This is a genomic window from Imperialibacter sp. (assembly GCF_040222385.1).
Lineage (GTDB): Bacteria > Bacteroidota > Bacteroidia > Cytophagales > Cyclobacteriaceae > Imperialibacter.
In genome coordinates, this window is sequence record NZ_JAVKDF010000017.1 from 285,594 (window position 1) to 400,936 (window position 115,343).

The 115,343-nt window shown below is 46.0% G+C and carries 107 protein-coding genes and 1 pseudogene (2 of these 108 cut by a window edge); 41 read left to right on the top strand and 67 right to left on the bottom strand.

Annotated elements, in window-relative coordinates; genetic code table 11:
* The 6 genes from RIG68_RS04885 to RIG68_RS04910 form a co-directional block, all read right to left on the bottom strand.
* Positions 1–323 carry the start of a peptidylprolyl isomerase gene (locus tag RIG68_RS04885; protein ID WP_502880616.1) on the bottom strand. The gene continues 541 nt to the left of window position 1, outside the view, so the window shows 323 of its 864 coding nt (coding positions 1–323); the start codon lies at positions 321–323; its stop codon lies off the left edge, out of view.
* The gene (gene hemC, locus RIG68_RS04890) at positions 320–1,255 is read right to left on the bottom strand and encodes a hydroxymethylbilane synthase (RefSeq protein WP_350119325.1); all 936 of its coding nucleotides are present in this window, start codon (positions 1,253–1,255) and stop codon (positions 320–322) included. Before hemC ends, RIG68_RS04885 begins: the two co-directional genes overlap by 4 nt.
* A gap of 22 nt (positions 1,256–1,277) precedes the next feature.
* A complete protein-coding gene (locus tag RIG68_RS04895) occupies positions 1,278–1,721 on the bottom strand; it encodes an ATP-dependent zinc protease family protein (protein WP_350119328.1) in 444 nt (147 codons plus the stop codon).
* Between the two features lie 2 nt (positions 1,722–1,723).
* Complete coding sequence (locus RIG68_RS04900) at positions 1,724–2,866, bottom strand: DNA polymerase III subunit (protein WP_350119331.1); 1,143 nt, start codon at positions 2,864–2,866, stop codon at positions 1,724–1,726.
* Positions 2,867–4,066: a GlmU family protein gene (locus RIG68_RS04905; protein ID WP_350119334.1), complete on the bottom strand. Its 1,200-nt coding sequence runs from the start codon at positions 4,064–4,066 to the stop codon at positions 2,867–2,869.
* 80 nt (positions 4,067–4,146) lie between these two features.
* The gene (locus RIG68_RS04910) at positions 4,147–4,395 is read right to left on the bottom strand and encodes a type B 50S ribosomal protein L31 (protein WP_350119337.1); all 249 of its coding nucleotides are present in this window, start codon (positions 4,393–4,395) and stop codon (positions 4,147–4,149) included.
* Between the two features lie 116 nt (positions 4,396–4,511).
* Between RIG68_RS04910 and RIG68_RS04915 the strand changes: the two genes are divergently transcribed.
* Genes RIG68_RS04915 through RIG68_RS04930 form a run of 4 tightly spaced genes read left to right on the top strand, consistent with a single transcriptional unit; the run spans position 4,512 to position 9,670 of the window.
* Positions 4,512–5,495, top strand: a complete 984-nt coding sequence (locus RIG68_RS04915; protein WP_350119340.1) for an aminodeoxychorismate synthase component I — start codon at positions 4,512–4,514, stop codon at positions 5,493–5,495.
* Positions 5,461–6,060, top strand: coding sequence for an aminotransferase class IV (locus tag RIG68_RS04920; RefSeq protein WP_350119343.1), 600 nt, complete (start codon positions 5,461–5,463; stop codon positions 6,058–6,060). The genes RIG68_RS04915 and RIG68_RS04920 overlap by 35 nt, the downstream gene beginning before the upstream one ends.
* A gap of 29 nt (positions 6,061–6,089) precedes the next feature.
* Positions 6,090–7,790, top strand: coding sequence for a hypothetical protein (locus RIG68_RS04925; RefSeq protein ID WP_350119346.1), 1,701 nt, complete (start codon positions 6,090–6,092; stop codon positions 7,788–7,790).
* A gap of 47 nt (positions 7,791–7,837) precedes the next feature.
* Positions 7,838–9,670, top strand: coding sequence for an ABC transporter ATP-binding protein (locus RIG68_RS04930; protein ID WP_350119349.1), 1,833 nt, complete (start codon positions 7,838–7,840; stop codon positions 9,668–9,670).
* 104 nt (positions 9,671–9,774) lie between these two features.
* Here the strand turns inward: RIG68_RS04930 and RIG68_RS04935 are convergent, their stop codons facing one another.
* Entirely contained in the window at positions 9,775–11,292 is a 1,518-nt protein-coding gene (locus tag RIG68_RS04935; RefSeq protein WP_350119352.1) for a hypothetical protein, read from the bottom strand.
* 384 nt (positions 11,293–11,676) lie between these two features.
* Between RIG68_RS04935 and RIG68_RS04940 the strand changes: the two genes are divergently transcribed.
* The 13 genes and pseudogenes from RIG68_RS04940 (at position 11,677) to RIG68_RS05000 (ending at position 21,745) form a co-directional block, all read left to right on the top strand.
* Positions 11,677–13,353: an ABC transporter substrate-binding protein gene (locus tag RIG68_RS04940; RefSeq protein ID WP_350119355.1), complete on the top strand. Its 1,677-nt coding sequence runs from the start codon at positions 11,677–11,679 to the stop codon at positions 13,351–13,353.
* An 80-nt stretch (positions 13,354–13,433) separates the two neighbouring features.
* Positions 13,434–13,826: a hypothetical protein gene (locus RIG68_RS04945; protein WP_350119358.1), complete on the top strand. Its 393-nt coding sequence runs from the start codon at positions 13,434–13,436 to the stop codon at positions 13,824–13,826.
* Entirely contained in the window at positions 13,823–14,398 is a 576-nt protein-coding gene (lpcA, locus tag RIG68_RS04950) for a D-sedoheptulose 7-phosphate isomerase (RefSeq protein WP_350119361.1), read from the top strand. The genes RIG68_RS04945 and lpcA overlap by 4 nt, the downstream gene beginning before the upstream one ends.
* Positions 14,398–15,936 carry a YifB family Mg chelatase-like AAA ATPase gene (locus RIG68_RS04955; RefSeq protein WP_350119364.1) on the top strand — a complete coding sequence of 513 codons (1,539 nt, stop codon included), beginning with the start codon at positions 14,398–14,400 and terminating at the stop codon, positions 15,934–15,936. The genes lpcA and RIG68_RS04955 overlap by 1 nt, the downstream gene beginning before the upstream one ends.
* 80 nt (positions 15,937–16,016) lie before the next feature.
* Positions 16,017–16,736: a hypothetical protein gene (locus RIG68_RS04960; RefSeq protein WP_350119367.1), complete on the top strand. Its 720-nt coding sequence runs from the start codon at positions 16,017–16,019 to the stop codon at positions 16,734–16,736.
* Between the two features lie 158 nt (positions 16,737–16,894).
* Positions 16,895–17,032, top strand: a pseudogene (locus tag RIG68_RS04965) (magnesium chelatase subunit ChlI family protein); the annotation flags it as partial.
* A gap of 84 nt (positions 17,033–17,116) precedes the next feature.
* Positions 17,117–17,980 carry a carboxylating nicotinate-nucleotide diphosphorylase gene (gene nadC / locus RIG68_RS04970; protein ID WP_350119370.1) on the top strand — a complete coding sequence of 288 codons (864 nt, stop codon included), beginning with the start codon at positions 17,117–17,119 and terminating at the stop codon, positions 17,978–17,980.
* Between the two features lie 3 nt (positions 17,981–17,983).
* The gene (locus RIG68_RS04975; protein WP_152001753.1) at positions 17,984–18,457 is read left to right on the top strand and encodes a YcxB family protein; all 474 of its coding nucleotides are present in this window, start codon (positions 17,984–17,986) and stop codon (positions 18,455–18,457) included.
* A gap of 47 nt (positions 18,458–18,504) precedes the next feature.
* Positions 18,505–18,930 carry a regulatory protein RecX gene (locus tag RIG68_RS04980; protein WP_350119373.1) on the top strand — a complete coding sequence of 142 codons (426 nt, stop codon included), beginning with the start codon at positions 18,505–18,507 and terminating at the stop codon, positions 18,928–18,930.
* Between the two features lie 105 nt (positions 18,931–19,035).
* A complete protein-coding gene (locus tag RIG68_RS04985; RefSeq protein WP_350119376.1) occupies positions 19,036–19,425 on the top strand; it encodes a DoxX family membrane protein in 390 nt (129 codons plus the stop codon).
* A 77-nt stretch (positions 19,426–19,502) separates the two neighbouring features.
* Complete coding sequence (locus RIG68_RS04990; protein WP_350119379.1) at positions 19,503–20,024, top strand: DinB family protein; 522 nt, start codon at positions 19,503–19,505, stop codon at positions 20,022–20,024.
* Between the two features lie 30 nt (positions 20,025–20,054).
* Positions 20,055–21,131, top strand: coding sequence for a hypothetical protein (locus RIG68_RS04995; protein ID WP_350119382.1), 1,077 nt, complete (start codon positions 20,055–20,057; stop codon positions 21,129–21,131).
* The gene (locus RIG68_RS05000; protein ID WP_350078456.1) at positions 21,128–21,745 is read left to right on the top strand and encodes a LysE family translocator; all 618 of its coding nucleotides are present in this window, start codon (positions 21,128–21,130) and stop codon (positions 21,743–21,745) included. The genes RIG68_RS04995 and RIG68_RS05000 overlap by 4 nt, the downstream gene beginning before the upstream one ends.
* Here RIG68_RS05000 and RIG68_RS05005 read toward each other — a convergent pair.
* Positions 21,732–22,925: a lipoprotein N-acyltransferase Lnb domain-containing protein gene (locus RIG68_RS05005; RefSeq protein WP_350119386.1), complete on the bottom strand. Its 1,194-nt coding sequence runs from the start codon at positions 22,923–22,925 to the stop codon at positions 21,732–21,734. The genes RIG68_RS05000 and RIG68_RS05005 overlap by 14 nt on opposite strands.
* Before the next feature lie 74 nt (positions 22,926–22,999).
* On the opposite strand from RIG68_RS05005, the gene RIG68_RS05010 reads away from it, so the two are divergent.
* Positions 23,000–24,025, top strand: a complete 1,026-nt coding sequence (locus RIG68_RS05010) for a radical SAM/SPASM domain-containing protein (RefSeq protein ID WP_350119389.1) — start codon at positions 23,000–23,002, stop codon at positions 24,023–24,025.
* 4 nt (positions 24,026–24,029) lie between these two features.
* Here the strand turns inward: RIG68_RS05010 and RIG68_RS05015 are convergent, their stop codons facing one another.
* From RIG68_RS05015 to RIG68_RS05070, 12 genes are all read right to left on the bottom strand, one after another.
* A complete protein-coding gene (locus RIG68_RS05015; protein ID WP_350119392.1) occupies positions 24,030–24,191 on the bottom strand; it encodes a FeoB-associated Cys-rich membrane protein in 162 nt (53 codons plus the stop codon).
* Between the two features lie 34 nt (positions 24,192–24,225).
* Entirely contained in the window at positions 24,226–25,023 is a 798-nt protein-coding gene (locus tag RIG68_RS05020) for an inositol monophosphatase family protein (protein ID WP_350119395.1), read from the bottom strand.
* Positions 25,024–25,030: 7 nt separating this feature from the next.
* On the bottom strand, positions 25,031–25,705 hold the full coding sequence (gene rsmI, locus RIG68_RS05025; protein WP_350119397.1) for a 16S rRNA (cytidine(1402)-2'-O)-methyltransferase: 675 nt from the start codon (positions 25,703–25,705) through the stop codon (positions 25,031–25,033).
* Positions 25,706–25,939, bottom strand: a complete 234-nt coding sequence (locus tag RIG68_RS05030) for a 4a-hydroxytetrahydrobiopterin dehydratase (RefSeq protein ID WP_350078467.1) — start codon at positions 25,937–25,939, stop codon at positions 25,706–25,708.
* 6 nt (positions 25,940–25,945) lie between these two features.
* Complete coding sequence (locus tag RIG68_RS05035) at positions 25,946–26,644, bottom strand: class I SAM-dependent methyltransferase (RefSeq protein WP_350119400.1); 699 nt, start codon at positions 26,642–26,644, stop codon at positions 25,946–25,948.
* Between the two features lies 1 nt (position 26,645).
* Positions 26,646–26,906: a DUF493 family protein gene (locus RIG68_RS05040; protein ID WP_152001741.1), complete on the bottom strand. Its 261-nt coding sequence runs from the start codon at positions 26,904–26,906 to the stop codon at positions 26,646–26,648.
* A 74-nt stretch (positions 26,907–26,980) separates the two neighbouring features.
* The gene (locus RIG68_RS05045; RefSeq protein WP_350119403.1) at positions 26,981–29,089 is read right to left on the bottom strand and encodes a SurA N-terminal domain-containing protein; all 2,109 of its coding nucleotides are present in this window, start codon (positions 29,087–29,089) and stop codon (positions 26,981–26,983) included.
* Between the two features lie 71 nt (positions 29,090–29,160).
* Entirely contained in the window at positions 29,161–30,447 is a 1,287-nt protein-coding gene (locus RIG68_RS05050; RefSeq protein WP_339793614.1) for a hemolysin family protein, read from the bottom strand.
* Positions 30,448–30,681: 234 nt separating this feature from the next.
* A complete protein-coding gene (gene lptC, locus RIG68_RS05055; protein WP_350094748.1) occupies positions 30,682–31,215 on the bottom strand; it encodes an LPS export ABC transporter periplasmic protein LptC in 534 nt (177 codons plus the stop codon).
* A gap of 55 nt (positions 31,216–31,270) precedes the next feature.
* Positions 31,271–32,575, bottom strand: coding sequence for a tetratricopeptide repeat protein (locus RIG68_RS05060; protein WP_350078475.1), 1,305 nt, complete (start codon positions 32,573–32,575; stop codon positions 31,271–31,273).
* A gap of 12 nt (positions 32,576–32,587) precedes the next feature.
* The gene (bamG, locus tag RIG68_RS05065; protein ID WP_152001736.1) at positions 32,588–33,853 is read right to left on the bottom strand and encodes a BamG family beta-barrel-assembly machinery protein; all 1,266 of its coding nucleotides are present in this window, start codon (positions 33,851–33,853) and stop codon (positions 32,588–32,590) included.
* Entirely contained in the window at positions 33,840–34,559 is a 720-nt protein-coding gene (locus RIG68_RS05070; RefSeq protein ID WP_350119406.1) for a type III pantothenate kinase, read from the bottom strand. The genes bamG and RIG68_RS05070 overlap by 14 nt, the downstream gene beginning before the upstream one ends.
* Before the next feature lie 47 nt (positions 34,560–34,606).
* Here RIG68_RS05070 and RIG68_RS05075 point away from each other — a divergent pair, with 47 nt between their 5' ends.
* Positions 34,607–35,698 carry an anhydro-N-acetylmuramic acid kinase gene (locus RIG68_RS05075; RefSeq protein ID WP_350119409.1) on the top strand — a complete coding sequence of 364 codons (1,092 nt, stop codon included), beginning with the start codon at positions 34,607–34,609 and terminating at the stop codon, positions 35,696–35,698.
* Between the two features lie 383 nt (positions 35,699–36,081).
* On the top strand, positions 36,082–37,602 hold the full coding sequence (locus RIG68_RS05080) for a sodium:proton antiporter (RefSeq protein ID WP_350119412.1): 1,521 nt from the start codon (positions 36,082–36,084) through the stop codon (positions 37,600–37,602).
* Between the two features lie 15 nt (positions 37,603–37,617).
* Here the strand turns inward: RIG68_RS05080 and RIG68_RS05085 are convergent, their stop codons facing one another.
* From RIG68_RS05085 to RIG68_RS05095, 3 genes are all read right to left on the bottom strand, one after another.
* On the bottom strand, positions 37,618–38,937 hold the full coding sequence (locus RIG68_RS05085; RefSeq protein ID WP_350119415.1) for an aspartate kinase: 1,320 nt from the start codon (positions 38,935–38,937) through the stop codon (positions 37,618–37,620).
* A gap of 15 nt (positions 38,938–38,952) precedes the next feature.
* Positions 38,953–39,429: a 6,7-dimethyl-8-ribityllumazine synthase gene (gene ribH / locus RIG68_RS05090; RefSeq protein ID WP_350119417.1), complete on the bottom strand. Its 477-nt coding sequence runs from the start codon at positions 39,427–39,429 to the stop codon at positions 38,953–38,955.
* 70 nt (positions 39,430–39,499) lie between these two features.
* Positions 39,500–40,219 (bottom strand): tetratricopeptide repeat protein, encoded by a 720-nt coding sequence (locus RIG68_RS05095; protein ID WP_317488635.1) that lies wholly within the window; start codon positions 40,217–40,219, stop codon positions 39,500–39,502.
* Between the two features lie 200 nt (positions 40,220–40,419).
* On the opposite strand from RIG68_RS05095, the gene RIG68_RS05100 reads away from it, so the two are divergent.
* On the top strand, positions 40,420–41,511 hold the full coding sequence (locus tag RIG68_RS05100; protein WP_350119420.1) for a family 20 glycosylhydrolase: 1,092 nt from the start codon (positions 40,420–40,422) through the stop codon (positions 41,509–41,511).
* 11 nt (positions 41,512–41,522) lie between these two features.
* Positions 41,523–42,701, top strand: coding sequence for a heparan-alpha-glucosaminide N-acetyltransferase domain-containing protein (locus tag RIG68_RS05105; RefSeq protein ID WP_350119423.1), 1,179 nt, complete (start codon positions 41,523–41,525; stop codon positions 42,699–42,701).
* A 74-nt stretch (positions 42,702–42,775) separates the two neighbouring features.
* On the opposite strand, the gene pdhA is transcribed toward RIG68_RS05105, so the two are convergent.
* Positions 42,776–43,807: a pyruvate dehydrogenase (acetyl-transferring) E1 component subunit alpha gene (pdhA, locus tag RIG68_RS05110; protein WP_152001727.1), complete on the bottom strand. Its 1,032-nt coding sequence runs from the start codon at positions 43,805–43,807 to the stop codon at positions 42,776–42,778.
* 127 nt (positions 43,808–43,934) lie between these two features.
* Here pdhA and recF point away from each other — a divergent pair, with 127 nt between their 5' ends.
* From recF to RIG68_RS05135, 5 genes are all read left to right on the top strand, one after another.
* Entirely contained in the window at positions 43,935–45,056 is a 1,122-nt protein-coding gene (recF, locus tag RIG68_RS05115) for a DNA replication/repair protein RecF (protein ID WP_350119426.1), read from the top strand.
* Positions 45,057–45,067: 11 nt separating this feature from the next.
* Positions 45,068–45,376 (top strand): DciA family protein, encoded by a 309-nt coding sequence (locus tag RIG68_RS05120; protein ID WP_152001725.1) that lies wholly within the window; start codon positions 45,068–45,070, stop codon positions 45,374–45,376.
* Between the two features lie 11 nt (positions 45,377–45,387).
* The gene (locus RIG68_RS05125) at positions 45,388–46,533 is read left to right on the top strand and encodes a helix-turn-helix domain-containing protein (RefSeq protein WP_350119429.1); all 1,146 of its coding nucleotides are present in this window, start codon (positions 45,388–45,390) and stop codon (positions 46,531–46,533) included.
* 160 nt (positions 46,534–46,693) lie between these two features.
* Positions 46,694–48,319, top strand: a complete 1,626-nt coding sequence (locus RIG68_RS05130; protein ID WP_350119432.1) for a nitrilase-related carbon-nitrogen hydrolase — start codon at positions 46,694–46,696, stop codon at positions 48,317–48,319.
* 264 nt (positions 48,320–48,583) lie between these two features.
* Positions 48,584–48,958 (top strand): endonuclease domain-containing protein, encoded by a 375-nt coding sequence (locus RIG68_RS05135; RefSeq protein WP_350119435.1) that lies wholly within the window; start codon positions 48,584–48,586, stop codon positions 48,956–48,958.
* A gap of 37 nt (positions 48,959–48,995) precedes the next feature.
* Here RIG68_RS05135 and RIG68_RS05140 read toward each other — a convergent pair whose 3' ends face one another.
* The 9 genes from RIG68_RS05140 to RIG68_RS05180 form a co-directional block, all read right to left on the bottom strand.
* Positions 48,996–49,223: a type II toxin-antitoxin system HicA family toxin gene (locus tag RIG68_RS05140; RefSeq protein WP_152001721.1), complete on the bottom strand. Its 228-nt coding sequence runs from the start codon at positions 49,221–49,223 to the stop codon at positions 48,996–48,998.
* Positions 49,223–49,450, bottom strand: a complete 228-nt coding sequence (locus tag RIG68_RS05145) for a type II toxin-antitoxin system HicB family antitoxin (RefSeq protein WP_350119438.1) — start codon at positions 49,448–49,450, stop codon at positions 49,223–49,225. Before RIG68_RS05145 ends, RIG68_RS05140 begins: the two co-directional genes overlap by 1 nt.
* Before the next feature lie 363 nt (positions 49,451–49,813).
* Positions 49,814–52,642: a M16 family metallopeptidase gene (locus RIG68_RS05150; RefSeq protein WP_350119440.1), complete on the bottom strand. Its 2,829-nt coding sequence runs from the start codon at positions 52,640–52,642 to the stop codon at positions 49,814–49,816.
* Between the two features lie 98 nt (positions 52,643–52,740).
* Entirely contained in the window at positions 52,741–53,775 is a 1,035-nt protein-coding gene (locus RIG68_RS05155) for a DUF697 domain-containing protein (protein ID WP_350119443.1), read from the bottom strand.
* 199 nt (positions 53,776–53,974) lie between these two features.
* Positions 53,975–54,649, bottom strand: coding sequence for a lipoprotein signal peptidase (locus tag RIG68_RS05160; protein WP_350094698.1), 675 nt, complete (start codon positions 54,647–54,649; stop codon positions 53,975–53,977).
* Between the two features lie 48 nt (positions 54,650–54,697).
* Positions 54,698–58,066, bottom strand: coding sequence for an isoleucine--tRNA ligase (gene ileS, locus RIG68_RS05165; RefSeq protein ID WP_350119447.1), 3,369 nt, complete (start codon positions 58,064–58,066; stop codon positions 54,698–54,700).
* A gap of 31 nt (positions 58,067–58,097) precedes the next feature.
* A complete protein-coding gene (locus tag RIG68_RS05170) occupies positions 58,098–60,521 on the bottom strand; it encodes an efflux RND transporter permease subunit (RefSeq protein WP_350119449.1) in 2,424 nt (807 codons plus the stop codon).
* A gap of 72 nt (positions 60,522–60,593) precedes the next feature.
* Positions 60,594–61,934 (bottom strand): deoxyguanosinetriphosphate triphosphohydrolase, encoded by a 1,341-nt coding sequence (locus tag RIG68_RS05175; protein WP_350119452.1) that lies wholly within the window; start codon positions 61,932–61,934, stop codon positions 60,594–60,596.
* Positions 61,931–62,731, bottom strand: coding sequence for a zinc-dependent peptidase (locus RIG68_RS05180; protein ID WP_350119455.1), 801 nt, complete (start codon positions 62,729–62,731; stop codon positions 61,931–61,933). The genes RIG68_RS05175 and RIG68_RS05180 overlap by 4 nt, the downstream gene beginning before the upstream one ends.
* Positions 62,732–62,791: 60 nt before the next feature.
* Here RIG68_RS05180 and RIG68_RS05185 point away from each other — a divergent pair, with 60 nt between their 5' ends.
* Positions 62,792–64,126, top strand: coding sequence for a Fic family protein (locus tag RIG68_RS05185; RefSeq protein ID WP_350119458.1), 1,335 nt, complete (start codon positions 62,792–62,794; stop codon positions 64,124–64,126).
* A 14-nt stretch (positions 64,127–64,140) separates the two neighbouring features.
* Here the strand turns inward: RIG68_RS05185 and RIG68_RS05190 are convergent, their stop codons facing one another.
* Positions 64,141–65,625, bottom strand: a complete 1,485-nt coding sequence (locus RIG68_RS05190) for a glycine--tRNA ligase (RefSeq protein ID WP_350119461.1) — start codon at positions 65,623–65,625, stop codon at positions 64,141–64,143.
* Between the two features lie 135 nt (positions 65,626–65,760).
* The gene (locus tag RIG68_RS05195; RefSeq protein WP_350094681.1) at positions 65,761–67,668 is read right to left on the bottom strand and encodes a cation:proton antiporter domain-containing protein; all 1,908 of its coding nucleotides are present in this window, start codon (positions 67,666–67,668) and stop codon (positions 65,761–65,763) included.
* 263 nt (positions 67,669–67,931) lie between these two features.
* Here RIG68_RS05195 and RIG68_RS05200 point away from each other — a divergent pair, with 263 nt between their 5' ends.
* On the top strand, positions 67,932–68,699 hold the full coding sequence (locus tag RIG68_RS05200; protein WP_350119464.1) for a DUF547 domain-containing protein: 768 nt from the start codon (positions 67,932–67,934) through the stop codon (positions 68,697–68,699).
* 32 nt (positions 68,700–68,731) lie between these two features.
* Here the strand turns inward: RIG68_RS05200 and RIG68_RS05205 are convergent, their stop codons facing one another.
* Positions 68,732–73,900: a PKD domain-containing protein gene (locus RIG68_RS05205; RefSeq protein ID WP_350119467.1), complete on the bottom strand. Its 5,169-nt coding sequence runs from the start codon at positions 73,898–73,900 to the stop codon at positions 68,732–68,734.
* Positions 73,901–74,019: 119 nt separating this feature from the next.
* Between RIG68_RS05205 and RIG68_RS05210 the strand changes: the two genes are divergently transcribed.
* Positions 74,020–74,604, top strand: coding sequence for an LOG family protein (locus tag RIG68_RS05210; RefSeq protein WP_350119470.1), 585 nt, complete (start codon positions 74,020–74,022; stop codon positions 74,602–74,604).
* 5 nt (positions 74,605–74,609) lie between these two features.
* Here RIG68_RS05210 and thrC read toward each other — a convergent pair whose 3' ends face one another.
* Genes thrC through thrA form a run of 3 tightly spaced genes read right to left on the bottom strand, consistent with a single transcriptional unit; the run spans position 74,610 to position 79,325 of the window.
* A complete protein-coding gene (gene thrC / locus RIG68_RS05215) occupies positions 74,610–75,905 on the bottom strand; it encodes a threonine synthase (RefSeq protein ID WP_350119473.1) in 1,296 nt (431 codons plus the stop codon).
* A 2-nt stretch (positions 75,906–75,907) separates the two neighbouring features.
* Positions 75,908–76,843 carry a homoserine kinase gene (locus tag RIG68_RS05220; protein WP_350119476.1) on the bottom strand — a complete coding sequence of 312 codons (936 nt, stop codon included), beginning with the start codon at positions 76,841–76,843 and terminating at the stop codon, positions 75,908–75,910.
* Complete coding sequence (thrA, locus tag RIG68_RS05225; RefSeq protein WP_350119479.1) at positions 76,833–79,325, bottom strand: bifunctional aspartate kinase/homoserine dehydrogenase I; 2,493 nt, start codon at positions 79,323–79,325, stop codon at positions 76,833–76,835. The genes RIG68_RS05220 and thrA overlap by 11 nt, the downstream gene beginning before the upstream one ends.
* A 331-nt stretch (positions 79,326–79,656) precedes the next feature.
* Here thrA and RIG68_RS05230 point away from each other — a divergent pair, with 331 nt between their 5' ends.
* Together RIG68_RS05230 and RIG68_RS05235 are read left to right on the top strand one after the other, a co-directional pair.
* Positions 79,657–80,760 carry a DUF4249 domain-containing protein gene (locus tag RIG68_RS05230; protein ID WP_350119481.1) on the top strand — a complete coding sequence of 368 codons (1,104 nt, stop codon included), beginning with the start codon at positions 79,657–79,659 and terminating at the stop codon, positions 80,758–80,760.
* A gap of 35 nt (positions 80,761–80,795) precedes the next feature.
* Positions 80,796–81,509, top strand: a complete 714-nt coding sequence (locus RIG68_RS05235) for a DUF6503 family protein (protein WP_350119484.1) — start codon at positions 80,796–80,798, stop codon at positions 81,507–81,509.
* Positions 81,510–81,525: 16 nt separating this feature from the next.
* Here RIG68_RS05235 and RIG68_RS05240 read toward each other — a convergent pair whose 3' ends face one another.
* From RIG68_RS05240 to RIG68_RS05280, 9 genes are all read right to left on the bottom strand, one after another.
* Positions 81,526–82,113: an LURP-one-related family protein gene (locus RIG68_RS05240; protein WP_350119487.1), complete on the bottom strand. Its 588-nt coding sequence runs from the start codon at positions 82,111–82,113 to the stop codon at positions 81,526–81,528.
* Between the two features lie 77 nt (positions 82,114–82,190).
* Entirely contained in the window at positions 82,191–82,457 is a 267-nt protein-coding gene (locus RIG68_RS05245) for a Txe/YoeB family addiction module toxin (RefSeq protein WP_350119489.1), read from the bottom strand.
* The gene (locus RIG68_RS05250; RefSeq protein ID WP_152001695.1) at positions 82,454–82,696 is read right to left on the bottom strand and encodes a type II toxin-antitoxin system Phd/YefM family antitoxin; all 243 of its coding nucleotides are present in this window, start codon (positions 82,694–82,696) and stop codon (positions 82,454–82,456) included. The genes RIG68_RS05245 and RIG68_RS05250 overlap by 4 nt, the downstream gene beginning before the upstream one ends.
* 42 nt (positions 82,697–82,738) lie before the next feature.
* Positions 82,739–83,005 carry a sodium ion-translocating decarboxylase subunit beta gene (locus tag RIG68_RS05255; RefSeq protein WP_350119492.1) on the bottom strand — a complete coding sequence of 89 codons (267 nt, stop codon included), beginning with the start codon at positions 83,003–83,005 and terminating at the stop codon, positions 82,739–82,741.
* Between the two features lie 25 nt (positions 83,006–83,030).
* The gene (locus RIG68_RS05260) at positions 83,031–83,336 is read right to left on the bottom strand and encodes a type II toxin-antitoxin system RelE/ParE family toxin (RefSeq protein WP_350119495.1); all 306 of its coding nucleotides are present in this window, start codon (positions 83,334–83,336) and stop codon (positions 83,031–83,033) included.
* Positions 83,333–83,560 (bottom strand): hypothetical protein, encoded by a 228-nt coding sequence (locus RIG68_RS05265; protein WP_350119498.1) that lies wholly within the window; start codon positions 83,558–83,560, stop codon positions 83,333–83,335. The genes RIG68_RS05260 and RIG68_RS05265 overlap by 4 nt, the downstream gene beginning before the upstream one ends.
* A 258-nt stretch (positions 83,561–83,818) precedes the next feature.
* Positions 83,819–85,009, bottom strand: coding sequence for a sodium ion-translocating decarboxylase subunit beta (locus RIG68_RS05270; protein ID WP_350087000.1), 1,191 nt, complete (start codon positions 85,007–85,009; stop codon positions 83,819–83,821).
* 53 nt (positions 85,010–85,062) lie between these two features.
* Entirely contained in the window at positions 85,063–86,934 is a 1,872-nt protein-coding gene (locus RIG68_RS05275) for a biotin/lipoyl-containing protein (protein WP_350119501.1), read from the bottom strand.
* Positions 86,935–86,952: 18 nt separating this feature from the next.
* On the bottom strand, positions 86,953–87,213 hold the full coding sequence (locus RIG68_RS05280) for an OadG family transporter subunit (protein ID WP_350119504.1): 261 nt from the start codon (positions 87,211–87,213) through the stop codon (positions 86,953–86,955).
* Between the two features lie 181 nt (positions 87,214–87,394).
* On the opposite strand from RIG68_RS05280, the gene RIG68_RS05285 reads away from it, so the two are divergent.
* From RIG68_RS05285 to RIG68_RS05300, 4 genes are all read left to right on the top strand, one after another.
* Positions 87,395–88,900, top strand: coding sequence for an ATP-binding cassette domain-containing protein (locus RIG68_RS05285; protein WP_350119507.1), 1,506 nt, complete (start codon positions 87,395–87,397; stop codon positions 88,898–88,900).
* Positions 88,901–89,074: 174 nt separating this feature from the next.
* Complete coding sequence (gene rsgA, locus RIG68_RS05290) at positions 89,075–90,139, top strand: ribosome small subunit-dependent GTPase A (protein WP_350119510.1); 1,065 nt, start codon at positions 89,075–89,077, stop codon at positions 90,137–90,139.
* A 135-nt stretch (positions 90,140–90,274) separates the two neighbouring features.
* Positions 90,275–91,159: a gluconolaconase gene (locus tag RIG68_RS05295; RefSeq protein ID WP_350119513.1), complete on the top strand. Its 885-nt coding sequence runs from the start codon at positions 90,275–90,277 to the stop codon at positions 91,157–91,159.
* Between the two features lie 20 nt (positions 91,160–91,179).
* Positions 91,180–91,398, top strand: a complete 219-nt coding sequence (locus tag RIG68_RS05300) for a hypothetical protein (RefSeq protein WP_350119516.1) — start codon at positions 91,180–91,182, stop codon at positions 91,396–91,398.
* A gap of 73 nt (positions 91,399–91,471) precedes the next feature.
* Here RIG68_RS05300 and RIG68_RS05305 read toward each other — a convergent pair whose 3' ends face one another.
* The 7 genes from RIG68_RS05305 to RIG68_RS05335 form a co-directional block, all read right to left on the bottom strand.
* Positions 91,472–92,098 (bottom strand): hypothetical protein, encoded by a 627-nt coding sequence (locus tag RIG68_RS05305; protein ID WP_350119519.1) that lies wholly within the window; start codon positions 92,096–92,098, stop codon positions 91,472–91,474.
* Between the two features lie 9 nt (positions 92,099–92,107).
* The gene (locus tag RIG68_RS05310) at positions 92,108–92,647 is read right to left on the bottom strand and encodes a hypothetical protein (RefSeq protein WP_350119522.1); all 540 of its coding nucleotides are present in this window, start codon (positions 92,645–92,647) and stop codon (positions 92,108–92,110) included.
* A gap of 8 nt (positions 92,648–92,655) precedes the next feature.
* Complete coding sequence (locus RIG68_RS05315; RefSeq protein WP_350119525.1) at positions 92,656–93,804, bottom strand: hypothetical protein; 1,149 nt, start codon at positions 93,802–93,804, stop codon at positions 92,656–92,658.
* Positions 93,773–94,324 (bottom strand): hypothetical protein, encoded by a 552-nt coding sequence (locus RIG68_RS05320; protein WP_350119529.1) that lies wholly within the window; start codon positions 94,322–94,324, stop codon positions 93,773–93,775. Before RIG68_RS05320 ends, RIG68_RS05315 begins: the two co-directional genes overlap by 32 nt.
* Positions 94,321–94,884, bottom strand: a complete 564-nt coding sequence (locus RIG68_RS05325) for an RNA polymerase sigma factor (protein ID WP_152001680.1) — start codon at positions 94,882–94,884, stop codon at positions 94,321–94,323. Before RIG68_RS05325 ends, RIG68_RS05320 begins: the two co-directional genes overlap by 4 nt.
* 78 nt (positions 94,885–94,962) lie before the next feature.
* Positions 94,963–95,583, bottom strand: a complete 621-nt coding sequence (locus tag RIG68_RS05330) for a methyltransferase domain-containing protein (protein WP_350119532.1) — start codon at positions 95,581–95,583, stop codon at positions 94,963–94,965.
* 1 nt (position 95,584) lies between these two features.
* Positions 95,585–96,391 (bottom strand): UbiA prenyltransferase family protein, encoded by an 807-nt coding sequence (locus RIG68_RS05335; RefSeq protein WP_350119535.1) that lies wholly within the window; start codon positions 96,389–96,391, stop codon positions 95,585–95,587.
* Between the two features lie 272 nt (positions 96,392–96,663).
* On the opposite strand from RIG68_RS05335, the gene RIG68_RS05340 reads away from it, so the two are divergent.
* Positions 96,664–97,479, top strand: a complete 816-nt coding sequence (locus RIG68_RS05340) for a hypothetical protein (RefSeq protein WP_350119538.1) — start codon at positions 96,664–96,666, stop codon at positions 97,477–97,479.
* A complete protein-coding gene (locus RIG68_RS05345; RefSeq protein ID WP_350119541.1) occupies positions 97,479–99,299 on the top strand; it encodes a hypothetical protein in 1,821 nt (606 codons plus the stop codon). The genes RIG68_RS05340 and RIG68_RS05345 overlap by 1 nt, the downstream gene beginning before the upstream one ends.
* Positions 99,300–99,402: 103 nt before the next feature.
* On the opposite strand, the gene atpG is transcribed toward RIG68_RS05345, so the two are convergent.
* The 10 genes from atpG to RIG68_RS05395 all read right to left on the bottom strand — a co-directional run bounded on the left by atpG (position 99,403) and on the right by RIG68_RS05395 (position 106,310).
* A complete protein-coding gene (atpG, locus tag RIG68_RS05350; protein ID WP_350078585.1) occupies positions 99,403–100,296 on the bottom strand; it encodes an ATP synthase F1 subunit gamma in 894 nt (297 codons plus the stop codon).
* 48 nt (positions 100,297–100,344) lie between these two features.
* Positions 100,345–101,925 (bottom strand): F0F1 ATP synthase subunit alpha, encoded by a 1,581-nt coding sequence (gene atpA, locus RIG68_RS05355; RefSeq protein ID WP_152001674.1) that lies wholly within the window; start codon positions 101,923–101,925, stop codon positions 100,345–100,347.
* Positions 101,926–101,946: 21 nt separating this feature from the next.
* Positions 101,947–102,504, bottom strand: a complete 558-nt coding sequence (atpH, locus tag RIG68_RS05360) for an ATP synthase F1 subunit delta (protein ID WP_350119544.1) — start codon at positions 102,502–102,504, stop codon at positions 101,947–101,949.
* A gap of 1 nt (position 102,505) precedes the next feature.
* Complete coding sequence (atpF, locus tag RIG68_RS05365) at positions 102,506–103,000, bottom strand: F0F1 ATP synthase subunit B (protein ID WP_350119547.1); 495 nt, start codon at positions 102,998–103,000, stop codon at positions 102,506–102,508.
* Positions 103,001–103,066: 66 nt separating this feature from the next.
* Complete coding sequence (gene atpE, locus RIG68_RS05370; protein ID WP_152001671.1) at positions 103,067–103,312, bottom strand: ATP synthase F0 subunit C; 246 nt, start codon at positions 103,310–103,312, stop codon at positions 103,067–103,069.
* A 35-nt stretch (positions 103,313–103,347) separates the two neighbouring features.
* Positions 103,348–104,385 (bottom strand): F0F1 ATP synthase subunit A, encoded by a 1,038-nt coding sequence (gene atpB / locus RIG68_RS05375; RefSeq protein ID WP_350119550.1) that lies wholly within the window; start codon positions 104,383–104,385, stop codon positions 103,348–103,350.
* Positions 104,378–104,770 carry a hypothetical protein gene (locus RIG68_RS05380; RefSeq protein ID WP_350078593.1) on the bottom strand — a complete coding sequence of 131 codons (393 nt, stop codon included), beginning with the start codon at positions 104,768–104,770 and terminating at the stop codon, positions 104,378–104,380. Before RIG68_RS05380 ends, atpB begins: the two co-directional genes overlap by 8 nt.
* The gene (locus RIG68_RS05385) at positions 104,770–105,045 is read right to left on the bottom strand and encodes an AtpZ/AtpI family protein (protein WP_350119553.1); all 276 of its coding nucleotides are present in this window, start codon (positions 105,043–105,045) and stop codon (positions 104,770–104,772) included. Before RIG68_RS05385 ends, RIG68_RS05380 begins: the two co-directional genes overlap by 1 nt.
* Positions 104,996–105,424 carry a bactofilin family protein gene (locus RIG68_RS05390; protein WP_226940635.1) on the bottom strand — a complete coding sequence of 143 codons (429 nt, stop codon included), beginning with the start codon at positions 105,422–105,424 and terminating at the stop codon, positions 104,996–104,998. Before RIG68_RS05390 ends, RIG68_RS05385 begins: the two co-directional genes overlap by 50 nt.
* Positions 105,425–105,434: 10 nt before the next feature.
* On the bottom strand, positions 105,435–106,310 hold the full coding sequence (locus RIG68_RS05395) for a M23 family metallopeptidase (RefSeq protein ID WP_350119556.1): 876 nt from the start codon (positions 106,308–106,310) through the stop codon (positions 105,435–105,437).
* A gap of 107 nt (positions 106,311–106,417) precedes the next feature.
* Between RIG68_RS05395 and porW the strand changes: the two genes are divergently transcribed.
* From porW to uvrC, 3 genes are read left to right on the top strand one after another with little or no spacing between them, the layout of a single operon-like run.
* Positions 106,418–108,988 (top strand): type IX secretion system periplasmic lipoprotein PorW/SprE, encoded by a 2,571-nt coding sequence (gene porW, locus RIG68_RS05400; RefSeq protein WP_350119559.1) that lies wholly within the window; start codon positions 106,418–106,420, stop codon positions 108,986–108,988.
* On the top strand, positions 108,988–111,264 hold the full coding sequence (locus tag RIG68_RS05405) for a penicillin-binding protein 1A (protein ID WP_350119561.1): 2,277 nt from the start codon (positions 108,988–108,990) through the stop codon (positions 111,262–111,264). Before porW ends, RIG68_RS05405 begins: the two co-directional genes overlap by 1 nt.
* Before the next feature lie 3 nt (positions 111,265–111,267).
* Positions 111,268–113,100, top strand: a complete 1,833-nt coding sequence (gene uvrC / locus RIG68_RS05410) for an excinuclease ABC subunit UvrC (protein WP_350119564.1) — start codon at positions 111,268–111,270, stop codon at positions 113,098–113,100.
* A 28-nt stretch (positions 113,101–113,128) separates the two neighbouring features.
* Here the strand turns inward: uvrC and porN are convergent, their stop codons facing one another.
* Positions 113,129–114,016, bottom strand: a complete 888-nt coding sequence (porN, locus tag RIG68_RS05415) for a type IX secretion system ring subunit PorN/GldN (RefSeq protein WP_350119566.1) — start codon at positions 114,014–114,016, stop codon at positions 113,129–113,131.
* 11 nt (positions 114,017–114,027) lie between these two features.
* Positions 114,028–115,343, bottom strand: partial view of a type IX secretion system motor protein PorM/GldM gene (porM, locus tag RIG68_RS05420; RefSeq protein WP_350119569.1) — the 3' portion only. It continues 268 nt past the right edge of the window; 1,316 of the gene's 1,584 nt are visible here — the last part of the coding sequence; the start codon falls outside the window, past its right edge; the stop codon is at positions 114,028–114,030.

Genomic DNA, 115,343 nt, shown 5'->3' on the forward strand with positions numbered 1-115,343 from the left:
CCTTTTTTATGAAAATACCTGGGTATAAATTCAGCAGGGATAGTATACTCTGGTTCCCTTTCTCCTCTGGGCTTTTTGCGGTTGATATCACCTCCCTGAATCATAAAATTTTCCATTACTCTGTGGAAAATTGTACTATCGTATTTGCCACTCTCTGCCAGCTTCAAAAAGTTTTCTTTGTGTTGGGGAGTCTCATCATACAATACCGCCTTCATGTCGCCGTACGGCGTGTGAATTGTCACAAGATAGTCCTTGTTTCCACGGCAAGATGTAATCAACGCCACAAACGACAGTGCCCAAAATAACTGCTTCACTCTGCTCATTTTTTAAGTTGAATTTTAATCTCTTTCAATATAGCGTCTCCACCCTTGGCAAGAAGTTTTTCTGCCAACTTTTTGCCGATCGCCCGTGCGTCAGCAACTTTTCCTGTAATAGCGTCCTGCACAATCCTTTTTCCATTCAGGCTAATGATACCCCCTTTGATCTTAAGTCTGTCCTCATGCAAAGTGGCCAGTCCAAATACCGGAATGCTGCAGCCCCCTTCCAGCGTTTCCAAAAAAGCCCTTTCGGCTATGAGTCTTGCGGCAGTGCTTTGGTGGTTAACAGCATATGCGATGGCTTTTTTGATCATTGGATCAAGAGAAGTACTCGCCTCCACAGCTACCGAGCCCTGACCAACAGCCGGTACAAACAAATCTGTATCGAGCACCTGAGCAATTTTGTCGGCAAGGCCCATGCGATGCACGCCGGCATATGCCAGCAAAAGCGCATCACAATGACCTTCTTCCATTTTGCGAAACCGGGTTTGAAGGTTTCCCCTCACTTCCACCGTCTTAATATGCGGAAAATAGTGCTTCAACACGGCGACTCTCCTCGTAGAAGATGTCCCCACCACAATCGGTGTCGTTCTGTCCTCGAGCGAAATCCCTTTTTTGTGGCTTACCAGTACATCATTCACTCTTTCTCTTTCAGTAAAAGCAATGATCTCAAAGCCCCTGGGCAGGGTCGATTGCATATCCTTGGCGCTGTGAACGGCGATGTGCACATTTCCGCCGGCCAGTTGCTCCTCCAGTTCCTCAGTAAAAACCCCTTTGCTGCCTATTTTGGCTATAGAAACGTCAAGAACTTTATCGCCCTTTGTTTCGATGGTAACCAGCTCGGTAGCAAGGCTAGCTTTGCTCAAAAGCCCAGCAATGTGCTCAGCCTGCCACATAGCAAGCAAACTTCCTCTGGTTCCTATTCTTATTTTCTCCACTACAACTAGCTTTAATTTTTCTCTACTTTGCAAGCTTCATCTTAAAAGAAAGGTTTTCTTCCCGCACATCAACGACAAACCCCTTTTTTAAAAACTTGCGACCCAAAAGTACTGGGAATTTCATACCTGAACGATCAGTCAACGAAAATTCTGTTCTGAACTTTTTACCAAATAGTACCAGGCGAGTTTTGATAATCACCCTGTTTTCGATGTGGCCGGTTGAGCTTTTGATCTTCCGCTGGGTAAAATCACTTGTCTCAAATTTAGTGCTGCCCTTTCGTCCGATGGTCGCACCCGAAATCTGAAAGCTGACTGTTGGCGTGCCCTCCTTGTCAATTACCTTAATTCTGGAACAATGCAAAGCAGAAGTGAAAGCGCCCGTATCTATTTTCGCCTTAACATCGAAAAGGCCCAGCTCCGGAAGGTCAATGATATCATTTCGGCCAATGGTATAGCTGCTCTTCATTCTCATTGGTATTGGATCACCCCTGTTCTTAGAAGCCCAGCCATTTGAAGTGACAAATCCATAAACAAAATCCGTGGATTCGCATTTCGTTCCAGATGATAAATAGAGTCGTTCAACAGCCTCGATGCCGATTCAATGACGGGAAGGGATATCGACTTGGCAAATTTGCTGACAAACTCTTCCTCATGAGGCATTGTTCTCTGCAAGCTGGCCTCTCCGGCTTTTACGATTAGTGACTCCCTGAAGATGCTAAGGCCGTATTCGAGCAGGCTTCGCTGAGCCATTTTCGACATGCCGTTGAACTTATCAGTGAGCCCGGCCATGCCCTCAAAATCCGACGACCAGCAAATCCGCATCCACTCTCTGAAAATGGTCGTCGACTCGTCTTCGACCTCGTTGAGCAGGCTCAGCGCCAGGTTCATATTGCCAGCTGCCAGCCGGGCCACCGACTGTGCTTTGGCTGCGTCCACTTCGGCCGTTTTTACAAGGTAGTCCGCCACTTCCTCGTCAGTAAAGCCCCTGATACTTACCAGTTGCGTCCGACTAATGATGGTGTTAATGATGGCTTCATAGTTGTTTGAAATGAAGAAGAAAAAGGTGTTTTCCGGTGGCTCCTCCACTATCTTCAGCAAGGCATTGGCCGCCTGAATATTCATTTTTTCGGGTTGCCAAATGAGCATGGCTTTATACCTACCCTCAAAGGCTTTCAACGACAAGGCGCTGATAATCTGCCGGCTCTCTTCTCTGTAAATAATAGCCTGCTTGCTCTCCGCTCCAAAATGGCGAGTCCAGTCAGCTAAATTGCCATAGGGCTGTTCTATCAGAAAAGGCCTCCACCACTTCAGGTAGTTTTTACAAACCACCTCCTTAAAATCTTTGTTGGGAATGTCTGCAATGGGAAAGGCGAATGTAACGTCTGGGTGAACCAGCTTTGCCATTTTGCTGCATGAAGGACATGCGCCGCAGGAATCGGTGTCGCCTGGCTTGTCGCAGTTGATGTACGTAATAAAGGCTAGCGCCAAAGAAAGGTTGGCACTGCCTTCGGGCCCGTTGAAAAGCTGGGCATGCGCCATGTGATTCTTTTGCACCGAGGCAATCAGCCTCGATTTCTCCTCTATTAGTCCTGGTATGTCTCTAAATTGCATCTATTCTTCCTCCCACGACCTGAATTTAGCTGACCTTTCGAACACTTCCATCAATATTGCCCTTTCTGTTTCGTCCAAAGGCATTTTTCTTCTTTCCAGCACTCTGCTGGCGGTATCAAGTGCCTGCTCAATTCTGTAGGTCGCAAAGCCATCTGAGCCACCCCAGGTAAACGAGGGAACGAAAGACCTGGGGAAGCCACCACCAAAAATATTGGCACTTACCCCAACTACCGTACCTGTATTGAACATGGTGTTAATGCCACATTTGGAGTGGTCGCCCATCAATAAGCCGCAAAACTGCAGTCCGGAATCAACGAAGGCCTCATCAGTAAAGCTCCAGACTTTTACATTGGCATAATTATTTTTTAGGTTGGAGGCATTAGTATCGGCCCCGAGGTTACACCATTCACCTAAAACAGCGTTGCCCAGATAGCCGTCGTGCCCTTTGTTGCTATTGCCAAAAAAAACAGCGTTGGAAACTTCGCCTGATACCTTACAATAAGGCCCTACGGTGGTGTTTTCACGGATAGCTGCGCCCATGCCAATAATCGAATGCTCGCCCATGGCAAAGGGCCCTCTTATCATGGCTCCTTCCATTATCTGAGCATTCTTTCCTATATAAACAGGCCCGGTTTCAGCATTGATGATCGCACTTTTGATGGAGGCTCCAGGCTCAATGAAAACATTTTCAGGATTGTAAACCCGGGTAAATGGGTCTGTGATGTCTTCGGAAATTCTTCCTGCGGTGACTAAGTCGAAGTCGCTGCGAATCTGCACGCCATTCCACTGAAAAATTCGCCAGGGACGATCAATCAAATGGGCCTCACCTTCAAAAACCACTTTTTTCTCCAACTTGACGCTGGCAAGCTCACCGTATGGAATTTGGGCAGAAGAATGTAAAGCGGCGAGATGATCGCCAACCATCAGCCCTTCCCCTTCTCCAAGGTTAATGACAGCCTGAACCAGCGATTCGGTAGGGCACAAGGCGCCACTGATATAGAAATTATCAGATGTGAAGTGAGTGGGAAATTTAGCAGACAGGTAATTCTCTGTGAGAAACGACACTTTATGGCCAGTAAGCTTCTGCCATTTCTCATTCACCTTTAGTATACCTATCCGTATGTCTGCCAAAGGGCGGGTATAGGTAAACGGTAAAAGCTGGAGGCGCAGAATAGGATCGTCGAACAGAATAATATTCATAGCGCAAAAATAAAAAAGTCTTTAGGAACTAAGCATCCTAAAGACCTTTTGAACAAACTTCTTTTCAGAAGAGATTTTGCTTATTTCTTATTTACATAGCGCTTGTTGAATTTCTCAACACGGCCAGCAGTATCCACAAACAGTTTTTTTCCGGTGTAAAAAGGGTGTGAAGCTGAGCTCACTTCCACTTTCACTACGGGATATGTGTTACCATCTTCCCACTTAATGGTTTCCTCAGAGTTCATTGTCGAGCGAGTTATAAAAGAATAGTCGCTTGAAGTGTCCTGAAATACCACTTCTCTGTATTCTGGATGTATGTCTTTTCTCATTTTGAAAGTCTTTTAAGGAACTGATTCCTAAATCGGACGGCAAATATAACAAAAGCTTTTTTTTGCTCCAATTGTGAACGCCAAATATTTACCTTTGATGTTTAATAATCAGTCATTTGAGTCTATCCGCATTCATAGAATTGCTCAACAAGAAGGGGAAAGATAGGGTTCCATTCTTTTTTGTGGTCGACTTTGAGCTGCACAAACCGCAAGTTTGGGACATTGACTCACTTATTGACGAGAATATTCTGTTCAACTTCGAAGGGTTTTCCAATCACCCGGAAAAAAGAGCTATCCCTGTTCACGTCGAAAAAATCTATCCGGTTTTTGAATCGTATCAAAATGCTTTTAATCAGGTTTACCCGCATTTACAAGTCGGCAATTCCTTTTTGGTGAATCTTACTGCCAAAACTGAGCTCATTACATCGGCTAGCCTACCCGACATCTATCATGCCTCATCCGCCAAATACAAAATGCTCTATAGAGGTGAGTGGGTCGTTTTTTCTCCAGAAACTTTCGTAAGAATTTCAGGAAATATCATCGAAACCCGCCCGATGAAAGGCACCATTGATGCTGATTTGCCTGAAGCGGAGGCTAAATTGCTCAACGACCCAAAAGAGCTTGCTGAGCACGTAACGGTTGTAGACCTTCTGAGAAACGATTTAAGCAGAGTGAGCCAGAATGTGCAGGTGGAAAAATTTAGGTACATCGAAGAGATCCGCACCAACGGCAAACACCTGCTTCAATCCAGCTCAAAAATTACCGGCAGATTGCCAACTCACTATGAGGGTAATTTGGGGGGGATTATCACGGAACTGCTACCTGCCGGCTCCATTTGTGGTGCTCCGAAGCCAATGACTTGCAAGATCATAGAGGAGGCCGAGGGTGAACAAAGAGGCTACTATACTGGCGTTGCCGGATACTTTGATGGCGCCAGCTTGAACAGCTGCGTATTGATTCGCTACATAGAAAAGGTCGGCGATCAGCTTTTTTACCGAAGTGGCGGCGGCATCACAGCGCAAAGCCATGCCCATCAAGAATACCAGGAACTAATCGACAAGGTGTATGTACCTACTATTGGAGTCTATCAAAATAGCTAACGGCCAGCCCCAAAATTTACTTTGGCATCAGCGGCGGCTCGATGCAAGTCGGCAGGAAGTTTTTGGAGTTGGGCTGCCGCCGATCAACCTTTTGGAGGTACTCGATACTTCCCAGCTCGACAACCACACAATCTATAAGGCGAGGGTAATTTATGGTGAGGAGCTTAACAAAGTCGAAATAGAATCCTATTCTGTCAGACCGATCCAATCGATAAGGGTGTTGGAAGCAAACCACCTCGATTACCGTCACAAGTATGCCGACCGATCAACTATCAATACACTTTTCAACCAAAGAGACGCTGCAGATGACATATTGATCGCTCGAAATGGCTTACTCACCGACTGCAGCTATGCCAATGTTTGCTTCTGGGACGGATCGAAATGGTACACTCCTTCAGAACCCCTGCTGGCTGGTACCAAAAGAGTTTCGCTACTCAAAAAAGGCCTGATCTACGCACGAAAAATCGGGGTCAACGACATTAAATTCTTTGAGTCCGTCACACTCATCAACGCCATGCTTGACCCAGGCACAATTGTGCTGTCAACGAGCCAACTCATTTATTAACCAGATAAACCTGCTATTTTAGCGGCTGCATGCAAAAACACATAGCCTTTGTTTTTCTTCTATCCTGCCTGGCTCTAACTGAGTCATTTGCCCAAAGCGCCAATGTGCCACTGTGGAGCGACTACTACCATCTGCTTGACCGGTATGAGATCAAAAGCGGCCAGATGCACGATGGCTATTTTAGCTCTTTCAAACCAACACAGCGCCGGTCGATCGCTGCTTTTGTCGATTCGGTGTCTAACATAGGTGTTTTTGAGAGTTCGTCTGACAAGTTCAACGAAAAATACCTTCGACAGGACAACTGGGAGTTCTTTACCGACAGTCTGGGAGTAGCACCTGCCAGCAAAAAGCCTATTCTGAAATATTTCTATAGAACACCATCCGATGCCTTTCACGTGCGGGAAGATGGTATTGACCTTCACGTCAGCCCTGTTTTTCAGTTTGATGTGGGCCACGACGCAAATTCGCCCTCAACACCATTTATCAATACACGTGGAATAGTAGTGCGGGGTAGAATCGATGAAAAGTTGGGCTTCTACACCTACCTCACCGAGAATCAGGCAGTGTTTCCGGCCTACACCCAGCGCTGGATTGATCGCTGGCATGTGGTGCCCAACGAAGGCTTCTGGAAGCGATTTGGAGAAGCCGGAACCGACTATATTGCCGCAAATGGCTACTTGACTTTTAGTCCCACAAAACACATTCATTTACAAGCAGGCCATGATAAACTCTTCGTGGGCAATGGCATGCGGTCGATGTTTCTTTCCGACTTTTCGAATAACTACTTTTTCCTTCGGTTCAATGCGAAGATCTGGAAGTTCAATTATACCAACGTCATTGCCCGGCTCAAGGCTGATGTTTTCTACTACAACGACGGGCTGCTAGGCACTAAGGAGTTCCCCAACAAAAATCTGGTGATGCACCAGCTCAACTGGCAGGTCACCAAAAACTTTAACGTGGGCCTATTTGAGGCAGTCATGTTTTCGCCGGAAGATTCGTTACGCACGGGTTCCTTCGATCCCAACTACCTGAACCCATTTATCTTCTACAGGGGGCTCGAACAGCAGCTGGGCAGCCCCGACAATGTGCTTGTTGGCTTTGATGCCAAATGGAATTTCGCTCACCACTTTTCGGCTTACGGGCAATTCCTTCTCGACGAACTATCATTTACCAACCTAAAAAACAATACAGGCTGGTGGTCGAACAAATACGCCTACCAACTCGGTTTGAAATGGGTGGATGCGGGCAACGTCTCCAATCTCGACCTTCAGCTGGAACACAACTACGCACGGCCCTACACCTACGCACACCAAAGTAGCTATACGAGCTTCACTCATTACCGGCAACCACTCGCCAACCCACTGGGGGCAAATTTTAAAGAATGGGTAGCCGTGCTCCGATACCAACCGGCTGGGAAGCTCCAACTAAGCGCCAGGGCAATGCTTGCTTCCCAGGGAGAGGATACACTGACATCGAACTGGGGGCGAAACCCACTGCTGCCCTACGCAACTTTCGAGCAGGAATTCGGAAACTTCACCGGCCAGGGAGTAGCTACAAAAATTAATCTGGTGAGCTTACAGGCCAGCTATCAGTTGCTTCACAACCTTTTCATCGATGCCAGGTTCATTTACCGGAAAGAGCAACAAGAAAGTATTTCGCTGCGTAACAATGACCAGTTCTTTGGTTTCGGCATCCGGCTCAATACCGACACAAAACATCATTATTTCTAATTGACACCATTACACTCTACCTTTGCGCCCTCACTTCAAGTAGTTGAATGAAAACCTATTTCAGACTTCTTTCTTTTGCCCGCCCTTTCGGGAAGTTTATCCCTACCTATATATTGGTCACCATTCTTCAGGTGGCTTTCAGTCTTGTGAACTTTGCCGTCCTCATCCCTCTGTTGGAAATTCTCTTCGATCAGATAGAGCCGGAAAAGCTGGAGAACCTTAAACGTCTTCCTGAATTCACGATTAGTGTGGATTATTTCAAATCGCTTTTCTACTATCATTTTTCTGGCTTCATCGAAACTGCCGGAAAAAGTGGCGCCCTTAAATTTGTATGCGCAGTCATTGTGGTTTCCGTGTTCCTCTCTAATTTGTTCAGGTATCTCTCAGCGGTAATGCTGGCAAAAATAAGGGCGCTGGTCATTAAGAACCTCCGCAGCCTGGTATACGAGCGTATTCTTGCTTTCCCTGTAAGCTTTTTTACTGAGCGTAGAAAAGGAGACATTACCAGCCGTGTGACCAACGATGTGCAGGAGGTAGAACACTCGGTGGTTAGTACTTTGAAGGTGCTGTTCAAAGAGCCAGCCATGATCATAGGCTATTTCGCTGTGCTCTTCAGCATGTCTGTAGAACTCACCTTGTACACAATGCTGCTTCTACCTATCTCCGGCGGTCTTATCGCCGGCATTGCCAGGCGACTCAAAAAGCGGGCACATCAAAGCCAGCAGGCTTTGGGAAATATCAACAATATCCTTGATGAGAGCATCGGCGGCATTCGGATTATCAAGGCGTTCACTGCTACCAAGTTTGTTTTCCAAAAGTTTATCAAAGAGGTTCAATACTATGCCAGAAAAAATGTCTCCATCGCAAGAAGGTACGAAATGGCCGGCCCAATTTCAGAGTTCCTCGGGGTCTCCGTTGTCGCTGGCCTGCTTCTTGTTGGTGGCAACCTTATCTTGGAGGACAATTCTACCCTCACACCGTCCGAGTTTCTAGCCTTTCTTATCATATTTTCACAGATACTGCCGCCTGCAAAGGCCATGTCTGCTTCATTCAGCAATATCCAAAGGGGGCTGGCAGCAGGCGAAAGAATCTTCGAGGTTATCGATACTCATTCCGCCATCACAGATGCTCAAAACTCTACGGTGCTTCCATCTTTTAGTACGTCAATCGAATTTAAAAATGTATCGTTTGCCTACGAAAAAGAACTGGTACTGAAAAATATCAACCTGAGTATCCCAAAAGGGAAAACAGTAGCGCTTGTCGGCCCGTCCGGAGGCGGAAAATCCACTCTTTCGGACCTTATCCCAAGGTTTTACGACCCCAACGAAGGAGAAGTGTGTATCGATGGAAAACCGCTGACCTCCTACACCATGGACTCCATTCGCAAGCAGATGGGTATTGTTACCCAGGAGTCCATTCTCTTTAACGACACGGTGCTGAATAACATCGCCTTTGGAGTGGCTGATGCTGATGAAGAAAAAGTGATCGCTGCCGCCAAAATCGCCAATGCGCATGAGTTTATTGCTGAAATGCCTGAAGGGTATTATACAGAAATAGGAGACAGGGGCGTGAAACTCAGCGGTGGCCAACGGCAAAGGCTAAGCATTGCACGGGCTATTTTCAAAAATCCCCCTATCCTGATTCTTGATGAGGCCACTTCGGCACTTGATTCGGAATCGGAGAAACTGGTGCAGGAGGCCCTTACCAACCTGATGAAAAACCGCACGTCGGTAGTGATTGCCCACAGGCTGAGTACGATACAAAATGCCGACCTTATTGTGGTATTACAGAATGGACAAATCGCCGAGCAGGGAACCCACAATGAGTTGATTGCCAAAGCAGGCCTTTATTCCAGGCTGATCGAAATGCAGTCGTTCTAGAAAATCTACCCTGGCTCAAAAGAATAAAAACCCTGCTGACAGAGCCAGCAGGGTTATATTGTCATATCAACATATGACAAGCATCGACCTAATCAAAGTTTCATCTACCGGCCGAAATCAAGCTTGACGAATGAATGCTCCATATTTTGTAGCATCATTTCCCATAGCTGTTCGTAAGGCACAATTTCTATTTCTGCAAAGGCATCACCAGGTTCTGGCGTGCCTTTCAGTCTGTTGAAATATTTTTCCCCTTTCTTCGCCGCAATAGTTGGGTTGAAGCTGCTTTCCACCATAATAGTGATCAACTTAAGGAACAGCTTCTCCCGCTGACTTTCCGGATTTTCGTTGAGGTAGCGATAAATATACTTTTCCGTGTTTGGCAGCCTGGCCAGCGCAACATCTAGTTTATCTTTCTTCATTAAATCGATAAACTCAAGAATCATAATGGCCACCATGAGCCCCTGCTTATCCTGAGTATAAAAGGGCAGCTTCTGATAAATCTTGGAGAAATCGATCACATCCTCCACGTCCCTATTTGGCATAAGAAAGAACAAGTAGGCTTTGTACAACTCCCACCTCTCTTTTGCCCTTTGCGAAATCTTTTCCATGTGCGGGTTTCTATAGGCCTGACCGATCAAATCATCCGCCAACTCGTAGTTTCCGCTATGCAGCGCCATCAAGAAGTAGTTCTCCATATGAGAAAACCAATTGCGTGAAGAACGACCAATATGCTCTAACCCAGATTTGGCATAGGTCATACCGTTTTTGTAATCCTTAGCTCTCAGATATGCGTACGTTTTTATGAAAACATTGTACCTCATATGGAATCTAAGTGGGTTAACTACTCCACTTTTCACCATCCGCTCAGCTTCTCCGGTAATTTCAAGAATACCTTCAAATTCACCCAGAAGCTCATTTGATCTGATTTTTAGGTGATAATAGCTCTCAAATACATTAAAAGACTTACTTCTCTCCCAAAGAACTTGCAATTGCCGCACAGACTTCAAAGTTGAATCTAGGTGAGTCTTCCTAGAATGAACTGACTTTTGAAGTTGCATTTTTTTCATGCAGAAGATGCTTTCAGCCTCCTCCTCTATTTTAAGCAACTCCTCATACTTTTTGATTCGTCCAATGGTCTTCCTCAAATGGTTGGGTCTGCACATTTGAGAATAAATCGTCCTCAATATTCTTAGGCCTGAGAGTGTTAATTCTGTAAACTCCGACTCTCTTGATATTGCTAACGCCTTGTTGATATGCTTTTCAGCCAGTTCATACTCGCCTTCCTTAAACAATATTTTAGCTCTGAAAACGTAACTGTGACATTCCTGCTCATACGGGAATCCGATGTTTACTTTAGAGTCGTTGAAATCAACAAAATAAAGCAAATTATAGAGTTTGTATCTAAGCCGTGACTTGAGCATTCGGAAGCGCTGGTCGGTGGAATCCGATTCATACATTCCCAAAGAGGCTTCATCGTCTGTATTATATAGTCCTTTCTGAATTCCATTAAAAAGCTGTTGCTCTTTGCTCGGGTTTTCATCATGACTAATAACATCAATCAGAGATACATTTTTCTTTACCCTTGTTGTTATAATCCGTACTAATTTTTTTATCTCCTCCATTTCAATACAATTACTTACTTGCTAAATACTCACTAGGTTAATATATACACCATAACAACTACATTTTGTTATAGTTACGTCAAGTTACAAAGTGTCAGTTTTTTTTCCAAAGCGCAGCCACATCTTCGTGCCATACAATTTTAAACATTTAAATCGCTTGACCTATGGCACAGTATGTTTTCTTTATGATTCTATCTTTAGGACTTTATTTTTCCGCTCCTAAAACAACCACTTCCAACGTTTCAAAAAAGCCAAAGAAATCACTCCACATCATTAAAACGGACGGCGGAGACGATACTTGGGAGCCGGGTGGAAAATAATCCAATAAACTACTAATAATCATTTCTCAGGTTTAAATTAGCTCCTCTTTGAGGGGCTTTTTTTATGAATCAGAAACTAAGGTTATTTGGATATTCTCTTCTCTTTCTAGCTGGATGCAATTCGCAGGTTGACGACCCTTCGCAATTGAGGATCCAAATCAATAGCTTCCCAGAGAGCTTTTCACCCATCAAAACAAACGAGTTCGATGGAATTATATTTCAATTTTTAAGCGAAAGAGATTCGACGGATAAGATAGTCTCAAATTTAGCGGAACTTTCTGAAAAAATAGCTATAAATGACACAATTAGTTTATTCGGCTTTACACTAAAGAGCTCAGCTAAATGGGCACATGGCATTCCTGTGTCAAAAGAAGACGTGTTTTTTACCTTAAAACTCAATAAATGCAGGCTTAGAAGCGGCATTTCTTCAGGAAACTTTCATTTGGATGCCATCAAAGCTTTTTACCCAGACTCTTCCAACGCCCGGTTTTTTCAGCTCGAAACGCATGGCAACCCGGAATATAGCAGGTCAGTAGCAGGAGATTTCCTTGTCATGCCCGAAAACATTTTTGACCCTCAAAAAACACTGAGAGATTATAGCCTGGAAGAGATAGGTAGCTTTAACGAGGACAACGCCCCGGATGATGTAAAAAAATACTTCGAGGCCTTCAATGGCATTGCCCCTTACGATTCCGTCTACTTCAAAGGTTCTGGCCCTTACCAAATCGAGAGCTATTATCCTGACCAAAGCATTAGTCTATCACTCGCCGAAACAGACAAAGAGAGGCTGCCTTCGCAGTTCCAATTGGCAGGTAAGATCAACTATGTGATGATTACTGACCCTACGGCCGCCAGATTTGCTTTGCAAAACAATGAAGTAGACGTTATTACCCAGGTGCCCGCCACCGAGTTTGTTCAGCTGGAAGCCTTTAATAAAACCTCAAACACGCTTAATCTCTACAGACAAGCCGGATTCAAGTTTGTGTTTTTTGGCTTTAATACCCGTCGGCCAAAATTTAGCAGCAAGAACGTGAGAATTGCTCTTTCCCATATTATTGACGTTCAGGGCATTATCGACGCAGTGCGCCTTGGTTATGCTGAGCCTACCGTGGGGCCAGTAAACCCGGTGTTGTCGGATCTGTACAACGACGACATAAGTACCTACACCTTCAACCCAGACCAAAGCAGGGAACTGCTCGAAAAATCAGGATGGAGCTTCGACGGGAATAACTGGAAGAATGACGCCGGAGAGACACTTGACTTCGAGCTCACTTACAACGGGACGAATCCGGATTATCAAAAAATAGCGCTGATTGTGCAAAGCGAGGCAAAGAAAATAGGCGTGCAGGTAAATCTGGCGCCGGAGGAGTCAGCCACGCTTTTAAAAAGGCTGCGATCGCACCAGTTCGAAGCTGTGCTCTATTCATTTGTTGGCTCACCACGAGCCTATGATTACTCACCGTTGTTCCACACAGCGTCGGCTGCTCCCGGTAAGATGAATTTCTCTGGCTTCGGAACTGATCAAAGCGACCAGGAAATTGAAAAAGCAATCTTATCCACCTCTAGAGAGGAAATGGCCGTTCATTTGAAAAAATTGCAACAAATCCTGTACGTGGAGCGACCAATTGTCTTTCTCTATTTTGAGCAAAGCCTCATCGCAACGTCGAAGAGGTTTCCTCGTTTAAACATTAGTTATTATCGTCCTGGGTACGATCCAGTTGGGTTCTACCAGACACGCTAGTCCTGAAATTGAAGTATATCGATTTTTTGTTTAATCACTCATTCTAACTACATTTTAGCCTCATTAGTTATCAAAAAATAATGCTTAAACGCTTTAGGTACATATTTTATCTGGTCTACATCCTTTACGCTTTGATGCTCCTCTACCTTTGCGTTAAACTTCTGAAAGTGCCAGATGCCACTGAAGATGCCTTCTACCTTTATTTAAAAGAAACATTCGGAGGTTATTTTGGTGTGATCTCTTTTCTTGAAACTTACTTCAGGTCGTTCCAGATATTTACCATTCTTGCTGTTGTATTTAGCTTCCTCATACTTTTCTCTGACTTTTTTGGGAAGCTTTTCCTTAGAAGAAAGATTACCCGGCTTGAAGGGGAGGTCAATGATTTGAAAGCCAAACTTTACGACAAGGAGCAGAAGAAACCCGGCCCTCCATTAGTTACAACAACACAACCAAGCTCTTCCGACGAAAAATGAAAGAATTGATCGAGCATGAGCTTAAAGAGGCTCATCAACTTCTTGAAAAGTTTCTCTCAGACCCTGCTACTGCTCAAAGCATCGAAAAGGCAGCTGAGCTTATGGTAAAGAGCATTTCGGAAGGAAAAAAAATAATTTCTTGTGGGAATGGTGGCTCAATGTCGGATGCCATGCATTTTGCCGAAGAGCTGAGCGGCCGATACCGGGGAGACAGACCGTCAATTCCTGCCGTTTCAATTTCCGACCCTACCCACATTACCTGCGTGGGCAACGACTACGGCTTTGATTACATCTTTTCAAGATATGTTGAGGGAATTGGGCAGCCCGGCGATGTGCTGCTTGGTATTTCAACAAGTGGCAATTCAAAAAACATTATCGAAGCAGTGACCAAGGCAAAGGAAAAAGGATTGCATGTTGTTTTGCTAACCGGAAAAGATGGAGGTAAACTCGCCAACGCCGGCGATGTTGAAATCAGAGTTCCGCACTTTGGGTTTGCCGACAGAATTCAGGAAATCCACATCAAGGTCATTCATATTTTCATTCTTCTCATCGAAAAGAAATTGGGATACTAATGCTGGCAAAAACTTTCGGAAGCGCAGTGTATGGAGTAGATGCCTCTATTATCACAGTTGAGGTAAATGTGAGCGCCGGCACCAAGTTTCTTATGGTGGGACTGCCAGACAATGCCGTTAAAGAGAGTGAACAACGTGTAGAGTCGGCCATCAAATACTTTGGCTATTCGATGCCGAGGATAAAAACGGTAGTGAACCTCGCTCCAGCAGATATAAAAAAGGAGGGCTCATCCTACGACCTCCCCATCGCTTTGGGCATTCTAAAGGCATCGGGTCAGCTCACTACAGAGCTACTGGAGCAGTACATTATTATGGGTGAGCTGTCCCTCGATGGATTGCTAAGGCCCATAAAAGGTGTTCTGCCTATTGCCATTGAGGCTCGGAAACAAGGATTTAAAGGGTTTATCCTACCAAAGGAAAATGCTTCTGAAGCGGCCATCGTCGACAAGCTCGATATTATTGGCGTCGAGACCATCAATGAAGCCATTGAGTTTGTGGAGGGCAGACTGGAGATCGAGCCACTAAAAAAAGATACAAGGAGCATTTTCGAAGATACCTACGATGGGTATGAGGCAGATTTTGCTCAGGTGCAGGGGCAGGAAAATATCAAAAGGGCGCTGGAAATAGCCGCCGCCGGCGGTCACAATGTGATCATGATAGGGCCGCCGGGTGCTGGCAAAACGATGCTGGCAAAACGCCTGCCCTCTATACTGCCGCCACTGAACCTACACGAGGCCCTAGAAACAACCAAAATTCATTCTGTTGCCGGCAAGCTGGGGGCTCACGCTTCACTTGTAGCTACGAGGCCTTTTCGCTCGCCGCACCACACAATTTCTGACGTTGCGCTTGTTGGAGGCGGTGGCATTCCACAACCAGGAGAAATTTCTCTGGCTAACAATGGCGTGCTGTTTCTGGATGAGCTGCCCGAATTTAAACGAACAGTGCTGGAGGTAATGCGGCAGCCACTGGAAGAACGTAGAGTCACTATATCCAGGGCAAAAGTCTCCATCGACTTCCCCGCCAACTTTATGCTGGTGGCGAGCATGAACCCCTGCCCCTGTGGCTATTACAATCACCCTGAAAAGGAATGTGTGTGCCCACCCGGCACAGTGCAGCGCTACCTCAACAGAGTCAGCGGCCCGTTGCTAGACCGCATCGACCTGCATGTGGAAGTGACGCCTGTCTCCTTTGACGAAATGACGGCTGACAGACAAGCGGAAACAAGCACGCAAATCAGGGAAAGGGTGATCAGCGCACGACTGCTCCAAACTGAAAGGTTCAAGGATCACCCCACCATTTTCAGCAATGCGATGATGCCTCCACCAATGGTGAAGGACATTTGCCAGATTAACGAGGCGGGGAAAAAGCTACTCAAGACTGCCATGGAGCGGCTGGGCCTTTCGGCCAGGGCGTACGACCGTATCCTTAAAGTATCCAGGACCATTGCGGACTTGGCCGGAACAGAAGAAATCAGGATCGAACACCTGGCTGAAGCTATTCAGTACCGCAGCTTGGACAGAGAGGGCTGGGCGGGGTAGCGTATGCTTCAAACACCCTCAATCCGAGGAATGGAAAGCCATCGTGTGTGCAACGTAAAGAGCCTAGACTACCAGTGAATATGAAGAAACTATTGTTGAACATTAAAGACATGCGCAGGTTGCATGTCTTTTATTTACTCGTTGTCGTCAATTTCACCGCCGCCCACTTTACCTGGGGACAAGCACCCGACAGTGCCCAAAGAAAAATCAGGTATAGCCTACTATTGGGCGGAGGTGTATCACAGTTCTATATGCAGGAGTTTCCATCGTCTCCCAAATACCGTACAGCGGAATTCCTCATCGGCATACGAGCCAACAAGCCCATTGGAAGAATGTTTTCCATCGTGGCAGGCCTCTCTTTCGGAGCAAAATTCAAGAGAGAGCCTTATTTTAAATTTGATCCAGTTGGAGGGTATTTCTATACCTCAGAACCCCAAGCACTCTCTGGACTCGACAATACGACAAGCAAAGCAAATGCGTATTATCTCAGTCTCCCAATTCTTTTGAACGTCACTATCGGTTCAGATACAAATATTTTTGGTGGTATAAGTGGCCGACAATGGCTACCAAGGGACTCTGACTACATGGATGTATTGCGATCTCAGCAAGAATTTGGATTTCTTTTCGGAACATCCAGAAAAATAAACCCCTTTTTGTCGGCAGGACTGGAATTGTTCTACGGCATAAAAGACATCTACCCCGGGGCTGTTTCGTTTAACGGTTCCCGTTTCATCGATCCTACTGTGACAAATCAAAGCCTCATGATTTTTCTTACCGCTGTATTGCCATCACGGGAGTAGTTCTATCAAGATAGCCGGATATCACAATTAACAGTTTCGCTCTGTAGTGCCTTTCGACTTTTGCTATGCAATTCGTACCAATCGTCGGGAAAAGCATCCAGCTGGATGCCTTCTGTTTCTGGACGCCCTAAATCTAAAGTATACCGATGCTCTATCAAAGTGCCCGTTCTTACGACCGTATTCTTAAAGTATCCAGAACCATCGCAGACCTTGCCGGAACGGAGGAAATCAGGATCGAACACCTGGCCGAAGCTATCCAGTACCGCAGCTTGGACAGAGAGGGCTGGGCCGGGTAATTCGGACTCAACGACCCCCTAAATATTGTCCAAGATTTTCTATCATTCTCCACTAAATAAAAATCGGTTACCTATTTTTGTGACGTGAAACAGGAGGACTTCTTTTATACTCAGCTCAATATCCTTGTGGAAAATGCGCTGGCAGAAGACATAGGCGAGGGAGATCACTCAACTCTTTCCACGGTGCCGGCTGGAAAACAAGGCAAAGCCAGGCTTTTGGTGAAGGACGACGGTGTGATTGCTGGAATGGAGGTGGCAAAATTTATCTTTCATAAGTACGATCCATATCTTCACTTTATTCAGCACATTGAAGATGGATCCACTGTTAAAGTAGGCGATATCGCCTTTGACCTGACAGGAGGTGCCCGGTCCATATTAACCACCGAAAGGCTGGTGCTCAATTGTATGCAAAGAATGAGTGGAATTGCTACCTACACAAATAGTTTAAGTAGCATGATTTCGCATACAAAAGCTAAGCTGCTTGACACGAGAAAAACCACGCCGAACTTCCGGTTGCTGGAGAAAAGGGCGGTTGAAATTGGAGGCGGCAAAAACCATCGCTTTGCACTTTACGATATGATAATGCTCAAGGACAATCATATTGATATGGCCGGCGGCATCAGTTCTGCTATTCAGTCAGCTAAGAGTTACTTGAAAGAGCTCGGAAAAGGCCTTAAAATTGAAGTTGAAACCAGAAGTATGGCGGAAGTAAATGAAGTTTTAGCTGAGGGCGGGGTCGATTTCATCATGCTCGACAATATGAGCACCACAGAAATGAAAAAAGCAGTAGCTTTGATCGCCGGAAAAGCCAAAGTGGAAGCTTCCGGAGGAATAACCGAAAAAACAATAAAAGAGATAGCAGAAACCGGTGTTGATTTTATTTCGGTTGGCGCACTCACACACTCTTATAAAAGCCTGGATTTAAGTTTGAAAGTAGTAATAGAATAATTCATGATCGTAAAAACTAAGAAGTATCAACTTCCAAAAAATACCTATATAAAAATTGCTCTTTGGAGCGTGTTGAAGCAGCAATGGTGGGTTTCCCTCATCTATGTCGGTCTCAATCTGCCAGTGTTTTTTCTACCCAGCTGGTGGTGGTTCATTGGCTCTACCATAGCTCTTGTGTTATATATTCTTTTTTGGCTCATCCAGTTTGCTGGCGCCACTCAAATGGAGCAATTCAAAATTCTTTTTGACAAACTGGGCTATGAAATTGACAGCCGACAGATCCTGATCAAGATAAATACGAAACAGGGGATGCCGATGAAATGGGAAAATATCTCACGTGCCCTAGTCAAAAAAGACGCCTTTACATTGTTCGTGAACAAAGCGCAGATTATTCATCTTCCGTTCAAAGTTTTCAACACCGAGAATGAGGTGAAGTTTGTGGAAACCATTCTGAAAAGAAAAGGCCTTGTCAAATAGCTTTGACTGAAGCAGATAAAAAAAGAATAAAACCGCATTTGTCGAAGATGGCACATTACTGCTCCATACAGGAACGTGCTGTTTCCGATGTTCTCTTGAAATTGCGCAATACTCCTCTGTCAGATGACGACAAGAACCACATCGTAGCAACGCTGAAAAAAGAGGGTTTTCTGGATGAGGCCAGGTATGCCAGAGCCTTTGCGAGCGACAAGTTCAAATTAAATCAGTGGGGCAGAATTAAGATCGGGTATGCTCTTAGAATGAAGCAGCTGGATGGTGCCACTATTGAAGAGGGTCTCGAACAAATCGACGAAGGAGACTACCAACAGCTGATTACTTATCTGGCCACCAGAAAGCTCAAAGATACCCGCTCAACCAGCACCGCAGACCGTAACAACAAAATTGCCAGATTCCTTCTACAGCGTGGCTTTGAACCCGATCTCGTTTGGAAAACCATCCAAGACCTGCCTTGAATTGTCTCGTATTTGACTAAAGCCTGTCTTATATTCGTTCAGAATGATTAAATTCATGTTGATCCTCGTAAACTGTTGAGTTGTTACTTACTCAAATAAAGTCTTATGAAAATAAGGAAGGTAGGTGTACTTGTTCTGCGGATTTTAGCCGCTTTCATTATGCTCCAAACGCTATATTTTAAGTTTACCGGGGCACCAGAGTCCATTTTTATATTCAGCACAATCGGCATGGAGCCCTGGGGCAGGTATATGGTGGGCAGCATGGAGCTGGTTGCGTCAGTACTCTTACTGATTCCAAAAATTTACTGGCTCGGTGGTCTACTGGGTATGGGCCTAATGGCAGGAGCTCTCTTCTTCCACGCTGTCTTTTTGGGCATTGAGGTGCAGGGCGACGGCGGCCTGTTATTTGCTTATGCAGTTATTGTGTTTTTTGCCAGCCTGGTGGCAGTTTTAGATCGTAAGAACGATATCCCTGTTTTAAAAACTTTGATCTGAGTTGATCATTTGTCCTTCATTTGACCGTATTGCAAGCGGAGGATATGTATTTTTATGAGTTTGGATACTTAAGATATATGAACCTAATAACCACCACAGGAAACGTTTTATCGCAGCTTGACGAAGTAATCGTTCAGCTTAAACCAGAAGACTACACTCGACCAGTTAAGCTTCTCAACAATTCAACCATCGGCCAGCACGTACGGCATACACTTGAGTTTTTTATCTGCCTGATGGATGGTACCCCAAGTGGTGTTGTCAACTATGACAACAGAAGAAGGGATAAGATGATTGAGGACGACGGAGACTTTGCCCGGCAAGTCTTAAGAGGAATTGGAGACTTTGTAAAATCCCATAAAGAAAATTCTGCTCTGACTCTTGAAGCAGATTTTGGATCCGCAGAACAGCCAAGAAATGAGCGGGCAATGGTGCGCATACCTTCTAACTACCTTCGTGAATTGGTCTATAATATTGAGCATGCCATTCACCACATGGCGCTGATCAGAGTAGCCATCAACGAGTTTTGCGGGTACGTACAGCTGCCTGAAGACTTTGGCGTCGCCAGTAGTACTATTCGAAGCAGACAGACAAGTAACTAAGCTTCTTCATCACCACCTTATTTCAGTAGTATGCGTCAAAGCGGCTGGCAGCAATTCAAAAGAAAGCTGTTCGAAGTGCCCTTCTTTATGAAGCTTTTCCACTGGGAATTCTGGCCCTTTAATGTTTTTTACTTTCCCGTTTTCATATACTACGCTTTCCTTTCGGCCAAAGCCCGCTCAGTCTTTTTCTTTTCGGCAGCCAACCCAACAATTGAACTCGGCGGCATGCTTGGCGAGTCGAAAGGCGACATCTTTAAGCTCATTCCCGAAAAATATGTCCCAACGACAAGGCGCTTCCCTCCTTCCTCCTCTGCTAAGGATATTACTACATGGATGGAAGCGACTCGGCTCAATTACCCAATTTTGCTCAAACCCGATATAGGAGAAAGAGGGTGGATGGTAAAAAAAATTGACTCATTGGTTGACATTGAGCAGTATTTGAAACGCATCAAGGTCGATTTTCTGGCTCAGGCCTACGTTTCGTATCCCATAGAGCTGGGTTTGTTCTACTATAGGTTTCCTGGCGTAGCAAAAGGCCGAATTTCATCCATTACCCGTAAGGGATTGATGGCGGTGACTGGTGATGGCAAAACCACAGCCCGTAGTCTGCTGACCTCCAATCTGCGAGCCCGTTTGTATATCAAAGACTTCGAAGAAAAGTACCCGGAAAAAATGGATATGGTGCCAGGCAAAGGTGAAACTATTGAGGTAGAGCCAATTGGCAATCATTGCAGGGGCACAACCTTTCTCGACGATACTGGGCTGGCGACAGAAGCGCTGGAAGCTACCTTTGATGAAATTGCAGCTTCTATTCCTGGTTTTCATTTTGGCAGGTTTGACCTACGATGCCAGTCTTATGAAGATCTGGAAAAGGGTATCAACTTTAAAATATTGGAACTGAATGGCGCCGGTGCCGAGCCGGGCCACATTTACCAGCCAGGGAGGTCTATATGGAAAGGCTATCGAGACGTTCTCCATCATTTGAATGTTTTGTGTAATATTGCCATCCAAAATCACCGATTGGGGGTGCCGTATACCCCATTTAAAGAAGGGCTTCGTTTCATCAAAAAAGTCAAAGCCTACAATCGGTTAAAAGAGAGTGAATGAATCTACTCTGGCTATTTGTAGTTGGTTTTGTTTGTAGTTACCTCGGATCGATTCCCCCGGGCGTTATTAATGTCAGTGTGCTTCAGTACGGGCTGCACGGACACCGATCCCTCGGGCTGCGGTTCGGCCTGGCAGCTAGCCTTGTCGAGTTTGTTTACGCTGCTGCCACCGTCCGTTTCCATATTTTTCTGACAGAGAATACCTCCTTCACAGAAGACTTCGAACTGGTGTCTGGGATTGTTCTAACTATTTTAGGAGTCGCCAGTTTACTGAGCTCAAACAAGGCTCCCTCAGAAAAAGCTGTTGAGGAATCGCCCAGGGCTTTTAGAAAAGGCCTGGTAATTGGCGTTACCAATATTATGGTCATTCCATTCTGGCTGGCGGTAACGGCCTATCTGCAAAGCCGAAGCATCGTGATCATCAAAGGCTACGACTTGTTCATCTACGTGGCAGGTATTTCAGCCGGCACTTTTGCCTTGATGGCCAGCGTGGCCTACTTGTCAAACCGCTTCCAAAAGGTGGTGGAAAACCGGAAAACCGTCAACAAAATCCCCGGTATTGTTCTTCTCACGATGGGGCTCTACTCTTTTTACAACTGGTTCATGATGCCCTAAAGGCACTCTTCCTCCAGAAGATAGCCCTTAAACCCAGGGTGAGCATAATTGGCACTAACGCCAGGTGCAACATTTGCGGCAAAAAGCTCCACGAAACTATTACAAGAGCAAGCAGCACCGCCGCTGAAAGCAGGTAAGTGCTGAGCCAATTCGGGGGGCTATTTTTAAATGCATAAAAGGCGACAAATGCATGCAGCGGAAATGCCCAAAGCAGATTGAAATTGTACTGTGAAATATGATCCGTGGCAAACCACAAAAACAACAACAGAATTCCCACTACGCCGACCACAAAAAACAAAGTAAAGTCGAGCCACTTTCTCCGCTTGCCTGCCTTCCATTCTTGCTGCGTAGAAAAACCAACCAGCATAAATACGAGAACAAACACAATGGTGGGAGTGACCAATGAGGCCTGCGATTCTCCTTCCTCTGTTGGCATAAACACAACCTCAGTGGCATTCACAAGTGGCACCTTGCCGTTGCTTCTTTGCAAAGTAGCGCCAGCAAAGGCCTTTTGTATGTATTCAGGCAGATACATGTACTGATAGCCAGTGGCTACCTTATCGATACCCGTGCCTAGGCAAATATCGATACCTAAATCGCCCCAGGGTTGCTGGCCGAGGTTCATATCCATTAGCTGACGGAAGGTCAGATCTTCAGTGACGTAAGAATAGTCAAACGTGATCCGGTCTTTGAAAACCGTTTCCAGCACGTCTCTGATTTTGGTGGCGCAATTATCGTAAATGTAATTGTAGTAGTAATCTCTGTTTTCGGGCTTGTTGTTCTCCACCAAAAAAGCATACAACTGGTGTTTTTCACTGACTGTCAGATTGAGGTTTTGCTCCACAATCGACCTATTCTCTTCTATGTAGGCCTCCTTGAAGTCTTCATACCGGTTGACACCCAATTTGTAAAGGAGCTTCCCCCTGGCAAAGTTTAAGTAGAAATTAGGCTGATTGAAGCTGAAGATACCATAATTGAATACCAGGTCGATACCAGTTTTATGATCCAGCACCCTGAAAGCGCTATGGCCAAAAGCGGTGTACAGTTCTACCTGCGAAGGACCCATGGTCATTACAGATACCGTGGTACTGTCGCTTATAAAGGGTGGTATTTGTGCCAGGCTTTCTGCAAGGCCACTTCCTCCCAACAGGAGGAGGCTGACTAAGACAAACTTTTTCATTAATGGCAATTTAGAACATCCCGGATTTAGGATGTAGCTGATTAGAAGCTAAATTTACTTGAATTTATTCAACAATGAACCTGGCGACATTCAATGATAACGTAAGGCTGCTCAACAAATTGAGCTGGCGCAAGGCAGTCAATGGTGGCAAGCTGTTGGGTAGCTTCCTGGTTAGCAAGCAGCTGGGCAAGGCACGTCACAGCGGGCTGCCCATTAGCCTGGCCATAGAACCCACTACAGCCTGCAACCTTCGTTGCCCTGAGTGTCCCAGCGGACTGAGGTCGTTTAGCAGGCCAACGGGTAAAATTGCATTGCCTTTCTTTCAAAAAATCATCGATGAAGCCCAAGGTCATTTGCTTTACCTCACCTTCTATTTTCAGGGAGAGCCCTACCTTCATCCCGATTTTCTGGACATGGTAAACTATGCTCACCAAAAAAAAATTTACACCGCCACGTCCACAAATGCTCACTTCCTCTCAGACGAAATGGCCAGAAAGACGATTGAGTCGGGCTTGGACAGGCTCATTATCTCCATTGACGGAGCCACTCAGGATACTTATGCCGCCTATCGGAAAGAAGGCAAACTCCAGGAGGTGATAGACGGCACCAAAAGGCTCGTGAAGTGGAAAAAAGAATTAGCTTCAAAAACGCCGCACTTGATCTTTCAGTTTTTGGTAGTCAAACCAAACGAGCATGAAATTGAGGAAATAAAGAGGCTTGGGAAGGAACTTGGTGTTGATGAGGTCAGGTTCAAAACTGCTCAAATTTATGACTATGAAAACGGATCTCCTCTTATTCCAACCATCAGCAAGTATTCACGGTACAGCCAGCATGCGGACGGAAAGTGGTCGCTGAAAAACGTCCTTCGGAATGAGTGTTGGAAAATGTGGCACTCAGGAGTAGTCACCTGGGACGGTCAAATGGTGCCCTGCTGCTTCGACAAAGACGCAACCCATTCGATGGGGAACGTTTCGGAAAATTCAATGGCCGAGATTTGGAGGGGAGCGTCGTACAATCGATTCAGAAACGCTTTGTTGCGTTCTAGAAAGGACATCGACATTTGCAAGAATTGCAGCGAGGGCGGGGCGGTATGGGCTTAGTTTTCTACTTTTGGGCTGTTTCTTTTAGCGCCTTCTGGATGTCGGCTTCGCTACAGCCACAGCCCTTTGCACACCCCTTGTCAACTTTCACGCTCAGATAAATCTTTCTCCCCAGGAATACGACGGCACCTACAAATAATAACCCGATGATAATTGTTTCGATCATTTCAGTAAGTCAACGGTAGTATTGCTGCTGAAGTTCAGTCTAACCAGAATTTCTTAATCGTACCAAGCAGCTCGCTTTGTATGCCACAGCCGGCAATAAGTTCCCGGCCAAATATGTAGTTGTCGCCCCCTTTGAAGTCCGTGACGGTACCACCTGCCTCCGTCACCAGTAAGACGCCCGCTGCAACATCCCAGGAATTCAGGTTGAACTCAAAAAACGCTTCAAAACGGCCGCACGCAACATAGGCTAAGTCCACCGCTGCACTGCCCATCCTTCTGAGCCCATGAGAAGACTTCATCAATTCATTAAGAATATTCAAATAGGGCATCATCTTTCCAAAGTCGTTGTATGGAAAGCCCGTGGCCAGCAGCGATTCATTTATTTGGGTAGCATTTGACACGCTAATTGGCTTTCCATTGCAGAAGGCTCCCTTACCCTTGATAGCATGAAAACACTCGTCACGATTTACCTCATACACTACACCCAGAATCGCCTGCTTGTCTCGCACCAGCGCCAGGCTAACTGAATAAATGGGAAGACCGTGCACAAAGTTTGTGGTGCCGTCAAGCGGGTCTATCACCCACTGTAAGGCTCCCTCTGAACTGGCCACAGTACCTTCCTCAGTAATAAAGCCAGCTTCCGGCAGCACCTCCCTCAGGCGCTCTACAATCATCTCTTCACATGCCTTGTCAACGTAGGACACTAAATTGTTGTGCCCCTTTAGTTCTATCATGTCAGGTGTAAAGCCTTCTGCCTCTTTTTTCAAAAATTGCCCGGCTTCCTTACTTATGGCTATTACGTGGTGAACAAGTGTTTCTAATGGTATTTCCATCGTGATATTACTTTCCAGATACGACGATTACAATTTCCCCTTTGGGTGGCTTTGCCTGAAAATGAGCCAAAACCTCCGTTGCGCTTCCGGTAATAGTCTCTTCATAGAGCTTGGAGAGCTCCCTACTAACCGAAACCATCCGATCGCCGCCAAGTAAGGTAACAAACATTTCAAGAGTTTTTACCAACCTATGCGGCGATTCATAATAAATCACCGCTCTTTCCTCTTCTTTTATGGCTTCTATTTTAGTCTGTTTACCCTTTTTGTGAGGAAGAAACCCCTCGAATATAAATCGATCACAAGGAAACCCACTTTTGACAACTGCGGGAATAAGCGCCGTTGGTCCTGGCAAACAATCGATCACAATGCCTGCGCTTATCGCCTCCCTCACTATCAGGTAACCCGGGTCGGAAATACCCGGCGTTCCAGCATCAGAAATCAATGCCATGCTCTCGCCCGACTTCAACCTTCCCACAAGGTCACTTACTACTTTATGCTCATTGAAAATATGAAAGCTCTTAACCGGTTTACTGATTTCAAAGTGCTTAAGTAAAACACCGGATGTGCGGGTATCTTCCGCCAATATCACATCCACCTCCCTCAATACCCTTAAGGCTCTGAGAGTGATGTCCTCCAGGTTGCCAATGGGCGTCGGAACCAGGTATAGCTTCGCTGTAGCCATCTATTTCAAGAGCGCATCTATCACGCTCGCAAGCTTCCTGTCCTTCTCAGTCACAGTATTGCCCGCACTGTGGGTGGTCAACTCTATGGTCACCTTATTATAAACGTTGCTCCAATTAGGGTGGTGATCCATTTTCTCTGCTTCAATGGCTACCTTTGTCATAAACCCGAATGCTTCAACAAAATTCTTGAAGGTAATTTCTCGTACAAGTTTGTTGTTCTCTTCTGTCCACATAACATTTTATCTTTTAGTGGCGGTAATGATGTATTGGTAGGGTAGCGTCTTCGCATCTACCTCTTTTATAGTAAACCCCACTGCCTTCAATTCGTTCACGAGTTTTTGGCTCGAAATCCAAAAATTATCAGGCGGCGTTACCGGAGACCGCTCGGGCTTGAAGTCAACAATCACCAGTTGCCCTCCATCTTTTAGCCCACTCCTTATTTCTGCAAAGTACTTCTTCCGCTCTGGCAAAAAAGAGGCGGTATTGACTATGAGTACTCCGTCAGCTTCGTTCAACGCAATGCCGGGGGCTTCTGGCACTGTCTTTCTCGTCTCTATCCCACCTACGTTCGTTGGCAACTTCGTAGCTTCCTCCTCAATGTGTTGCAAAAAGTTGTCGTCAATATCAATAGCTATCACATCGGCCCCTGATGCGGCCAACCTAAGAGTGAAATAGCCTGCTCCAGCACCAATGTCGGCAATTTTCTTCCCCCGGGTATCACCAAACTTCTGTATGACCTCGTCAGGCTTTTGCCAGCTGTCCCGATCCGGATCTTCAAACTCATCAGAAAGCAAGTCTCCCCCGCCAACAGCAACACTCTCTCTTCCAACCACGTCCTTTTTTTGGCCTGACTCATCATTGTTAGCTGTCTCTCCGCCACATGACGTCAATACAATGCCTACACTCGTAATAACCAGGAACCGTTGAAAGCCAATCATATTACAAAGATATAACGCCCTCCACCGACTTCACAGTAACATAGACTTCAACCACTTCCTCGCTCGACTCAACGATCTTTTCCAAAGTCAAACTGGTGTACCGGTTATTGCTGGAGCTCCGCAAGCTTAGTTTTCCAACAGGGAGCAAACTTTCCACATCAGCAACTTTTTCGCTTGGAACAATAAATTTGAAGATATAAGCGCCTGGAAATGTGTGCTCCTGTTCCAGCTTCTCCTTGAAAGAAACGATTTGCGGGTCCATTCTTGCGTGTTGTAAAAGAAAAAAGGAGTTACCAAAAAATATCGGCAACTCCTTTCTTTAACTTCTAAATATTATCAGAAAAACTTATAACGCTCATCTTCTATCTCGGCAAACTCCCGAATAGCCTGCGATAAGCTAAATGATATTCTCGACTGACGACGCTGACTCAGTTGATCTCTGAATGTGCTGAAATCTGCCACTTCCGGAGCCTCTGTGATAGAAACAGTTTCAACTATTACTACTCCATTGTCTGCCTTCACCACACCTGACCTTTCGCCTGCTGCCAGTGCAAATGCCTGTCCAACAGCTTCAGGTGCGTTACCCACACCTGTAAGTGCGTTGGCGCTTAGCTTCAAATCGCTCATTGTATACACTGTGGCGTCAGCTCCCATTTGCTCGCTGATTTCATCCAATGTGCCCGTTTTAGCTTTGAGTTGATCAGCAATTACAGCCGCCTTCTTTTCGTCCTTTACCTTTTTAGTAATGTCGTCCCACACAGCACTCAGCTCTACGAGTCCTTTTGGCTGCTCCCCGGTCATGGCTGCCACTATATACTCGCTATCCAGCTCATAAACCTCTGATACTTTGCCTACACTGCCGTCGTTGAACAACCAGATGATAATTGTTCTGGCATCAGAAAGGCCGCCGAAACGGCGAGCATTTGGTGCTACTCCCTTCGCTTCTTCTACTTCAAGGCCCTTTTCTGCAGCATTGGCCCGGAACTGCTCCAGATTTTCGCTGCTCAATGCAAACATGTCTGCATCACGATACGCCATATTGCGGGTATCATCGCTGGCAATAATTTCTTTCTCGATAGTAGCTACTTTGTAGGTAGTGTTTGTTTTTACAGCAGTTACCTCTATAATATGATAACCGAAATCTGTCTCAACTACGTCATTCAGCAGACCCGTTTTTGAAGCATCAAATACAGCCTTCTCGAATGGCTCAACCATGCGGCCTTCACCAAACCAACCCAAATCACCACCTCTGGTAGCGGTGCCGTCAGTTCCGTGAATACGAGCCATTTCGGCAAAACTTGCACCCTTTTTTATTTCACTTAGAATCTGTCTGGCTTCTGCTTTGGCTGCGCTTTTTGCTGCCTCGCTCTCATCCTCTCCTTTGAAAAGGATGTGACTCGCACGAGCATAGCCGGTTGTGCCTTCCGCTTTCTTGGATAGCTTGTAGATCGTGTATCTGTCATTGGCTAAGATTGGACCGATGATGTCGCCTTCCTGCATCGTTTTAATGGTGTCGTTCAATGACGCTGGTAGCTGATCAGGCGTGTATGTTCTAAAAGGTGTTTGTGCATCAGAGTTGGCTCTGGCGAAAAGCGAGTCGTTCTTCGACTGTGCCAATAAACTTTTAATCTCGTTAATCTCTTCGATCACCGCAGCTGTATCATCAGCGGAAGCAATGATAGGGAAAGAAATGTACTCAAGAGACCGTGAGAGCTCTCTTTGGTATTGGTCAGCGTTGCTCTTCAAGTACGCCTGCAGATCAGCGTCGGTTACGGTAACAGAAGAATCGCTAACGGTGTAATAAGGGACGTAAAGGTATTTTACCTCAGCGATTTTATTGGCTTGAGTATATTCCCTCTTAGCCTCCTCCTGAGTAACATAATTAGTTTGGAGAAACAAATTGTCAAACTTCAGCATTAACCTTGCCGGAGCCAGAGTACCCTCAAAATTGTACCACGCTGCCTGCTGTTGTGCGGGCATAGCGCTAAGATTCTGCAAATACGTGATGATCTGATCTTTGTCAAACTGGCCGGTTTCAGGGTTGGTAAACGCCTGAACGATTTCGGGGCTGATGTTATTACCCTGAACCATATCAACAACTTCTTCGTCAGATACAGTTATTCCCAGCCCGGCGAACTCTTCTTCATAGGCATACTTGTTGACCAGCAAATCCCACGCTTGCTGTCTGATGGAGTACATGTCGTCACCACTAGGGCTTCGTCCCTGACTCATTTGAAAGTTGAACGAAAGTTCATCTACCTTACTCTGAAATTCATCGAGCTTAATAGTGGTGCCATTAATTTCTCCTATCTCGTTCGTATTGCCGCCCAACAAGGTCGAGTTTGGGCCAAGCAAATCTCCCCCTACTACGAATAGCCCCAACCCAACAGCAATAATACCTACTGCCAACCCAGTTCTCTCTCTTATTTTATTAATGAAACCCATATCGTCGTTTTTAGCGAGCCGCAAAATAATATCATTCGAAGCTAAAATCAAAATGGAGGTTCGAGGTTTTACTAGCCCCTATCTTCCTCATTTTGAACCGTTAGCTTCACTCTGTCAATCCTGTTGTCGGTTTTTGAATAAACGGTGATCACGAAAGGGGCGACCTCTATTATGTCGTTTACTTCGGGAATGTTTTCGTTCACAGAAAGTATCAGACCGCCGAGCGTTTCGTAATCTCCCACCGGCAAGTTCAAATCGTATCTATCGTTGAGGTAATCAATCTCAAGCCTCGCACTTAGTATGTAATTTCTTTGGTCGATTTTTTCTTCTACCAGGTCCTCATCGTCATCGTGCTCATCGTTGATCTCTCCAAAAATTTCCTCGATGATGTCTTCCATACTTACGATACCCGATGTCCCTCCGTACTCATCTACCACCAATGCAAGGCTCTTTCTTTCGGTCAGGAACTGAATCATCAGCTCATTAACAAGAGAAGTTTCGGTAACGATAATGATTGGCGTTAAAATCGACTTGATGTCCTTCGGCTTTTTGAATACCTCAAGCGAATGACAGTACCCTATCACTTCGTCAATCGTGTTCTTATAAATAACGATTTTCGAATGTCCACTTTCAATAAAAGCATTTTTTAGTTCCTCTATCCCATCTTCAATGTCAACGGCCACAATCTCCGGGCGTGGAACCATACAGTCTCTCACTTTAACCGTCTTAAACTCAAGGGCATTATTGAAAATTTTCGCATCAACCTCCCTGTTGTCATTCTGGTTCTCGCTTGTCGACAAGTTTTTCAGGTAATTATTGAGGTCAATCAGTCCAAAAATGGGCTTGTCCTCAGAGTACTCGAACCTAAGTATTTTTGTTATGACAAACTTGGATGAAAGAACGATGATGAATACAAAGGGGTAAAGCACATAGTAGATCATCAAAATTGGTACTGCAAACAATGTGAGCAGCCAATCTGGATTGATCATAAAAATACTCTTGGGCGTATATTCGGCCGTGATGATCACTATAAAAGTTGAAAGCAGGGTTTGAATTAGTCCCACCGTCACATCGTTTCTCAAAGAGTCCGGAAGGCTTGTCGCCAGCCAGGGCTCGAGCAGCCCGGCCATGTAGTACCCATACAATACCAACGAAATAGTGTTCCCTACAAGCGTCGTGCTTATAAACTGGGATGGATTTTTTACAAACCGGGTTAAAATTTGCCCCGAAATAGCTCCCTGCTTACGCAGCAGTTCGATGTGAAGTCGATTGGCAGAGACAAACGCAATTTCTACACCCGAAAAGAAGGCTGAAAAAGCCAGGCAAATAAGAATAATTATGACTTGGTTTGGATCCATTAGCTTTGAAAGCCTCTATTGCCTTGCAAAGAATAAGAACAAATCTTGTTACCCGACTTGCCCTTGAAATGTTTATTTCGGTTTATCATTTCACAAATTTATACAAAAGTAGCAGACAAACACTGATCATTAGGATCCAGTATGAATGCACCAGACCGACGGTCATCGTTTGATGAACGCCGATAATCAAAAAACCAACACTGAGTGTCAGCAATATAATACCCCAACCTTTCTTCATTGCGGGTCATCTATAGTCAACGTTCCTGTTGGCTTGGTGATGGAATAACTTGAAAAATCCTGGCGGGCTGTCATTCCCTCTCCAGTATGGATTTCGCCCTCAGACCTAATAGTAACAAATTTATCAGTGAAAATCTCTTCTTTTATCGGGGTCCAGTACAATTCTTCTGTGTTTAGCTCATCTCCATCCAAAAGGCTGATAACAACCACATTCCCCTCTGCCTTGTAAAGGTTCTCCTTAGCATTTTTCTCTCCTCTATCGGCTCTCAGGGTGGATGACTTAGTGCCATCTTTCTCAAAAAACTCAATGTAAACACCGTCAGGAAACTCCCGGTCACCATTCTCGAACTCGAATTGCGTTGGCGCTTCGAGCCTAATTCTTACTTTAGCAGAGTCACTAAACAAGGTGACCACGTCTTTGATCTCCATGACAGGCCCCTCGTAAAGCGGCATGTCCGACATGTCTTCCTTCTTTTCGCAAGAAAACATAAGAAGAACAAAACCAATAAGATAACCTAAGCAGACTCTCATATAAATAAAAAACGGTCGCTGCGTTACAACGACCGTCTCAATTAGGTTGTTATCCTTATGCTGGTCTTCTTTGCAAGGTAACAGATTCCTGTACCCAGCAGCCAACACTCAGGACGTCTCCTTCTTTCATACCTTCCTCAAATATCTCCCCGATGGACGGAAATTGTTCTTTTGCTTTTTCCATGCCCTGGCTGTTGCCGGCCTTCTTGTACATTTCGTATGCAGCAATATAAACAGCCCTGTCCTTTACTTTGCTTTCTCCACCACGGCAATCTTCATAGCTAGTCAAGTAGAGGTTGCCAATCAGCGTGTAAGCATCGGAAAATGAAGGATCCATGCTAAGCGCCTTCCGTGCGTTAGCACGAGCTGACACTTTCTGACCATCAGAGGCATTAATTCTGGCCATGTCATAGTAGATTTCAGCCTTCTTCTGGTTGTCATCAGCCAATTCCACTGCTTGATTGTAGTATTTAAACGCTTCTTCGTTCTTTCCTTCTGCAGCTAGCTTCTGAGCAATTACCTTGGTCAGAGAATATGTTGGCTCCTTTTCGTTAACAATCTTACTAGATGTCATGAAAAGCGGACTGTCGGTACACTTACCAGTCAACTGTAGCTGCAAAATTTTCTTCGCCAATTTAAGATCTGTAGGATCTGCCTTCAGCTTAGGCCCAAGATTGTTTTCTACAAATTCGCAGTCAACGGTTACAGTAGCCGTAAGCAGCTTGTCAATGTTCTCAGCAATTTTTTCGATCCTGTCCAGGTTCTTGCCTGTCGCCTTTTTCAAATCGATAATGGCCATGATCTCGTCATAGTAGTCAAGCACCTGCACGTCGGTGATAGCACCACCTGTTAGCTTAAAGCGTCTAACCACGTCCATGAACGCAAGCAAGTTGTTATCGAGGGTGTTCACTCCATTAAGTTCATACACCTTTTCGAACATCTTCATTAAGTCCGGGTATTTGGCCTTATTGTCTTTGTAATACTTATAGGCTGTGTACCCTTTTCTGTTTAGCACGTCCCCTTCGTTTCCAAAATACTGGATGCGCTTATCATACATTGACAGAGCCTGCTCCTGATATTGAACTGTTTTAGCTGCATCAGGCTCATTGTCGGCTAATCCCTCGTAAATCTTGGCTCCATTAATATACAACGACTCATTTAAGTCAGGAGCATTCGCCAACAACCAATCGAGGTGAGGCAATGCCGCTTTGAAATTATCTTGCTTTAGGAAGTCTGTGTAGAGAGCGTTTTTCTCTTCTGCCGTTGCTCTGTCTTCAGGCCAATTCCAACCCGGCTGAGCAACCGCTACCAGCTGGACACCAAGGAAAAACAGCAAACTGAAAATCCACGTCTTTTTCATGATTACTTAGTTTTAGTCATATTTACGTCTAACGAACCAACCTCTGTCATTGATGGTTGCTCCAATATATATCTGAATGTAATTCTCTTTTATCAAGTTATCCGTCACACTACCTCTTCTCCCGATTTTGGCCGCCACATCAAAACTTGACACACCCATTGGGAAAGATGACCCAAAGTTTATGCCAAAGTCAGTAACGTCATTCCCATTGGCCAAGTAGGGCAACCTCTCCCAAGCGGCCCCTAACCGGAATGTTGTGCGTGCCAAATAGCTATCCACGCTGCTAATATCGGGTGTATATTCTCCTCCTAAAACCAATTTTAGCCCTTTTTGATAAGTGGTGCTAACTATTTCAGGAGACGGATTCTCATTCCATTCGGAAATCCTTGCATCAAAGCCAACTGTAAATTTATTAAGATTTTCGAACGAAACGCCAAATCCCAGTTTTTTTGGCAAATTAAATGCAACTGATTGATCCAGAATCAGTGTATCGCCGGGTGTGGAGCCTCCTGTACTTCTTCTTTCGAGCCCGGCAAATCGAGTACCTGAAATAGATGAAGGAAGATCGTATACAACACCCAGGTTGACCGCTGTTCTTTCAGTCAACTTTTGTTGGTAGTGAAGACCTCCTCCGAATTCGAAATCTGCGTAATTGATTTTCTCTTTATAGGCGGTGGTGTAGTTGGTGCCACTGGTAAGCCCCAGCAAAAACGTTTCTGCCGACTTGTTAAACTCTCCAAAAACAAAGGAGCCACGAACGCCGAGCGAAAGTCCTTTGTATATTTTGAATCCATTAGAGAAATACGCCTTTGAAAGACCACCGTTTCCCTTGAAAAGATAATCTACCTGAGTAGTGGAATTGTTCACGTTGGCGGTGTAACCAATGTTGTAGTTCATTCTGCTTAATGGCACCAGCCCAAAGCTGGAAGACCATTTGCCTGATACAATTGGGAAAGCATAGGCAAAATAGGCGAGGTTAGCACCCCCATTTCTATCGCTGCCGTTTGAACTGGACAGCGTCCTGATATCCGCAGCTACACCCATTTGGAAAGTGGACATCAGGTTCTGGGTAAGCATAGCCGGGTTCATCCCATTGATGTGAAATACCGTTGGCGTACCTATGCCCAGGTCGCCCATGGCAAATTGATTCGCAAAACTCCCCTCTTTGATGTCACCTATGCCATATAGCGTGAATGGTGAAAGTGTAACTTGTGCATAGGAAGTGGCACAGCAAAACAATGCTACCCAGCCCGTAATAACCAATCTAATTCCTCTCATTGTGCCTTAAAATACTGTTGAGTCCGATGAGGACCAATTCGGAGCGTACAAAGATGTGGTGTTTTATATTAGATTCAAAAAAATTACTCCCACCACCACACATAATCACCTGCAAGTCTGGCAGCAAACCAGAGAACCTCTCTATCATGCCTTCAATTTCTGCCAGTGTCCCGTGCAATACCCCATTGATCATTGATGTTTTTGTATCCTTTCCCGGCAGATCAACCCATTCGGGATGCTCTATCAACGGTAATCGGGCCGTAAAGGTATGCATTGATTTTAGTTTCATCTCTACTCCGGGAGAAATAGCTCCACCTTTATAGTAGCCATCGCTGGTGATGATGTCATATGTAATGCAGGAACCCACGTCTATTACCAGACAGTTCTTTCCCCTATAAAGATGGAAAGCTCCCGCTACTGCCGCTATTCTGTCGGTCCCAAGGGTATCTGTACTGCTGTAGTCAAGAAAGATTGGGAGCGGTAGCAGATGGGTCAATTTGACAACTTTATATTTTTCAGACAGTTCCTTCCCCAGGTTGCTTACGTCTTTGCCCACGGAGCTTACAATCACCTCCGACACCTCCTCCCCTTTGAGGGCACCCACAATAGCTTCAAAAGCCACGCTTGTTTTCAGCTTAATAAGCGAGCCATTTTCAAAAAAACCTATCTTGCACCTTGTGTTACCTATGTCAATAGCGGCGGTCATAGTACAGTAAACAATTAGTCGGCGATATTACCTATATAGATGCAATTATGGAAAAAGAGTTTCTTGTGATCGGCCTCATGTCGGGGACTTCTCTGGATGGGCTCGACGTGGCAGCGTGCAGATTTCGGCATGAAAAAGACAAGTGGGGTTATTCCATCGAGGCGGCTGAATCAATGGCTTATGACGAGGAAATGCAGCAGAAGCTCAAAGGCTCTGTCACACTGTCGGGGCTTGACCTGTCCTTGCTTGATGTCGAGCTCGGAAAATTCTTCGGCACCAGTGTACATGCATTTTGCAGAAAGCATGATCTTAAGCCACTATTTGTTGGATCGCATGGTCACACCGTGTTTCATCAGCCTGAGAAACTTCTTACGCTTCAAATAGGCAATCCTGAAGCCATCAGCCATTTTTCTCAGCTACCTGTCATTGCCAACTTCCGACTTCAAGACGTCCTGAACGGTGGACAAGGTGCCCCTCTGGTTCCCTATGGCGAGCACCACCTTTTCCCTACCTACAATGCCTTTCTCAATCTTGGTGGCATAGCCAATGTCGCCTTGCACAGTCAAAACACTATGAAAGGCTTTGATACGTGCGCCTGCAATATGGGGCTCAACCACCTGGCGAGGAAGCTTGGGATGAGCTTCGACAAAAATGGTGAAGTGGCAAAAACAGGATCTATGAATGATTCACTTTTTCGATCACTCAACAAACTTGATTATTTTCAGCAAAAAGGCCCAAAATCTCTGGGGTACGAATGGTTCGAGCAAGAAGTAGCACCTTTACTTGACAACAGCAACACACCTGTGAAAGATGCCCTCCACACTTTCACTCATCACATTGCCTTTCAGGTGAATAACGGAATGGATGGCCTTGGATCTTCTACGGAAAAAGTAATGGTAACAGGCGGCGGTGCGCTAAATGGGTTCCTAATGGATGCACTTAATCGTTATGGCAAAGGAAGATTTACCTACGAGGCGCCGGATCGAAAAACTGTTGAGTTCAAGGAAGCATTGGTATTTGCCTTTCTTGCGTTGCAAAGGTTTCTCGGGCAACCCAACGTTTCTTCGCAAGTGACTGGCAGCAAAAAAGATGTGTCAGCGGGAAGCTTGCATGGAAATTTTAAGGCGTCGATACAATAGCTAAAACAAGTACACCGCATCTTGTTAGCTCCATCAGTCACTAGTGGTGTTGGAAGTGGTCTTCGGAATCGCCAGGCACACGGATAGTTATTTCTATTTAGAATAGTAGATAGTTTTTACCTATCTTATGCTCGACGGGGATAAAAATCTGGTAGCGGGCGCTGTGTTGATACACCGTGTTTCCAAGCTTACCGGGGCGCTCTCTTTCGAAATCATACCAGCTAAATAATCACGGTTAACAAATACCTAAAACTTCTTTTGAAATCGCACTAAAACAACTTATTTAAGCAGGAATTAACCAAGTGTATAAATAAGAGGAGCTAATTGGCAAAGCAGTGCCGCCCCTCCTCCAGAACCTAACACTCTACTTTGATCGGCCTTTAATGAAAAAAATTGCAATATTTCTGTGCCTTAGTGTCGCTCTTATAACGGGCGTTTTTGCCAACGACGTAAAGGCAAAAGCATTGCATGAAAACAATGAGGTGGCAGCCAATATTGCCTTGAGCGACATTGCCGAGGAAACCCCTGGCACAGCCGAGGATGGGCATGCTGAGGAAGGAGAGCACCCGAGTGCACCCGGTTGGCTGGTGATTCCTTTCGTGCTGCTACTTTTAATGATTGCCACCGGGCCGTTGTTCTACGAGCACTTTTGGCACAAAAACTATCCAATTGTAGCTGTTTCGCTGGCTATACTAGTGGTGCTCTACTATCTGTTTGTGTTGCACAACGTGCACAATCCAGTGCACGCTCTGGCGGAATATATTCAATTCATAGCCTTGCTGACTGGCCTTTTTGTGGCAAGTGGGGGTATCATGATCAATGTCGACAAAGAGGCAAAACCACTGACTAATATAATTATTCTGCTTGTCGGGGCCGTCATCGCCAATATCATTGGCACCACCGGGGCTTCCATGCTGTTGATCAGGCCGTTTATCCGGCTGAACAAGAATAGGATCAAGGCCTACCATATCATCTTCTTTATTTTCATGGTAAGCAATATTGGTGGCTCTCTCACTCCTATTGGAGATCCGCCGCTGTTTTTGGGATTTTTGAAAGGGGTTCCCTTCTTTTGGACACTATTGAACAACAGCGTTTCATGGGTCTTTGCGCTTGCCTTCCTGGCCGGGATTTTTTACTTAATCGACAGAAACAACAAAGCGGACTATAGCTTCGGCGAGGATCCTCAGGATTTCACCAATAAGGTAACCGTAGTCGGTGCCAGAAACTTCGGCTGGCTTTTGGTTATTATTCTTTCTGTTTTCCTTGATCCGAATGTGTTAGAATGGGTTCCGGCCATCCATTACGAGGGACAGAAATTTTCTTTCATTAGGGAGATTATTATGCTTTCCGCTGCCTTCCTTTCATTCAAGTTTGCAGAGAAAAAAGCACTGGAGGGCAACGACTTCAACTTTGAGCCTATTAGAGAGGTCGCCTTTATCTTTATAGGAATCTTCGGCACCATGATGCCCGCTCTTGAGCTGGTGAGCAATTTCGCTCAGTCCGAGGCGGGTGCTCCACTCATTACCCATAATTCACTTTACTGGGGTACCGGTGCGCTCTCGGGCTTCCTGGACAACGCTCCTACGTATCTTAACTTTCTAACTGCAGCCATGGCTGCCAAAGGAGGAGATATTGGGCAGGTCAAAGATGTGGTGGCGTTTGCCGCTGGTGGCACTTACGCTGACTCTGTCCTTGCGCTCAAAGCAATTTCAATTGCCGCAGTGTTCTTCGGTGCCATGACCTACATAGGCAACGGCCCTAACTTTATGGTGAAGTCGATAGCCGAGCAAATAGGCATCAAAATGCCATCTTTCTTTGGCTACATACTGCGGTTCTCGATTCCGATCCTCCTGCCTCTATTCTTAATCGTATGGCTGATATTCTTCTATATCCACCCTGTTTGAAAAAAGAATCAGGGATTATAAATTGAATAATCCCTTGTTCAAAACTTTCAGCGCTTCTGTTTTGTAGATGGTGTCGATAAGCAGGGAAATATTGTTTTTGCTTCCACCGTACGAAATCATTCTGACAGGTATGTCTTCAAGCGAAGCGAAGATGTCTTTGCCCACGCCCTTCTTGTCGGCAACAAAGTCACCTACAATACACACAATCGACTGGTTCTTGTCTACCTCAATGGTGCCGTAGGGCTTCAGCTCTTCGATGATCTCGTTCAGATAAGTAGGCTCGTCTATGGTGAGAGACACAGCCACCTCCGACGTCGTGATCATGTCGATAGAAGTTTGGTACTTTTCGAAAACCTCGAAAATTTTTCTAAGGAAGCCGTAGGCCAGAATCATTCTGGTAGACTTGATTTTGATGGCTGTGATGCCATCTTTGACAGCAATGGCCTTGATGGCGTCTGGATTTTTGTTAGATGTAATCAAGGTTCCCCGTGCGGATGGATTTAAAGTGTTTTTCAAACGAACGGGTACGTTCTTTTGCTGTGCTGGAAGGATGCAGGTGGGGTGCAGAATTTTTGCTCCAAAGTATGCCAGCTCGCCGGCCTCTTCGAACGACAGCTCTGCAATAGGCATTGTATTTTCAACAATCCTCGGGTCATTATTATGCATCCCGTCGATATCCGTCCAGATTTGAACCTCCTCCGCTTTGATGGCTGCTCCGATGAGGGTAGCGGTATAGTCGCTTCCACCTCTTTTCAAGTTGTCGACACCGCCAGAAGAGTTCCGGCAGATGTATCCTTGCGTAACTATTACGCTTTTGTCGTCGATGCCTGCCAAAATTTTCCTCAGCTTTTCGGAAATCAAATCAAGGTCTGGCTCTCCATTGTCCTTAAGGTACATAAAGTCGAGTGCTGAAAGAAAAACAGCCGGAACCTTAATCTCATTGAGGTACTCATAAAAAAGGCTGGTCGAAATAATCTCGCCCTGAGCCACCAGAAGCTTGTTAGCTTTGCCATAAAACGGCTGCTTCACCAGCGTTTCGATCTGCTGGAAGTATCGGTCAATTACCTCAGTTCCCTTTTGTTTACCTTCCTCAGTTGTATAAAGCTGTTGCACAAAGTCAACATACTGAGCGTAAAGCTTTCTGGTTCTGTCAAGAGCTCCCTCAATATTGCCATTGGAGAACTCATCAGAAATGGCAATGAGTTCATTGGTGGTGCCTGATACCGCACTAAGAACGACCAGCTTCTGGCCTGGCACACTCATCACTATGTCCTTCACAGAATGCATCCGCTCAGGCTTCCCAACTGATGTGCCTCCGAATTTTACTACAATCATTGTTACTAGATAGGTTTAAAATCCAAGCATTTTAATAGCCGTAATGGCTGCCTCGTCTCCTTTGTTTCCGTGCTTTCCGCCAGCTCTTTCCAATGCTTGTTTCTTATTATTGGTGGTTAAAACTCCAAAAATCACGGGCTTATTGTACTTCAAGCCCACTTCTGTAATGCCGTTGGCCACGGCCTGGCAAATGAAGTCAAAATGCTTTGTTTCGCCTTGTATCACGCAACCCAGACTAATAACAACATCAATGTCTGCCTGCTGAGCCAGCCACTGAGAAGCAAGGCTCAGCTCAAAACTGCCGGGCACATTCTTCCTGATGATATTGTCTCTATTTACTCCGTGCTTTACCAAAACCCCATAGGCGCCTTCAAAAAGCGCTTCCGTCACTTCTTCATTCCACTCAGAGACCACTATGCCAAATTTCTTTTTGCTTACGTCCCCAACGTTACTGCCGGAGAAACTGCTTAAGTTCTTTTCTGAAGACGCCATTTTTTGGTTTTTAGAAACAAAAAAGGGATAAAGTTATCTTTATCCCTCCTTCTGCCGATGTTTTCATCAACTATTTTGAAGCGAGGGCTTCCAGTCTGGCCTTGTGTTTCTTGGCGTCCTGGTATTCAGCTGCTCCGTAAAACTTATCTACTATGGTTGTGTAACACTTCAGTGCTGCACTTAGATCTCCTTGCCTTTCGTAAGCAATGGCCGCTTTGGTTAAATAAACAGGCGTAAACTGCTTGTTCGGTTTGTAGTCTGATGCTTGCTGATAGTAGTCTGCTGCGTTCTTGTAGTCCAACTGTTCCATATAGGCATCTCCAATGAGTGAATAAGCTCTGGCCTGCACCAAATCGTCAGAAGCTCCAAACGACTTCAGATAACGAATGGCTGATTCGAAATCGCCCATTTTCAAATAGGTGGCTCCGGCATAAAAGTTAGCCAGATTGCCGGCCTTCGTGCTGCCGTACAGGTCAATGATGTCAAGAAAACCATAATTGTTTCCATCACCATTTAAGGCCTGTCCAAGGCTGTCAGCCTCGAAATAGTACACTGCCTGAAAGAGCTCCTTCTGAGCAGCCGTATTTTGGTTCGACTGATAGTAATTATAAAATATGAACCCGGTGACTCCCAAAATAATGACAGCACCAATGGCAAATACCAGCTGCCTGTTCTTTTCAATAAATTCCTCCGTACGGGTGAGTTGTTCGGCTAACGCTTCAGGGCTTTCCAACAAATCATTTCCGTGCTCTTTACCCTTTCTAGCTGACGCCTTTTTAGTCTTCGCCATTTATCCTAATCTTTTGAGGTCGCAAAGATATATTTTTTTCGATAAAATAAAGACTATCAGCCATTAAACAACCACATTATTTTAACCCCACTATTTATCGCAGCTATTACCACTCATCACCTTTCCAGTGAATTGTGTGCGCAAACACTTTAATATTTTTAAATTGTATGGTGACTCATTATCTGCTAAAGAACACCACTATGAAAAAAATCGCTTTTCTTTTTATACTCAGCTTGGGAGGCATCACCCAGGCTCAGCCACTTGATTCCATCATGCCGGTGAGGGGGCTGGCGATAGTGGCACCGAGTTCCAAAGGCCTCGACCGCTTCATTAAATTCATGGAGAATGAACTAACGGCCAACCATGTAAACACCCTGGTGCTGAGGGTTGACTGGAAGTATCAGTACAAGTCTTACCCAAAGCTTGCCGACAAAGATGGCTTGACGAGGGAAGAGGTTAAAAAGCTTGTGGCTGCGGCCAGGCGGAGCAATATTGAGTTGATCCCACAGATCAACCTGCTAGGGCATCAATCGTGGGCCAGCACCACCTATGCCCTGCTGAAAGAGTATCCTCAGTTTGATGAAACTCCTCATGTAACGATGCCGGAAAAGTATGAATGGCCAAACCCTGACGGCCTCTACTGCAAGAGCTATTGTCCATTGCATCCCGATGTGCATAAGGTAGTTTTTGATCTGGTAGACGAAATAATGGAAGTGTTCGAGGCAAAAACTTTCCACGCTGGCATGGACGAAGTGTTTTATATAGGCGACGACAAATGCCCTCGCTGCAAAGGCAAAGACAAGGCAGAGCTATTTGCAGGAGAAGTGACTACCATTAGAAATCACCTGGCGCAAAAAGGGAGAAAGCTGTGGATTTGGGGAGACCGACTACTGGACGGAAGCGATACCGGCTTGGGGATGTGGGAAGCAAGCATGAACAACACGCACAGGGCGGTCGACATGATTCCCAAAGATGTGGTCATTTGCGACTGGCACTATGAAAGGGCCGACCCAACAGCGGCCTATCTGGCTATGAAAGGCCTCTCCGTAATCACTTGCCCATGGAACAGGCCGGAGCCTGCCAAAAAACAAGTAGCACAGACACTAGCGCTAAGAGAAAACAGCAGCAAAGTTTTGAAGCAAAGGTACCTGGGCATGATGCATACAGTGTGGAGCGGTGCTGACGGCTTTATCGACAAATACTATGAGCTAAAGGAAAAAGGCACCTCGGAAGATGGCCAGGCCAATTGTTTTAATGCTATGTTTTCGGCGATCAATAGCCAGGCACAATGACGCTGACGGCCATGAACAATCGCATAGCCTCCATTGATATTTTCAGAGCGCTCACCATGCTGCTCATGATTTTTGTGAATGACCTGTGGTCACTCAGCGATGTGCCCGAATGGATGGGCCACAAAGCAGGTAACGAAGACGGTCTCGGCCTGGCAGATGTGGTGTTTCCTGCATTTCTGTTCATAGTAGGCCTTTCAGTGCCCATGGCCATTAAGGCACGCAGGGCAAAGGGAGAAAACAACACTGAGGTGATTATCCACATTGCTAAAAGAAGCCTGGCCCTGATTGTGATGGGGGTAATGATGGTGAATCTGGAGAGCATCAACAAAGAACTGATTCCTATTCCCAAGCAAGCCTGGCAAATCCTGATGGCTATTGGGTTTATTCTCATTTGGAACAACTATAAAGACAAAAAGGCCTTCGGCAAAGTGCCTGAGTGGGTGATGCAGGTAGCAGGCATCGGCATTCTTATAGCCCTGTGTGCCATATATAAAGGAGGGCCCACAGACAACCCAGTCTGGATGAAAACACATTGGTGGGGCATTCTTGGACTCATTGGCTGGGCCTATCTCTTCTGCTCTGTTATCTACGTTTTCGTAGGTGACAGAATAGTTATCATCTCAGCAATACTTGTGGCTTTCTATCTATTCAATATTCACCAAATGAACGGCCTGCTGGGAGGTGTGCCAAAGGGACTTCTCGTTGTGAGTGCCTCCAACCACGCCAGTGTGCTCAGCGGCGTGTGGGTAAGCCTTATGCTCACTTATTTTGCTCAAAAGAACAAACTGAGCCTCTTTCTCACCGCCTGTTTGGCCTTTGCTGTTATTTCTCTGGCTTTTGGCTTCATTACCCGCCCTGAATGGGGAATTTCTAAAATCAGGGCTACACCTTCCTGGACTGCCATCTGCGCTGGGATAAGCACCCTTTCATTTGTGCTGGTTTATCTGGTAGCCGACGTGTGGAAGAAAACAAGCTGGGCAGGCTTTTTGGCACCGGCGGGAAGAAGTACACTCACCTGCTACCTGGTGCCCTATTGGTTCTACCCGATCTTTATGGTCACGATTGCAGCCTGGCTTCCCGAATTCGCCACAGTTGGGGTTGTGGGACTTGTCAAAACATTGCTGTTCTCTCTGCTGGTTATTTACATCACCAGCTTACTGGAAAAAGTCAATATCCGTTTGAAAGTGTAAAGTTTCATTCATTATATAAAAGAAAGAGCTACCCGCTGGGTAGCTCTTTTTGTTTCTGCGGCCAATTATTAGTACTACTCCATTAAGTAGGGGTAGTCTTGCTGAGCATACACGTCTTTCAACGATTCTGACGGATCAGGCCAGCCTGAGTCCTCAGAGAATTGGACAGCCTCAGCTACCTGATCTTTTATTTTGTCATCGATCTTGTCAAGATCAGCCTCCTTAGCGATTTTCTTATCGAGTATCAATTGACGAACCTGTTCGATTGGGTCTTTTGCTTTGTACTCCTCAAGTTCTTCCTTGGTTCGGTACTTAGCAGGGTCAGACATCGAGTGTCCTTTGTAACGGTAAGTGCGAAGCTCCAAAAGCGTAGGCCCGTCACCTTTTCTGGCTCTTTCGGCTGCCTCAGCAAATGCATGGTGCACATCGACTACCGACATGGCATCAACAGGGAATGAAGGCATGTCGTATGCAGAACCCAGTTTATATAGCTCCGTTACGTTAGAAGTACGCTGAACAGATGTACCCATTGCATAGCCGTTGTTTTCAATAGCGAAGATCACTGGTATCTTATAAGTCATCGCCAGGTTGAGCGCTTCGTGGAAGGCGCCTTGCCTTACAGCACCGTCGCCCATGTACGTTACACACAGCTTGCCAGTTTTTTGGTATTTTTCAGCAAAGCCAATCCCCAAGCCTAGTGGAACCTGCGCACCAACGATCCCGTGTCCCCCGAAGAAGCCTTTCTCTTTGTCAAACATGTGCATGGAGCCTCCTTTGCCTTTCGAAATACCGGTTTCTTTACCGTAAAGCTCGGCCATGATGGTTTTAGGGTCGGATCCAAGGCCAATTGGGTGGGCGTGATCACGGTACGCTGTGATATACTTGTCGCCCGTTTCCAGGGCAGAAATAGCGCCCGCCACACAAGCCTCCTGGCCAATATAAAGGTGACAGAAGCCACGTATTTTTTGTTGACCGTATAACTGTCCCGCCTTCTCTTCAAATTTCCTCATCAGTTGCATGGTTTCATACCAGAACATGTAGGTCTCATTCGAAAAGTTGTCCTTCGCCGTTGCTTTTGCCTTCGCCTTATCTTTTACACTAGCCATTATTGGAAATATTTCTGTGTCTACGAATTGTAATATTACTTTTGGGATGTGTTACCCTGCCCTGGAAATCAGCTGGCAGTTTTAACCCCCGCAAAATAAGTAAATTGCCTTCATTCAACAAAAGTAAATGTATCTGAGTAACCTGCACCTTGAGTCGTTCCGAAATTACCAGTCACTTGCTATTAACTGCTCAAGGGGTATAAATTGTTTTGTGGGGAAAAATGGCTCAGGAAAGACGAATTTGTTGGATGCAATCCACTATTTGTCGATGACAAAAGGGTCGTTGAATAGTGTTGACAGTCAGAATATTAGGAAAGGCGATCCGCTTTTTTTTATAAAAGGCGAATGGAAGGCTTCAAAAAAGGGTGCTGGAAAGGGCGAACAGGTGCAGGTAGCTTTTCAGCCTGGGCAGAAAAAGCTTATCAAAGTGAATCAAAAAGAGTACGAGAAACTGGCTGACCACATAGGTCGCTTTCCCGTGGTGTTGATCGCTCCCAACGACACAGACTTGATACGGGAAGGCAGCGAAGGCCGGCGCAAGTTCTTCGACAGCATCATTTCTCAGCTGAATGCCAGCTACCTGGAAAACCTGATGGTGTATCATCACTACCTTAAGCAGCGAAACAGCCTGCTGAAACAGTACGGTGAAACCAGAAGGCTGGACAAGACGCTGCTGGCAGTGTACGATGAGCATTTGATGAAGTCGGGGCAATTGATTTTCGATAGCCGACGAGACTTCACCGAAAAGTTTGAGGCTTTGTTTGCCCCACGCTACCAGTGGCTGTCGGGCGGAGCTGAGCAAACCAAGGTGGTGTACGTTTCTGAGCTTTCCGATGCCTCGTGGAAGGAAAACTTCAAAAAGGCGATTGACAAGGACATGGCCTTGCAAAGAACAACTTTTGGCATCCACCGGGACGATTTTGAGTTTTTGCTGGAGGAAGAGCCCGTGAAGAAATTTGGCTCGCAGGGACAGCAAAAGTCATTTGTGATTGCCTTGAAACTAGCTCAGTTTGATATCACCAGTCAGGTAAAAAGCTTTGCGCCCATCCTACTACTCGACGATATATTTGACAAGCTTGATGACGATCGCATCAAAAAATTGATGGAACTTGTGGGAGAGGACGATTTCGGTCAGTTGTTTGTGACAGATGCGAGACCAGAACGAACCATGACGCTTTTTAAAGGGCTGAAAAAAGACAAGAAGCTCTTCAAAGTGGAAGAAGGAAAGATAGAGGAGATTGAGTTTTAAGATTGGAAGTTATGTACAAAAAGAAAGACGATAGAAAAAACGAGTCGCTGGAGCTGAAGGATGTAATCAGGGAAATGCTCCAGAATTACCATATTGAGGAGAAATTTGATCATACCAGGCTGCTTGCTTCCTGGGAAAGGCTCATGGGTAAGCCTATTGCCAGCCGCACCTCCAAACTTTTTGTAAAGGACAATGTCTTATTCGTGCGTCTCACCTCAGCGCCGCTCAAAAGCGAGATGAATCTGAACAAGGCCAAAGTGCTCGACATTTTCAAAAAGGAATTTGGCGAAAAGGTGTTGAAGGATATTGTGTTTCAGTAAAAGGCAAAGCGGTGGACATAGTTTTAAATACTCTTCTGCCCATTATCATCCTACAGGTATTGCTGCTTGCCTTTTTTCTCTTTGCCCTTAAAAAAGGCAAAAAGCAAAGCAATCGACTGCTCGCCCTGTTCTTCCTGTTTTTGGGGATCAATTTTTCAGATGGGCTTATCGGCTTAACCGGCTTTTACCAGCAATACCCCGCCATTGCGCACCTCGAAGACGGTTTTGCCTTATTGCTCGGCCCCTTGCTATTGTTCTACACCCGGTCAGTAGCTTATGAAGGATTTCAACTGAAAACTTCCCACCTGGTTCATCTCCTTCCTTTTATAGTTATGACAATTACCTTTCAGGTCTTCTATCATTCCTACAGCCAGGAAGAGCAACTTTTCATACAAAAATCTATCACCGACCGGCAGCTGCCTCCGGGCTTCTATTTTTCAGTGGCTTTAGTTTATGGTCATGTTTTAACCTACTTTTTTCTGGCGCTCAAAGAAATCAGGTTCTATCAACAGCGAATCAAAGACCTTTTTTCGACGACAGAAAAAATCAGCCTTGCCTGGCTACGCTTCCTGATACTGACCATGACAGGCATCCTGTTGTTTTCCCTCGTGAATGTGATGGCTCCTTATGCTGGCCTCGATGCCTGGTTTCAACCCACCTTCGCCATAGTGGTGGGGCTCTTTTTTCTTTTCGTGAATGCTATCGTTTTCAAAGGCTTACAACAACCTGAAATATTCGCTGGGCTCGAACAAAAGGACACTGCCAAATACACAAGCTCGTCTCTGGGTGGCGAAGAAAAGCAAGCACTGAAGAATAAGCTGATTCAGCTGATGGAAAATGAAAAACCATACCTGGATCCCGAAGTAAGTCTTGAGCAGCTATGCGCAAAACTAGATGTGGCCCCCAGGAAACTTTCGCAAGTGCTCAATGAGCTGTTAGGTCAGAACTACTATGACTTTATCAATTCATACCGGATCAATGAGGCGATTACCATCCTGTCCAATTCACCCGACTCAAAGCTTACAGTGCTGGAAGTTCTCTACGAGGTCGGTTTCAATTCCAAGTCGTCGTTCAACACCATCTTCAAAGAAAAGACGGGAACCACTCCTTCTTCATTTAGGAAAGAAGCTCTTCAGAAACTGGCCGCTTCAACCTGAATAAAAAAGCTTCGGATTTATGTCCCGGCAGAAAAACATTTAGTAGCCTGGAAGTGGGAGTAACCTTTTGCAATTTTTTTTTGAAAAAGCGTTCGACTTCCGCCAGTCGGTCGTGGGAGTGAGTACAATATGTCTCCTTTGTTCAAAAAACAGAGACACTATGAAAACTTTCACGAACACAAAAACTACCACACTTTGGCTGTTGGCAACTATCAGCTTCTCACTACTATCAGTTAAATGGATGTTTGCTCCGGCTGCCTGGGTGGCTCCGGCTTTCCTTATTTTGTTAATGAAAGAGTACAAGCCCTGGAAAAGCCTGCTTGTCGGGTTGTCAGCGCTTTATGTTTCGGCTTTGATTGGCAGTTACAAAGTGATGCCTTTTCCCACCATCGTATTCGTGGTGATTGCGCTGATCGGCGCTTTGAAACACGTGGTTCCATTCATTCTTTTCCGCCTGTTGTCGAAAAGAGTTGAGGGCTGGTATGATACTCTGCTGTTTCCGTGCCTCTATGTGGCCTACGACTACCTCAATGGTTTCGATGGCGGTGGCACCTGGGGCTCGATGGGTTATACCCAGGTGAATAATGATGCTTTGATGCAGCTTGTTGCCGTTACTGGCTTATGGGGTGTGACCTTTCTCGTTACCTGGGTTTCGGCACTTTTAGCGGCATGGTACTCCAGTGGCTTTAGCTTTTCCTCAATAAAAACCCCAGCCACCGTATGCTCATCAGTATTTGTAGTTATCCTGATTGGCGGAAGCATAAGAATCAACTCGCTGTGGCAGAAAGAAACAACTACGGTAAGGGTCGCCGGCATCACAGGGCAAAACCTCGAATTGCTTCAGTCAACTTATGAAGCCGTGTTTGGAAGCCGATTGGATGTTGATCTGGCCAAGCTTACGCAAACCTCCCCAGAACTCCAGGAGCTAAACAAAGGTTTGGTGAAGTTTATTGAAAACCCAGGTGACCCAATTTTCGGTGCTTCTCATCGACAAATGGAAGCCTTTCAGGACAGCATGCTCTCTGTCGCTAAAAAGGAAGCAATTGCCGGGGCCAGGATTGTCTCTTTTTCGGAAGGGCTCCTTTTCACCACCAAAGCCACGGAAGGCAAGCTTATTGCCAAAGCCAGGCGTTTGGCAAATGAAAACCAATTCTATTTGCTGCTAACAATGGCCTCTATTATCACGGGCGAAGTCACCATGGGCTCGAAGTACCTGGAGAACAAGGCTTTGCTTATTGGCCCTGATGGGCAAGTGCTCAACACCTTTTTCAAAAATAAGCCTGTGCCGCTGGTAGAGCCCAGTATACAAGGCGACGGCAAGATTCCGGTCATTGAGACACCTTTTGGGCGCATTGCTATTTCCATTTGCTACGATGCCGACTTCCCCTACCTGATGAGGCAGGCAGGGCAGCAAAATGCTGACATAATGCTGCTCCCTTCGGGCGACTGGAAAGAGATTGCCCCGTATCACGCCTGGATGGCCAAAGTCAGAGCTATAGAAAATGGTTTTTCGCTGCTGCGGCCCGTGAGCAATGCCACATCCATTGCCTCGGACTACCATGGAAAGGTGCTGGGCTCTAATGACTTTAGCTCAGTGGGTGAGCATGTGGTGGTGAGTCATCTGGCAACAAAAGGAGTTACAACTATCTATTCGAAGATGGGAGATTGGTTGGCTTGGGGGTGTTTGGTTGCGGTGGTTGGCATTATTATGGGTTCTTTTCTGACCTCCCCCAAAGGGATTGCCAAAATGGACTCTGTGAGAGAAATAGAAAACAATTCACCCTAGGAACCACTCAATATGGGCGCCCGGAGCTCACAAAAACAGGTAGCAGTGCGGTCAGTCCAGTCGAGCTTGGAAAAGCTTGACTTACTTACCAAAGCCAATAATCTGCATTATTTTTAGTATTCAGGCGAGTAATAATAATGTGAAATATGCCTCATCCCTACCCTTCTCCCTGGGGGAGAAGGACTAAGTAATTCTGCAACCTGCTGAGCGAGCCCCCTCTCCTTTGGTAGAGGGCCGGGGTGAGGGAAACACATTGAAATACAGATGCCGAGACGAGACTTCCACAAAAACGCACAAGCCAAACTCTTCGAGCACGCAATAAATATGCGCAAGACCCACACAGCAGCAGAAGACCTGCTATGGCAAAACCTCAGAGGACGAAAGCTGGGAGGACATAAGTTTAGAAAGCAACATCCCGTGGCTGGGTTTATTGCAGATTTTTACTGTCATGAAACGAAACTGGTGATAGAGCTGGATGGCAAGATTCATAACCTTAATGAGCAAAAAGAATATGATTGGGGAAGAACCCACGACCTAAAGGAGCATGGCCTGAGGGTGATTAGATTCACCAATGAAGAAGTTGAGAGGAATATTCTTATGGTGCTCGAGGAAATTAGAAACGCTTTAACGGAAAATTAAATTATGGCTCTAATAAAGCCTCTTCGAAAAAGAGCCTCTACTTCATTTTAAGAAATTCTTCTGGTGCAATATCGCATTGCTTGAGAATTGCTCTCAAAGTTCCCTCTGGCATATCTCCAGGATGATTGGGTATTGTGGTGAATCTACCAGTGCTTTCGTTCCACCAAATTTCATGGCTACCGGCCGCCTGCCTATGAAATGAAAAACCTAGCTTTTTTAGCATTTTTACAATCTCACGGTATTTAAAGCCCGACAACCTACCCATTACATCCCAATCACCAGCGGAAGATCAAACTCATTATCGAACTCAGGAAGCACAATGGGATTAGTTCCTTCCTGCGCTTCGAGCAGTTTCTTGGCCACATCTCTGGCGATCTCAAGCGTTTCCGAAATTGTCCTTCCCTGGGCAACCAGCCCCTGAATAGTATCAGAAGTTGCCAGGTAGACCCCTTCTGGTAATTTTTCTATATGTAAATCTATTTTTCTTTCCATATCATAAATATAGTTAACCCAGCTCTCATTTACGCCAATAGAACGCCTAGGTTGGTAGCCAAAAGTAGAGCAAATCAACGTATTGACCCTCTGTTTGCTCTAATCTTCACCTCAATCAAACATCCGCAGTTGTTGATGAACATTTTGATGAAATCGTGAATGAACTAGTAGGGTATTATCTCCAGCGCTCACCCAGGTGAAGAAGCACTGCATTTGTTCGAACGTTACTTGTGGTTTGGGCCAATCAGAAAAACAACAGGGTTTGGTAATACTAGCCTTGTAGAAACATGATCGTTTTTAAAAAGGTGCCAAAAAAAGGGGCATACCTATTAGGCATGCCCTGATTATATCTTTCTATTTCCCCTATTCTTCCGGCATCAACACCAACTTGATGAACTTCTCAGGATCGATATATTTCTTAGCCGCCTCCTGCATGTCTTTCGAAGTCAGGGTTTCGATCCTTTCTGTCGCTTTCAGGATACCTTCAGGATCCCAGCCCTGATAGTAATAACTGCGCAGAGTATTTGCCCAGAAGCTATTGTCTTTCAAACTAACCTCAAGTTGCCGACGTTGGCCTTCCTTAATTTTTTTCAAGTCTTCAGCACTCACGCCTTCCTTCTGGAGCTTCTTCAACTCATCCAGGGTAGCCGTCACCAGCTCCTCAACATTTTCTGGTCCGCAAGGGAAGCTTACCTGGAAGGTATAGTGGTCGTAAGGCATGTTCTCTGCATTGGCATTGGCCCCTACGCCGTACACACCACCTTTTTCCTCACGAAGTAACTCAACCAGCTTAATGGTCATTACCTCCCCAAAGCTGGATAAGTAGTAGGCTTGTTTCCGGTCATATGCCTGCTCTGTATCCCAATACATGATTACCTGGCTCTTTTGATCGACTCCTTTCTTCACTATTTTCTCCAACGGCGCCTTTGGTGGCCGTGGACTAACGTCCTTCCACTGGTCTTTTCTTCCTGAGGCTGGCAAGCTGGCAATGTACTGCTCCAGCATAGGCTTGATCTCGTCTACTTTAAATGCTCCGACAAAGAAAAAAGTGAAGTCGCTCACATCGCTAAACCTGTCCTGGTAAAAGGCGAACGCTTTGTCCAGATCGATTTTATCCAAATCGGCCTCTGTCGGGAAGCCGCCTCCTCTGATGCTGTTGTTGGAAAGCGTACGTTGCACCTGATCCACAAAGTAGTACTGTGGGTTGGCCATCACATTCGACAAGATGGACTTGTTCTTTGTGATAAATGACTGGAACGCTTTTTCGTCCTTTCTTGGGGCTGTGAAATACATATTCGTCAGCTGGAAGAACGTTTCCATGTCGGCTGGGGTGGTACTGCCCTGCACGCCTTCGCTCAACTCTCTGATGAATGGTGTAACTCCAAAGCTCTTGCCTGAGAGTACTTTTTGCAGAGTGGTAATGTCATAATCGGCGATACCACCCTGGTCTATCAGCGAAGCCGCATTGGAAGCAGACTGATAGTTCTCATCAGAAGCGAGACTGTGTCCGCCCGGACTCCAGGTGGTCATTACAATTTCGTCGTTTTTAAAATCCGTTTGTTTCAGAAACACTTTTACGCCATTCGAAAGATCAAGCTCTGTAATCCCCAGTGCTTCATTCTTTTTCTCTGACACGATGCTGCCTGGCTTGGGCAAAGTAGTCATCAGACTCTCACCAAAATCCTCGTCCTCGTAAGCATCCACCTTGAGTATCCTGATCCTGTTGAGCACGCCTTTCACTTCATCCTCAGTCGGCAGCACCACGTCTTCTTTGTCAGGTGCGGTGATCACCACTACCCTATTTTCCTTGGTGATCCATTTTTCGATCAGGGCATTTACCTCGTCAAGACCTATCCCTTCAACATACTCTTTTGCGAAGTTGTATTCCCACTCAATGCCTGGTATTGGCTCCTTTTCAAGGAAGTTATTGACATATTCGTCTACATAGTTCTCAGACTCCGACTTGTCTCTTTCGTTATAGGCCACTTCATACGACTTCAGCAAGTCAAGCTTGTAGCGTTTCAACTCGCCTGGTGTGAATCCGTGCCGACGAACTCTCTCTAACTCGGTAATCATAGCCTGAAGTCCGCCCTTTATATCTTTCTCATTAGCTACGGCAAAAGCCTGAAACGCATCTTTCGTTCTTGCCCAGGTGCCACCATGGCTGGTGCTTGCATATACAAATGGTGGCTCAGCTTCCCTGGTCAATTCCTGTAGCCGCTTATTCAACATGCCGGTGAAAGCTCTTTCCACCAGGAAATCCCTGTAGTCACTGGCTTTTGTTTCCTCTTCCGGGTCTGTTTTGAAATATAGGCGAACCTGGGCGAATGTAGCTTCTTTGTCAGCCAGCACCGAAACATAGGTGTCGGAATGGTCTGGCACCTTAAACTCTTCTCTCTTCTTTGGGCTTTTAGCAGCAGGTATCCTTCCGAAGTACTTTTGAATCTTGGCTTCCATCTCTGCCACATCGATATCGCCTACGGCTACCACAGCCATCAGGTCAGGACGGTACCAGTCCATGTAAAATCGCTTGATCGCTTCATGCGGGAAGGTCTCCAGGTTCTCCTTGGTGCCTATTGGAAGGCGTTCCGCATACCTCGAATCCTTATAAATCACTGGCAGGTATTTGTCGAGCATGCGCCGCTCACCACTTTGGCCAAGCCTCCACTCCTCAATCACCACTCCCCTCTCTTTGTCTATTTCTTCTCCTTCAAAAGTGAGATTGTGTGCCCAGTCTTCAAGTATCTGAAGACCCTGGTTCACAATCTTTTCATCATCCGTCGGAATAGGCAGGATGTAGACTGTTTCGTCGAAGCTGGTGTAGGCGTTGAGATCAGCGCCGAACTGCACACCTATTGATTGCAGGTAATTGACGATTTCGTTTTTCTTAAAATTCTTTGTGCCATTGAAGGCCATGTGCTCCGTAAAGTGAGCAAGGCCCAGCTGGCTTGGATCCTCCAGAATAGATCCGGCATTCACCACAAGCCGCAACTCCACCCGATCTTCAGGACGATCGTTGTGGCGGATGTAGTATTTCATCCCGTTTTTAAGTGTCCCAATCTTTACATTTTTATCGACCGGAATCTGGGAGTTTAGATCAACTGATGCGTCTTGTGCGAGAAGCGAGGGCAATACTCCTAAAAGCAAGAAAAAGATAGCCTTTATAGCCCTGTTTTTGAAAGATGTTTCCATGAATTAAGTACCTGGTTTATTGAATAGGTTGAATTAACTGAAAATAGGCCTTCAAAATACATCGAAGCTATGTGCCGTCCAAAGCATGCTCGCTATTTCTATTGATCCACTTCTTCGCTTTCGGACTTTCTTTTTCCGAAAGGATTTACCTTTCTGGCAGCAGATGATACACCTTCGGTGATTTTAGCGCCCGCTTTCACTATAGCCTGGCCACCCGATTTGATGGATTGAAATCCAGCATTTTTGGCAGCTTTCAATATCCCTCCCACAACTTTTGTTGATCCCTGGGTTACAATCTGGCTCAACATTCTTCCAGCTTCAAGCGTAGCATTTTTCCTTGCCTTTTTGCTATCCCAGGTGGTTACACAGCTGCAGTATTGCCGGGCAATGATGCCCACCCTTAGCGTAAGAAAAGCATTTGTTGAGCCTTCGAAAAGTGAATCCATCACCAGTGTTGCTGTGGGGCCTACCACCGGAATCGAAGAGAATGAGGTGCTTTTAGTCACCCCCGACAGCAAAGACTCAAGCTGTAAGCTGATGTCGAGGTCTTCAATTTCGGATACGAGAAACGTGGTGGCACCTATGTTTGCATAAAGATTAGCGAGATCTCTAAGGCCTGGCCGCTGGTGGTACAAATGACAAATTTTCCACACCATGCGTGAGTGGGTAAAAAGGATGGTGAAGGCATCAAGTCGTCCGTTTTGAGAGATGGACGTGGTGAGAAAAACCGACAGCGCCGTTTGCCTGATGATCTTATCTGCTTCCTCGTTGAGTCGGGTCAGCGAAGCCTCCAATTGATCCTCAGAGGCGGGAAAAAGACCTTCGGCGATCAACAATTTATTCTTTCTAAGCCGCTTGAACACCCTCCTTTTATGAGATGGAATTTGTTCTTCCGCCTTCGGCGGAGTAAGCGTTTGCGGTAGCCGTAAAAAGAGGAAAACAGGAACCAGCAGAATGCCAGCGGAAATGCCTATCAGTGCAACAAGCACCAACTTTCCGAAAGTCTCGTTTACAGCAAGCGCCAGGTGATAAATCTGATAAACCTGGTTGACCAGAAAAAGGACGGTGAGGAAAACCATAATTGCAGAAAGCCAGACCGCAATAAGTTTGATCTCTTTTGAAAAGCTTGACATACCTGTATTAACGTTACGTTGCTTTGACAGGTTGGGGAAGACTGAAGTTACAGGTTTCTGAAATATGATAAACTAAAAAAACAAAAAATCCAAGCCTAACCCGGCCGGGCGGGGCGCATTGAACCAGTTTTTTTATCACCCATTTCGACTAATAAAGTGCCTATCTCCAAGCAGCAAGCACTGCGATTTTTCAAAACAACTACCCGACCGACTGGGCATTTCTTGTTTCGTCGTCATCGGAAGGGGTGTGCTCCGCAATGGAAGGGGAAGCCTCGATGGCATCATCCTCTTCATGCTCGGCTTCTTTGAAAAATGACTTTTGGAATATGATAATAATCGCTACACCAACAAAAATTGAAGCATCTGCCACATTGAAAACGGGCCAAAGCGCTGTGTAGTCCCCACCGAACAAAGGCACCCACTCAGGGATTCTGCCTTCCCAGATATCGATGTAAAACATGTCAATTACCTGGCCGTGAAACCATGGGTTGGGTGCATCGTAAGGAGCATTATTAAGAAAAACGCCGTAGAAAATACTATCAATCAGGTTGCCAATGGCTCCACCCAGTATCAGAGCACCACACCACAAAAGGCCAGTGTGTACTTCCTTTTTAGCCAATCTATAGAGATAAACAGCAATCACAACCATGGCTATGAGTCTGATAACAGTAAGGATAAGCTTACCGTTTTCGCTGCCCAGCTGCATGCCAAAGGCCATACCAGGGTTGGTAAGATAGTGAAGCTTAAATACGTCGCCAAGGAGATAAATTTGCCCGGCCACGCCCATTTCCATATTGAAGTGTACTGCCAACTTAACTACCTGATCCAAAATGATCATTGCAATGGCCAGTAGGTAATATTTGAAATACTTCACTTTGTCCTTAGTTTACAATGTTAGTGTTGGCTTCGGCGATTGATCTCTTTAAACGGTTACTTTGACTTCGAGGTTAAACTCATCCATATCCAAAACAACAGCATCAGTCAAATCTCCAACCATTTCAAGCGAAAGCGCCTGAGTCTCGCTGCAAATATAGTCTTTGAAACTAATCAAAGCCTCATTTACCATTTTTTCACTTTCTTTAACAGACAGCCTGATTTTGTCCTGTACCTCAAGCCCCATGTCTTTCCTCAGGTTTTGTACCCTGTTCACAAGGTCACGGGCGATCCCTTCCTTCTTCAGATCATCGGTAATTGTGATGTCGAGGGCTACAGTTAGCCCATTTTCACTCGCCACCAACCAGCCGGGGATATCCTCTGAAGAAATCTCAAAGTCTTCCGGAGTAAGCTCTATGTCTCCCTTGGCAGTTTTCAGCAAGAACTTCCCAGAAGCCTCCAGGCTGGCGATATCGTCCTGTGTCATTTCCTTCACTGCAACGGTAATGTCCTTCATGATCGGGCCATGGTGCTGACCCAGCCTTCTGAAATTAGGCTTGATGCTTTTTACAAGGACGCCGGATGTATCGTCGATATACTCTATCGCCTTCACATTGACTTCTGACAAAATAAGGTCTTCCACGGCCTCTATGTAATGCTTTGTTGACGGGTTCAGCACTGGGATCAAAATTCTCGATAATGGCTGACGCACCTTGATCATCTGCTTTTTGCGAAGCGAGTGAATCAAAGACGATACCTCCTGAGCCAACTTCATCTTCGTTTCCAGCTCCTTGTCAATAGCCGACTCGTCTGCCTTAGGGAAAGCTGCCAGGTGCACCGACTCTTCGGTTTCCCTTCCTGACACCTTATTGAGGTCAGAGAAAACACGCTCCATATAAAAAGGAGCAATCGGTGCTGCCAGGCGAGCTACCGTCTCCAGGCAGTCGTACAACGTTTGGTAAGCGGCTTTCTTGTCTTCGTTGTACTCACCTTTCCAGAAACGCTTCCTGTTCAGGCGCACATACCAGTTGGACATATCGTCCACAACAAAATTCTGAATCAACCGACCGGCCTTCGTTGGCTCGTACTCGTCATAGGCTTCTGCTACCTGCTTTTTCACCGTATTCAGGCGTGAGGTAATCCACCGGTCGCTCTCTGTTCTGTTGTTCAAAGGAACAGCCGCCTCGCTGTAGTTAAAACCATCCAGATTGGCGTAGAGTGCAAAGAAATTGTAGGTATTGTACAGGGTTCCAAAGAAACGACGCTGTACTTCTACTATTCCATCGATATCAAATTTCAGGTTGTCCCACGGATTTGCATTGGTGATCATGTACCAACGGGTGGGGTCGGCGCCGTACTTCTCCAATGTAACGAAGGGGTCGGCGGCATTGCCCAGACGCTTCGACATTTTATTGCCGTTTTTGTCCAGCACCAGGCCGTTGGCAATTACATTTTTGAAAGCCACACTATCGAACAACATCCCTGCTATAGCGTGAAGTGTGAAAAACCAGCCCCGGGTCTGGTCTACTCCTTCGGCGATGTAGTCTGCAGGATAGTTTGCCTCAAATACTTCCTTGTTTTCAAATGGGTAGTGCCACTGTGCGTAAGGCATAGCGCCTGAGTCAAACCAAACGTCGATCAGGTCAGTCTCCCGGCGCATGGGACGACCACTGTCGCTTACCAAAATCACCTCATCCACGAAAGGCCTGTGCAGGTCCATGTCATCAGCGACAGGCGCTTTCATCAGTCCTGCCTTCACCGCCTTTTCCGATTCGGCTTTTAGCTCGGCAAATGAGCCAATGCATTTCATTTCTGATCTGTCTTCTGTTGCCCAAATAGGCAAAGGCGTACCCCAGAAACGGCTACGGCTCAAGTTCCAGTCCACCAGGTTTTCAAGCCAGTTGCCAAAGCGGCCTGTTCCGGTCGACTGAGGCTTCCAGTTGATGGTGTTGTTCAAGGCCACCAGCTTGTCTTTGTAGGCAGTGGTTTTGATGAACCAGGAGTCCATCGGATAGTAAAGCACCGGCTTATCCGTTCTCCAGCAATGAGGGTAGGTGTGCTCGTATTTCTCTACTTTGAAGGCTTTGTTCTCCTGCTTTAGTATGATGGAAATGATGACGTCCGTCGATTTGAAATTTGGATCGCTTTCATCCTCCTCTTTATAATTCTTTACATAAAATGCGTCTTCCTCGTACTGCTTGTGAGCGGTGATATCCCATTCCTTCATCTTATCTTTGAGGTAAGCTCCCACTTCATCAACAAACTTCCCTTTCTTGTCAACGATAGGCACTTCAAAGCCACCCTCATCCTTCACAAAAACGCCGGGCAGATTGTTCTGCACAGAAGTTCGAAAGTCATCCGCTCCAAAGGTCTTGGAAATGTGCACGATGCCTGTGCCGTCTTCGGTCGTCACAAAATCGCCAATCACCACGGTGAAAGCAGGTTTTTCCAGCTTCACCACCGGAACTAGCTGCTCGTAGGACATACCAGCCAATTCTTTCCCTTTGTATTCCTGCACCACTTTGAAAGGTATCAGCTTGTCGCCAGGCTTATAGTCCTCTAGCTTTAGGTCGGCGGCCTTCTGATTGAAGTAGGCGCTGACTCTATCTTTTGCCAGGATTACATTTACAGGCGCAAAAGTGTATTGATTGAAAGTGGCAACCTTCACGTAGGCAATCTCTTTGCCTACAGCCAGACCATTGTTGGCGGGCAAAGTCCATGGGGTGGTGGTCCAGGCCAGGAAGTAGTCGTTTTGCGTCCCTTCAATCTTAAACTGCGCCGCAATGGTCGTGTCCTTCACCATTTTATATGTGCCGGGCTGGTTCAGCTCATGAGAGCTAAGGCCGGTGCCCGCTGCGGGCGAATATGGTTGAATGGTGTAGCCCTTGTAGAGCAGGCCCTTGTCGTAAAACTTCTGCAACAAATTCCAGACAGACTCAATATAATCTTTCTCGAAGGTGATGTAAGGATCATCCAAATCGACCCAATAGCCCATTTTTTCAGTAAGGTCGTCCCACTGGCCCTTGAACTTCATCACCGCCTCACGGCACTTCTGGTTGTACTCTTCAACCGATATTTTCTTGCCGATATCGTCTTTGGTGATGCCCAGCTCTTTCTCGACCTGAAGCTCCACTGGCAAACCATGGGTATCCCAGCCGCCTTTTCTTTTTACCTGAAAGCCTTGCTGCGTTTTGTAACGACAAAAAATATCCTTCACCGTCCTCGCCATCACGTGGTGAATACCAGGTGTGCCATTGGCCGATGGGGGACCTTCATAGAAAGTAAAAGTCGGGCGGCCCTCTCTTGAGCTTACAGATTTTTCAAATATCTTCCTCTGCTTCCAGTCTTCCAGCACTTCGGAAGCTACCTTGGCCAAGTCTATAGATTTATACTCTCTGTATTTCACAGCTTTCGTCATGATCTTCTCCTGAAAATTCAATCTTTAAGTACTACGATTGCGCTTTTTTGCTATTGAGCTCTTCCAGCTTAATTCGGTCAATGTCAATTTCTTCGTCGTCATTTTCCGTGTAAAAATCGCTATAGCTATCAATAAGCAAATGCTCATTTTTGTTCCTCTTGCCACTATCGAATCGCAGCAGTAAAGACGGCAGCAAGATGGTGTTCGTGAACATGGCAAAGAACAAAGTGGTAGAGGTAAGTGTTCCGAGCGCCACCGTTCCGCCAAATTCTGAAAAGGCGAATATTACGAAGCCAAAGAAAAGGATGATCGAAGTATAGATCATGCTCGACCCCACTTCCTTAATGCTTTTGCTCACTGCCACTGGCACAAAGAAATTGTTCGCAAACAATTCCAGCCTATACTTGGCCAGGAAGTGGATAGAGTTATCAACCGATATCCCGAAAGCAATGCTAAAAATAAGGGCGGTACTTGGCTTTAGCGGTATTCCAAAATAACCCATGATTCCTGCCGTAATGATCAACGGAATGAAATTGGGTATCAGGGAAACAATGATCATTCGCAGGTTTCTGAAAAGCAGCCCCATCACAATGGCGATAACAAAAAAGGCCAGCACCATGCTACTGATAAGGTTTTGTATCAGGAATTTATTGCCTTTTATAAAGAGCAACGTTGTGCCGGTGATCGTGGCCGACATTTTTGTTCCCTCAAAAAGATCGGTAATCTTTGGCTCTATTACCTGAGTGACCAGGCTGTCCATTTTATCCGACCCCACATCGGCGATGCGCACTGACACACGGACGATCTGACCGGTTGAGTCAATAAAGTTACTGGCCAGGCCTGAGCTCATTCCAGCCTCACCCTGAAGATAGCGAAGCACAAATGCCTGATCTCGGCTGGTAGGCAGTGAGTAGAACGCTGGGTTTTCATTGTAAAAAGCCTGGCGGGCAGCCTTCACAAAACTTACTATCGAAACAGGCTGAGAGATGTAAGGTATGCTGTCGAGAAAATTGACCAACTGATCAATTTTCCTGAGGTTATTCAGGTTGAGTACTCCCTTTTTGTTGCCAGTGTCAATCAAAAGCTCCAGTGGCATAACACCACTAAAATTCTCCTCGAAGAAAGCCAGGTCATACCTAACGGGGCTGTCGTCGGGCAGGTCATCGATCATATGTGAAACTGCTCTGATACGAGTCATTCCAAATATCGACACCCCTACCAGTACTATTGAGAACAAAAACACTTTGTATTTGTGCCTGTGCACCAGAAGGTCTATCCCATAAAGCAGCTTAGCCAGCGGCTTCATATCCAGGTGCTTCAGGTGGCGCTTTTTAGGTGGCGGCAAATAAGAGAATACCGTCGGGATGAATACGATGCTCACGATGAAAGTGGACATGATATTGATGCCGGCAATGGTTCCAAATTCACGAAGCACCACAATATCAACGATAAGAAGCACCAGAAATCCAATGGCTGTGGTGAAGTTGGTCATCAACGTCACAATACCAATCCGCCTGATCATGTTCGACAAGGCCATCATTTTGTCGCCATGCAGGGCATATTCCTGGTGGTATTTGTTGAGCAAATACACGCAGTTGGGTATACCTATGACGACAATAATCGGCGGAATGAGCCCCGTAAGCAGGGTGATTTTATAGCCAAAGAGAGACAGTGTCCCCATCACCCATACGATCATGGTGCCAATAAGAATGAGTGGGAAAAGCACAGCCTGGAATGACCGGAAGAAAAAGAAAAGGATGATGCCCGTAACAATGATAGAAAGCACCAGAAATAGCTGGAGCTCGGCCTTTACCTTACTTGTGTTGATAAATCTGATGTAGGGCAAGCCGGCATAGTGTAGCTTGATGCCCGTTTCCTCTTCAAATAGCTGAGCCACCATCAGCACATCGCCCACCACACCATCACGGTTTTTTGTGCTCAGAATCTCCTTGTTGATGGACACCATGATAAGCGTGGCTCCATTGTCAGGGTTGATGAGCTGACCACTATAAACTTTGATTTGGTTAGCCTCCCGCAACATAGAGTCGAGCGCCAGTTGCGTGTCAGGAATGCTCGTGAAAAACGGCTTCATTTCAAGCCGCTTTTTTTCATCGTTCTTTACAAGGTGCTGGAGGCTGGGAAGGGAAAGTACGTTTGTGATATTGTTGATGCGGGCCAACTCGTCGGCCAGGTATCCGAACTTTTGAAAGTTCTCCACCTTATAGATGGCGCTGTCTTTTACGCCAATAGCCAGCATGTTTCCATCTTCACCAAACAGCTTTTTGAATTCCTGAAAATAGACCATGTCGGGGTCTGTATCGGGAACTGTTTTGGCAAGATCGAACGACCACTCAACTTTCCGGGCCTGATAGCCAAAAAAGGCTGTAAGGATAACCAGAATGATAAGAAGGGGAAGCCTGAATTTCAGGATGATATGTGCTAACTGGGTCCACATTTCCAAACGGAGCACAAATGTAATGAAATAATCTTTCTAAGGTAGTTGAGGGTCATTATTCCTTTCCTATTTCTACGATCTTATTCCTGGCAGCGATATGCCGGTCAGGTTTCGGTACAGGGAAAGTGCGTGGCCGTCGGTGAGGCCGGAAATAAAATCAAGCACCGTTCGTAAGAGTTGATAGGTCGTTTCTGACTTTTGAATGCCTAAAAGAATGTCTGACGGCATGAGTTTGTACACGAGCTGGTCTCTATAGCCTGATTTGTCATCAAAATGAACCTTGTAGGCGGCGCTACAGAAAGCCTCCATCAAACCTGAGATTACCTGAAACCCTGCCGCTTCTTTTTCGATTACCTGCCTCGACTGGTAAATTTGCGCCACAGATAGTTTGCTGATTTTTTCCAAAGTGGCACAGCAAGGTACCAGCGAAAACAAGTCAGCGTTCAATGTCCCGTCAAGGATTTCCTTTTCGTTCTCCAAAAAAGCTTTTGTTAACTGCCCCACCAGAATGTTGATGGCCAGGGCTCTGAGCGTCGCCATCTTTTCCTCCACGGTTTCCAGCTCATCAAGCTTCTCCGGTTTGTAGGCGTCGCCTATTATTTCAGCCAGCAAGTCTCTAGCTACTTCATAGCGCACCCAGCCAAGCCTGCACCCATCCTCCAGATCGATGATATGATAGCAGGTATCATCAGCAGCTTCCACCAGGTAAACCAACGGGTGCCTGGCCCAGGCTATGTTTTTTATTTCTTCTTTCAGGCTGGTGGCTGCTGCTACTTCCTGAAAGATGTTTGCTTCTGTCTGATAAAAACCAAACTTCTTCTGGCTCTTTTTCTCTTTACTCTTCCCTTCAAATGACGACTGGCAGGGGTACTTGGTAAATGCCGCCAGCGTAGCATGCGTAAGCCGAAGCCCTTTGTTCTGAGCATGGCAAAGCAGCCGAAGCCCCTGGGCATTGCCCTCAAATGAAACAAGATCAGCCCATTCGGCTTTTGTTACTTTCGACTCGAATATCCTTCCTTCGACGTGGTTGAGAAAAAACTCTGAAATGGCCTTTTCGCCAGAATGGCCGAACGGTGGGTTACCAATATCGTGCGCCAGGCAGGCAGCAGCCACTATGGAGCCAAAGTCTGCCGCTGTGAGTGCAAGGTCTTTTTCTCTTTCCAGTATCTTCTCACCGACCATCTTCCCGAGCGACCTGCCCACGCTCGACACCTCGAGGCTGTGAGTGAGCCGGTTATGCACAAAGTCGTGATCCGGCAAAGGAAACACCTGCGTTTTGTCCTGCAACCTGCGAAAAGGATAGGAGAAAATAATGCGGTCGTAGTCCATCTCGAAAGGACTGCGGGCGGGGTCGAAGTTGATGCTTTTGGTGGCGCCGTATCGTTGGCTGTTGAGGAGTTCTTTCCAGATCATTGCGCCAAAGATAATAACCTGATGGGGTCCTGCCTCAATAAAAGAACGGTAAACTTGTACAGTCGTGGATGCTCCAGCTGAAAGTCGATTGGCCTCTCGAAGAAATTCTCTATGGCCACGGCAAAAAATTCGTCTATGGAAACCCCTCCATAGCTTCTGAAGAAAGTCTCCGTTCCTTCCCTTATCTCGGCGATAGTATTACGGGCAATTGTAGTCCACTCCTGGAGCACGCCTTCATCGAAGAAGTTATACTCTTCATTAAATATTCCATTCTCCAGCTTCAGGGCATGGGCCATTTCGTGCAGGCCCAGGTTGAGCCCGTCGGTGCCGTCAGCATAGCCGCTCACAAAACCTTTCCAGGAAAGCACGATGATGCCTCCTCCCAGATTTACCTCGCCCCGGTGGTAGCGTTTGAAAATGGTGCTGTAGTAGTCATCAGGGTAGACCAGTATTCTGCTGAAGTTCTCCAAATAGATGTCAGGCAGGCCAAAAGTGAGTTGCGTGGCAGCCGCCGAAATAAGCACCTTCATCTCCTCAGTCACCGACTGCATTTGGCGGGGCGTGAAATCTTTGCGGTCGATAAATTCTATCAGCTTATTTTCGAATTCAATTTTATACACAGGGGGAAGGCGCCTGTAGTAGTCAAAGTGTTTTTCGATGTGGGGGCGAACCCGGTCGGCAGTCAATGACGAGCTTTCCCACCGCATCCATCGCCAGTAGCTTTCTAAGCGGGCGCTTCTTCGTACGACAACCCACAAAAATGCAAATACTACACCAGCAGATAGAAAATAAGCCATTCAGGTTGGAATGAGGTAACTAATACTTGGTATCTTTAAACCATAAGAATAACGAAAAGGATGGATTCCGTTGCAAAAGCGCTTCAATTAAAAAAGGAACTAGACCAGCTCAGGCCCATTAAACCTGAAGACGAAAGAAGGATTATGGACAAGTTCCGCTTGGACTGGAACTACCATTCCAATAACCTTGAGGGCAACTCACTCACCTACGGAGAAACGAAGGCATTGATACTTTTTGGCATTACAGCTCAGGGCAAGCCGTTGAAAGATCATTTTGAGATCACTGGTCATAATGAAGCCATTCATCTGGTGCTGGAGGTGGTAAAGGAAGAAAGACCGCTTACTGAAAATTTTATCAGAGAGCTACACAAGCTGCTCTTGAAGGAATCCTACGAAGCTGATGCCATTACGCCTGATGGCAAGCCTACAAAAAAGAGAATAGAGATAGGGGCTTACAAGACCCAGCCTAACCATGTAAAAACAAAAACAGGGGAAATTTTTCGCTTTGCCACTCCGGAAGAGACGCCGGGAATGATGCATGATCTAATGAAATGGTTGGGGGAGAAGAAATGGAAGAAGGATATCAATCCAGTGTTAGTGGCCGCAGAGCTCCATTACAAGTTTATTAGAATACACCCATTCGACGACGGCAATGGCAGGGTTGTAAGAATTCTGATGAATTTCATTTTAATGCAGTATGGCTTTCCGCCTGTGATTATTAAGACCGAGGACAAGGAAAATTACTTTGCCGTGTTGCGGCTGGCCGATGCTGGATCGATAGCGCCCTTTATTGAGTATATAGGAGACAACCTTGTCAGGTCTTTGGAGATAATGATCAAGGGGGCGAATGGTGAGAGCATTGAGGAGCCGGATGATTTGGATAAAGAGCTCTTTCTTTTGGATAGTAGAATCAACTCGATCGGAGAGAATCTAGTGGTCGAAAAATCAGAAGGTTCAATTAGTAAATTCTACCAGGAATCAATAAAACCTTTATTTTTAAAGTTTTTGGACTCCTCCGATAAGTTTTCGAGGTTCTACTCCTCAACAAGCTTTAACCTCTTTTACGAAGCTAAGAGTCTACCGGGGCAGTTTTCTAGACAAATGCTTGACGACATCGAACAGCTTATTTCTATCAACACCCATTCCATCTCAATTGTGGCTCTCTTTTCAAAATTCTCTAGGGACGGCTTTGAGCAACATGACTACTATTCTGAGATTTCATGCACCTTTTCTCTCCGAAATACTCGAATACAAGTACTTCACAGAAAAATAGACATTAAACAGCCTTACTCCATGCCCTTGACAGAAAAAGAGATTGTAAATATAGTTGGGGCCATAAGTGAAGAGCACCGTCTATATATTGAAAAGAAGATAAAAGAGGCGCAAAAACTTTAGTGTTTTGAAAAAATTTACCCAAGCTTCTCAAATATCCTCTTAATCGAAACTGCCTCTCCAATTTTTTCCTTCAGTTCCGAGATATGCACCCTTTCCTGGGCCATGGTGTCACGGTGGCGGATGGTGACAGTGTCATTTTCCATCGTCTCGTAGTCCACCGCAATACAGAAAGGTGTACCAATCAAATCCTGGCGGGTGTAGCGTTTGCCAATAGCTTGTTTGTCTTCATAGATCAGGTTGAAATCGTACTTCAGCATGTCAAAAATCTGGCGGCCCTTCTCAGGCAGGCCGTCTTTCTTCACCAACGGGAAAATGGCCGCCTTGATAGGTGCCAAAGCCGGGTGCAGCTTCAAATAAGTTCTTTCCTTCTTTTCATCCCCCTCACCTACAGTCTCCTCCGTGTAAGCATTGCTCAACACCATCAAAAATGCCCTGTCGGCACCGATGGACGTTTCCACCACATACGGAATGTAGTTCTGATTGATCTCCGTATCGAAGTACTGCTGCTTCTTTTTTGAGAACTCCTGGTGGTTCTTCAAGTCAAAATCGGTGCGGCTATGGATGCCCTCCACTTCTTTGAAACCGAATGGAAACTGGTACTCAATGTCAACAGCGGCATTGGCATAATGTGCCAACTTATCATGGTTGTGGAACTTCAGCTTTTCGGCCGGAGTGCCCAGCGCCAGGTGCCATTTCATTCTAGCCTCTTTCCAGTACTCATACCATTTCATCTCCTCGCCTGGGCGCACAAAAAACTGCATCTCCATTTGCTCAAACTCCCTCATGCGGAAAATGAACTGGCGAGCCACAATCTCATTTCTGAAGGCTTTACCAATTTGTGCAATACCAAAAGGCACCTTCATTCTGGCGGTCTTCTGCACATTCAAAAAGTTGACGAAGATACCCTGCGCAGTTTCAGGCCTCAGATAAACAACATCGGCCTCCTCAGATACCGAACCAATTTTGGTGGAAAACATCAGGTTGAACTGACGAACGTCGGTCCAGTTTGCCGTTCCTGAGATCGGGCAAACAATTTTGTGAGCTTCAATCAGCTCCTTCACGCCCTTCAAGTCCTCCGCCGTGAGCAGCCTGTTCATATCGGCGAGCAACTGCTCGGCTTTTTTTGCTTCGCCGTTGTTCTCGTATTCCGTCGCTTTATCCTCAATGAGATTGTCGGCCCGGTAGCGCTTTTTCGAGTCTTTGTTGTCGATCATCGGGTCGTTGAACCCGTCGACGTGGCCAGATGCCTTCCAGGTAGTTGGATGCATGAAAATGGCCGCATCGATACCCACTATGTTCTCATTGAGGCGGGTCATACTTTCCCACCAAACTTTTTTGATATTATTCTTCAGCTCCACACCATAAGCACCATAATCATACACTGCCTGAAGGCCGTCATATATTTCACTTGACGGGTATATGAATCCATACTCCTTGGCATGAGCAATGAGGGTACGAAGCAAGTTGGTTTCTTCTTTAGGTGTGTTTTGAGAATTCATCAGTTCGTCTTATTCGGTTCCAAAAGAAAAAGCACCAGCCGTCGGCTGATTTCTTTTCAGGCCGCAAAGATATAGGATTAATGCTTGCAGAATAAAGAATTGAGAAGCAAAAATGGCTTATTCTGTGAAGACACGTTAGTTGCCAAATTTCAGCTCTACCTCGTCGAGGCTGCTGTTAGATCCAACCATGGTAACGATGTCACCCACCCGCAGCCGGGTGTAGCCATGTGAAATGATCATTTGCCCGGCACGTCGCATAGAAAGAATGATGACCTCCGGGGGCAGACGAAGGCTCCGAAGTGGGAGTCCGTGAAGATCCGGGTTGCGAATAACAATGTCCCTAGTGTCCTGTCCATGCTCCATTCCAAGTAGTAAGCTCGTTGCCTGGGGTGAGCGCACAAAATGGTCAAGCAAGCTTACCATGGCTGTGGACGGGTCGATCACTTTCACTCCCAGGTGAACAAATTTGTCGAGGTTGACCCTTTCATTCAGGCGCACAACCACCTGTTTTGTCCCTATTTCTTCGTAGACTATCTCACATATTCTATAGTTCTCCTCGTCAGACAGTAGGGTTACTATGGCGTCAAATTTTTTAGCATCGATCCCCTCAAATAGCTTTTTGTCAATCTGAGTAACAAAATGAAGTTTAATGCCGTCAGGCACTTCTACATCCTTTTGATCACTCAGCGTAATCATCTCTACTTTCCAGCCTTTTTCCATTAGCTGTCGTGAAAGGGCCAATGATTGGCTTTCGTAGCCAAAAATAAGGGCGTCCATTACGCCATCAAACCTGGGGACATCCGCTCGGCTTTTGTTTTCACCTACCAAATCAATGGCCCAGCGGACGAATGGCGGGCCCACAAGTTGGTTGATAACTATGATGGCAATAATAAGTACTGCAAAATCTTCCCCCCATCCGGGAAACTGGTTGGCGATAACCGTAGCCAGGCCAAGGGCTACTCCAGCCTGGGCAATATATGGCATCCAAACCACCTTCAGAAACCTGTGCGGGTCTCCGGCCAGCATATTCCCCGCAAGGGCTCCCACCGTGGTTGCGAGCAGTCGGATAACAAAAAAAAGCAGCGCAATTCCCCAAACCTCTGCCAGTACAGGCAAGTCCATGGAAGCTCCCGTGAGTGTGAAAAATGCCACGTATACAGGCGTTCCTACTTCGTGGAGAATTTTAAGAAACTCTGGTCTGTAGTTGGAATAGTTGGCTACGTAAAAACTCCCAACGAGGCAAATAAGCAGCGGCTCCAGATACAACCCGTGCCCTGTAAGCTCTTCGCTCCATACCAAAATGTGATGCGACAAAAAGTAAACCAGGTATCCCAGGGCTAAAATGAGGATGGTTTTGACCAGGTGCTTGATTCTCAGCTTTAAAAATGCCTCAAGTCCCTTGCCCACAAGAAAGCCCCCAACAAATGAAACGATAAGTTCAATAACAATAACCAACAAGCTTGTGAGCTCAAAGCTATCACCATGCGCAAGTGTTTTTGCCACGGCCAAAATAATGGCAAACATCACAACCACAACAAAGTCCTTCACAATAGTGACGCCAAGAACGACCTGAGTAAAAGGCCCCTTCGCTCTCAGCTCGTTGACAATAGCTATTACCGAAGCCGGAGAAGGCGTAACAAATATGACCCCCGTAAGCAACGAAACCGATAATTTGTCACTTAGTGACAGCTCTTTCATAAAGGGGATCATCTCGGCGAGAAAAAACACAAGGCCCCCACCTGCCAGAAAAGTGATGGCCGTTTGGGCAAAAGATTGAATCTTAATGCTCCGCAGCTTGCTCCGCATTTCGTTGAGATAAAGCTCTGAACCTGCGGCAAATGCGATATAAGCCAGGGCCGTCTCACTGATGAAGCTTAGTTGTACCTTGGCTATCTCTGGGATCAGGTTGAGCACGTAGGGCCCGGCCAAAACACCAGTGATCATGAGCCCGGAAATCAAGGGCAAATGTATTTTTTGAAATTGGCGGGCTATTTGATTGGAGGACACGGCAACCAGGGCAAAACCCGCAATCAAAATGAGCATTTGTATCATTGTCGATTCCTCAATCAAACCTAGTCTTTAATATCAATCGAATACTTAAATAGAAGGTGTTGGAACCAAAAATTAGTCAAAAAAAGAGCATAAACCGTAATGAGATTTTTATTTTACGCCAACTTTTGGTTAACCAATTTACCGTGAACAGGTTATCCTTCAGGAAAAACGATAGTGTCTTTTTCAAGACACATCTCATTTTGCCGCCAACAAGCGTTGGTTTCGCTCGTTTAATCTGTAAAACACCTCTGGACATGAAGCATATCCTGTACATTTTTCTGTTGCTGACCATCGTGAGCTGCGGCGCCACCTCGCCAGAGCAGGAAAACAGCAAGCCCATCAGTCACGCAACTTTTGATGTGTTGCTAAAGAAACACGTAAACAAAGACGGCTGGGTGAATTACGAAGGCTTCAAAGAAGACAGAGCGGAACTAAAGAAATATCTGGAACTGATTCAGAACAACGCTCCCAATGATAAGACCTGGAGCAAGAACGACAGGCTGGCATACTGGATCAATGCCTACAATGCTTTTACCATCGAGCTAATCCTGCAATACTATCCCGTGGAAAGCATCAAAGACATCGGTAGCAAAATTCAAATACCTTTTGTGAATACTCCCTGGGATATCAAGTTCATCAAAATTGGAGGAAAGGAAATGGACTTGAACAATATTGAACACGGCATTATCAGAAAGGAATTCAACGAGCCCAGGATACATTTTGCCGTCAATTGCGCTTCCTATTCATGCCCCGTGCTTAGGGCAGAGGCCTACACCGGTTCAAAGATTGACCAGCAACTGAAAGAACAGGCCATTAGCTTTATCAATGACGAGCGACGTAACAAAATCAACAACACAAGCGCTCAGCTGTCAAAACTCTTCGATTGGTACAGTGGTGATTTCACTAAAGACAAAAACCTGAAAGATTTTATCAATCAGTTTGCCAAAGTAAAGATCGCAGATAAAACCAAAGTCAGCTACATCGATTACGACTGGCAGTTGAATGATTCAAAAGACTTTTAAGAGTGAGGCTGGTGCATCGCCAGCCTCTTCCTTTAGTGCTTCAGAATCCGGGTTGAATACTGGCCCCCTTCCTTTTGGATAGTAAGGAGATAAACGCCACTTGGCAGATCTGCCATGTCAATCCTTGCGGCTCCTACTACTTCCGTTTGCGCCTTCAACAGCTTTCCCGACAGGTCTGTTAACCGAATATGGAACGGCCCAATTTCGCCTGCCTCCGACGTAACATTAATCACCGCCGTGGTGGGATTGGGATAAACTTTAACATTTTGTTTCAAATCATCGGCTACAGAAAGCACTTCTGTCAGAGTAATCGAGGCGCTTTGTTTGTTGTTGGTTTTGTCTTTCTCTTCAATCACACTCCCTTCATCAACCACAGCCACAATAAAATACTCCCCAGCTGCCAGAATCACCATAGCAAAAGTGCCCGAAGCCGTTTGCTCCGCCCCATCCTCCATTTCGTCAAAAGCCACCACCCCCAGCAGCTCATCGGCCGAAGAAATGGTTTCATCCTCAGAAAGGTAAAAGCTCACCTCAAAAGCGCCCTCAGTAGGATCATCGGAAGGATTAGAAACGGTTGCTCCAAGTGTAATTTCTTTGGCGCTCTGAGAAGCTGGAACATTCAAGTCAGTAATGGTAAGGTCTGCAAAGCCCTTTTCGGGCGTTGACACGAGCAATGAAGTGGTTTTTGACGAAACCTCAAGCACATCGTTCACGGCATACAAGCGGTACTTATAGTCTGTTAGTTCAAGTACGGCATCATCTGTAAACGCCGTGACATCAGCTTCCAGTTCCGTTAGGGTAGCAAACGCTCCGGTTCCTACGGCCCTTTCCACAATGAAGGCAGTTTCCCTCGATGAATTATCGGCCCACGAAAGCACCACTTTGCGTCCAGTCGCCTTGTCAAGCGTGAGGGCCGTGGGTGCCTCAAGAGGGTCAAGCGTTTTGATTTCCACAACCTCGGTGTAATCGGACTCGCCTGTGGCATTAACACCTTTTACTTTGTAGAAATAAGTCGACGACGGCGCCAAACTCAAGTCATCAAACGAAATGGTGTCAGCTCCAATTGTACCAAGGGTAATAAACTGATCATTGTCCTCTGACCTTTGAATTTCAAAACTTTCTTCATCATCGGAATTGTCGATCCAATCGAGTGCTATTGACACTGAAGAGTTAGCTACCACGTTAAGTCCGGTAGGCGCTTCAACCGTAAACTCCGTCGTTGTTATTTCCACGACATTGCTATAATCGGAATCGCCATTTTTGTTAGTGGCTGCCACCCGGAAGAAATATTTGGTTGCTTCGGTGAGTCCTCCGCTGGTGTAACTAGAGGCATTGACCGGCAAGTCTTTGATCTTAGTGAAAGTGGTGCCATTAGTTGACCTTTCGACAAAAAATCCAGATTCATCGATCGCATTGTCTTCCCAACTCAGTTTTACTTCCGAGGGCCTGGCCTCGGCGGTAAGAAGTGTGGGGGCTACTGGCGGATCGTTGCCAATAATGGCGCCGGCGATTCCACTGACGCTCAATAAATCAAAGCCAGGAGAGGCGCCTCCTAAATCCAGTCCAACCACTTTTATGGCTACCACAGGCTCCTGAAAATTTATCGTTTCCAGGTCGAAAGTAGTTGTGACATTGCTGCTGTTAGTACCTATCGCTGTGCCAATAAAAGAGAAATCAACCCCATTGGCACTGACATACACATTGGCATATTCGTTGACTCCCTCACATTCCCTGATGAATATATCGTCCTGACCAGGGGCATTGATAATCACATTGTCAGTAAATTCTACCGTCACATACGATCCCAATGGTAAGCTTACAAATGTGTCAGTATTTCCATTGACATTCGTAGGATCTAAAAGCCTCCTGTTGGCGAAAAAAGCATTGCACTCTCCGCCATACAAGCCCGTGAAATCAGGGTTGGTATTGCTGTAATAGGAGTCTATCACACCGTCAGAGAACTCAATGCCTGTGCTTACATAAACCCCTACATGGTCTTCAATCGTTAGGGTGTTTGTTTCAGCTCCTTTTGTCACCTTGAGGGTCACATTGAACTTACCGGAAGTATTATAAACAACAACGGGATTCTGACTGCTCGACGTAGAAGGTGTTCCTCCTTCGAAAGTCCACGCCCAGGAGGTAGCACCTCCTGTTGATATGTCCGTGAACTTGATTTGATTGCCTACAAAAACAGTGGGCGTGTTGACCTTGAACTTCGCCTTCAAAGTTGAGTTATCAGCGGTAACCGTCACATAGTTGGCTTTCAATATTTTATTCTGCTCCCCTTCTTTAAACACCACCAACTCTACATCAAATGAGCCAGTCGTTTCATATTTTACTGTCGGGTTCAGTTCCGTTGAAGCGGAAGGCGTGCCCCCTTCGAAAAACCAGATAACCGACTCCGGCATCCCTTTGGAGGTGTTTGTAAACTTCACGGTGTTGCCTTGCACCACTGTTTGGATATCGGAGGTAAACAGCGCTTCAATTGGCCCATCATCTACCGGCCCCACCTGCACGTAGCCCTCAATGGTTTTGGTTGATGTTGCTCCGCTGGCATTTTTTGAAACAAGGGTCACTGTGTAGGCACCGTCGGTAGCATAGGTTACTGATGGGTTTTGAGAAGTTGAGGTCGTCGGTGTTCCCCCATCAAAAGTCCAGGCCCAGGAGGTTGCTCCCTTCGACCTGTCAAAAAACTCCACAGCAGTGTTTTTCTCAGTAGCCCTGTTTTTCGCTACAAAGTTTGCTGCTAGCGCCGACTGACCGGCAAAAATTGAGCTTGAGTAGAGGCCTCTGCCATGAGTGGCTGCGATAACTTCAAAGTCTGAGTCCCTCATCTGAAGCATGTCCACCCTCACATTGGCGAGGCCATTACTGAACTGCGCCCACGTTGGTGAGGCAGCGGTCACAGACTTTGTTCCCCAAATTCCCATTTCGGTGGCCAATATTACCTCATCAAAGTTAGTTGGATTGAACATGGCCCAACGCACTGGAATGTTGGGTAGATTGCCTTCCTTCGATGTCCATGTTGTGCCTCCATCGGCAGTATACCATACCGAGTTGACGCCATAATTTGAAAATGTAACCAGCAGGTGGTTTTCATCCTGCCCAACTTCTATGCTGGAGATCCACCCGTTCGGAAACCCGCTGCCTGTGATCTCTGTCGAGCTTGAGTTTGAGGAGTTTGCCTTACTAATTTTGAAAAGCCTTCCAGCTGCGGTGCCGACAAAGAGCGTAGTTGACTGGCGAGTGTGCTGAGAGACCCTCAGGTGAGACGCTTTTGCGCCGAGGCTGATACTGAGGTCGCTTCTTGTGAAGCCGGTTGCATCCTTGACGAACCTTCCAATGGTGGACTCCGTGGCCGCTGTATAGAGTACATTCATTTCGTCATCATAGTCAGCCGGGTTGATAAAATGACCCGTCGCATCATCGCTGGCGATACTGCTGCTCGTCGCCCAATTATTAGTTGAAAAGCGGTAATCGTTGTAAACATAAGAGGCTATTTGAGTTACGGCATCAGTCTGGTCAATGAAACAATAAGCCCCATCACCTCCTCTCACGTCCACCGTGGCATTGATTCCCGCCGATTGAAATTGCTGCGTACCATTGTCTTGTGCCCCAGCCAGAAAATAGTTCTTGGCTTTGTCTGGATGAATGGCATTTGCATAAAATTGCGTGACGTTGTACCCGTTATTTCTTGCAACAATCAAGTCCGTAGCCGATGGATTCGAAAAATCGTTTGTCCAAAACACGCCCCCGTCATTTCCGAAAATAATTTCCGATGAGCTTCCCGGTTTGTATCGAATAACATGCTGGTCCGCATGAACGTAGGAATAGGGCATGGAACCCATATTGGCGTTGTTCGACCATTTCGATATCTGCTTCCATGTGCCCCCGCCATCCGTGCTCATGTGAAGGTTAATACCACCGATAACTACCGTGCTGTCTCTGTTCGGATCTACTTCGGCGATAAGGTCATACCATGCCTGTCCCCTGGTAAAGTCATCAGCATCAATGCCGTTGTCATCATCATCCGGTAGCGCCAGAACGCTCCAAGTTGCTCCTCCATCAGAAGTTCTGACGATCTGTTTTATCTTTTCGTCGTTTTCAATCAAGCCATAAACAGCCAAAGCATTTGAGCTGGACACGGCCAATTCAACCCTGCCGCTTCTTTCCGAAACAGTGGTTTCGTAAGCGGTGGTGAAAGAAGTTCCATTGTCGGAGAACAGGATGGTGCCACCGCCCAATCCATTGTAATCAGAGTAGTTGTTTCGGTATGTTCCAATCCAGAGCCTGTTGTCGGGGCCAATTTCGATGTCGCCCACACCATATTTTGCACTAGGTTGGGTGAAATTGGGTAGATTCTTCATCACCTGAGTAAATGTGGTGCCGCCGTCCGTTGACCTTTGCAGGCCTTGAAACTCACTGCCAAAAAAACCGCCCTGCGTACTACTGGCTATTATGCCTGCGTAAACGACGCTTGTCGCCGCCTCGTTCCTCACAACGATATCGGCCACATACCCAAAATTCGCTGAAGCAGAAAGCTGAGTCCATGTCGTTCCTCCATTGGTCGACTTCCATATTCCCTGCCCGCTAATGCCCCCGAAACTTTCACCAGTTCCGACATAAAAGGTTTGCGTGTTATTCGGATCGTAGGCAATGCAATTAACAGCCAGGTTGCTCCAGAAGTCATCGACTTTTGTCCAGGTAGAGCTTGCGCTTGTGATGTCATTATTGAACCATAAGCCTCCCGATACCCCTCCGGCCCAAACTTTTTTGCCTGTGGCATCATTCGGATCCCACATGAGTGCTCTTGTCCTGCCCCCCACATTTTTAGGCCCTCTCTCCACCCATGGCGCTGTTGATTCACCTGGCAGGGTTCCATAAGTCCTGGCATTGCGTGTAGCCGCCAAAATTTCGGGGAGCTTTTCGGGCGTAGGTCTCAGCAAGGCCGGATCCATTGTCATAAAAAACTCTTGTTGCATTCTCTTGTCAGGGCCCTCTCTTTCCCTTTCCTCCTCTTCTCCCTCACCCACACCTGGTTGTCTCGATTTGGTGATCTTTGAGTATGGATGCTCCCTTATAAAGGTCTCGTAAGCGATTCGTGAATCAATTGGCCGATTTTCCTCTTGAACAAAAAGGACGGCTGAGCCTACAAAAAATAAAAATAACAGGCCATTGAGATAGTGCTTCCTCTTTATCATAAGGGGTCGGATTAGTAAAATTCCAGTTTACAGTAAAAATCAATGCAACAAATTACTAGGTTTAAGGCCAATAAGAAATACTCCAAAAAAAGTATTTACGAAACTCTAATTTGTACGGAATGAAGTCACTTTGTGTGTTTTGTGGTTCTGCTGAAGGAAAAGACCCTCAGTTTGTGGCCCAGGCAGAAATCCTCGGAAAACTGATGGCCAGCCAAAACATTGAACTCATTTATGGTGGGTCGCAAATTGGCATCATGGGCGCTGTAGCCAATAGCTGTATGAAAGCAAGTGGAAAGGTCACAGGAGTCATCCCAAATTTTCTGGCCAGCAAGGAGATCGCCCACACGGGGGTTACCAAACTTGTTAGGGTGGAGTCGATGCATGAGAGGAAAACCATCATGTCGCAACTTTCAGAAGGATTTGTCGCATTGCCTGGCGGGTTCGGCACGCTTGAGGAACTCTGCGAAATACTCACCTGGCGTCAACTGGGGCTCATTCATGCCCCTATTGGCATCCTCAATACTAACGGATACTACGACTATTTGCACCAGCTGTTCGCTCACATGACAGTGAATGGCCTGCTGAAAAAAGTGAATTTCGACTTTGTGATCTGGGAAACTGACCCTGCCCGTCTGCTTGATAAAATGGGAACGGCAGCCGGTGAAATCTCTGCCCGGAAACCGTCAGGCCTCAGTAAGTCATGAATAGGTTAATTCATCAAGAAGCTTTTCAAAGCATCGAGGCTGGCTTCCATTTTCACTGACTTTTTGGGTTTTGCCATCGTCTCCTTCAACACTTCGGGGATTTCAACTTTTCCACCAAGTACTTTGTCAACGACGTCGTAGAACTTAGCGGGGTGGGCTGTCGCTAGAAATACTCCCGTCTTGCCTAAGTGGTTTTTCAGATAGTCTCTCGCTCCCAAATAGCCAATGGCGCTATGTGGGCAAAGCAGGTATTCCTCTTTTTCAAAGACCTCCTTCATGGCCTGCGACGTTTGAGCATCAGTATACCAAGCTCCTGAAATGTCCCGGTTGATCTTGTCGTAGCTTCCTCCATACAATGCCTGTACCCTCGGGAAGTTGCTTGGGTTGCCCACATCCATGGCATTGCTGATGGTTTTCACAGAAGGCTTTGGCTGAAACTTTTCCGTTTGCAAGTAATCGGGCACGATATGATTGGCATTGGTAGCAGCTACAAAGTGGTTGATGGGTAATCCCATTTTCTTTGCAATCAGGCCTCCACACAAATTCCCAAAGTTGCCAGACGGCGTGCAGAAGAAGACTGGCTTGCCGTCGCTGTGCAGCATAGACCAGGCATAGTGGTAGTAGAACGATTGAGGGATCAGCCTCGCTATGTTGATGGAATTGGCTGAGGTGAAGTGGCGCACGTTGTTCAGCTCTTTGTCGAGGAAAGCCTGCTTCACCATGCGCTGGCAGTCGTCGAACGTGCCATCAACCTCCAGCGCCTTCACATTTTGGCCTATGGTTGTCAGCTGCTTTTCCTGGATTTCACTCACCTTTCCGCTTGGGTACAAGATCACCACATTGATGCCCGGAACCCCAAGGAAGCCATGGGCAACTGCACTACCTGTATCGCCAGAGGTGGCGACAAGGATGGTAATTTCCTTTTGCTTTTTCTCTAAAAAGTGACCCATTACTCGGCTCATGAACCTGGCGCCAAAGTCTTTGAAAGCCAGCGTAGGCCCGTGAAAAAGCTCCAACCCAAAAATATTATCTTCTACCTGATGGAGCTCTATCGGAAAATTCATGGCGTCGTAGATGATCTTCTCCAGGTCCTTTCTTCCTATCTCATCACCAATCAAGGTATCAGTTACATCCAAGGCCATCTCCTGAAAAGACATGTCCTCCAGCCCTTCGAAAAATTTGGCAGAAAGTGCCGGAACGGCTTTTGGCATATAAAGCCCGTTGTCGTCAGGGAGTCCTTTAAAAACGGCCTCTTCAAAACTTACCTCTGGAGATTGCTTATTGGTGCTGTATAACTTCATTTTCAATCTAAAATTTTAGGGCCCACGGTATTCACTTCAGAAATGTAGAGGCTGGCGGATATGCCTCGCTTTTTAAGAATATTCTCCATCACTTCACCAGCTTTTGTGATTGCCTCTAATCCATCAGCCAGGGCAAACATGGCCGGGCCAGACCCGGAAATACCGAAGCCGATGACCCCTTCGGACGACAATGCGGCTTCTTTTATTTCATAAAAATGTGGTATCAATGACGCTCTTTTCGGTTCAACAAGCTCATCAATCAGCGTTCGGCGCATAAGCGGCAGATCGTTGGTGTAGAGTGCTGAAACAAAGCCCGCCAAATTGCCAGCATACTTAACCGAGGCTTTCATGGCTACTTCTTTCGGCAAAATGGCTCTGGCATCGCCGGTTGACACCTCCACAGCGGGATGCAAAACCGCTACATACATGTTGGCAGGTACTGGCAGAGAAAGCACCTCCAAAGGCTCATAACTTCTCACAAGCGTAATGCCGCCTAAAAGAGAAGGAGCCACGTTGTCGGCATGACCGCTGCCGCAGGCTATGCGCTCGCCCTCAACGGCAAACCGGAGCAGTTCCCTTTGATTCATCGGCCGTCCGAGCAGCTCGTTGACAGCAAAAACGCCCGCCACAGCACTGGCAGCACTGGAGCCCATGCCGCTTCCAAAAGGCATTCTCTTGTGGAGAGATATTTCGATGCCACCTTCGTAGTTAATCGCCTGCAAAAACTGACTGGCAGAAATGCCTGCGGTGTTCTTCGCAGCATCTTTCGACAGCCGGCCCTCGTCCCCATCAATGGAGGTGATAGTTACTCCTCTTCCGTTGGTTTTTTTAGCCACCAGCTCATCGCCGGGGCCATTGATGGCCAGCCCCAGTATATCGAAGCCACAGGTTAAATTAGCTACAGTTGCGGGGGCAAACACTTTGATACTATCCGCCATAGCCGCCTGCAAATTTGTAGTTGTCCTGAATAAAATGGTTGCTGATGCTGATGATCTCTGCAAAAACGCCTGCCGAAGTCACTTCTGCTCCGGCACCCGGCCCTTTTACAACCAAAGGCCTTTCAAAATATCTTTGAGTGGTGAAGGAAATAATATTGTCGCTGCCAGAAAGGCTGTAAAACGGATGTTCGGCATCGACAGCTTGGAGCGAAATGGACGCTTTCCCTTCCTCTACCTTCGCAATAAAACGAAGCTTTTTCCCTTCGTCCATCGCCTTCTTTCTCATGGCTTCCAGTCTGCTGTCTTCTTTTTTGAGTTCTTCAAAAAAAGCATCAATGTTTGGTGCTTTGAAACAGGCGTCAGACAAAATCGGCTCCAGCTTCACATCCTTTATGTCGAGTTTCTGGCCAGCCTCTCTGCCCAAAATCAATATCTTTCTTGCCACGTCCATCCCGTTCAGGTCGTCTCTTGGGTCGGGCTCGGTCAGCCCTTTGCTGCGTGCCTCCGCTACCACCTGGCTGAATGGCACACCTTCTTTGAAGCTGTTGAATATATAGGAAAGTGTGCCAGACAAAATCCCTTCTATTTTGATGATCTTATCGCCACTGTACTTCAAATCATTGAGCGTGTTGATGACGGGAAGCCCGGCACCCACGTTCGTTTCGTACATGAATTTCACGCCGTGTTTGGCCGCCTGCTTTTTCAGCTTTTCGTAGAAAGCCAGTGGGCCCGAGTTGGCCAGCTTGTTTGGCGTAACGATAGAAATACTGGACTCCAAAATATCTTCGTAAAACTCGATCACTTTAGCGCTCGAAGTGCAGTCGATAAATACTGAATTGGCCAGGTTCATAGATTCCATTTTTTCTATGAATGCTGAAAGTTCTATGCCCTTTCCTGGCTTGTCCACCAGCTTGCGCCAAGTGTTAAGGTCAATGCCGCCTTCATCAAAAGCCATGTGACGAGAGTTGGCAATACCCACAAGATTGATTTTCAGTGACCGCTCCTCCATGAGGTAGGCCGCTTGTGCTTTGATTTGCTCGATAAGGGTGCTGCCAATCAGTCCGGTACCCACAAGAAACACATTGAGCGATTTTCTATCTGAAAGAAAGAAGGTTTCGTGCAACGAATTGAGGGCCTTGGAAATGTTGGCTCTGTTGATTACCACCGACACATTGAGCTCCGAGGAACCCTGGGCGATGGCGACCACGTTAATACCGTTTCTGCCAAACGCCTGGAAAAGCTTGCCAGCAATGCCCGGCGTATTCTTCATATTTTCCCCAATAACAGCGACGATAGAAAGGTCTTCCTCAGCCTGGATTCTATCTATCTCTCTGTTTTTGATCTCATTGGCAAATTCCTCTTTCAGCACATCTCTGGCGATGGTTCCGTCTTTTGGACTCACTGCAAAAGTGATTGAGTGCTCGGACGATGCTTGCGTGATGAGGACGATGTTTACATTCTTTCGGGCAAGGGCCCCAAAAAGCCTCGATGCCACCCCAGGCACACCAGCAATGCCGCCACCTATCAGACTAACAAGCGACATGTTTTCAATGGAGGAAATGCCTTTCACCGGGTACTTCTTTCCAGTTGCTTGCTGCGTAATTAAGGTGCCCTCAAAAGCGGGATTAAACGTGTTCCTTATTCGTAATGGAATCTTCTTCGAAATGGCTGGCTGCAGCGTTGGCGGATAAATAACCTTGGCACCAAAATGCGACATTTCCATCGCCTCCACGTAGCTCAGGCTGGTCATTGAATAGGCTTCTCTTACTTTGCGTGGATCGGCTGTCATCACGCCGTCAACGTCGGTCCAAATCTCTACCTCATCGGCGTCCAATGCAGCAGCTAAGATGGAGGCAGTGTAGTCGGAGCCTCCACGGCCAAGTGTCGTGGTTTCATTTTGCGCTGTGCTGGCAATAAACCCGGTAGCCACCACCATCGACTTGTTCCCCTCAAAGAGGGTTTTTACCAAAGCATTGGTTTCTTTGAAATTAACCTTAGAGCTCCCAAAGTGATTATCCGTTCTGATCACCCGGCGTGTGTCCAGAAACGTAGCGTTGATTCCAATTTTTTGCAGATACAGCGTAATTATGTTGGCTGAAAGCCGCTCACCAAAGCTCTGTATCAGATCAAGTGATCGGACAGAAAGTTCTTTGATAAGAAAAACCCCATGAAGCATGTCCTTCAACTCTGCAAACAGCTTATCAATTGTGTCCCGCCCTTCGGGGTGGAGTTTGTTATCATTTAGGCGCTTCATCGTATCGAGGTGCAGTAAGCGCAGTCGCTCCAAATCCACCAGGTACGACTCATCACCGGAAACCGCCACATCCCCCAGCGCAATAAGCCGGTTGGTAACACCGCTCATGGCGGAGACCACCACTGCAACTTCAGTTCCCTGCTTTTGGTAATCCTGAAGAATTGCCGCCACCTTTCGTATATTTTCCGAGGACCCCACTGAAGTGCCTCCGAACTTTAAGACTTTCATAAATTCTCAAAAAATTTAGTCCACAGACAGCCCACACTGACTAATCATCTTTTGTTTCGAGGAAGATTTATCACCGATTTCGACCGTCAAAAATAGGAATCGGCAAATTTGATAAAAGAATTACCAAAAAGAGAATGAAGTTGGGAAAAAACAGGCACAACGGTTTGATATTGCAAAATAATGAACCGAATGTCGGGCACTACGGGCGCTTTAACAGATAGATGTTATCCTGTACCGCTGGCAATGCCAACGAACGGGGTTAATAATACGTCTATTAGCCGATAGAAATAATGGAAAATGCACCGGAAGTATGATCGACCTGCTTAAACGAATGATAACCAGACGACCCGTTACCCTTTTACTTACGTTAATTTTGGCCGGATGCATAGAGCCAATCGAGCCAGAGCTGGGGGTTTTCGATTATCTCATGGTGGTTGAAGGCCATGTGTCCAACCTCGATGAGGTCAATACCGTCAGGCTTTCACGCACCAAACCTCTTGGTGTGGAATACGGCGGGGTTGAAGTTGGTGCACTGGTATATGTGGAAGACCAGGAGGGCGCTAAATTTTACTTTGAAGAATCCAGCCCGGGAATCTACCAGAGTGATCCCGCATGTTTCATTGGAGAAACAGGCAAATCGTATGCTTTGCATATAGAAACTCTTTACGGTGAGACCTACCAATCCAAGCCCATTTTGCTCAACGCTACGCCAGACATCGATAGCTTGTACTTTGAAAGAGAACAGCGGCTAACTAATGAAGGGATCACCAAAGACGGTATCAAAATACTTCTCGACTCTCATGATCCTGAAGGACTCACCCAATACTTCCGCTATGAATGGGAGGAGACGTACCAAATCAAAGTTCCCTACCCACAGGACATAAGCGTTTGGGTTTGTTACAACACCGAGACAAACTCCGATATTGTGACCGCAAACACCAGTCAACTAAAGGAGTCCAGGGTAAGCCAGCTTGAAATTAAATACGTAAGCACAGAGGGCTACCAGCTTCGGTCATTATACCGGTTGTTAGTTCGCCAATATGCCCTTAGTATCGATGGAATAAAGTACTGGACAGAACTCAAAAAGATTTCGGAGAGCCAGGGTACGCTGTTTGACCCCCTACCGTATGATTTGCCAAGTAATCTCTTTAACCCTAATAATCCCGACGAGCAGGTGATAGGCTTTTTTGGCGTTGGCGCTGTAACCGAAAAAGAAATTTACATAGACAGAAGCCAGCTTTTGGATCTGGATTTCGCTTCCGATGGGTGCTCTTCGAGGCTTGTGGAGGTATCGGGGAATGGAAGTCCACCAGAAGGCTATTGCCTCGCAAGTCAGGGGCCATACGGCTCGGGCATTAATTATTACGCCCCAGAGTACTGCTGCGACTGTAGGCTATATGGGGAGCTGGACGAGCCAGATTTCTGGCCTAATTAAGGGTATATTTGTCGGACAGTAAATTGAGAGCATACATGAAAACCACACCAGCCCTTTTACTGATACTGCTCCTGCTTTTTTCTTGCGACAAGCCGTCACTCACGCCTGCTTCACTGCTTGAAAAATCCATTGAAGCCCACGACTCCAGCAATTACTGGCCGCAGCTTAACAACCGCTTCCACATGTCCATCAAACGAGATGGCCAGGAGGATCGGTACTTCTCTGTTCTGATCAATAATCCTGAAGACATTTTTGAATATTCCCTGCAGCAGGGTGACAGCACAGTAGTTCAAGGAGTAAAGCAAGGACGTTACTACTACGCTATAAATGGCGATTCCAATTTAAGCAGCGAGGCAAAAGAAAAATACCAGCTCAACAACGACCGTACACTTTACATGAAGGAAGTGTATGAATACCTCTATGGCGTACCGATGAAACTAAAGGATCCGGGTACCATCATCGACCCGGCAGCTATGGAGGAAACATTCAATAATCAATCATGTTGGGTGATCAAAGTAACCTACGATCCATCCACCGATGGAGAAACCTGGTATTTCTACATTGACAAGGAGACCTTTCTCCTGGCCGGCTATCGTTTCTATTTTGATGAGAGCAAAGGGGACGGGGAGTTCATTTTTGTTGACGGCTATCAATCGCTGAATGGCTTAAAACTCCCCGAGGTCAAAAAATGGCATTGGAACAAAGACAGTCTGCACTTTAGGACAGATGAGTTACTAAGCGTGGACTAGGAGTTTCGCCTATTAATCATTCTTTCAACACCATATCAATACACATCACTGCACCCAAAATCAGAATCCTCAAAGGGTGGGCTACAGGCACTTTATCATTGATTTGTAGCATATAATTATCAGCAGAGGTAAACATCTCCCTTCCCAAGCCGGCCCATTGTTTGCTCACATGGGCAAATTCAACATTGTCTTTAACGAACTTGAAATCCCAACTTGTCCACCTTCCCTGAAGTGTACACATAAATGTTTCATTGGCATCCAGCACGTCAAACTTCCCTCCGATGGAAAAGAACTTCTGTTTGAATTTACCCACCAATTGGTCGTTCGCATCGAGTACTTCCACATTTGACAGAATGATAGATACTCCCCGCTTCACTGTCAAAAGCTTTTCTCCCATGGGTGTCCTGATTTCGATATGAAAGGGCGTCATCCTTTTGTAGTCGGTGAACCTGAGCATTTTCGAAAAGAAGCCCAGGTTCTCTTCCCGACAATGAAGGATCACCTCCTGCGAGTTTGGGTCATGGATGTCATAATTGTTGGCTGCTTTGAAAACACCTGTGTGTTCTTTGACAAAGAATAAGTTGCGGTTGAGTGCTGCGTTCATAAATTATTTGTTGGCGGATAACTATCAATAATATGTTCGGAGAAAAGTAATCAAAATGAGCTTCCAGTACAGTCCCATTATTCACAATGAGTCCACATTCTCAGCACTTTTACTATTTTCTCCTCTTCCAGTACCTGGTAAACAAGTCGATGCTGAATATTAATCCTTCGGGAATATGCTCCATATAAATCACCAAGAAGTTTTTCGTAAGGAGGATAGTCTTGAAATGGGTTGGCTTCCAGTATTTTTAGAAGCTCCTTCACTTTAGGCTTAAGCCCGCCAGATGTCACTTTTTTTGCATCCTTTTGAGCCTGCTTTGTATAAACCAACCTGTAATTGCTCACCAATCCAGCTTATCTGTGGTTTCTTCGAGGGGTGTTTTCATTCCTGTTATGATAGATTCTCTCATACCCGGAATTGAAATCAAATAAAGTGTCTCCTGAATAGCACGCCAGTCTTCCTCACTTACCAACACAGCGTTATTTCTCTTGCCAGTAATCTGAACGGGTTGGTGAGTCTCGGTAGCCTCGTCTATCAGCTTGTAGATATTCTTCCTGGCCTCTGTAATCGATAAGCTTTTCATAGAATGAACGTACGCTTTCCCGTACTTTTTAGCAAAGATTCATTAAAAAATATACCCCAAAAACGAAATCAGCACCCCAGCCGCCACGGCAAATCCAATCATTCCTGAGATATTGCTGGCCATGGCGTACTGCAAAAGGTGGTTGCTCGGATCGTGCTTAATGGCTATTTCATTGGCCACCCCAAGCCGCCATGGGCGCCTAGCCGGGTACAAGATGGTGACAACTGTGGTCAACGTGATCTTTATGGCAAGTTGCTGGCGACCACTCGTTTGCCTAACAGCGACAAATTGTTTGTTCTTCCACTTCAACCAGTGATTACAAAACGACTGGCAACTAACCCTTCATTTTCTCAGGGTCTTGCCTGGAATCAAAAAAGTCAATGATGTAGATGTGTTCCTTCTCAATCCAATAAATGATTTTGACATGCCCCTCTATTACTCTTCTGTGGCCCTTTCCTAAATGCTCCAAATATTCTTCCTGCTGATAATTGTTGTAGGTAGTTTCCAGGGCATCCGCCTTATCTAACAATTTTTTCCTGAACTCCAATAATTTCTCTAACGCCCAGCCTTGTTCTTCCAGCAAAAATTCTGTTAAATCTTCCAGACTATCATAAGACTGGTCGGTATAAATTACTTTCATTTGCCCAGTCTGCTACTCAATCTCTTCTCCAGCTCATGCCTGTCCATGACCCGACCGGCGGTGATGTCATCTTCTGCCTTCAAAGCTCTGGAGGTTAGTTTCTGCTTTAGTGCAGGGTCTAAGCTTGATTTTCGGAGCAAAGTCCTGATAGCTTCTAATATACTATTATCAGTCTCTTTTTCAATGAGGGCTTGTAACTCTGCCTTTATATCTCCTGTCTCCATATCATAAAAATAGCGATTATTTGATTCAACGTAAATTTTTTAAATTTGTATTTACCTGTCGGCCGAAGAGACTGACCCGGCTAATTTCGCTTTACATCGCATAATGCTAATGGCCATTCCCGCCCTCGTCTCAGCGGGTCGTCGAGCTAGAAAAACGAAGGCGATGGAGGATCATCAAAGATAATAAAACGGGCCATGGGGTAAGCCGATGCATCAAAGCGGGAAGATGATCCTGTGCCGTTCCGTCTCAACACCTTACTACCCCAAAAAAGAAATCAGCACCCCAGCCGCCACAGCAGAACCAATCACTCCCGAAATGTTACTGGCCATGGCATACTGTAGCAGGTGGTTGCTCGGATCATGCTTAATGGCTATTTCGTTGGCTACCCGGGCAGCCATGGGCACGGCACTCAGGCCCGTAGCGCCAATCAGCGGATTGATCTTCTTCTTGGCAAACAGGTTGTACACTTTCACCGCCATGATGCCCCCAAGAATGGAGATGGCAAAGGCAATGAACCCTCCCACTACGATCATCAATGTTTGCGTGTTCAGGAAGGCTTTGGTAGTCATGGTGGCGCCGACAGATAAGCCGAGAAATACAGTGGCTGAATTAAGAATGGTCTCGGATGTGGCCTGGTACAAACGGCCCGTGGCCACGCCTATTTCCTTTACCAGGTTGCCAAACATCAAAAAGCCCACCAGCGGCACAGAGCTGGGCACCAAAATAGCCACAATAGAGCCCAGGGCGATTGGGAACATGATTTTCAAAGCCTGCAAATTCTTGATAGGCTTCGTGGACGGAAACAGTTTGTCCTGCTCTTTCATGTTGATGAGCAACTCCTTTTTAGTCATGGAAAACCGAACGACAAACGGGATGATGACCGGCACCAGTGCCATGTAAGAGTAAGCCGCAATGGCAATTGGTCCCAGAAGATGCGGCGCCAACTTGATGGTGGTGTAAATAGCCGTTGGCCCATCAGCACCACCGATAATTCCCAATGACGCTGCTTCTTTCAAAGTAAACCCCATGGCCACTGCCGCCATCAGCACGCAGAAAATCCCGATTTGCGCAGCCGCACCAAAAAAGGCCAGGCGTAGATTGCGCAGCATAGGGCCGAAATCCGTCAGCGCCCCTACTCCCATGAAAATAATTGGTGGTAGAAAGCCCGTCTTAATCAAAGCATAGTAAACGAAGTTCATGATGCCGTACTGCTCGGCAATCTGCGGCAGGGTGAGCCCCTCTGGAATTTTCTCCACCCCCATGCCTCCTCCGGGAAAGTTGGCTAACAACACTCCAAAAGCAATAGGCACCAGCAGCAATGGTTCATATTTTTTGGCAATGCCCAGGTAGAGCAAACCAAATCCAATGAGGATCATCAAAATATAAGAGGGATGAGCAAACAAGTCGCCCAGGGCAGTCATTCTGTATACTTTCTCGAGCAGTTCCATAGTGAGGAGGTAAAGGATTAATGGTGAGTGGTAAATAATGGTCTGGCCGTGCGTTAACTTTTCACCCTCACCAACACATCGTCATCGTATACTTCCTGACCATCTTTGAAGCATACTTCAACCACTGTTCCTTCTTTATCGGCGGAGATAGCGTTGATGACCTTCATCGCTTCTATGTAGCCAACGGTATCACCTTTTTTGATAACGTCACCTGCCTTAAGGGCTTTTTCACCTGCGTCTTTCGTTGAAAAGAACTTCCCTTCAAGTGGAGCCAGTATTTCCAAAGTATGACCGTTGCTGGAAGACTGAGGCACGGCGGCGTTTTCCTGTTTCGGCGCAGCCTGGCCTTCGCCATCGTATGAAACTGTCACCCGGAACGCCTCACCATTCACATCCACAATCAATGTTTGGGGCAGCGTAGATAAACCTGAGGGTGCACTAGTTGTGGCTGGTGATGTCGACTCAGCTGCTTTTCTTTGCGCCAAATCCTCATCAAAAGCCTTCTTGGCTTTACCGGATTTGTAATCGATATATTGCTTGGGGTGCATGGCGTATTCCAGCAGCTCTTCTTCATCCTCTCCCACGTCCCAACCTTTTTCTTTCATCTCGCCCCGGATTTTGTCGAGCTCATTTGGGTACAGACTGTGTGGGTCGCCAACGAAAAACTCCCTGTTTTGTGCTTTGGCCAGGGCTTTCAATTCATCGGCCACGGGGCCTGGCAGCTGACCGGAGTTACCCAGCATCATGTCCCAGGTGTTATCGTCCAGCATGCTCCAACGCTCCTTGCCCTTGTTCATCTGCATCACATTCATGAGTGCAGCATTTTTCACATACTGGCTATAGGGAGTCACCAGCGGCGGATAGCCCATCTTTGGCCAGATGTGCTCCACTTCTTCAAAAAGCTTGATCAGCAGGTCGTCCTGCGACATGGCAGCTTCCCCGTTCTTTTCTCTAGCCCTGTTCACCGAAACCAGGTTCTTTTCAAGGTCAGCCATCAAGCTACCCATCATGCCTCCCGGTAAGCCGGGGCCAATCAACAGCGAGTTCATCAATCGGTTTTTGGGGTCGATGTAATAGCCGAGAAAATCATCTATGAACTCCTGTGTCAGCGATCTCACCTGCATATAGGCTTTCATGTTGATATCAGGCAACGAAAAGCCTGCATCCCGCAGCATAGCATGCACAGTGAGCAAATCTGCGTGCCCTGTGCCCCACGACAGCGGCTCCATGCCCACGTCGATAATATCTGCACCTGACCTGGCGGCTTCCAGCGATGAAACGACCGAAAAGCCTGGCCCTGAATGGCCATGGTATTGCACCAGAATGTCTTTTTTGATGGCTTTGATCCCAGCCACTATTTTGCCAATAGACGCCGGGCGACCAATGCCGGCCATGTCTTTCACCGCTATTTCATCTGCACCGGCATCTATCAATGTACCTGCCATGTTCACAAAATAGTCGACGGTGTGGATAGGGCTATGGGTGATACTCAACGCCGCCTGGGCAATCATACCTCCCTTTTTTGCCAGCTTTATCGAATTAATGATGCTTCTTGTGTCATTGAGACCATCGAATGAGCGGGAAATATCGGTGCCTTGCTTCTTCTTCACTCGGAACATCAGCTCCCGCACATCCATAGGCACGGGGTACATCCGAAGTCCGTTCAGACCTCTTTCAAGCATTTGCGTTTGAATACCTGCATCATTGAACGGCTGAGTCCACTCCCGAACCGAGCGGTTGGGGTTTTCGCCATAAAGCAAATTAATTTGTTCAAAACCGCCGCCGTTGGTCTCCACTCTCCTCCAGCAGCCCATGTCTACAATAGGGCCTGCCACCTTCACCAATTGATCTTTCCTGGGCATGTACTTGCCCGACGACTGCCACATGTCTCTGTATACAAGACAAAGTCCTATTTCCTTACTCATTTCCGGGTTGTTTAAACACTACCATTTTTCAATCTTTTGGATGTTGGCCTTACCTCCTGAGAGCTGATGAACTGCCGAGGTAATGGCTGCTACTTTTTTGGGAGCTACCTGGGATGTTGGTGTGGAAGGGGATTTGGGGGAAGCCTGTAAGGTTTCCGGAACAAAGGCGTTGACAAACTTGATGAGTGCATTTCCTGTAAGCACCACCAGGGCCAATACCAGAAACACTGTGATCATACCTACTCCCATCAGGGAAACTGCTCTTTCTATGTCTTCCATCACACTTGGGTTAGCGACAAATTAGAAATTTTAGATCGATTAAAAAATGACATTTAGACGAAGTAATACAGACAAAATGAAGGCTACCCTGAATCAGCACATAAAAAAACCGTCAGTGAAAGAATTTTATTAAACTTGCCGGGAGCTCAACAAAATCCCGGCTTTAAATACTCTCAGCGTTATGCACGATCAGCTTCTTCTTAAGCTCGACAACCTAACCGCTCGTTACGGTGAAAAAATCATTTTCCAGGACCTGTCTTTTGAAGTGAGAAACGGCGAGTGCTGGGCTCTCCTGGGGCATAGTGGGTCCGGTAAAAGCGCCCTATTGGAGGCCATTGCAGGTAATTTCAATGTCGTAAAGGGGCAAGTCATCAGGCCTTTTTACGATGAATATATCAGGGCCCATCCACCAAAAGATCCCTATTTTAACTACCGACAGCTCATCAGCTACCTCCCGGTAAAGTACCAGTTCAAGAATCTTTCCAACACTTCGGAGTTCTTTTACCAGCAACGCTTTAATGCCGCATTTTCAGAGGACGCCCCAACCGTCGAAGATTTTCTTAATGATGAGGCACAGAAAAGCTTGGCGGAAGGGCCCTGGGATGTCAACAAAGTTATCTCGCTTTTCCAGCTTGAGCGACTGCGTCAAAAGCAGCTTATCAAGCTAAGCAATGGAGAAACCAAAAGGCTCAGGCTGGCAGCCTCACTGCTAAAAAACCCCAGGCTCCTACTTCTGGATAGTCCACTCGTTGGCTTAGATGTGAAAACCAGAACAGCGTTCAATGCCATCCTTGCGCAAATCATTGCTTCTGGCACCACCGTTGTGCTCACCTGCACCGTTGGTGAAATACCACCGGTAGTCACTCATGCAGCCGTTCTGCACAACTGCCAGATTCAACAAGTCGTCGCCCGGGAAAGATTTAGTTTAATTAAGCTGCCCAAGCCTCCTTCTTACTCCCTTGATGCACGCAAGGTGAGCACACTTACTGAGGGTCGTGGGCCATCTCAATACAAATTGATCGTGGGCATGAAAGAGGTGACTGTCAAATATGGCGACAGCACTATCCTCAATGGAGTTAACTGGGTAATCAAACCCGGCGAGCGTTGGGCATTGCGGGGGCCCAACGGTGCAGGAAAGTCAACACTACTAAGCCTGATCAATGGAGACAACCCCCAAGCCTATGCCAATGATATCATGCTGTTTGACCACAAACGAGGCAGCGGAGAGAGCATCTGGGACATCAAGAAAAAAATAGGCTTTGTGTCGCCGGAGCTGTTGCAGTACTTTCATTCGACAGCCACTTGCTGGGAAATTGTTGCCTCTGGCTTTCATGATACACTGGGCTATTTAAAGCCGGTGGACAAGGAGCAAGGGGCTGTGGTCGATCAATGGCTTGACCTGCTTGGGCTGGAAGGCTTGGCCGGTCAGGTGTTTGAGACTGCCTCGCCCACTACCCAGCGGATCATCCTCCTTGCCAGGGCCATGATAAAAAACCCGCCGCTCCTTATCCTCGACGAGCCATGTCAGGGCCTTGATCATGCGCAACAAACGAGGGTGCGAATGGTAGTAGACGCCATTTGCAGCGCATCCGCCATGGCACTCATTTATGTCACACATTATGAGGAAGAATTGCCTACATGTGTTGACCACGTGCTTCAGATAGAAAACGGGAAAAGGATAAAATGAGGAATTTAAAAGGCAAATCATTATCTTCGATAAAATAATTTTTCGTTTCTGACACTTTTTAGAACTTCCACTTCAGGGCTTGATATAGCCTAAGGCGCTCCTTCGGGCAGCGCTTCTTTCAGATTCACCTTCCCATGGTGGAAAAGATTTTTATTGACTAAATCCTATACAGAAATGGAATACAATCACTTAAGCCCATTGGGCTGGAATACCTATTTTGAAAATCAAATTACCCAAAACGAAAGAGAGCTCATCGTCGGCAGAGTATCTATAGAAAACAAAACCAACTACCAGGTACTCACCGTCGGGGAAACATATATTGCGGAAGCCACTGGCCGCCTTTTTTACATGGCGGAAACAGACGCTGAGTTGCCGAAAGTGGGCGACTGGGTGCTGATGATGGAAATTGACAAGGGAAAAGCTATCATTCAAAGGGTGTTGGACAGGCAGTCTGCCATCTCACGAAAAGTGCCAGGCAAAAAGATGGAAGAGCAAATCATTGCTACCAATATCAATAAGCTTTTCATCGTGCAAGGGCTGGATGGCAGCTTCAACCTTGCCAGGCTTGAGCGCTACCTGACACTTGCACAAAACGTAGAGCCGGTTATTGTTCTGAACAAAGCTGACCTTTGCCCCAACCCTGAAGACGTTGTTCGACAGGCGAAAGAGCGAGTAAAAAATGTGGAAGTGGTGGTGGCAACAGCCTTACAAAACCAGGTAGATGCCCTCCGACCCTTCATCCAGGCTGGATCAACCATAGCGATTGTAGGCTCCTCTGGCGTTGGCAAATCGACAATCATCAACAGTCTGATAGGGCAGCCGCTTCTGGCAACGGGCGAGGTGAGAGAGCTGGACTCAAAAGGCAAGCATACCACTACAAGCCGACATCTGATGCTGCTGGAAGGTGGGGGCGTTTTGATAGACACTCCCGGCATGCGTGAACTGCAGCTCTCGGGTGACCAGTCCAGCTTAGGTACTTCTTTCGAAGACATTGAAGCCTTGAGCGAGCATTGCAAATTCAAGAACTGCACGCACACCGATGAAAAAGGCTGTGCCATCACCCAAGCACTGGACGAAGGTTCGCTGGACGAAGCGCACTGGATCAACTATGCCAAAATGAAAAAGGAGTTGGCGTACCTGGAAACCAGGCAGGATGTGAATGCTATGTTGGAAAAGAAGAAAAAATGGAAAAAGATTCACAAGGACTACAAGGCTATTCAGAAAAACAGAAACTTGTAATGCTTCTACCTTGTTAATCTTACCATGATTTACTCAAATCACTTTTCTGGTAATTAATTACCTTTTGGTAATCCTGCCAATTTTACAATAATCATATATGCTGTTAACTTTGAAAACAATAAACCTAGATCAACAATGAAAAAACTTAGCTATTTATTGGCCGCTGCCGTTTTGGTGGCCTGCCAAAGTGGAAAGAAGACAGAGGAAGCTGTGGTGGAGGAAACTCCGGCAACCACCGTTTCACTTGTTAAAAAATGGGAAACAGACACCACGCTTACAACTCCTGAGTCTGTCTACTATGACGTGACGAATGGCGTGCTATACGTTGCCTGCATCGGGGCAGTGCCGCCTGATGCGAAAGATGGAGACGGATTTATAGCCAAAGTAGGACTTGACGGAGCCATCATCGATACCCAATGGGTGGTAGGGCTGGACGGCCCTAAAGGCATGGGCATGGTAGGCAACCTGCTTTACGTGAGCAACATCGACGAAGTGGTGGAGATAGATGTCAACACTGGTGAGATCACCAATAGGTTTCCGGTAGAAGGAGCCTCCTTCCTCAATGATATTACTGTTGACGCTTCAGGAACCGTTTATATCAGCGATTCGGGCATGAGCAAAATCTTTGCGCTATCAAACGGCGTTGTGGCACTGTGGACAGAAGGTGAGGTTCTTGGCGGCCCCAATGGCCTTTTGGCTGAAGACGGCAGGCTAATGGTGGCATCTTTCGGCGCAGGCAAATTCAGCACTATAAATGTTGCCGATAAGGACGTAAAAATGGTGGTCGACTCAATACCCGGCGGCGACGGCGTGGTGGCGCTGGATGGCGACTACTTTGTGTCTAACTGGAACGGCGAGGTGTACTACGTGACAGAAGACTGGAAGAAAACAAAACTGCTTGACACCAAAGCAGCTGGCGCCAATGCAGCAGATATTGAAATTGCAGCAGACCAAAACTTACTGTTTGTTCCTACGTTTTTCGGAAACACAGTGGTCGCTTATGACATCGTGAAAGAGTAGTCTTCTGTTTTAGAAAATCCGTGGCCACTCGAAAAGACAGAATTTTATGGTTCTCCGTCGTTTCAATAATTTACTTTATTGGCGGAGTGGTGGCCATCGGATGGAATAGAGAATACCTGGTGCCCAAAGATTGGTGGTTTTCAGCGACAGTTGCCGTATTGGCCGGTGCAGGCTCAGCTTATTTTGGCCCCAGGGCTGTTGATGTCGTTAAAGCCATAAGATTTAACAAAAATACCTGACTCAAAAAAAACAGGCTGGTTTCTCCAGTCTGTTTTTTTAGTATAAACCATTCATAAACCTCAGGCTATTGGCTTAAAACCTGCCTAGCCTGATCGAAAACGTTCCTCCCCAGCTGGTCAAATCATCGTCCGAAATGTTTCTCAGGTCCGACCCTTTTATGAGGCGGTAGGTGGCACCCACTCCCACCCTCAAAAACTGTGTAATATTTACCTCCAGCTGAGCACTGGGCTTCACTACGAAAAACGCTGTTGACTCAAGCACATACTCCTTATCGAAGGAAGTAGGGAAATACTGCTTGTCGACAATATGAAAAGCACCGGCACCAAATAGTACCGGAATCGCTAAGTGCACCACTTCGTTAGGAAACAAGATGCCCCCAAGGTACAGACCTCCATAGCCACCTTCGATATTGAACATAGTGCCTGTCTCACTTCTGAATTGATTCTCGGTAGAGATTCCGTAGCCCGCCAGCCCGAACATCACGTGCTTGTTGATGATAGCACCCCCGTAGGCTCCCAGCAGAAGACTTCTTTCCTGATACACATCGGTGATGTTGATATCCACACCGCCGAAGCCCTTTATCTCATTTTCTTTGCTAAAAAGAGACTTGATCTCCTCGGGGTTCTCAATACCCTGTGCAGCACTACTGAGCCAGCCACAGCTGATAGAAAGTATAAAAACAATTTTGACAGCTCTCATCGATCTTTATTAAAAAATGTACTTAAATGAAATGGCTGAGTCCCAGAACCTCGAATCCGTTTTCCTGAAACCGATGTAGTCGAAATACGGCTTTACATCAAAAGAAACGGTTATCGGAGCCGCCAGCCACCGGTATTCCACACCAATAAGAAAGTCAGCGCCCATTGTAAAAAACGTAGCTCCGTTTTCGTAGTTAAACGCACTCCCGTCTGTCCCTACCAATATCTTGGTCAAGTTGTTTCGCTCCTCAAATCCGAAATGGCCGCCAGCACCGTAGTAGGCATAGAAGTTTGGAGAAAAAGCCAAATCCATTGGCACATGAAAAACATACATAGTAGTGAGCTGCAAGCCTTCGTGCCTGCCACTTACCATGATTTCCAGTGCCTCTTCGGTCACCAGAAATTTCTTGTACGTCAACGCCGACGTGGCACCAAACCGAACACCCGCTGACTGTGAATATTCCTGCGTCGTCTGCGCATTGGCCAATTGACATGCACCAAGACTAAGGGCAGCTACCAACAGCTGCACACCAAAAAATAATCTCTTCATTGTTAGTATTAGTTCTTCGTAAACGGCAACGCCTCCATATAGCGCAGGGTTACCGAGGCTCCTTGCAAGTCCAGTTGCATAATGCCTTGTTTGTCATTTGTTCTACCCACCTGGCCGGTCAACTGGATGTAACCCTCCTTGCCGTCCACTTGGCTATTATTAAGCGTGGGAATCCAGTTTCCCGGGATATAAATCTTATCCTGCTCTGCCTTGATATCAAGATTTACCCAACTGGCAGGATCCATGGTCACATCCAGGTCAGTGTACTTGCTTGCCAACCTCACCTTTGCAAAGTCTTTATTAAGGTTGTGAAGTATCACCTGCCCGTAGTTCACCTCCAAATCAAGAATCTCCTGAATTTCTCCCAGTGTCCAATCAGTAAACATCCCTTTGCCGCTGATCCAACCGATCTTCTGAAAACTAAGCTTATCGTTTCTGGAATCCACCCTGGCAGAAAGCGCACTCTCTACCCTCAGCTCGGAAGTCATCGATTGTAGAATGATACCCTTTGCTTGCTGAATGTCAACCTGAGCAGCCTTAAGCGTCAGCTCCACATCATGCACCCGTCTTATATTCGCCTTACCAAAACTCAAGTCAACGATCGACTTACCCTTCAACTCATTCGCCTTCAAATCACCATGCGCAAGAGTAAGTTTGATGGGGCCCCCATGATCGGCAATGAAAACATTCCCAAAGCGATTGTCCAAAAATAGGCTCGCTCCCTCTGGCAAGGTTATCTCGTAATCTATGGTCAGCTTGTTGCTGCTCAAAACCGTCTTCGACACATCGCCAACCGTGTTAAGCAATTCCTTAAAGGTTCCGCTGCCCCTGTCCAGCACAGTTTCAACGGTTAAAAAAGAGCCAAGATTGCTAAAGTCAATTTCAACCCTCTCCATCAGCTTTTGAGTGGACCTGGAGTCCTTGGCATACGCTGTAATCTCCACCGAGATAAGCACAGAATCTTTTGCCCACGACTTTATTGCCACCCGTCCGTATTTATTGCTCACGTCAACAGTAGCGTCCTTCGGAACCTTGTACGCTTTGTTAATGCTCTTCGTCAGTCTCGTGTCGCTCTGCGCTTGTGCGTGGCTTCCAGCCAACACAAGCAACAGCATGATCAACCACCTAAAGAGACGATTCTTTCCTGCCTGCTCCATTTTTTGCCTCCTTTATCTGTGCCAGTATCCTGTCGAGGATGTCCAGCTTAATTTTATAATTGACGATCATTGCATGAATGACCTCCTCATTGTCTACGTTGTCAGCCAGGTCAGTCTGCAGCTCTGTATAGGCCTGATCGAGGGCCAGCATGTCCTCTACTACTTCCTTGTCTACCCACTGCCCATTGGCTTCTATTTCGTTCATTTTTTCAGAAATCATCATAGCATAATACTGCTCAGTCTCTGCCATTTCTGGCGACACCATAGAAAGTGTCGGTTGCGACTTTGATGATCCCGCACCGTTCCACATGAAGGTGATGGATGCCGCCAACAATAATGTGACCGCAGCGGCCACCCGGACTACCTTACCAGTCCAGCCCCACATGGGCACCACCTTTCCTGATTTCTTACCGCCATTGAGTCGCTTGTCAATGTTTTCCCAGGCCAAGTCAAGGTCTGTATCGAAAACATCGAAGCTGTCCCGGCGCTCGTCAATGTTCTTTTTTAGAAAATCTGTCATTGGTTGGCTACTTTCAATTTTTCCATTCCTAACAAGTCTCTCACTTTTGCTTTGCCTTTACAGTACTGGGCCTTCGAAGCCGACTCCGTTATACCCAATATTTGCCCGATCTCTCCATGATCATACCCTTCAAAGAGGTACAGGTTCATCACTGTTTTGCAACCCACCGAAATCTGATCCATCGCCTGTAGTATTTTACCAGCCTCCATTCGGGCATAGTAGTTATCGTCGTCGTCCTCATAGGCCAGGTCAAACTTTTCCTCAATGCTGATGGTGAAAAGTCGCTTTTTTCTAAGCGTATTGATGCAATGGTTCACCACCACCCGCTTGATCCACGCAGGGAAAGTCTTGGGCTGCTGAAGCTTCTTCAGGCTGGCAAAGGCATCGACAAAGGCATCCTGAAGTACATCTCTGGCTTCTTCCTCGTCGCCTATCATCCGGCGACAGATATTGTACATAGCCTTTGAGTATAGCTTGTACAACTCATTGATCGCCCGACGATCACCCTCCTGGCTCCTCACCACAAGGTATTCCTGTAAACTCGCACTTTCTGAATCCAATTTCTAATTAGGTTGCAGGGTAAAAGACATCCAAAAAATGAATAGGTTTCGATTGAGTCGGTTGGAGTAAAAAAATATTTAGCTTCTCGCTAAAAGGTAAGTACCTATCATTCCTTTACAATACGTGGCACTCTGCTCAATGTTCCACCCACTTCTGGCAAATGCCTCCTGCCACTTGGGAAGCCTATGTGCCTCCATATCACAAGTTAAGCGAAAAAATAAGTACATGCATCGGATAAGCAGAGATTTGAGCCCTCGCTTTTCCTGTTCCACAAAATCTGTGACAACTAACTGCATATGCGGATTACTCGCCATCGATAGCGATTTAACAATACTTTCCACCGACTCGTCGGAGAACATGTCCAGAAAAAAAGGCAGTAACACCAGCTCATAAGAGCCAGTTTCGTGGCGGGTCGTAAAGTCCGCCTCCACAAAGAAAATGTCCATGTCAGGCGTCGTTCTCGACCGGGCCTTTGCGATCATGGTCGGCGACTTCTCAATAAAAACAAGCTGGCTATCCGGGTGCTGCCTGAAGTATTCTTCAAAAAACCGGCCAGTACCGCCCCCTGCTACCAATGCAGACTTAACATTCACTGCCGTTCCGAAGAAGTGGCATTGGCTCTTATCAATACACTTTCCAAAGACGAGCCGTGCCAGCAAGTCATACACAGGAGCCAAAAGGTTAAATCCATTGGCCATGTTAAATCAAAAGAAATATCGGCATCAGAAAAATACCATCGCCAATGAGCCGATAGGTAAGAGAGGTTTCAAAATCAGCCATTCGCTGATAAAGTATCCAAAGAACTCCCAGCATCAGCATCAGCAACCCTTGCAAAGGAAGTAGGCTGCCACTAAACCAGGAGAGGCCAGCTATCCCAATAACCGCTACAGTAAAAGCAGCCCGCAACAGCAAACGTATTTTTTCAGGTTTCCACCGGGTTATGAATGATTCCTGACTATCTGCCATGTCGTACTGCCGCTCTTGCCGGGAGAATAGAACCAGGTTGATAAAAGCAATGAGGAATATCACTATAAGAATCAGCAGATCTACAGGCCGCACACCGCTGTTCGCTAAGGCCCTGGGTGCCAGCGAAATTCCAGCGGTATAAAGCGCCGCCACAACTACCTCTTTAGGCAGGCTCCGGGTCGACAAAAATACCCACAGCAAATAAAGCAGGCAGCTTCCCATCACCAGCACCCCATAAAGCAACACCGGCGCTGGCAAATAAATCAACGAACCGAGGCCGATGCAGCCCACCATCACAAGGACAGTAAGCAACTGAGAGAAGTGCTCCTGGTAAAAATGATGTCGGGGATTGCTGGCGGATGCTGGTATTTTTCTGGCATCAAAAAGCCGGTCGAGAATATAGATAAACCAAACAGCCAAAAACAAAGAAACGTAAACGGACGCAGGCACATGGGCACCGCAGGTAGAGGCAACAACCATCGACATGACGACAGCACCCAGAGCCACCTCCAGGCTGCCGTGTTTAAGCAGTCCTATCATGAAAGACCTGCCCATCAACAAAAAAGCCCATGAATTTTCACGGGATCAATTTATCTTCTAAATTTTACTTTAGCTACTGTTCTGGGCTTCCGTGCTGCCAACAACTCAAAGCATCCGCCAGGGATTTGGTGAGCCCATGCCTAGCATTTGAAATGCAGGGCCCTATTCTTGTTGACAACTAATGACATTCGGGTCAAGGCACCATCGTCGACTGATATGACGGACATTGACGGCTCACAAAGCGGAATTCCACCGAAAAGCATAGAAAGTTATTGAAGGCATCAGAAATGGTAATATATTTAGAAATGTTATATTCTGTAACCAGAGGAACAACCATAATTTCTGTCGTCTATTTTTTCCTTTTTACGCAAGAAGTGCGCTCACAATCGGTGTCACTAAGCTTTGAATCTACCTATGGCACCTACAATATGGAAGATTTTAAGACGGCGCAAGATAACATTCCTTTCATTTTCCTTGGTTACGGAAGAATCAACCTGCCTTACAAGATATATAGCAACTTTGAACCATACTATGGCTACAATGGAATGCTGACTCTTCATCTTGAGAAGCTAGAAGTGTCAATTGAAAATGGGGCCAATTCAACTGGTTCCAGAATGAGCTATAAAGATTATTCGGGGACGTTTGAAAGTGATCAACTAGTGTCCAACAAGTACTGGGGCGCAGGAATATCACCATTTAAGATGTCGCTCACCGACGCCTTTTTTATTAGACCTCGCCTGGTAAGTGGGGTTTCCCTTTCTAGTTACAGCATGGAGAACTTCGCTGAATTGACTAATACCAATTCTTATATCAACCAGTCAATCGTTGTGAAATCAAAACAACTTTTTTTTGAACCGCAAGCTTCGATAGGCTTTACGAAGTATCGTTTCATAGTAAGTGCTAGTGTCGGCTACCATCTGCAGGTTGTGTCCCTAAAAGAAAAGGTTATTGAGGGTAGCGAGGCGGAATGGCAGGCTTATTTCCCTTCAGGCGAGCCGAAGCCCCAATGGAATGGTGTTAGACTTAAAGCTGGTCTTGGCTTCATTCTCTTAAAAAAGAAGAGCAAAGCTATTATAACAAAAGCCTGATGAAAAATAACATCATTTTCGCTGTTCTACTCATTCTGCTCTCGTCAGTCTTTGCATGTGAGTTTCAATTAGAAGGAGAATATTATGTCGAAATAGAACAAGAGATTAACTCGAGCTTATCAGAGTACGAGCTAACTGCGATAGCCGATGACGAGTTTATCGTTCGTCCCAAGGAAATCACCTACAGTTTTGAGGTTACGGATGGGCTCTTTTATTTAGTCGTAGCGACCCTGGATGAAAAGGAGATTTATGTTTCTGACCTACCATCAGGTAGTTTCATACTTAGACCTGGTATGGCTGTAGCCGATTATGGTTTTGCTGAACTTGTTGTGAATGTTTACACAAGCACAAATACTAACAGCCTGGCCGATCAGGTGCAGGCCGAGGCCGCCATTTATCAATTTAAAAAGCGAATCCGAATTGATAAACGACCGGCTGAAGCCATCCCCTTTACCATTACAAGCACCACAAATGCACTCACATTCAATTTTCAGCAATATCCTAACAACAACTTGTGGAGAGTAAACATATACGGAGGCCCCGATCCTGACCAGCTGTTCAACAATGAAAATCAGCTGTCGTCGGTTTTCGAAGTTCCCTCTCAATATATCGATCTTGGCTACGTAGGCGGAACGATGTATTACGGGGTAGAAACGCAGGTATTTCGGGGTGATATAATGGAAAGTGAAAGATCAAATATTACGACTATCAACTTATCGGATGGACCTAAAATTGTCAAGTATGAATCAACGGCAGATGGACACCTCAAAGTATATTGGTCGAGGGCCCCATTTGAAAGCAGCTTTTCATCTTATACCCTGAAATGGTTATTCAACGGCGTAAAGACCCTTACGAATACTAATTTCAATGATACAACAGCGTCGATCAGTGGGTTGCCAATGGGCGACACTATCAGCTTTGAACTGGTGACTACAAGTGCCAATCAAATGAATAAAGTTGTCAACTCAAGGTCTGGTGCTTTTGGTGACCCAGCTTTCCAGTTTGATGAATTGTATGTCGACCGAAATACACCATCCGGAAAACTAAGTTATGTCGCTAGCTCACAACTGCTCCGAAAAACCGAAAATGAGCAAATTTCAATTTCACTACCAATATCTGGATTATCTTTTTCAAATACCGGAAGCACCATTGCTGCTTACAGCCGTGACATCATTAGTCTCTTAAATTCTTCGACGCTAACCTTAATCAGGCAAATTGAATTGAACGGTTTGACCAATAATTCATTCTCACGACCAATAGCACGCTTGCGAGTCATCGATGATAGGTACATCGCATACACTGACGGGATTTTTAAATTGTTGGATTATGTCGAGGACGCTATAGTATATGAAGGCAACTCTAATAATAACGTGATTTACTCTGAGGAATCGAAAAACCTGGTACTTATCGGCAGAGATTTCTCCGGAAACTCAAGGGCATATAAAGCAGAGCACTTCGTGGTTGAAAATGGTACGCTGACAGAACTTCCCAACGAGTTCAAATTCATGAATTATACCAACTCTATTGGCTTCGGAAACTACGTAGCAATAGTGACCACCTCCGAAAACAAAGTTAATGTGCTAAAAATACCAGAAATGGAGAGTATTGCCGAGTATACGCTAGGCACTCGGTATTTTTTAAAGAGTGCGGATCCCACCACTAACTGGGGGCTATTCTTTATTGAAAGCTCCGTGCAAGTAAGGGACATGTTAACTGGAACTATTATCTACTCCGGCCCTAACAAAATTGAGCAAAATTATGCTCTTGTCGATGGTATCTTGTATAGCGGCAATGGCTTTTCTCTTAATTTAAACAGATGAGAATTCCTCTGAACCTGAACCATTAGCCTCCCCTGCCAATGCCCGGATAAACCACAAAAAAGCCCGTGATTTCTCACGGGCTCAATTTATCTTCAATTATTGATTAACTACTCTTTAGCGCTTCAGCACCACCAACTATCTCCAGAATCTCTTTGGTGATCGCTGCCTGACGGGTTCTGTTATACATCAGCTTCAGCTCCTTCAACAGTTCACCTGCATTGTCAGTCGCTTTGTCCATGGCTGTCATCCTGGCACCTTGCTCGGAAGCGTTGGATTCCAAAGTAGCCTTGTACACCTGTATCTTCAGAGACTTGGGGATTAGCTCCTTTACAATAAATTCCTTAGATGGCTCATAAATGTAGTCGATGGCGTTTGAGTTTGATGTACTCCCCTCCGCTATCTCAGACGGCTCTATTGGAAGAAACTTTTCTACTTTCAATACCTGAGTGGCCACATTTTTAAACTCGTTGTATACAAGCTCTACAGCGTCAAAATCTCCAGCCTTATAGGCTTCCATCAGGTGCTCGGCTACCGGGCGAACTTCATCAAACGAGAGGTTGGAGAAAATGTCCCAGTATTTCGTATCGACCTTGTAGTTTCTCTTTTTGAAAAACTCCATGGCCTTCTTTCCCAGAGGAATAATGGTAACTCCACCAAACTCATTCTGCTCCTTGTATTTTGTCTTCAGAAGGTTGACAGCCGCTTTAAAAACTGAGCTATTGAAAGCACCGCACAAGCCTTTGTCGGAAGAAACAACAACCAAAGCTACCCTGTTCACCTCCCTTACAACGGCATATTCATTCTCCAAATTGTCGCTAACAGATGAAGTAACATTTCTAAGTATACCTGTCAGCTTCTCAGAGTAGGGGCGCATTTGGGTAATACGGTCTTGTGCCCTTCTCAGCTTCGCAGCCGCCACCATTTTCATGGCTTTGGTGATCTGTTGAGTAGAAGTAACCGACTGAATTCTGCCCTTAACCTCTTTTAGGTTCGCCATATACTTTCTATTTGAAAAGTCCGCCAGTGGGCGGACTCACCATTCTATTTAGGATACGTAACTTTTTTGAAGACTCTTAGCCGTCTCTGCAAGTGTATTTATCACACTGTCTTCCAGCTTACCCGCACGAAGCAAATCCAGGGCATCCTGATGCTGCGCTGATAATAGTGTCAAAAACTCCTTCTCAAAGGCTTTCACCTTGTCCAAAGGCACCTTATCAAGGAAGCCTTTTGTTGACACATAAATGATAGCAATCTGATGCTCAACCGACATAGGGCTGAACTGAGGCTGCTTCAATATTTCCTGGTTTCTTCTACCCCTGTCAATTGTGAGCTTGGTAGACGCATCGAGGTCAGAACCGAACTTGGCAAAAGCCTCAAGTTCACGAAACTGAGCCTGATCCAGCTTCAGTGTACCTGCCACTTTCTTCATCGACTTGATCTGGGCATTACCACCCACCCTTGATACAGAAATACCAACGTTGATCGCAGGGCGCACACCTGAGTTAAACAGGTTGGTTTCAAGGAAGATCTGTCCGTCAGTAATTGAGATTACGTTAGTCGGAATGTAAGCAGACACGTCGCCAGCTTGTGTCTCAATAATCGGAAGGGCTGTCAACGACCCTCCTCCTTTTACTTTGCCTTTCAATGACTCTGGAAGGTCATTCATTTGGCTGGCAATTTCATCGTTGTCGTTGATTTTGGCAGCACGCTCAAGCAAACGAGAGTGGAGATAGAATACGTCACCCGGGTAGGCTTCACGTCCCGGCGGGCGGCGCAGAAGCAATGACACCTCACGGTAAGAAACCGCCTGCTTGGAAAGGTCATCATAGATAACCAAAGCAGGGCGTCCGGTATCACGGAAGTACTCCCCTATAGATGCCCCTGTAAATGGTGAGAAGAACTGCATTGGCGCAGGGTCAGATGCAGCAGCCGACACGATAACAGTATAAGGCATCGCTCCTGCTTTTTCAAGAGAAGCAACAATACCTGCTACGGTAGAAGCCTTCTGGCCTACCGCCACATATATACAGTAAACAGGCTCGCCCTTTTCGTAGAACTCTTTCTGGTTGATGATGGTATCGATGGCCACAGCGGTCTTACCAGTCTGACGGTCACCAATGATCAACTCCCTTTGACCACGACCAATTGGAATCATCGCATCAATTGCCTTTACACCAGTTTGCAGCGGCTCATTTACTGGCTGACGATAGATAACACCAGGCGCCTTTCTTTCAAGCGGCATTTCGTACAAGTCGCCAGTCAATGGCCCTTTACCGTCGATAGGATTGCCAAGTGTATCTACTACCCTGCCGCACATGCTATCGCCTACTTTAATAGAGGCGATTGTTTTTGTGCGCTTCACAGTAGCACCTTCTTTGATCCCTTTCGGGTCGCCCAGCAATACCGCACCTACGTTGTCTTCTTCCAGGTTAAGTACCAATGCCTTCAAGCCATTTTCGAACTCTAATAGTTCACCAGCTTGTGCCTGAGTAAGTCCGTAAATACGGGCTACTCCATCACCTACCTGAAGAACTGTTCCTACTTCTTCGAGCTCAGCTTCAGTTCGGAAGTTTGAGAGCTGCTCTCTCAAAATCGCTGATACCTCGTCAGGTCTTACGTCTGCCATTAGTGTATTATTATGGTGTTTTTAAAACTTCTTAATGTATGAACTTGAAATCAATTTCGTCTTCAAATCTTTGAGACGAGAATCGACGCTGTCGTCTAATTGAAGGTCGCCCACTTTAATGATGTAGCCTCCCAACATCTCCTTATCTACCTTCTCTGTCAGCTCGATTTCCTTCTTGGTAATCTCTTTCAAAAGCCTGGTAAATTCTTTCCGCAGGTCAGGCGTCAGTGCAAAATTAGTTATTACTGTTGCCTCTGAAATTCCCTTCCGTACATTGTATTGGTGGGTAAACTCGCTTGCGAGCATTGGCAAAATGAACTCCCTGTTCTTTCTTGTGATGATATCAAAAATGGACAGGGTCAGGTCATGCACCTTGCCGGCGAAAATCTTTTTCAGAATGGCCAGCTTGCGGTGGTGCTGAATAATTGGATTTTTCAGCATCAAAGTAAAATCCCTGTTAGCCTTGCACAAGTTATCAAATGAGATCATGTCTTCGTTGACCTTATCAAGCACTCCTTTCTCCTCTGCCAATTCCAGCAACGACTTGGCGTATCTTGTGGCTATCCTGAATTCTGACATCTTAGTTGACTTTTAGGTCTTTGATGTATTCGTCTACAAGTGCCTTCTGCGCTTTGTCACCGCTAAGGTTCTTTCTCAAAACCTTCTCAGCAATGTCTAAAGAAATTTCAGCGACGAGGTTTTGTACCTCAGCCAGAGCAGCCTTCTTCTCATTTTCGATAGAAGACTTGGCATCGGCTATCATTTTTTCGGCGATTTTTGAAGTGTCGGCTTTTGCTTCTTCCTTGATTCTATTGGCGGCAGCAAGAGCCTCTTTCAATATGTGGTCTCTTTCTTTTCTGGCATCCTCCAAAAGAAGCTCATTGTCTTCTTTCAATTGTGCCATTTCCTCTTGGGCCAGCTCAGCCGATTTCAAGGCATCGTTAATAAAGCCTTCTCTCGCTTTAAGGGCGTCAGCAATCGGCCTCCAGGCAAATGTAAGCAGAACAATAAAAACGATTATGAAAATAACCGTTTGCCAAAATATAAGGCCTATCCCGGGTGTTAAGAGTTCCATTATTTTATCACGTTTACAGTCAAAAACAAACGGAGGCTACTAAGTGCAGCCTCCGTGAAGCCATTTTTAGGCTTTGAATGAGATAAGCAAACATACTACCACACCAAAGAGGGCAATTACCTCAATAAGTGCAGCAATAATAAGCATACCGGTTTGGATTCTGCCGGCAGCTTCTGGCTGACGAGCCATTGCTTCCATTGCAGAGCCACCGATGCGACCGATACCAATACCTGCGCCTATCGCAACAAGTCCAGCACCGATACCAGCGCCCATAATTGCTAAACTCATGTCAAGCAAAATAGATAACCACATAGTTTTATTATTTAATAGTGAAAATGGTTTCTTAATTAATGGTGTTCCTCGTGATGCTCCTCAATGGCAAGGCCAATATAGAGCGAAGAGAACATCGTGAACACATAAGCCTGAATAGTTGCCACAAGCAACTCGATAAAGGTAATGAAAACCACTATCAAAGTAGAGGCGAACCCTACCATGTAGCTTTCAAATATGAATATCAAACTAATCAAGCTCAGAATTACAATATGTCCTGCCGTGATCGCCACAAACAAACGTATCATGAGAGAAATCGGCTTAGTGAAAACGCCGATGATCTCAACAGGCACAATGATAAACTTCAATGCAAACGGAACTCCAGGGGTGTTAAAAACGTGTCCCCAATAAGTCTTGTTGCCACTAAAATTTGTAAAAAGGAAAGTAATAATGGCCATTACGCCAGTCACGGCAATATTGCCAGTGAGGTTAGCAGCACCCGGCATCAACCCCAGCAGGTTGCCAAACCAGATGAAGAAGAACAGCGTCAACAGATATGGTAGATACCGCTCGTATTTGGGGCCAATATTAGGCTTAACGATGTCGTCTCTTACAAAAACGATGATTGGCTCGAACAAAGACTGAATACCTTTCGGTGCTTCTTTCGGCCGCTTTTTGTATCCCCTTGCCACCGCAAGAAAGATTACTATCATCAAAGTGGCATTCAGGAAAAGAAAGGCCACATTTTTCGTGATCGAAAAGTCGATCACTGTACGGCCTTCTGCTAAAGGAAGGATGTGTCCGTGCTCGTATTTGTAACCATTAAATTCAACGATATTATGATGCTCGTCGTAGAAATTGCTGCTGGAAAACACCTCCAGCCCATTGTCTGACGAATACAAAATAACAGGAAGGAAAAGTGTGCCATAGTGGCCGTCGAAGAAATGCCACTCATGGGCATCCAAAATGTGATGATTGATCAATTCTGAAGGATTAAAGGCTCCCCCTGTTTCCTCTGCAGCTACCGCCAACGGGCTATTAAATAAAATAATCACCAGTGATAACACGGTGATTTTTAATAGGTTGGCCCTCTTATGATTTACACCTTCATCCATCAATTTGAACGCTTTTCGAATTTGAGCGCAAGTTAGTCATATGCGTAAATAATTCAAACCCAAGAAATAATAAATACAGAGCAAAGAAAGTCATGATGAAACTGGTGTTTTCTTCGCCAATTGCTACAAGGTAGGTGATTGCCACCAATAAACTTGTTAGAAGACGAAAGGAAATACTGCCAATGACAAAAAGCACAAAATTTTGACCATCGTTGTTTACAAAATTACCCTCGGCCCAAAGTAGCAACAGGGACTGGAGCGAGTAGAAAATAATAGCTGCTATCGCCGTGGAATGGATGTATTGACCAAAGTCGGAAGCCATTAATGCGAAATATGCCCCAACGACAACTGCTGAAAAAATAAACAGCTTGAGATAGTTATTCATTATTCTTTAGGAAGGCGCTTATAAAGCAGATAAAGTGAGCCAAAAAGCGAAATGAACGAGAGCGACAACAAAAATACTGGGAACTGTAGCTGGAAGTATTTGTCAGCATAGTATCCGGCAGTCACTCCCACGCCTATGGTGGCCAACATCTCAAAACCGACACCAGTAAACCTCAGAAAGGTTGAACCGGTGTTAGAGTCTTTGAGTTTTCCTGCCTCAGGTTGGTCAGGACTGGGCTTTGAGGAGCGGCCGTTCTTCCGAATTTTTTTCTCCAATTTTTATTTCCTTAACAGTTACACCCATCTGGCATTTTCCATTGAAAGAAGCACCCGATTCAATAACCAGTTTGTTGGTGACGATATCCCCGTTAATAACAGCCGAAGGTTTTAACACAAGCATTTCCGTCACTTCCACTTTGCCGTCCACCGTGCCGGCGATTTCAGCATTTTGTGCCAACACATTTCCCTCAATGTAGGAGGAATGACCAAACGCTGCTTTTGACTTAGTGATAATATCGCCAATAACTTTCCCTTCTACCCGAATGTTACCAAAGGTTTCAATACCTCCTCGAAGGATAGTTCCCTTTCCAATAATGTTGCTGGAGTTGCTGAGCTCTTCGGCTTCCTTAATTTCCTTGTTATTAAACATGGTCATAATAAATAAATTAAAAAGCTACGAATTCTTCAGGATCCACAGGCATTCCATTGTGCCAAAGCTCAAAATGCAGGTGAGGCCCGGTTGTCAATTCGCCTGTGTTGCCTATAATAGATATAATCTCGCCGGCGCTGACAAAGCTACCAACGTTTTTCAATAATTCCGAATTGTGCTTGTATACTGAAATCAAATTACTTCTGTGCTGAATACCAATTACATAGCCGTCATTTTGTGTCCAGTCGGCGAGTATAACCGTGCCGTCTGCCACACACTTGACCGGTTCGTCCTTTTTTGCCACCACGTCAGTCCCATAGTGGTTGCTCTTAGGGTTAAACTTATCGGAAATAATGCCTGAAATGGGCTGAAAAAGGTAGATGTCCTGAAGGTCAGAGCCAATAGACGAACTTACAGGCAATATCTCGGAGTCAGCGCTTTCGAACCTTTGTCTGAAAATAGAATCGATAGGTGCCAGCCTTTCGCTGTTGATCTCAGAAGCCGACAACACTCTTTCCTGTTGCTCAGAGGCCCTCAGGGCTGACTCAGTTTCCAACATGCTTGTGTCGCCCGAAAGCACCAGTTTCAGGTTATCGATGTATAAGTCTTTGTTATCCATCTCTACGAGCATAGAATCTACTTTGAGTGAAAGACTCACTAATTTCCGATTGGTTTCCATTTGCTGATGGCGTGGATCGTACCATTTAGCTAAAATGGTGGTAGCCAGGTAAAAGCAAATCGCAAAAAAAACAGATACTACTACAAAGGCTAAAAGCAGAAGCCTAGCGTAGTTGAACCTGATGGTGCTTTTTTCCGCAAAATTCTCCTCACTCCGTATGATCAGCAGATAGCCAGTGGTAAGCCAGCTGGATAATGTTTTCTTATTTTTCAAATCCTTTTAGGTTCTGGGAGCCACAAAATTATAGAATAAAATAAGACCTTCTTATTTTTATGTATTATTGAGACATTTTTGAGCGTTAGCAATTCAAATCGATTCAGTTGGCCCAACGTATTTTACCATACCATTTCCTCAGTTTTCTTCTTTTCTCCTATTTCCTCATTGGCTGCAAAGGAAGCAAAATAACTCCGGTGGGCGACGTGTATCATAATACGACTGCTCACTACAATGCCTATTTCTACGCCAGAGAACGAATCCTCGAAGTTGAACAAAATCTACTTAATTACGGCGAAAGAAATTACAACAGGATTTTACCTATCTATCCTCTCATGGATTCGTCTTTTTCCAAGGCTAACGAGGAGCTGATAGAGGATGTTGTCAAGAAGGCTTCCATCGCTATTCAACGGCATGAAAACAGTAAGTGGGTTGATGACAGCTACATCACAGTCGGTAAGGCACGGCTTTTTAGCCTCGATTTCCCAAATGCTGTAGAAACGTTCAAGTATGTGAACGTGAAGAGCAAAGACAAGGACACCCGCCACCTGGCGCTGGTTTGGCTTTTTCGCACATTTGTTGACGCCGGGGAGTACAACAACGCCACCGCTGTGATCGACTACCTGCAAAGAGAAAAACTTAGCAAGGACAACAAAAGACTGTTCGCTCTTTTTAAGTCCCGTTATTATCAGTTGACCGACGACCTCGACAACATGGTGAAAAACCTGGTCGAAGCGGTTCCTCTCGAAACCAATCACGACGAGAGGGCAAAAATCTATTTCATTATTGGTCAGGTGTATCAGCAATTAACATTTGATGCACTGGCTTATGAAAACTATCAGTCCTGCCTACAGAACAACCCTCCCTATGAGCTGTCCTTTTATGCCAAGCTCAACATGGCATCGGTCACCCAGCTCACCAATTCGGATGACCTCAAAACTGTGAGAAGGTATTTTCGGAAGCTCTTGAAGGACGAGAAAAACATTGACTTCAAAGACAAGATATACTATGAGCTGGCCAACTTTGAGCTAAAGCAGGGGAATTATGATGAGGCTATTGAAAACTACAACAACTCCATCAAGTCAAGTACGTCTAACCCTCGCCAGAAGGGCTACTCGTACCTTCAGCTAGCCGAAGTGTACTACAAGCATTTCAAAAAATACAAGACCGCTCAAAACTACTACGACAGCACCCTAAGTGTGCTTCCAAAAGACGAACCTAATTATGAAGCGCTGAGTCAACGACTTGAAATCCTTACTGCTTTTGTAGAACAGGTGACGATCATCGAAACTCAGGACAGCCTGCTAACGCTTGCAAAAATGCCCGAAGATGAGCTGGACAAGTACCTCGATGATTACATCGCTGCCAAGGCCAAGGAAGCAGAAGACAAAGAGAAAGCCATTGCTGAGAGTACGAAAGGACGACGTGGAAACCAGGCAGTAAACTTCCAAACACAGGGTAGGGAAATTAATGTGCAACAGCAGGGTACCTGGTACTTTTACAGCGCTTCGGCCGTCAGTCAGGGCAGGCAGGAATTCGCCAGAGTTTGGGGCAACAGGCCTCTGGCTGACAACTGGAGGCGGTCAGTCAAGCAGGGGGAGATTGCAGCAACGGTAAGGGATGCCGAGGCACCAAAACAAACGGTGCAGGCTAATCCTGACGAAGCAATTGCTTCTATTTCGAAGGAAGATTTGATAAAAACACTTCCATTGACCGAAGAGGCACAAAATGAGGCGCTTGCAAAAGTGGAGGAAGCCCATTTCCAGCTTGGCAACATTTACAATTTCCAGTTACTGGAAAAGGATAACGCCGGCGTTACATTCAACACCCTCATTGTAAGGTTCCCGGATTCTGAGCATGCCCCTGAGGCACTATATGAACTGTATCTCATCTACAAAGAGCTTGACAGTGCTATTTACTCTGATTATGAAAGACAGCTAATCAGCCGTTTTCCAGAATCCATTTTTGCCAAACTTATTGTAAATCCACGGTACCGGGAAGAGAGCTCCTTAGCGTCAGCCAAGCTCCAGAAGATGTACGCAGAGGCATATAGCTATTATCAGCGGGGAGAGTACAAAAAAGCCAGAGAAATTACTTCTGAGGGGCTTTTGGCTTACGATGACAACGATTTTACGGACAACATGAAGCTACTGGACGTTATGCTGATTGCAAAGCTGGACGACGTGTACAGATACCAGTTTGAGCTGAACAACTTTATCACCACCTACTCCGAGAGCGAGCTAATTCCTTATGCGAAAACACTCGTGAAAGCCTACGATGACTTCCAGCTAAACCTTGTCAATAGCGCAAAGGCAAAATTCAAACAAGAGTTCGATCAACTCCACTTCTTCGTTATTATTTATCCGCCTGACGGCAAATTGCCCGACGAACTCCCTGGGAAAGTTGACACTTATATCAAAACCAACCTGCAAATTCAGGGACTAACACTCGGTAATTTGATTCTTGACGCCAGAAGATCGATGATTTTAGTTAACTCGTTTCCCGGTAAAAAAGAGGCGGCTGAGTTTTATCAAAATTTCAATAGCAACAATACCCTGTTTAACGAATATGGCACCATAAAATTTTATAATTTCGTAATCACTAGAGAAAACTTCAACGTTTTCTATCAAACCAAAGACCTGGAAGCTTACTTAACCTTCTTTAACAATAACTATTAATGAAGAGCAATAAAATCAAATGGCTATTGATCACTCTCTGGGTGGTTTTCATTTGCACAATGGTTGGTGTTCCTGTGTTCTTTAACATGATTGGAAACAATTCCTTTGGTCTTTTCGGTGAACTCCCCGGCCTTCAAAGCCTTGAAAATCCTGAGGAAGAAACTGCCTCGCAGCTATTTTCAGCCGACAATGTGCTGCTTGGAAAATACTTTAGAGAAAACAGAACTCCTGTAACTTACGATGAGCTTTCCAGAGAGCTCACAGAAACGCTTCTTGTCACTGAAGATCTCAGGTTCAGTAAGCACTCCGGCATCGACCTGCGGGCACTCGTACGAGCGGTCGTTGGAAAACTCACTTTCAGCTTTGCAGGCGGCGGCAGCACCATAACGATGCAGTTGGCAGAGAACCTTTACAAAACTGAGCAGGAGAATAAAGGGAAGTTGCACAACGTGCCTGGTCTTGGGCAAATCATCACCAAGTTCAAAGAATGGATCATTGCAGTGCAGTTGGAGAAAAACTACACCAAAGAAGAGATCCTGGCGATGTACCTTAACACCGTTCCGTTTGGTAGCAATGCCTTTGGAATTAAAGCGGCAGCCAAAACCTTTTTCAATAAAGAGCCCAAACAAATCACTTACCACGAGGCTGCACTCCTCGTAGGTCTGGTCAATGCGCCAACCAGGTACAGCCCGATCCTCAACCCAGAAATCTCCATGCGCAAAAGGAATGAGGTACTATACAACCTTCGCAAATACAATCGAATAGATCAGATAGCCTACGATTCTCTCAGAGTGAAAGATTTTGACTTACAATACAAGGTTGATGGGCACAATGAGGGCCTCGCTACCTACTTCAGAACAGTCATCAGAAACTTCCTGATGGACTGGACCACGCAGCACGGCTATGACCTTTTCGAGGATGGTCTCAAGATTTATACAACTATCGACAGCCGCATGCAAGCCTACGCTGAGGAGTCGATGAGGGAGCATATGGACACCCTTCAGTCGGTCTTTGTAAAACACCTGGAAGGAAGAAGCCCCTGGATCAATGAAGATGGAACAGAAATGGAAAACTTCATTGAAACGACTATGCAAAGAACCAGTTACTACAAAAGCCTCGTGAAAGAATACGGCAAAAATGCTGACTCTGTCGATATATTGCTCAACCTGAAAAGGCCAATGAGAGTGTTTAGCTGGAATGGTGAAATTGATACCCTTATGTCGGCCTATGACTCGCTGAAGTACTATAAGCACTTTCTTCAGGCTGGTTTCATGGCCATGGATCCGCATTCAGGTCACATAAAAGCATGGGTTGGCGGAATTGATCACAAGTATTTTCAGTTTGACCACGTGATGCAGGGAAAAAGGCAACCTGGTTCGACTATCAAGCCCTTTGTTTATTCAGCTGTCATAGATAATGGCTATTCCCCTTGCTATGAAGTTGCCGATGCTCCCATCACCTTTTCCTTCCCGGGGCAGGATCCACCCACCTGGACACCCAGCAACGCTGTGGGAAACCCGACAGGAAATATGATGACCATCAGAAGTGCCCTCGCACAAAGCGTCAATACCATTACCGCCTATTGGATGAAAAAACTTGGCCCGCAGACCGTCGTCGACTATGCGCATCGCATCGGCATTCAAAGCGAATTGGCAGCTGTTCCTGCATTGTGCCTGGGAGCCGGAGGCGAAGTTTCAGTTTATGAAATGGTGGGTGCCTACTCCACTTTTGTGAACCAGGGGGTATGGACAGAACCCATCTTTATTACCCGTATTGAAGATGAGAACGGTAGAGTGCTACAAGACTTTGTTCCGCAAACACGGGAGGCCCTTAGTGAGGAAACTGCCTACACCATGCTCTACATGTTGAGAGGTGCCACGGAAGAGCCTCATGGAAGCGGCGGTGGGCTCTCAAGGGAAATTAAAGCCAACAACCAGGTAGGGGCAAAAACAGGCACTACGCAAAATGCCTCCGATGGCTGGTTTATGGGAGTGACCAAGGACCTGGTGGCGGGTGGCTGGGTTGGTGGAGATGACAGGAGTATTCACTTTCGCAACTGGGCTATGGGGCAAGGTGCCAGAACAGCCATGCCAATCTGGAATAAATTTATGCTAAAGGTGTACGCCGACCCCGATCTTGGAATCGAAAAGGGGGCCTTTCCAAAACCTGTTAACGGCCTTTCAGTGGAGCTTGACTGTTCAAAACATGATCGCACGCAAGAGGCCGATTCCCTGGGGCTTGATATTGAAAAGGTATCAGAAGACGACATCTTTTAAGGCATGCCATCCAGTGAAATTTCGCTGACTTCTTACAAGACGGAAGATGTTCTATTGCTTCCGCATAACCCCGGTGTTTACAGGTTCAAGAACAAACACGGCAAGCTCATTTATGTAGGTAAAGCGAAAGACCTGAAAAAACGGGTAGCTAGCTATTTCAACCGATCCAATCAGCTTAGTCGCAAAACCATCAAGATGGTCAGTGAGGTTGCCGAAATAGAATTCACTATCGTCAATTCTGAGTTCGATGCGCTACTTCTTGAAAATAACCTGATTAAGGAAAATCAGCCAAAATACAATATCCTGCTCAAGGACGACAAAACCTTCCCTTACATCGTCATCCTAAAAGAGCAATTTCCGAGGATTATCTCTACCAGAAAAGTAGACAGGTCCAAGGGCGAGTATTTCGGCCCCTACACCAGTGTGAAGGCCATGAAGAATGTGCTACAGCTCCTTCGTCAGCTTTACAAAATAAGAACCTGTAATTTCGACCTCTCTCCTCAAAACATAAGAAAAAAGAAATTCAAAGTCTGCCTTGAATACCATTTAGGGAACTGCCTGGGACCCTGCGAGGGGCTACAGGATCACAATGACTACCTGGAAGAAATCAACCAGTCAAAAGAAGCACTAAAAGGCAATCTGTCTGTTGTGAGAAACTACTTCAAAGAGCGAATGCAAACCGCTGCAGACCAGCTAGCGTTTGAAGAAGCCCAGAAGTTTAAGAACAAATTAGATCTGCTCGAAAAATTCCAGTCAAAGTCATTGATTGTCAGCAACAAGATTACCAATACAGATGTATTTACGTTGGTCTCAGATGAGTCCTCAGCGTTTGTCAACTATATGAGGGTGGACGGTGGCATTATCAATATTTCCGACACGCTGGAGATAAAAAGAAAGCTGGACGAAACCGATGAGGAAATACTACAATTGCTAATGGTAAGCCTCCGCAGCAAGTACGAGAGCAGCAACAAGGAAATCCTTACCAACAAACAGGTCAGTCTTTACGACGAGTCATTGAGCATAACGCAACCAGCAATAGGGGACAAAAAGAAACTGGTTGACCTGTCTGTAAAAAATGCCCTTTTCTTCAAAAAGGAACGCTTCAATCAAAAACTCCAAAGCCAAACCAAGGAAAATCGGGTTCTCCTTCAAATGAAGGAGGATTTAAAGCTGACGCAAACACCTATGAGAATAGAGTGTTTCGACAACTCCAACATTCAGGGTACACACCCGGTGGCCTCTATGGTCTGCTTTATCAATGGCAAGGCGGCCAAAAAGGAATACCGTCATTTCAACATTAAAACCGTGGTAGGTCCTGACGACTTTGGATCCATGCGTGAAATTGTCTACCGAAGGTACAAGAGAGTTATTGACGAAGATCTTCCTCTCGCCAACCTGATCATCATCGACGGAGGTAAAGGCCAACTAAGCGCTGCTGTCAGCTCTCTTAAAGAGCTGGGTATCTATGGCAAGGTTCCCATCATCGGCATTGCCAAAAAACTGGAAGAGCTCTATTACCCGGAAGACTCAATTCCAATCCACCTGGCAAAAAAATCAGAGTCGCTCAAAATCATCCAGCAACTACGTGATGAGGCCCATAGGTTTGCCATCACGTTCCACAGAACCAAGAGATCCAAAACTCAAACCAAATCTGCTCTTGATGACATTGACGGTATCGGAGAAAAGACAAGAAGCCTTCTATTGAGTGAGTTGAAGTCAGTAGAGAAAATTAAGCGGGCTTCTATTACTGAGCTCTCAAACCTAATCGGCCAAAAAAAGGCATTGCTCGTTAAGGATCACTTTACGTCAACAGACACAAACAAAAAAGGGGCCTGAAGCCCCTTTTTTTATATACCGAAAGTAATTAATACTCCCACAATTCATTTTCGAAATCTACTAGCTCATACTCCAGTCTCTGGGAAGCAAGAACTCCCTCTTTTTGCGACTTTGAATACACATCGATAATCCGCTGATCCTGAGGATTAGAATATTTCACCAGCGTAGCACTAAAGAGCCTTAGCAAAAAAGCATCTGACATCTTTCTATGCTCTGCCATGTTCTGAGCGTTGTACCAGACAGCTTCGTCGGGCATGGTTGCGAACAAATCCACTATATCCTTGTATCTAAACGAAGCAATTGGCTTCTCATACAAAGCAGGGTTCTTATCAGCAGGCAAAAACATGCTTATTGCCTGGATGTCGTGATACATTCTTGAGCGATTCCTGTCGAAATACCAATCCTCACGCAACTCAAAAATTGAAAAATCACGTGGACTGAATTCCAAGGCAGCTGGAGCCGCAGCAGCTGCGCCACCACCAGCGGGAGCTGCACCACCTCCACCCCAGTCACTGGCACCCCAGTCACTAGCGCCGGAATCGGCACCGAAGCCCATCGCTTTTTCCTCCTCAGTCAACCCACCACCCTCTTCAGGCATCTTTAGGTTTTCCAAGAACATTTCCTTGCCCATCCTATTCGTAAGGGAATCATTCATATAGGGAAACAGCAACCCCGCTTTTACGGCCTTTATCAAAAGAGTTGGCAATTCGCCGTTAATAGCGTAGAAAGGCTGGTTTTGCTTTTCACGCAAATCCATTCTCCACCACAACTCCTTCTTGAACATGATCTGAGATTCATGCACCGGAAATTCCGAGTTTGGGTTATACCCCGGTTTTGCCTCCTGTGCCTGCAATTCTCCCATTGAGAGGACTGCGATAAACAGAACAAAACCAATTACATAAACAAACTTTTTCATACCTGTATAATTTATTGTATTCGAACAGTAAGAATCCTGGGGCCGTAGTTATTAAAATCCTCTGTAGCACCCTTAAAATTCATACGTTGCACTTGCTTAATATCAATCACTATTGCGTCACCACTTCTGGCTTGCCCTGCAATCTCTGCCAGGTTAATGTCTGGCCCCTGGAATCGGCGAACTACGACGGCTCTCGCACCTCTCACCAATGCAATTTCCGAGTCAGTAACTCTAAATCTCGCATCATTCGGAAGTAGTGCCTGAAAAGACTCATCAGGTTCTGCTCTCAATTGAAGCGCTCTAGGTGGCTGAGCCACACCCATTTTCATATCAACAGCCCTTCCACGGTCATACACAACTATTTCAGGCTTAGGTATTCTCTTTACTGTGAACGTTTCAGTTCCAATCAAATTTCCTCCACTCGATACCGCTATGTCCACTTTTGCTGCCTGAGGTACAACTGTAACAAAACCCTTCTTTGACGGATCCTTTGTCGCTGTTCCACCCTTCACATTGAAAGAGGGATCATATGCTTCGCCCATGGCCGGCACCTGAATGTTCAACTCGTTACCGCAATTCAAATACAAGGCTGACAAAGAAGCAGACTGCACCTGGATAACTGGTTTTGAAACGAAGTATTTAACAGTATTTACAAAAGTGGTATCCTTTCCTCTCGAGTTTACCGTAATAGCGGCCTCAAACGACTTCTCGGCCCTTCCGTTTACGTAGTTTCCAGGTGTAGCTGTAAATTCCACCTGACCCATTCCACCTACAACCGGAATCTCTTTTCCATCAATTGTCATCGTTGGATTAGCAGAAGATGACGACGCTGCAATAAACAACTCAGCTCTGAACTTGGTACCAGCTGCTACTATGTTTGACTCAGGCCGAACCATGGCTACAATCTGGTCAAACTTAAGGTCAGCTGCGCCCACTTGTCTTGCAAGCGTCTCAAGTGCTCTCGCTTCAGCGTCAATCAACTCCATTTGAAGTTGGCTTAGTGTGGCAAGAGCGCCTACCATTGGGGTATTAGATCCAAAGTTCAACTCAGCAAAACCCTTGGTGTTCTGGTTCGGATCGTTGGCAAATACTGGCACATCCTTGGCATCCAAAGCAATGTCCTTAAATGAATCATCACCAGTAGTTTGGCGAAGGTATTCAGAGAACTTATTCAGCTTCTCTTTCAATACATCTCCTTCACCGGCATTAATAAACAGGGCTGGGGCCGCATCAATATCCTTTTGGCCAACGAGCTGTCCGTGCTCGTCTCTGTTTCCTGTAATTTCTATAAGTTGGTTCTTATATGCCTCAACTTCCTGAACCGTTT

Bases quoted from the DNA above. Each gene is read 5' to 3' on its own strand.
- RIG68_RS04895 (WP_350119328.1), bottom strand. From the start codon at position 1,721: ATGAAGAGCAGCTATACCATTGGCCGAAATGATATCATTGACCTTCCG.
- RIG68_RS04900 (WP_350119331.1), bottom strand. From the start codon at position 2,866: ATGCAATTTAGAGACATACCAGGACTAATAGAGGAGAAATCGAGGCTG.
- RIG68_RS04905 (WP_350119334.1), bottom strand. From the start codon at position 4,066: ATGAATATTATTCTGTTCGACGATCCTATTCTGCGCCTCCAGCTTTTA.
- RIG68_RS04910 (WP_350119337.1), bottom strand. From the start codon at position 4,395: ATGAGAAAAGACATACATCCAGAATACAGAGAAGTGGTATTTCAGGAC.
- RIG68_RS04920 (WP_350119343.1), top strand. From the start codon at position 5,461: ATGTACCTACTATTGGAGTCTATCAAAATAGCTAACGGCCAGCCCCAA.
- RIG68_RS04925 (WP_350119346.1), top strand. From the start codon at position 6,090: ATGCAAAAACACATAGCCTTTGTTTTTCTTCTATCCTGCCTGGCTCTA.
- RIG68_RS04930 (WP_350119349.1), top strand. From the start codon at position 7,838: ATGAAAACCTATTTCAGACTTCTTTCTTTTGCCCGCCCTTTCGGGAAG.
- RIG68_RS04935 (WP_350119352.1), bottom strand. From the start codon at position 11,292: ATGGAGGAGATAAAAAAATTAGTACGGATTATAACAACAAGGGTAAAG.
- RIG68_RS04940 (WP_350119355.1), top strand. From the start codon at position 11,677: ATGAATCAGAAACTAAGGTTATTTGGATATTCTCTTCTCTTTCTAGCT.
- RIG68_RS04945 (WP_350119358.1), top strand. From the start codon at position 13,434: ATGCTTAAACGCTTTAGGTACATATTTTATCTGGTCTACATCCTTTAC.
- lpcA (WP_350119361.1), top strand. From the start codon at position 13,823: ATGAAAGAATTGATCGAGCATGAGCTTAAAGAGGCTCATCAACTTCTT.
- RIG68_RS04955 (WP_350119364.1), top strand. From the start codon at position 14,398: ATGCTGGCAAAAACTTTCGGAAGCGCAGTGTATGGAGTAGATGCCTCT.
- RIG68_RS04960 (WP_350119367.1), top strand. From the start codon at position 16,017: ATGAAGAAACTATTGTTGAACATTAAAGACATGCGCAGGTTGCATGTC.
- RIG68_RS04975 (WP_152001753.1), top strand. From the start codon at position 17,984: ATGATCGTAAAAACTAAGAAGTATCAACTTCCAAAAAATACCTATATA.
- RIG68_RS04980 (WP_350119373.1), top strand. From the start codon at position 18,505: ATGGCACATTACTGCTCCATACAGGAACGTGCTGTTTCCGATGTTCTC.
- RIG68_RS04985 (WP_350119376.1), top strand. From the start codon at position 19,036: ATGAAAATAAGGAAGGTAGGTGTACTTGTTCTGCGGATTTTAGCCGCT.
- RIG68_RS04990 (WP_350119379.1), top strand. From the start codon at position 19,503: ATGAACCTAATAACCACCACAGGAAACGTTTTATCGCAGCTTGACGAA.
- RIG68_RS04995 (WP_350119382.1), top strand. From the start codon at position 20,055: ATGCGTCAAAGCGGCTGGCAGCAATTCAAAAGAAAGCTGTTCGAAGTG.
- RIG68_RS05000 (WP_350078456.1), top strand. From the start codon at position 21,128: ATGAATCTACTCTGGCTATTTGTAGTTGGTTTTGTTTGTAGTTACCTC.
- RIG68_RS05005 (WP_350119386.1), bottom strand. From the start codon at position 22,925: ATGAAAAAGTTTGTCTTAGTCAGCCTCCTCCTGTTGGGAGGAAGTGGC.
- RIG68_RS05010 (WP_350119389.1), top strand. From the start codon at position 23,000: ATGAACCTGGCGACATTCAATGATAACGTAAGGCTGCTCAACAAATTG.
- RIG68_RS05015 (WP_350119392.1), bottom strand. From the start codon at position 24,191: ATGATCGAAACAATTATCATCGGGTTATTATTTGTAGGTGCCGTCGTA.
- RIG68_RS05020 (WP_350119395.1), bottom strand. From the start codon at position 25,023: ATGGAAATACCATTAGAAACACTTGTTCACCACGTAATAGCCATAAGT.
- rsmI (WP_350119397.1), bottom strand. From the start codon at position 25,705: ATGGCTACAGCGAAGCTATACCTGGTTCCGACGCCCATTGGCAACCTG.
- RIG68_RS05030 (WP_350078467.1), bottom strand. From the start codon at position 25,939: ATGTGGACAGAAGAGAACAACAAACTTGTACGAGAAATTACCTTCAAG.
- RIG68_RS05035 (WP_350119400.1), bottom strand. From the start codon at position 26,644: ATGATTGGCTTTCAACGGTTCCTGGTTATTACGAGTGTAGGCATTGTA.
- RIG68_RS05040 (WP_152001741.1), bottom strand. From the start codon at position 26,906: ATGGACCCGCAAATCGTTTCTTTCAAGGAGAAGCTGGAACAGGAGCAC.
- RIG68_RS05045 (WP_350119403.1), bottom strand. From the start codon at position 29,089: ATGGGTTTCATTAATAAAATAAGAGAGAGAACTGGGTTGGCAGTAGGT.
- RIG68_RS05050 (WP_339793614.1), bottom strand. From the start codon at position 30,447: ATGGATCCAAACCAAGTCATAATTATTCTTATTTGCCTGGCTTTTTCA.
- lptC (WP_350094748.1), bottom strand. From the start codon at position 31,215: ATGAGAGTCTGCTTAGGTTATCTTATTGGTTTTGTTCTTCTTATGTTT.
- RIG68_RS05060 (WP_350078475.1), bottom strand. From the start codon at position 32,575: ATGAAAAAGACGTGGATTTTCAGTTTGCTGTTTTTCCTTGGTGTCCAG.
- bamG (WP_152001736.1), bottom strand. From the start codon at position 33,853: ATGAGAGGAATTAGATTGGTTATTACGGGCTGGGTAGCATTGTTTTGC.
- RIG68_RS05070 (WP_350119406.1), bottom strand. From the start codon at position 34,559: ATGACCGCCGCTATTGACATAGGTAACACAAGGTGCAAGATAGGTTTT.
- RIG68_RS05075 (WP_350119409.1), top strand. From the start codon at position 34,607: ATGGAAAAAGAGTTTCTTGTGATCGGCCTCATGTCGGGGACTTCTCTG.
- RIG68_RS05080 (WP_350119412.1), top strand. From the start codon at position 36,082: ATGAAAAAAATTGCAATATTTCTGTGCCTTAGTGTCGCTCTTATAACG.
- RIG68_RS05085 (WP_350119415.1), bottom strand. From the start codon at position 38,937: ATGATTGTAGTAAAATTCGGAGGCACATCAGTTGGGAAGCCTGAGCGG.
- ribH (WP_350119417.1), bottom strand. From the start codon at position 39,429: ATGGCGTCTTCAGAAAAGAACTTAAGCAGTTTCTCCGGCAGTAACGTT.
- RIG68_RS05095 (WP_317488635.1), bottom strand. From the start codon at position 40,219: ATGGCGAAGACTAAAAAGGCGTCAGCTAGAAAGGGTAAAGAGCACGGA.
- RIG68_RS05100 (WP_350119420.1), top strand. From the start codon at position 40,420: ATGAAAAAAATCGCTTTTCTTTTTATACTCAGCTTGGGAGGCATCACC.
- RIG68_RS05105 (WP_350119423.1), top strand. From the start codon at position 41,523: ATGAACAATCGCATAGCCTCCATTGATATTTTCAGAGCGCTCACCATG.
- pdhA (WP_152001727.1), bottom strand. From the start codon at position 43,807: ATGGCTAGTGTAAAAGATAAGGCGAAGGCAAAAGCAACGGCGAAGGAC.
- recF (WP_350119426.1), top strand. From the start codon at position 43,935: ATGTATCTGAGTAACCTGCACCTTGAGTCGTTCCGAAATTACCAGTCA.
- RIG68_RS05120 (WP_152001725.1), top strand. From the start codon at position 45,068: ATGTACAAAAAGAAAGACGATAGAAAAAACGAGTCGCTGGAGCTGAAG.
- RIG68_RS05130 (WP_350119432.1), top strand. From the start codon at position 46,694: ATGAAAACTTTCACGAACACAAAAACTACCACACTTTGGCTGTTGGCA.
- RIG68_RS05135 (WP_350119435.1), top strand. From the start codon at position 48,584: ATGCCGAGACGAGACTTCCACAAAAACGCACAAGCCAAACTCTTCGAG.
- RIG68_RS05140 (WP_152001721.1), bottom strand. From the start codon at position 49,223: ATGGGTAGGTTGTCGGGCTTTAAATACCGTGAGATTGTAAAAATGCTA.
- RIG68_RS05145 (WP_350119438.1), bottom strand. From the start codon at position 49,450: ATGGAAAGAAAAATAGATTTACATATAGAAAAATTACCAGAAGGGGTC.
- RIG68_RS05150 (WP_350119440.1), bottom strand. From the start codon at position 52,642: ATGGAAACATCTTTCAAAAACAGGGCTATAAAGGCTATCTTTTTCTTG.
- RIG68_RS05155 (WP_350119443.1), bottom strand. From the start codon at position 53,775: ATGTCAAGCTTTTCAAAAGAGATCAAACTTATTGCGGTCTGGCTTTCT.
- ileS (WP_350119447.1), bottom strand. From the start codon at position 58,066: ATGACGAAAGCTGTGAAATACAGAGAGTATAAATCTATAGACTTGGCC.
- RIG68_RS05170 (WP_350119449.1), bottom strand. From the start codon at position 60,521: ATGTGGACCCAGTTAGCACATATCATCCTGAAATTCAGGCTTCCCCTT.
- RIG68_RS05175 (WP_350119452.1), bottom strand. From the start codon at position 61,934: ATGATCTGGAAAGAACTCCTCAACAGCCAACGATACGGCGCCACCAAA.
- RIG68_RS05180 (WP_350119455.1), bottom strand. From the start codon at position 62,731: ATGGCTTATTTTCTATCTGCTGGTGTAGTATTTGCATTTTTGTGGGTT.
- RIG68_RS05185 (WP_350119458.1), top strand. From the start codon at position 62,792: ATGGATTCCGTTGCAAAAGCGCTTCAATTAAAAAAGGAACTAGACCAG.
- RIG68_RS05190 (WP_350119461.1), bottom strand. From the start codon at position 65,625: ATGAATTCTCAAAACACACCTAAAGAAGAAACCAACTTGCTTCGTACC.
- RIG68_RS05195 (WP_350094681.1), bottom strand. From the start codon at position 67,668: ATGCTCATTTTGATTGCGGGTTTTGCCCTGGTTGCCGTGTCCTCCAAT.
- RIG68_RS05200 (WP_350119464.1), top strand. From the start codon at position 67,932: ATGAAGCATATCCTGTACATTTTTCTGTTGCTGACCATCGTGAGCTGC.
- RIG68_RS05205 (WP_350119467.1), bottom strand. From the start codon at position 73,900: ATGATAAAGAGGAAGCACTATCTCAATGGCCTGTTATTTTTATTTTTT.
- RIG68_RS05210 (WP_350119470.1), top strand. From the start codon at position 74,020: ATGAAGTCACTTTGTGTGTTTTGTGGTTCTGCTGAAGGAAAAGACCCT.
- thrC (WP_350119473.1), bottom strand. From the start codon at position 75,905: ATGAAGTTATACAGCACCAATAAGCAATCTCCAGAGGTAAGTTTTGAA.
- RIG68_RS05220 (WP_350119476.1), bottom strand. From the start codon at position 76,843: ATGGCGGATAGTATCAAAGTGTTTGCCCCCGCAACTGTAGCTAATTTA.
- thrA (WP_350119479.1), bottom strand. From the start codon at position 79,325: ATGAAAGTCTTAAAGTTCGGAGGCACTTCAGTGGGGTCCTCGGAAAAT.
- RIG68_RS05230 (WP_350119481.1), top strand. From the start codon at position 79,657: ATGATAACCAGACGACCCGTTACCCTTTTACTTACGTTAATTTTGGCC.
- RIG68_RS05235 (WP_350119484.1), top strand. From the start codon at position 80,796: ATGAAAACCACACCAGCCCTTTTACTGATACTGCTCCTGCTTTTTTCT.
- RIG68_RS05240 (WP_350119487.1), bottom strand. From the start codon at position 82,113: ATGAACGCAGCACTCAACCGCAACTTATTCTTTGTCAAAGAACACACA.
- RIG68_RS05250 (WP_152001695.1), bottom strand. From the start codon at position 82,696: ATGAAAAGCTTATCGATTACAGAGGCCAGGAAGAATATCTACAAGCTG.
- RIG68_RS05260 (WP_350119495.1), bottom strand. From the start codon at position 83,336: ATGAAAGTAATTTATACCGACCAGTCTTATGATAGTCTGGAAGATTTA.
- RIG68_RS05265 (WP_350119498.1), bottom strand. From the start codon at position 83,560: ATGGAGACAGGAGATATAAAGGCAGAGTTACAAGCCCTCATTGAAAAA.
- RIG68_RS05270 (WP_350087000.1), bottom strand. From the start codon at position 85,009: ATGGAACTGCTCGAGAAAGTATACAGAATGACTGCCCTGGGCGACTTG.
- RIG68_RS05275 (WP_350119501.1), bottom strand. From the start codon at position 86,934: ATGAGTAAGGAAATAGGACTTTGTCTTGTATACAGAGACATGTGGCAG.
- RIG68_RS05280 (WP_350119504.1), bottom strand. From the start codon at position 87,213: ATGGAAGACATAGAAAGAGCAGTTTCCCTGATGGGAGTAGGTATGATC.
- RIG68_RS05285 (WP_350119507.1), top strand. From the start codon at position 87,395: ATGCACGATCAGCTTCTTCTTAAGCTCGACAACCTAACCGCTCGTTAC.
- rsgA (WP_350119510.1), top strand. From the start codon at position 89,075: ATGGAATACAATCACTTAAGCCCATTGGGCTGGAATACCTATTTTGAA.
- RIG68_RS05295 (WP_350119513.1), top strand. From the start codon at position 90,275: ATGAAAAAACTTAGCTATTTATTGGCCGCTGCCGTTTTGGTGGCCTGC.
- RIG68_RS05305 (WP_350119519.1), bottom strand. From the start codon at position 92,098: ATGAGAGCTGTCAAAATTGTTTTTATACTTTCTATCAGCTGTGGCTGG.
- RIG68_RS05310 (WP_350119522.1), bottom strand. From the start codon at position 92,647: ATGAAGAGATTATTTTTTGGTGTGCAGCTGTTGGTAGCTGCCCTTAGT.
- RIG68_RS05315 (WP_350119525.1), bottom strand. From the start codon at position 93,804: ATGGAGCAGGCAGGAAAGAATCGTCTCTTTAGGTGGTTGATCATGCTG.
- RIG68_RS05320 (WP_350119529.1), bottom strand. From the start codon at position 94,324: ATGACAGATTTTCTAAAAAAGAACATTGACGAGCGCCGGGACAGCTTC.
- RIG68_RS05330 (WP_350119532.1), bottom strand. From the start codon at position 95,583: ATGGCCAATGGATTTAACCTTTTGGCTCCTGTGTATGACTTGCTGGCA.
- RIG68_RS05335 (WP_350119535.1), bottom strand. From the start codon at position 96,391: ATGATAGGACTGCTTAAACACGGCAGCCTGGAGGTGGCTCTGGGTGCT.
- RIG68_RS05345 (WP_350119541.1), top strand. From the start codon at position 97,479: ATGAAAAATAACATCATTTTCGCTGTTCTACTCATTCTGCTCTCGTCA.
- atpG (WP_350078585.1), bottom strand. From the start codon at position 100,296: ATGGCGAACCTAAAAGAGGTTAAGGGCAGAATTCAGTCGGTTACTTCT.
- atpA (WP_152001674.1), bottom strand. From the start codon at position 101,925: ATGGCAGACGTAAGACCTGACGAGGTATCAGCGATTTTGAGAGAGCAG.
- atpH (WP_350119544.1), bottom strand. From the start codon at position 102,504: ATGTCAGAATTCAGGATAGCCACAAGATACGCCAAGTCGTTGCTGGAA.
- atpF (WP_350119547.1), bottom strand. From the start codon at position 103,000: ATGGAACTCTTAACACCCGGGATAGGCCTTATATTTTGGCAAACGGTT.
- atpE (WP_152001671.1), bottom strand. From the start codon at position 103,312: ATGTGGTTATCTATTTTGCTTGACATGAGTTTAGCAATTATGGGCGCT.
- atpB (WP_350119550.1), bottom strand. From the start codon at position 104,385: ATGGATGAAGGTGTAAATCATAAGAGGGCCAACCTATTAAAAATCACC.
- RIG68_RS05380 (WP_350078593.1), bottom strand. From the start codon at position 104,770: ATGAATAACTATCTCAAGCTGTTTATTTTTTCAGCAGTTGTCGTTGGG.
- RIG68_RS05390 (WP_226940635.1), bottom strand. From the start codon at position 105,424: ATGACCATGTTTAATAACAAGGAAATTAAGGAAGCCGAAGAGCTCAGC.
- RIG68_RS05405 (WP_350119561.1), top strand. From the start codon at position 108,988: ATGAAGAGCAATAAAATCAAATGGCTATTGATCACTCTCTGGGTGGTT.
- uvrC (WP_350119564.1), top strand. From the start codon at position 111,268: ATGCCATCCAGTGAAATTTCGCTGACTTCTTACAAGACGGAAGATGTT.
- porN (WP_350119566.1), bottom strand. From the start codon at position 114,016: ATGAAAAAGTTTGTTTATGTAATTGGTTTTGTTCTGTTTATCGCAGTC.